The following is a 112,804-nucleotide window of genomic DNA, read 5'->3' as shown; positions in this document are numbered from 1 at the left end:
CCTGTTTTTCAACGAAGCCGGTCTCAATTTCCCGGAAGACGGCATCTACTGCCTGGAAAAAACCGCCACCGAACGAAAAGAGCTGTGCCTCAAACTGGTCCGGGCCACCATCCGCGGTTGGCAATACGCCTTTGCCCACACGGAAGAAGCCCTGGATATCGTCCTGCACCGCATGCGGGAAGCCAAGGTTTCGGTGAACAGGGTGCACCAACGCTGGATGCTCAAGAGGATGGAGGACATCATCATGTCCGACGAGAACGCCACCATGGGCGTCCTGCGTAAAGACGACTTCGAACGGGTCCAGCAGGTACTTCTGAATACCGAGTTCATGGACACCCCCGTGGACTATGCCGATTTCTACAGGGGGATGGAATAATGAAACGGTATCCCATCGCCTTCAAACTGACCTTCTTCATCCTGTCCTGCGCCTTCATCATCGTGGCCGCCATTGTCGTCTACAACTACACCTATTCGCGCGACATCATCCTGCGCCAGGCCGAGGACAACTCGCGCATGTTGGCCAACGAAACCGTAGTGCGCATCGATTCCGTGCTCTCCAGCGCTCAGAAGGTTGCGGAGAATATCGCCTTTTCCCTGGAAGACGCCTCCCTGTCCAAAGAGGAAATCATCGAACTGAACCGGCGAGTGCTGGCCAACAATCCCGACATCTACGGCATGGCCATCGCCTTCGAACCCTATTTTCTTCAACCGAACAAACTCTATTTCGCCCCCTACTACTTCCGCACCGGCGGGCGTCTCGGCTACACCATGCTCGGTGACCCCGGCTATCGGTACTTCTACATGGACTGGTACCAGCTCCCCAAGGAACTGGGACGGCCTGTGTGGACCGAGCCATACTTCGACGAGGGGGGCGGCGGCGTGCTCATGGCGACCTACTCGGTCCCATTCTATCGGACCGTGGAAAACAAAACCGTGTTCGCCGGGGTCGTGACGGCAGACATCTCCCTGAACTGGCTGCAGGAGATGGTGCGCAGCATCCGCCTCTACGAAACCGGGTACGCCTTCATGCTCTCTCGCCACGGCACGTTCATCACCCACCCCGACCGGAGACTGGTCATGAACCAGACCATGTTCTCCCTGGCTGAGGAGCTTGGCTCCGAAAGACTCAGAAAACTGGGCCAATCCATGCTCAAAGGGGAATCCAATTTTGTCTCAGTGGACGACATCGACGGCAGGGACAGCTTTCTCTTCAGCGCGGGGCTCAAGCATGGCGGCTGGTCACTGGGCATCATCTTCCCCAAGGAGGAGATGCTGGCCGATGTGTACCGGCTTTCAAAAGTCATGACCATCATCGGGGTCATGGGCTTTGTCATCCTGGTCCTGGTCACCATAGGCATAGCCCGGCGCATCACACACCCCCTGCGCGAACTGTCCGGTGCAGCCCGGGAAATCGCGTCCGGCAACCTGGATCTCATGCTGCCGGACATCAAAGCCAATGACGAGGTGGGCGACCTGGCCGAATCATTCCGGCACATGAAAACGTCCCTCAAGGACTTCATCAGGGATCTCACCGCCACCACCTCGGCCAAGGAACGCATCGAGTCGGAACTGCGCATCGCCAGCGAGATTCAGATGGGCATCCTGCCCAAACTGTTCCCGGCTTTCCCGGACCGCAAGGAATTCGAAGTCTTTGCCTCCATCGAACCGGCCAAGGAAGTGGGCGGCGACCTCTATGACTTCTTTTTCGTGGACGACACCCACTTCTGTTTTCTGGTGGGCGACGTATCCGGCAAGGGCGTACCCGCGGCCTTTTTCATGGCCGTGACCAAGACCCTGCTCAAGGTCGTGTCCGAAAAAGGGCTTGATCCTGGCGAGATACTGACCAAGGTAAATGGCGACCTGTCCGAAGACAACGAGTCCTGCATGTTCGTCACCCTGTTCCTGGCCATCATCGACATCGAGACCGGCGAGACCCGCTATGCCAATGCGGGCCACAACCCGCCCATCTACATGCCCTGCGGCGGCACCCCTGAATGGATTCCCCCGTTCGGAGAACCCGTGGCCGGCATCATGGACTCCATGGAATATTCCACAAAGACCATGACCATGAATCCCGGTGACATCATCTTCATTTACACGGACGGCGTCACCGAAGCCATGGACCCGGACAAGACCCTCTATTCCGAGGATCGGCTCATGAAATTGCTGACCGGGATGGAAGAGCCCTTTGCCCCCAAGCTGGTCAAGGAGATAGGCAAATCCATCAAGACCTTTACCCGGGGAGCAGAACCGTCGGACGACATTACCATGCTCGCCATGCAGTTCATGGGGTCATGCAAGAAATGACATAACCGGGTATGCGGCCTTGTGAGGCATAATCAGGTGCGATTCGTCATTGCTTTTCACAATGACCACAGTTGGCTGTTTTCTTTGATATTATTCGCTCACGTCGCCAACGACTATGAAGTTTTTTTGGCTGTCTTTCAATTTTCATTGACGCTAAATTAAAAAAGGGAGTAACTTCGATTTACATGGCAGAATATCCAACATGTGGGGGGTAAACATGTTCGAGAAGAATCTGACCAAGAAAATGCAGGACGTTGTCCTGGAGGGACGCATCCCGGCCAAGGAAGTTTCCCGAGTGATCAAGAAGCCGTATTCGACACTGCTTCGTGAGCTCAATCCGTTCGATTCGCACGCCAAACTCGGCGCCGAAACCATGTTCGAGATCGTCAAGGTGACGCACAACGTCGCCATCCTCGAATTCATGGCCCGCGAACTCGGATACACGCTCATGCCACTGGACGGCGTGAAGTCGATCAGACGCAGAGAAACGGCCAAACCAATGACGGAGCGGGAAGCGACCATGTAGTCACAAAATCCCATCTCCTGCCAAACAGCCCGGCGCATGGCATGCCATGCGCCGGGCGTTGACGCTTGTCCGTCGACTCAATGCAATCTCACGTTTCATTTTGACTTTGCAATTCGATTGGTTTCTACTATTCAAAGCACCTAAACGCTCCAAGGAGGAAGGGTATGTCCCACGATACATTCAAAAAAGCGCTCGCAGTCGGTCGGCCGCCGAACGTTATGCAAAACTTTCCCAATTCCCAGGCACTGATCGTCAGCGGCAAGGTCATCGACCGGGCCATGACCGCCAAGGGACAGGCCATGACCATCGCAGCCAACGGTCGCAACATTTTCATCATCGAAGGGGCGCTCAAGGCTGCCCAGCGTGCCAATGCCGCCATCATCATCGAGATCGCCCGATCGGAAGCCACGTACTGCCCGACCACATTGTGGAACATCGCCCGCCGGGTAGACTACCTGTGCAACAAGCTGGGGATTACCATCCCGGTTGCCGTACACGCCGACCACTACTTCATGAAGAAATGGGATGACGTGGCCGTGGCCAAGGCGGAAATCCCCTCCCTGTTCGACGCAGGCATCACTTCCATCGCCCTCGACGCCTCGCACATGACCGACGACCTCAACCTGCTGGCCAATATCGAGGTCTCCCCCAGCATACCTGCCTGGGCCGGATATGAGACCGAAATCGGCGAGATCAAGGGTGCGTTCGGCCTGTCCAGTCCTGTGGAGGCGAAGTACCTGTGCCAAGGCCTCAACGCCCACGGCCTGTGCCCTGACTGGATCGCCCTGAACAACGGCACCACCCACGGCATCGAGGCCTCCGGCGAAGGCATCCAGGTGGATTTGACCGCAGAAATCCACAAGACCCTGAAGCCTTACGGAACCTCGGGCGCACAGCACGGCACCTCGGGCAACGACTCCCAGCGCCTGCGCGAGATCGCGGCCCGGACCGCCACCACCAAGGCCAACGTGGCCACTGCCCTGCAAATGATCAGCTGGGGAGTCAAGGTCAACGACTTCGGCAACGCCATCATGGACGGCGACCGATTTGCCAAGGTTCCCGGCAAGGGCGTTGAAGACGCACTCTGGGACGAGATGGTCGCCTACGCCGACGACAAGGGTTTCTCCGGAGGCGACTACAAAAAGCTCAACCTCATTTTCGAGCGCCGTTGGCAGGGCCAGAGCCAAGCCGTCCGCGAACGCATGTCCAAGGGCGTCGAAGACTTTGTCTACGACCTTCTGGTCAACGTGTTCAACGCCAAGGACACCGCGCCCATCGCCTGCGACATCATCCTCGAAGCCGGTTCCTACGACCTCGGCCTCAAGGCCGAACGGTTCGAAGACCCTGCCGACTGGACCGAAGCCAAGATCAAGGCCAAGGCCGCGGCCATCGACACCGACAAGGGCCCCAAGGGCGACTTCGACGACTAGACTGCCTCAATCCTAAAAAGACGCCCGTTCCGACATGAGTCGGAACGGGCGTTTCTCATTGTATTCTCAAGACCGCGGGGTGGCGTGAAAAGGACTGGCCGACAAATGAATGCCGTTACACGTTGAACAGAAAGTGCGTCACGTCACCGTCGTGCATGACATACTCCTTGCCCTCGACCCGAAGCACTCCCTCGGAACGGCATTTCGCTTCGGAGCCGTACTTGACATAGTTGTCGTAGCTGATCACTTCGGCCCGGATGAAACCCCGCTCGAAATCGGTGTGGATGACGCCTGCCGCCTGGGGAGCCTTGTCCCCCACGTTGATGGTCCAGGCACGGACTTCCTTGACCCCTGCGGTAAAGTAGCTGATCAACCCGAGTGAGTTGAAGCCGGTACGGATGATCTGGTGCAGACCGGACTCCTTGATGCCGTAGGATTCCATGAACTCCTGGTATTCCTCTTCATCAAGGCCCACCAGTTCTTCTTCCATGCGTGCGGAAATCTTGACGAACTCAGCTCCACGCTCCTCGGCCAGGGCGCGCACCGCCGTGACGTGGCCGTTGTCCCCGGCCACACCCTCTTCGTCCACATTGGCGCAATAAATGACGTTCTTGGCCGTGATCAGGCGCAGTTCGGCCAGGAGCTCGGGCAGTGCCTTGCCCCCGCCCGTAAAGCTGCTTGCGGGTTGCGCCTGATCCATGTGTGCCAGCAACTGCTTGGCCGCCTCGATCTTCGGGGCCAGGGTCTTATCGCCCTTGAGCTGCTTTTCCATGCGCTCAAGACGATTTTCCAGAACCTGGACATCGGCCAGTATCAACTCGGTCTCAATGACCTCGATATCCCGGAGCGGGTCCACGGAGTTGGCCACGTGAATGACGTCGTCGTCGTCAAAACAGCGGACCACATGCAGAATGGCCTGGGTTTCGCGAATGTTGGCCAAAAACTTGTTGCCCAGCCCTTCGCCCTTGCTGGCCCCGGCCACCAGGCCGGCAATGTCCACGAAATCCACTGTGGAGCTCTGCACACGCTGGGGTTTTACCAGCCCGGCCAGGACGTCCAGACGGCTATCCGGCACAGGCACCACGGCCTTGTTCGGTTCAATGGTGCAAAAGGCATAGTTGGCGCTTTCGGCATTCTGTGCCTTGGTGAGCGCATTGAACAGGGTGGACTTGCCGACATTGGGCAGCCCGACGATACCGATACTGAGTGACATGGAAGCTCCTGAAAAGATATTGCCGGGGGGAGACCCTTCCGGCGAGGGGCACTCATTACCTTGCTTCCCGAAATCACGCAAGTCGTATTGCCCACGCAAAAAAGCCCGCCGAAGCGGACTTTCTGTTTTCAATCCGAATGCGGTTCTTATGCCTCCGGGCGTCTGGCCTCCACGGTCATGCCGGGCTTGAGGTCATACACCTTGCCGAATATCTCCACGGGAACGATCTTGTCCCCCCGATGAAAGGCGGTCATGTTCACCCGATCCTGTTCTATGACCAGGTCGAACCAGATGGACCGCCAAACAAAGGAAAGACGCATCTCGCCCCAGTGGAAAGGCAGGTCCGGGTCAACCTTCATGGGCGAAGCGGACATGTTCAGACCGGCGAAATCCTGCTTGAGCACTTCAAGAGTTCCGGCCATGACGCCGGTGTGAATGCCCTCGATGGTGGTGCCGCCCTGGGTGTCCCTGATGTCGGATTCCATGGCCTCCATGAACCATTCCCAGGACACTTCGCTGGGATAGATATACTTGGAGATGACCGCGTGGACGACCTTGGACAGGGTCGAGCCGTGGCTGGTCCGTTGTTCATAGAAGTCGTAGTTGTCCTTAAGCAACTTGATGGGATCATCGACCTTGTTGCCGAGTTGATTCAGGATGCGGGCCACTTCATCGGGTTCGAGCAGGTACCAGGTCATCAGGGTATCGGCCTGCTTGGCCACCTTGTACTTGTCCGGATTGTCGCCCTCTGCCTTGAGGATGCGATCCATGCGGTGAATGGAATAGAACCGCTTGCGATACGCGTCCCAATCAAGCTCGTCCAGATCCATGTACCCGTCGAACTGGCTGACGATGCCGTCCTCGGTCAGGATGACGTTGAGCTTGGTGGTCATGTCCCGCCACTTGACGATTTCCTCTTCGGTCAGCTTGATCCGGTCCACCACCCCACTGCGCGTGGCTGGCGGCAGTTCGTCGAGAATGGCCAGGGACTTTTCGAGCAGCCAGACCACCATGATGTTGGTGTAGGCGTTGTCACGCACGCCGGGCACGTCCGAACCGGGCAAGGCTTCATGGAACTCATCCGGCCCCATGACCCCGTCGATATGATATTTGCCGGTGGCCTCGTCATAGGTGGCGATGCCGCCCCAGAACCGGGCGATGTCGAGCATCATCTCCGCGCCGAAGTCTCGCAGGAAGGCCTTGTCCCCTGTCCAGGCAACGTACCGCCAGGCATTGACGAACACTGCGATGGAGACATGGCGCTGTCGGCGCGACAGATCCGGTCCCCAGTCCTTGGACTCGGGATTGTAGTGAACCTCCTGGGTCTCCTCGGTGCCGTCGTCGGCTGTCTGCCAGGGGTACATGGCCCCGATATACCCGTTCTCCCTGGCATACTCGCGGGCCGCGTCCAGGCGGTTGTAGCGGTACATCAAGAGGGCCTTGGATATCTCCGGAAAGTTGGAGTCGAAGAAAGGCTGAATATAAACCTCGTCCCAGAAAATGTGCCCGCGATAGGCCTCGCCCGACAGGCCGCGGGCGGGCATTCCCGCGTCGCGGTCCACATTGTGCGGGCTGGCCGTCACCAGCAGGTGATAGAGGTGCAAACGCAGTACCCGCTGCACGAACCGGTCACCGGTGACGCGGATGTCAGACTTCTGCCACAACGCCTTCCAGGCCTTGGCATGGGGGCTGTAGACGCCGTTGAACGTCTTCACGCCCTTGAGCCCGTCCAGGCACATCTCGCGCAGATCGCCCGGTTCGCGATCCAGGGAGGTGCGCACGTACACGAATTTTTCCAGGCAGTAAGAGTGATTTTCAATGGCGTTGATGCACATTTCCTCGGAGACCATGGCTCGTTCCTGGACTACCTCCTTGCGCACCTCCACCGGCTTGCCGTCTTCCAGAAGCCGTGTTTTGGCGGTCATGACAATCTGGTAGCGGGAATGGGTGGTCTCCATATGCAAATAGATGCCGTTTCCGGCCTTGCCGCCTCCGACCCGGTTCAGATGGTTGGTGTTCAGGCTGGAGTATCGGGCCACGCCTTCATTGCTCACATTGCCGTTCAATGAAGAACGGAACGTGATCTTGGCCGTGTAGTTGAGGGGGGTGTAATCGAACTGAAGGGCCATCAGGTGGGCATCGGCCATGGAAGCCACGCGCCTGGACGAGATGCGGGTGATGCGCCCCACCTGGTCCTTGACCACCATGTGCCGTTCCATGACGCCCTCGCGCATGTGCAGCCGGTGGGAATAGCTCAGGATCTCCATGGACAGGGGGCTGACGAATTCACCGTTGCCGATCTTGAAGACCACGGGCAGCCAGTTCGGGCAGTTGACCAGGTCGTTGTTCCATATTTCCCGCCCCTGGACATCGCTCGGCGTCTTGTTGAAGATGCCCGAAATGTAGGTGCCGGGATAGAAATAGTAGGATGAGCACTCGCACTCATAGGCGCCGCGTGTTCCGAGGTAGCCGTTGCCCACGGTGGTCAGTGTCTCGCGCAGCTTTTCATCGCCGGGTTCGAAACCGTGGTAGCTCAGGTACCACTCGTCCGTGGCCATGCCGGTCTCGAACCACTCGAACAGATCGTCCACGGTAAGCTCGCCCAGATCGGACACCACCATGTCGGCGCCGAAGCGCTTGAGCATCTCGCCGCCGATGTTGCGGGCCACGCCCAGCGTCAAACCGAAGTTGCCCGCGCAACCGGCCTGGACGCCGGAGATGGCGTCTTCAACGACCACGCACTCACCCGGAACCAGCCCCATCCGTTCGGCCGCAGTGACAAAGATATCCGGTTCGGGCTTGCCCTTGAGGTCCAGCTCCGCCGAGACCATGCCGTCCACCTGGGCATCGAACAGGTCTTCCAGGCCGGCCAGTTTGAGAACCAATGCTCCGTTGCGGCTGGAGGTGGCCAGGGCCACCCGAACACCCTGTCTCTTGAGTTCGGTGACGAAATCCACCGAAGTCTTGAAGACCTCGGGACCTTCCTCGTTCAAAATCTCCCTGAACAACTCGTTCTTCTTGTTACCGATGCCGCATACGGAATCGAAACTCGGAGGATCTTCGGCTGCACCTGGGGCCAAGCGTATGTTCCTGGACTTGAGAAAGCTCAGCACCCCCTCGAAACGGGGCTTCCCGTCCACGTAATTTTGATAATCCGCTGTCAGGTCGAACGGCTCAAAAGAGGTATGGGTTTCCTCTGCGTGGTGTTTCAGGAATTCGTTGAATGCGGCTTCCCACGCCTGGGCATGAACCCGAGCCGTGCGTGTGATGACGCCGTCAAGATCGAAGACTACGCCTTTGAGAGTTGTTGCTGCCACGGAAAACTCCTTGGATTTATCTGATTCCTCGCTGTCCGGGTTAAAGGGTACCCAGAATAGTCACCAATATATCGGGTTCGGGCACGATCAGCGCTGCGTCCGTCAGCCCGAGGACTCTTTTTTTCAGATCTTCATTCTTCGTCACGTAGACGGCCCTGGTATCCGGGGCCAACTCCAGTGCAGCTTCGAGCATGGGAACATCGGAGCCGGTATCGCCGCAGACCAGATGGGGTCCGTGGGACATCCCCAGATTCAATTCGCCATTCAGGAACTTCACACCGTCACCCTTGTCGAAATCCTTGAGCCCGTCACCCGAAGTTTCCACCGTAAGGATGATCTCCACGTCAAGACCGGTGTCCTCGATACGGAAATTCCGCTCATCGGGATCAAGGGCGGCCACCAGGGATTCGAGCATCTTGGCGAACGCCTCGGATTCGGCCTGGGGAATGGACTTGCCGATATCCTGCCGGGCCACGGTGGATTGGCCGAACTTGAACTGGAGACCGGAACCGATGAGAGTGAATTTCTCGTACTCCGGGCGTCCGGTCAGTTTTACAAGTTGTTCGTTGAGGGCATTGATGGCCGCCTGCTTTTCCTCGGAAATGGGCAGCCGCCTGATCCGGCCTTCCAGGTCAAGGCATTCACGCCCTTTGGAAGCCGCGTAATACATCTCGCCTTCGGGATTGACCGATATGTCAATCAATCCGTCCAACGGTGCCGAAGTCAAAATGACCGGCTGTCTGGCCTTGTTCCGGGCAAAACGGGTCAAAAACAGTGAATTGTAAATGGATTGTATGGAGGTCAGATAGCGGGCGCAGTAATTGTTGATGGTCCCGTCACGGTCCGTGATGAAGCAGTTGAAATCAACCCCCTGCAACAGATCGCGCCCCGCCTGCACCTGACCCTCAAAGTCGGGATACAGGTCGGACAAAAGGTCGAGGAACGTATCCTCCCCCTCTTCCAGATAAAACAAATCCTTGCGGGTTTCGTTGATTTCATAATCCATGTCCAGCCCGATGGACCGATCCCGGTCCAGGGAGAGCACTTTCCTGCCATCCGCCTCCGGCACGTCCTCCAGCGAGGAAAGCACATTGGTCAACGACACCACGTCATCGTCCGAGACAGTGCCCCCGTTCAGCAAGGCTGCAACGGCCTTGCACCGCACCACGCGGGATGCGGCCATGAGGGAATAAAAATCCTTGAGCGTCTTCAGTTCCACAGGTTGGATTACTGACATGCATCCTCCATTAATACTCCACTCTGACTGTGTAGTTGACGACCTTTTCCTGTTTGCCGGTCGTCGACTGAATCCCCTTGAGATCGAACTCTATGCTTCCGGCATCCTTCATGACATATTCCGTATCGGCACTCAGCACCTTCCACTGTCCCGAAAAACCTTCCACGAGTTTCAAGTCCTGTGACACACCCTTGCCGTTCTTGACGGTGATCTGCCACCCCACCTCATAGACGTTCTTGCCTGTCCGGGTGAACTGTGTCTGAACGCGCTCCACGGTCATATCGAAGGAATTTCCGAGCACGAGGCGGACTTCGCCTCCGTCGGCCACGTGGGAGATACGGGATTCGCCCGCCAGCAGATGGCTCCCGTCCGAGGTGGGCATGAACACCCTTATCAGACCGGCCGGCATGGGACGGCCCAGATGATTTTCCTTGGTGTTCTTGAAAACAAGCGCCGATTCCACGCTCTGCTGCATCTCACCGGAGAACTGGCTTCGTCCGGTCTGGTACCGGCTGGTCAATTCGGTTTTGACAGAAATACCGGCCGCCGAAAACAGGTTGACCTGCTTGGAGCCGTTGGGCGGCAGGGAGATATATCTATCGAATTTGTAGACATGGTATTGGGAAAAGGATTCCTCGGCGGCGTTCATGGACGGCGCCGCCCCCATGGCGCTTTCGTCCATGGCCATCATCGGCTGGCTCCGATACAATTTCGGCGATTCGGCCCGTTGCACATCGCCCGCCACCAGACGCACATCGGCACCGCTGAAACCGTGACCCGACCCGTTGGTGATCGTGGCCCAGGCGTCCATGACGGCATTTCCACCCTGCTGGCCCACGGTCATGGTATAGTCGGTGCGCCAGTCGATGCCATCCATGAGGTAGCTCAGCAAAACATTTTTCCTGCCTTTGACCGAACTGTCGGTGGTCAGGGTCAAGGTCGGCTCGGCATCAAAACCCTTGGGCATTTCGGGCAGCAGCACCGCTTCATAGTCGCCCACGTAAATTTCCTTGCCCATGGCAAAGATAGGCCGATCCTCATTGGAGAGGAGCTTGGCCTGGCGAAGGATGCGCGCATTGGCATCCGCCGGGTCCGGCAGGATCACGGTCAGATCCTTGCCCACATAGGCATCCAACAGGTTCTTGGCGGTGATGGAATGAAAGGCGTACTGAATATCCTGAACCGTCATGTCCGGGGCCGATGCCCGTATGGAAGTGGAGTCGAGAGTTGCGGGAATGTCGTTGAAAATGACCGCAGCCGGTCCTTCCGGCAACGTCACCACGCGGGTTTCTGCCACCTGGGCACGGCCGGAATTATAAACGGCGATAAATGCACCGCTCCCCCATGCCTGACCGGAAAAAAGAACAAGAATGCCGAGAACGGTAGGCAGGAAATGGACTGAAAAAAAATATGGCCGAGTCATCAGACCTCCGGTTTTGTTGATATTCGGGTTTAAACACAGCTAACAGTTCTTACCTTGTATGATACACAGCCAAGTGCTTCTTTGCAAAATAATAACAAACATTCTTACGGTTCACAGTTATTCCAAAAAGCACACGGGAAAGGCGGCATTCGCCGGCCTTATGCCAAGCCTCGTTTACCGCCGGATAAACGCCTTTTTATTGGAGTTGCAGCATTTCTCATCTCGCCAATGCCGGGGTTTTCTGATACCGGAAGGAGCACTATGAAGATTCTCATCGTTGACGATTCCGGCCCCATTGTGGACCAACTCACCCTGATCCTGAACAGCGCGGGGTATACGGATATTATTGCCGTAAGAACGCTGGACCATTCAATCCGGACCCTGGATGACGCCATCGCCAACGAAACCCCCGTAGATCTAATCCTCATTGATCTCGACAATCATGACACCGACGGAATAGCCGCTACCCTGACCATCAAATCCCATCGGGAATTCGAAGACATCCCGATCATTGCCATCACAGGCGAAAACAGCACCGACATCCTTGACCGCGCTTTTGCCGCAGGTGCTTCCGATTACATCGTCAAACCCGTAGGCAAGACCGAACTCCGGGCCAGGGTCCGCTCGGCCCTGCAACTTCGCCGGGAAATGATCAAGCGGTTGCAGCGTGAACATGAATTGGAACGGCTCGCGCGCAAACTGGAACGGATGTCCAACCTTGACGGACTGACCGGCCTGGCCAACCGGCGCTGTTTCGACGACACCCTGATCCGTGAATGGGTACGAAACGGACGCGAGGATCTTTCGCTGGGATTGCTGATGATCGACATCGACCACTTCAAACATTACAATGACGCTCTCGGACATGTGGACGGAGATGCCTGCCTGCGTGCCGTTGCCGATGCCATCAATACCGCAACGAACCGCCCCGGCGACCTGGTTGCCCGTTACGGCGGCGAGGAGTTCGCCATCATCCTGCCCGGCACCAACTACGAAGGGGCCAAGGTTGTGGCCGAAAAAATCCACACCAATTTGTCCGAATCCTGCATCAACCACCCCAACTCCCGGGTGAGCTGCACGGTCACCGTATCCATAGGCGTTGCCTCCGGCATCCCTACCTGCGAGACCACGCCGGAACATCTCCTCAACGCCGCAGACCGCGCCCTCTACCTGGCCAAGCAATCCGGCCGGAATCGCACGGAATCCATCTGCCTTCCCGACCCAGAAGAACTCCGACAGTAGCCTATCGATAAGAGACAAGGGCCATGCGCTCCGGGGAGTTGCGCACGACCCTCATCAACAGGGATACTATGCACACGCCCGCAAGGTTCAGGCGTGTACGAGGAAATTTCGGTTATCTCAGGAAATGAATGGAAAGGTAGCTGCCGCAACAGGGGCAGACCTTGACCGGGGAAACCACGCCCGACTCTTCATTGATGATCGCTTCCCAGGGAATGAAACCGTCAAGGGTGTACTGAACCATCAGCCTGTGACCGCACTTGCAAAAACGTTCCTGCATGACTCTCTCCTTGATATGTCGCACCGGGTAGGTGTCGTTCCTTTAGACTCAACGTGACTATTTAATAAACAAGTATCGCTTCTTTTGTCAACTATTTTTTTACAAAATGTATTTCTTTTTCAAACAACTCGTCGCACGACAAATAAAACCCTTTTATTACAGCATAATAAAAAACGGCCCCCGCAATACAAAACACTGCGAGGGCCGTTCATCCGATATGATGTTAGTCTAACGATACTCTCTTGATGCCCACAGCACCTGGCCGATCACGCGCACGTTATCCAACTCGTCGCCGGACAGGTGGATGGGGGAGTAGTCCACGTTATCACTCCGCAGCACCAATGTTCCGGGCAGCCGCTCCACCCGTTTGACCATGACGGTGTCCTCCACGCCCACGGCGTAGATACCGCCGGAAAGCACGGCAGAGCGAGACTGGTCTATAAGCACCAGGTCCCCTTCCTTGATCTCCGGTTCCATGGAGTTTCCAATGACTTCCATGAGCACCATGTTGGCCGGATTCCCTCGCCGGTTCAGCCAATCCGAACGGAAGGAGTAATACCCCTCGACCAGCCCTTCGGTCTCGAAGGACCCGCCACCGGCGCAGAGCCGGGCGCGCACCTTGGGTATCTCCTCATAACAACTGCCGTCATCCGCAGCCGCAGCCACGGCAGCCTCGGGCCGGGGGAAACCCTTGCCCTGTTCCAACCACAGCGGGTTCAAGCCGAACCGCGCCGACAAATCCAGAATCCAGCGGGCAGGCACAGCATCCTTGCGTTTGGCCAAGGATACCGCAGCCCGCCCCACATCCAGCTCACGCGCCAGTTGCGACTGGTTCTTGATCTCCGTCTCCGAACAAAGCCTCTTGAAGAAAGCCTCGAATCCGTTACTCATTGTTGCGCCCTAGTTAATAGATTGTTGCTCTATGGAAATAATGTTTACTTGAAATTGACTTTTGTGTCAACCACAGAGTTTCCCCGCACAGAACTGCTTCCCCCCTGCCTCAACGAAGGTGGCACAGTCCAACGAACAGGCCGCAGCGCATTGTGCGGGGACAAAATGTTTGGAAAAAGGTGGGAATGGAGCCGGAGGAAGAAGAATCACTTCCCCCGGCTGTCGAGACAAATCTAGATCAAATCCTTGTAATCCATGGCTGCGGCCACCACTGACTTCAGGGTGAAATTCAGCTCCAACCGTTCCAGATTGACATCGTCGAGCACCACCTCCACGGCCTGACCCAGGGCAAAGGCGCGCCCGGTGCGTTCGCCCACGAGCATCTCGCGCTGGGGCCAATAGGTGTAATAATCGTCGTCCATGGTCGAGAGCCGGACCATGCCTTCGGCCATGACATCCTTCAATTCCACGTAGAAACCGTAGTCCGTGATATGGGAGACCACGCCGTTGAAGGATTCCCCCACCTTGTCCCGCATGAACAGGATGGTCACGCGCTTGAGGATCTCGCGCTCGGCATCCATGGCGACCCGTTCGCGGCCGGAGATATGGTTGGCGACATTTTGCAGCTTTTTCTGACCCGTGACGGGCTGAGGCGCTGCCCCTTCCACGCCCATGAAAAGCGCCGCCTTGACCAGTCGGTGCACAACCAGATCGGCATAGCGCCGGATGGGCGAGGTGAAATGGGCATACTCCTCGCTGGCCAGACCGAAATGCCCCTCGTTGTCCGGCGAATACTTGGCCTGCTTCATGGAACGCAGGAGCATCCGGTTGACGATGTATTCCTTGTCCGTGCCGCGCATGGAGGCCACCAGCATCTGGAGCTTCTTGGGCGTGATTTCCTTGGGCATGACCACGGATTTGTCTGTGCGTGAGAGCAACCGGAAAAGATTCTTGAGCTTTTCCTCATCAGCCGGGGGGTGGATGCGGAACAGGCACGGCAACCCACGCTCGATGAGAAAGTGGGCCACGGCCTCGTTGGCCGCGATCATGAACTCCTCAATGAGCTGGTGGGCGAAATTGCGCTGCTTGGGCCGAATATCCGAGGTCTCGCCGTGAACATCGAAGAAAATCTCAGGCTCGGGCAGGTCGAAATCCAGTGACCCGCGTCGGGAACGCAGGGCATTGATCTTGCGTGCCAGCTCTTCGGACAATTCCAGCATGGGGAGCAGCTCCGGGGCAATCTTCTTGCGGGCCGTCTCGTCCTTGTCGATAATCGCGTCCCTGACCAGCGAATAGGTCAATCGGGCATGACTGCGGATGACAGCCGGAAACAGCTCGGCCGACCGGGTGGCACCGGACCCGTCAGTGTCCATGCACACGACCATGGTCAGCCGCTGCACGTCCGGATTGAGCGAGCACAGACCATTGGACAGCCGCTCCGGGAACATCGGCTCCACGGACCGGGGGAAATAATAGGAATTACCGCGCTCCAGGGCTTCCCGGTCAAGGGGCGACCCCTCTGCCACGTAATGGGCCACATCGGCAATGGCCACCCACAGGCGGTACCCCTTGCCCTTGCGTTCCACCAGGATGGCATCATCGAAATCGCGTGCCGTGGCCCCGTCAATGGTCACGAACTGTTTGTCGACAAGGTTTCTGCGCCCCTTGAAATCACTTTCCAAAGGCTCTGTGGGCAATCCCTCGGCCTGATTCAGGGACCCTGACGGAAACCGGATGCGGATATTGTGGTTGGACTTGACCAACGCCTCCTGCACCGCGATATCAGCCTCTTCCCCAAGCCGTTCCACGATCTCCCCTTCCCACATGGTCGCGTCGACCTTGTTGCCGGGCACGCACAGGGCGATATCGCCGGGCTTCAAGTCCACGACGCCGTCCTTGAGGGAGGAAATGATGCCGAACGCGAGCCTCGGGTCGGACGGCCTGCACAGCCAATGCCCCCCGGTCATCTGCTTGAACACCTTGACCGGCAGGGTCTTGCGGCCCCGCTCCAGGACACGGACGACGCGTCCTTCGGCGCTGCGTCCGGCCTTGGGTTCGCCCACGACCGCGACCACCACCTTGTCGCCGTGCCATGCTTCTCCAAGGTCGCGCTGATTGACGAAGACGTCCTTGCGCCGGGAGTCTTCCGGCACCACGAACCCGAATCCCTGGCGCTGGATTTCCAGCCTTCCGGTAAGGCAATGCATGGACTCGGCCAGGCCGTATCCCCGCCGGATGCGGATGAGCTTACCCTGCTGGACCAGCGCATGAAGCATGCCCTTGACCTCATGCTTATCCTTTTTCTTGAGCCTGAGCTGGCGGATGACCTCGGCCCTGGCCATGGGCCGCTTGATCTCCTTGAACAGCTTGAGAAGAACACTCGGGGACAGGGGCGGTGAGCTCGGTCTGGGTTGGCTGCGTTGCTTTTTAGTCATTTTCGGTATCCCCGTTTGCAGATGTTTTTTTCTCGGGCCAGCTCCGCCCCCGGAACTCGGCCTCATAGGCGGCCCGATCCTCACGGCGCAGATTAAAGGCGTCATAACGACGGTCCCACCACGTGGAAAAAGGCGTGTCCACGCCGATGGTGGACGGGCCGAATTCCAGGCGCAGATCGAACTGCCAGAACTCGTTGGTGCTCATGGCTCCGAACTTGACCGCGTCCTTGGGCGTGCACAGGATGGCCCGGCAACCCAACTTCCTGGCTGTCTCGGATATCTCCAAAACGTCGTGCTTCGTATAGAAATGATGATCCCTGAAAACCATGTGCTTGAGAGGAGCATAACCGAAGTATGCCATGGCCGTGGCCTTGACCTGAGCAGGGTCGCCCACGCCCGTGACAAGCAGGTATTGGCCGCCGCCGAAATCACGGGCGGTTTCACCTCCAAGCACCTTGCGCAGGCCCGTGGGCATGATCTGAAAGCTGAACACGGGCTTGTTGAACCGCTCCAGGCGGTGTTCGATATACGGTTTGAGGGCCGCAAACCCCTTGGGACCGATCTTGAGCAGGAACGCATCGGCCCGCTCCAGTGCGGCCACGGGTTCACGCCAGGTGCCGGCCGGGATGATGCTGTTCCATCCACCCCTGACGTCCTCGGGCTTGAGCAGAACGAGATTCAGGTGCCGCTGCACGGCCATATGCTGGAATCCGTCATCGAGGATGATCAGTTCGGGCTTGAAATTCTTCATGACCATCTTGCCTGCGCGGGTCCGGTCGGGGTCCACCACCACCACCGCCTTCTCATGGGCACAGGCAAGCATGAGCGGTTCATCCCCTGCCTCTTCGGCCAGTGCGCCGGGCTTGACCACATAGGGGAGGGAAACTGGTTTTGCCCGATATCCCCGGGTGAGCAGGGCCACTGGAATGCCTTGGTTTTCGGCCCAGCCGAGCAGCCAGTCCGCCAACGGGGTCTTGCCGGAACCGCCCCACCCGATGTTGCCCACGGACACGGTCAGGACGGGCGCTTCCCAGCGGGGCAGAAGGCCGCGGCGGTAGAGATCCGCACGCACCTGCATGAGACCGCCGTAAAGCCAGGAAACAGGCTTGAGCAAGGGTGCCAAGGTATGCTGCAGCGCGGTTACTGATTCGGACATGGTCCTCCATGGGGAACGTTCATCACCCATATTCATACGTGGCTCTCACTCCGGTGGCAAGCAGGTCGACATCACATTTTCGGGAACCCACCGCCATCCAAAGAGAAAGGCCGCACCCGCCAAGCGGATGCGGCCTTCAAGTACAGTGTCGTCGAAACTACCTGCGGTTGCCCATGAGTCTGAGCAACATGAGGAACAGGTTGATGAAATCCAGGTACAGGGTCAAGGCACCAAGAATGGTCCCGCGCCGGATGGCGGCGGTGTCGCTCATGGGCACGTTCTCTCCCATGGTCTTGAGCTTCTGGGTGTCGTAGGCGGTAAGCCCCAGGAAGATGATCACGCCGATGCAGGAGATGGCAAAGGCCATGGCAGAACTCTGCAGGAACATGTTCACGACCATGGCGATGATGATACCGATCAGCCCCATGAAGAGCAGACTGCCCCAACTGGTCAGATCCTTCTTGGTCAGCAGGCCATACAGGGACATGGCCCCGAACATTCCGGCGGTGATGACGAAGGTGGCGGCCACGGATTCGGCGGTATAGGCCAGCAGGATCGGGGTCAGGGTCAGGCCGTTGAGGCCGGAATAGAGCAGAAACAGTGCGGTGGCAGTGCTTGGGGACATGCTGCTGATGCGCGCGCCAAGGTAGAACACAATGCCCAGTTCGGCAAAGAGCAGGATGAAGACCATCGTGGACATGCCCACCGCGCCTGTGGCCGGGTTCACGGTGAAGAGCATCTGCATCAGAGCCTGGGACTGGGTGACGGCAAAGGCCACCAGAGCGGTCAGGCCAAGGCCAGCGCTCATCCAACCGTAGACACCGCGCATGAAGACGTTGACGACTTCCGCTTTGGTGGCGCCTGCCTGTTGCATGCTGGGATACTGAGACATTGGTATTCCTCCGAATTGATTATCTGCTTTGGCCGGGGATATCCCGACGTTGTCCTTATCTAATCAGCTTTTGGTTCGCTGGCAAGGGGGTGCACCCGTTTGCACAACGATGCGTCCGGCCTCAACCGTTCACCCGAACGCCATACAGTCGTTCGGCTTCCTCCACCGTGACCGAGGTCATGCCGATGGGGGCCAGGGTGGCGCCGGCCAGTTTGAGATGCTGCCAGCCCCAGGGGATGCCGAGAATGGTGATGAAACAGCCGAGCGCAGCCAGAATATGCCCCAGACAAAGCCACCAGCCCGCAAAGACGAACCAGATGATGTTGCCGATCACCCCCCAGTCCGAGGTGCCGACATCCTGTTGGCCGGTCACGAGGTCCCGGCGGACCAGGGTCCGCCCGAACGGGATCAGGGCAAACTTGGCGATGACGAACGCGCTGCGCGCCCACGGCAGGCCGATAATGGTGATAGCCAGCAGACACCCGGCCAAAAACCAGCCGAATGCCATGAACAGGCCACCGATGATCCACCAGATCAGATTCCCCAGGATCGAAAGCATATTCTACTCCTTGCTGTTGAATTCCTGACATGGTGTTCGCCTATCAGGGCGATTTCGTCAATGCCGAAGCGCGCCTTGCGGCGTTTCCCCGCCCACCAGCAGCAGACTGCCTACCAGGGCGGTGAACGGAGCCACGGCAACCAGACCGAAACTGCCCACCAGGGTCTTGAGAACTTCAGCAGCCACGTAGATGAAATTGAAGGTGGAATCAAGCGGGATGCCCTGGGCCATGAATGCCATGAGCAGTGTCACGTACCCGCCGGAATAGGCCAAAAGCAACGTCGTGGTCATGGTGCCGACAACGGCCCGGCCCACACGAATGCCGGACCAGACGGCCTCAGTCCGTGAGATGCCCGGCTTCTTATCCACCACCTCGCTCATGGCCGAAGCCACGTCCATGGCCAGGTCCATGACCGCCCCGCTCGACGCCAGGAACACGCCCGCCATGAAGATGCGGGTCAGGTCGAGGTGGCCGTACCCGGCATACAGCAGGGTCTCGGCAAAGGGCATGACCGCCCCGTGCACATGAAACTTGCCGGTGAAAAAGACCGCCAGGGCGCAACTCGAGACCACGCCGAGAAACGCGCCGACAAACGCGGTCAGGCCGGTGCGGTTCACGCCCGCCACCAGAAAGATGATCACCGCGCTCAGGAGCGCCACCACGGACAGGGCCAGCCAGACCGGGTCCACGCCCTTGAGCAGGAGCGGGACCAGCACCTTCCACAGGACCATGCCCGTGAACACGAAGGAGAGCAGCGCCTTGAGTCCGGTCATGCCCCCGAACAGGAGGAGCAATCCGGCGAACAGGCCGAGCAGGAGCAGTTCCAGCCCGAGGCGATAGTGGGCCTGCGGGTTGGCATAGATGACACGGCCGTCCTCGCCGAGGGTCAGGACAACGTAGGCCGTATCCCCGGGTTTGAAGAGCTTGTCCCGGTCCAACTGTCCCATGAGCTGATTGTGGGCGTCGAACTCCTCGCCCTTGAAGGGGCCGTCCAGAATCTTGAGGGTCACGCTCTGCTCGCCCGAGAGAATGAGCCCGAGCCGCATGATATTGTCGTCGTCCACGTGCAACACTTCAGCGGTGCAGCGGACGGCCTCCTCATCCTTGTGGCTCTCGAATCCGGTGGGCAAAAAATAGAGGGCCGTGGCCAGAACGGTAAAAACGATGACGAGCAGCCTGTCGCGGGTCTTCCTGTCGGGTGAATACATGGGCACCTTGAGTAATGCGGGCGAACCGGATGGACCGGCCCGCCCGCAAATGGAGTTTCTGTGGGTTAATTGGCGGCGATCCGGACCTTGCCGGATTCAACGTACTGCGGCTGGGCCTGAAGGCCCATGGAGGACATGATCTTGGTGGCGATGTCCACGTTGTCATAGTAGCCGTTGAACTGCTCGGAACCCACGCCGATGGCGGAGGTGGACACAGGCACGCCGGTATGCTTGTAGGAAGTCCAGGCAAGCCCGGCCTTCTGGTTGAGCAGATGCGTCAGGGTCACGGACAACGGGTCATAGTCACCGTAGAGCAGATACTCGGCACCCTCGGCCTTGGCCTCGGCTTTCATGGAACGGGCAAAGGCGGTCTTGAGTTCGTCGATCTGATAGTCTGCCAGGACCAGGATATCCTTTTTGGGATCACCGGCGAACTTCAGGCCGAAGTTCTTGGTGATGACAGGCTTCATGGCCTCGAAGTCGCCGCCGCTCTTCCTGAAGTCGGCCATGACCTCATCGGTGAACTTCTGGAAAGAGATCTTCTGGTTGCCAAGAACCTCATAGTTGCTGCCGTACTGGGTACCGGCGAAGCCCAGGGTCAGGCCGCCGCATTCGTGGTCGCCGGTGACGACGATCAGGGTGTCATTGGGATGCTTCTTGTAAAAATCCAGCGCCTTTTGCGCGGCCTGATCAAAGGCGATGGTGTTCAGGATCGAGGCCGCGGCATCATTGGCGTGACAGGCCCAGTCGATCTTGCCACCTTCGACCATCAGGAAAAAGCCCTTGTCGTTGTCGAGCATCTCGATGGCCTTTCCGGTGAATTCAGGCAGGGTAATGTCCTTGTCCGTCATGTCCATGGAATAGGGAAGGGCCTGGGCGTCCTGAAGCCATGCATTCCAGGCGAGCACCTTGCCGTCGCCGGGCTTCAGCGCCATGAATTCCTTCTTGTCGGAAACGATCCTGTAGCCGTTGGCCTTGGCCTTTTCCAGGGCATCGCCGAGGGGAGCCTTGGACTTCTTGCCGGTCGGATCGACCATGCCGCCGCCTGCGAAGAAGTCAAAACCGGACTCGGCCAGGGCACAGTCGATTTCGTGATACATCTTGCGGGTCTTGACGTGGGCGTAAAAGGCGGCCGGAGTGGCGTGGTCAATGGACACGGAAGAGACGATGCCGACCTTCTTGCCCTGCTCCTTGGCCATTTCGGCCAGGTTTTTGACCGGCTTGAAGTCCGGGTCCATGCCGATGTAGTTGATATTGGTCTTGACGCCGGTGGCCAGGGCCGTGGCGGACGCCGCCGAGCCGGTGATGAACCGGTCATTGGCAAAGGTGGTGGTCACACCCTGCGCGGGCATGGAATCGATGGCCAGTTTCTTGCCGGTGTAGGCGGCTGTAGCGGCGCGCTGGGGCAGCCCCATGCCGTCGCCGATGAACAGGAAGACATACTTGGCGCTCTCCGCATAGGCATTGCCGACCATGAACATCATGGCGACAGCCAGCGCAAATGCGCATTTCACAAAAACTTTTTCCACTTTCAACATTCTCGACCTCCTAAAGTCGTATGGTTTGTTTTCTCCACAGATACCTACGCCCAAGAAGTTACATTAGCGTGTTGTCGTGTGAATAAAGCGTCAAGGAATTGTGACAAATAGGTCGCATGTTCACAAGGGGTTGGCATAATCCATCTCCAAATCAAAGCCTCACACAACAAGCCGAATTCCGACCATGCGCTCACACTTGAGGATGCCCGCACTTTGATTGCTACACCTTCAGGAAGTATATTACGCATTTTTTGTTGTCTTTTATCAATACCCAATTTAAAAAAAGGCACGCAATGTGCCACTCTATGCCGATTGTTCAAACGACCGGGAAAAATGAGAACATCGCCGCATGGCTTCTACCCCAATGCAAGGCAGCGGGCCTCACAGGACTGGGAATGTCCGGCCATGAAAAAACCCAATAAGGTAACCGCCATATGAACGTTGTAGATCAAAAAGACACGAAAAAGGATTTCTGGGACCGAAAGGCCAGAACCTTTCCGCGTTTCGAGGAAGGGGAACACACCTACGAGGCAGGCATCCTGAACAGGATCAGGAAGCATGGCGTGGACTTTCGCGGCAGCACCGTACTGGACGTGGGCTGCGGCAGCGGCATGTACACCATCCGTCTTGCCAGGGAAGCACGCCGGGTCACCGCCCTGGACATCTCACAGCAAATGCTGGACTTCCTGCGGCAGGACGCCGTCACCCAGGGGCTGGACAACATCGACTACGTGCGGTCGGAGTGGATGGATTTTCAGAGCGATGCAACCTACGACATCGTATTCTGCTCCATGACGCCTGCCATCCAGAGCGACGAATCCCGGTTCCAACTTCTGCGCCATGCAGGACGTTGGACTGTTTTCATGGGGTTTGCCGGAGTCATGAACTCCCAAATAATGACCGGCCTGTACGAGCACTACGACGTCACGCCCAAGGTGTTCACCAACGGCACGGACATGCGTTTGTGGCTGGAGGACCACTCCATTCCCTACACCCGATATCCGGTGGAAGGAACATGGGTCACACCCAAGAGCCTGGAGGCCAGGATGGATTCGTGCGCCACCTTCCTCAGCCAATACGGCGTGACCCCGGACCAGGATCATCTCAAGGAGTATCTGGCCCGGTTCGAAGAAGAACCCGGCCAGTATGTGGATCGGACGGACTACAAGATCGATTTGCTGATCTGGAACGCTCAGGCCGATTCCTGATCGCCAGGCCAAAACCTGGCCCAGACGGGCAGTCCGCCGCTTGACAGCCTGTTCGGCAATCCGTTAAAGCCCGAGACATGCATTTACAAGCACAACACACAACACGGCGCTGGTGGCGTACTTCCTCAAATATGCCAACAGCATAGCGAACTGATTAACGCAAGCTGTCGGCATTCTTGGTCGGCGGCATGGGCTTTTAGGGCCGTCGGCTTATCCGACGGCCCTTTTTTCATGCATTTTCAAGCCCTATGAAAGGAGCCACAACAATGGACAGAATTCTGACCGGGGAACGAACAACGGGCAACCTGCACATCGGCCACTACTTCGGTTCGCTGGAATCCCGGATCGCGTTACAGGACGAGTACGAGACCTTCATCATCCTGGCGGACATGCAGGTCCTTTACGATCACCTGGACGACGAGAAGGGCAAGGCCATCCGCACCAACGTATATCAGGCCCTGCTCGACAACCTGGCCGTTGGGCTGAACCCCGAAAAAGTCACCTTCTTCGTGCAGAGCGAAATCCCCGAACTGGCCGAGTTGACCATGTTCTTCACCTTCCTGGTCACTGTCGGCCGGGCCAAGCGGAACCCCACGGTCAAGGCGGAGATGGAGCAGGCCGGAACCAGCTATGAGCACATGAACCTCGGTTTTCTCTCCTTTCCGGTGTCCCAGGCGGCCGACATCCTTCTGCCCAAGGCGAACCTGGTGCCCGTGGGCGAGGACCAGATTCCGCACATCGAACAAACCCGGGAAGTCGCCCGCCGGTTCAACACCCTCTTCGGCGAGGTCTTTCCCATCCCGGATTACCTGGTCTCCCGGTTTCCCCGGCTTCCGGGACTCGACGGCAAAAACAAGATGTCGAAGTCGCTGAACAACGTCATCAACCTCACGGACGACGAACCAACAGTGAATCTCAAGATCAAAAAGGCGTATTCCGGCGAAGGGCACGTCCTTTTCACGTATGGCAAGCTGTTCGGCGTGGAGCCCGATGAGCGCATGGGGATCTTCAAGCCCGCCCTGGCGGAAGGCGTCAATGCCTTTCTGGAACCGATCCGCAATCGCCGCAAGGAACTGGAAAAAGAGCCCGGCTTCCTGCGCGAAATCCTGAACAAGGGCCGGGACAGGGTCCGGGAGATCGGTGCCGAAACCTTGGACGAGGTAAAAACCCGGATGGGAATGGTCTACTAGCGAACCGTCGAACAACCGCGTTTCCGCGAAAAGCCCCCGCATGTTTTTCACATGCGGGGGACTTTTCGCGGCGCACCCATTCCCCGGACGGCCTCCAAGCTCCAAACGGACTGTCGGCCTCCACGGGGAAAATTTCGTCAGCCCATGAAATCGTGCGCCCACCGGGCCAGATTGATCAGGATGAGCAGTGCGCCTTCAAAACGGGTAAGCCGCCAGCCCGTGCGCAGCAGGATGAGCACCAGCCCGACCATGCCGACCAGAAGGATCAATCCGCTTGAAGCCTCGGGAGAGACAGGCAACGGCTTAAGCAGACAGGTCAGGCCGAGCACCCCCGCGAAGTTGAAGAAATCCGAGCCGATGAGGTTGCCAAGGAGCATCTCGTTCTTGCCCTTGACCGAAGCTGCCAGACAAGTGACCAGCTCGGGCAGGCTGGTGCCGGCGGCCACGATGGTCACGCCGATGACCCAGGAGGAAACGCCCAGTTCCGTGGCAATGGAAGTGGCTGCCGTGACCATCAGGTGACCGCCCAAGGCGATGGCCACGAACCCGCCGATCAGAAGCACCCCGTCCAGCCATGAAGCGACCTTGCCCCTGGTTTCCTCCAACTCCTCCTCGCCCACGGCCTCGCGCTTCATGCCGAGATAAACCAGATAGCCTATGAGCAGGGCCACGAGACATCCGCCGAACACACGGCCCAATTCGCCGGTAAAGGATACGGCCAGGATACCTGCAGTGGTCAGGAAGAGCAGCACTCCGTCGCGGTAGACGATGGTTCTATTGGAAACCAGCGGCTTGATTATGGCCATGAGACCGAGAATGAAACCCAGATTGAAGATATTGGAACCGACCACGTTGGAAAGGGAGATATCGTTCTGCCCCCGGAAGGCCGCATTGATGGTCACCAGGAATTCCGGCGCAGAGGTGCCGAGCGCCACGATGGTCAGACCGATGACCAGCTCTGACACGTTGAACTTCCGGGCAATGAGGGCTGCCGAAGTGACGATCCAATTGGCGCCGAACCAGAGCAGCAGAGCAGAGGCGCAGAAGGTGATGGCGTCTATGAACATTGGTATACCTTATGTGATGGGCGGGACAGGTGCAACCTATGCCCCGGTTTCGGTCCGTTCTTTCTTCCAAACCTTGACGATTTCGGGCTTGGGCTCGGCCCAGGAAAGATTGGTCTCGCGAAAAGGGGCCACCTCCACGGTCTCTGTGGAACCATGCCTGCGGACAGCCACCCGGACTTTCGCACCCGTGGATTCAAAATGTCTGCGCGCCTTGCCCGAGTAGGAACTGATCAGGGCGGCCGCATCCAGTACAGCCTCGGGCGGCCAGTCGCCTTCCACGGGACGGCCCACGGCCAGGGGGCCTGGATAATCCACCAGCTTGAACACGTAGTCGGTCGGCTCCACGCAGGCCGCGATCAGGTCGTTGTCCTCGGCAGTCCGGCCAAAGGTCAGCCAATGGCTGTCGGCCCAGTACTGCCGTCCTGCGCGGGCCAGGGAAAAATCACCGGGAGACGGGCGGTCACGATGGGTCAGCAGCTTGACGAACCGCGCCGCGCCAGTGGCCTCGGTCAGACAGCAACCGCCCGCCGGAGTGGGGATTTCAGTGAATCCGTAGTGGGCGGCCAGCTCATACTGCGGTTTGCGACCGCGTCCGGCCAGGGCATGGAGCTTGTCCCGGTCCACCAGACCGGACTCCTCCATGGGCGTGGGATTGAGATTTTTCGCGCTCAGGGGGCGCAACAGCACGTCGCGCACCTGCGCCCGCTTGGTGATGAGGTTGAGGGCATCGGGCCGCTGGCTCATGGGACGCTGGCCCACCACTTCGCCGGAGACAAGGAACTTCGCGCCGCATTCCGCAAGCATGGACTGGGCATGTTCAAGCATGATGATCTTGCAGTCGATGCACGGGTTGAGCCACTTGCCGAAGCCCTGGGACGGGCCGTCCAGCATCATGTTCACATACTTTTCCCGGATGTCCACCTCCACCACTTCCACCCCGTAGTGATCCCGCCAGAACGGAATCAGTTCCGGCTTGCCGAAAAAGGGCGTGACAAAGTGCAGGCCCAGAACTGTCAATCCCTGGTCCATGATGGTCCGCATGGCCAGGATGGAATCCAGGCCGCCGGATAAAAGCGCGAGTGCGTCGTAGTGTTTTCTTTCCGCCATGGGAGGGACCAATATGTGAGATCAGGTCCGAGGGCAAGCCTTATGACTGGGGCGGACTACCGGACACCCGACTCTTTCAGGATCGCATTGAAGCGGTCAATGAATGCATCCGGGGACAGCCCGTGGTTTTCGAAATACTTGCGGGATATGGGCGTACCAAAGGCCCGGTCCTTACCTATTTTCTTGGGGCAGGGATAAATATCGTCAAATCGGGGCGCATGCTTCGCCTTGAGATAATAGCCCACCTTCAAGTCGCTGATGAACATGTCGATGCGCCCCTCGGCCGCCATCTGGAAATGGTTCAATATGGGACTTTTGCCCACTGCGAATTCGAGAACAAAAATCCCGGTTGCCACGGCCTCGTCCCAATTCGCCCCATAGGAATACCCCAGGCCGACCCCGATCCGAAGTCCGGCAAGATCGTCGTAGTCCTGCCAGCAGTTTTCCATGTTGCTGCCTTTTTTCCAAAGCACGGTGGAAATGCGATAGACCGGATCGGAAAACTGCATGTACCTGGACCGCTCCTCGCTGATGGCGCAGGGAAGCATAATCGATAAGTCTCCATGCCGCATGCTCGCCAGGCAGCGCTTGAACGGCAGGGCAACGAATCTGGGCGCATACCCCATGGAGACGAGCACCTTTTCGACGGCCTCAACGGCCTGGCCCTGCCACTTGCCCGAATCGCCGACGTACGCATAGGGTGGATGGCTCCACGCCGCCACCTCAAGAACCTGTCCCTGAGCCCTGGCCGGCACAACGAAAAGCCAGACAGCGATAACGGCCAATACCACCGCTTTTGCGGCCCGCCCCCTCACGAGCGGCAGCATTCGTCCTTGCTTCATAAAATTCATACTTTATTCTATATGTGAATGCAGACATCCGGTCAATTCATCTTCCCCAATCCTGACTTTCCGGCACCATTTCCCCGGCAGTGTTGCCGGATATCCTCCGCAAGGACTTCCACTCCGCACCACTCCCCCAAAATGGAATCCGAACCGCCATCCAGAAGCGTGAGTGCATCCATTGTATGCTTCCCGCCTTGAGCGGGGCCATCAAGCGGGATCGGAACCGATGGCATACAGTATGGGAAGTCCGAGCTCGGGCTGTCTCGACCTCAGCCATTGAACAAAGTCCGAAGAGTGTGGTATTATGGTACATACCGTTTTGAAAGCCGACAATCAGGAGAGACCATGACCCCATTGCAGTGGAGTGACGAACTCAGCGTAGGTGTTCCCTTGATCGACCAGCAGCACAAGGAGCTCATTCGCATCGCCGTTATGACCCTGGATGCCATGAAGCGCAACGACGGCAGGGAGTACATAGACACGGTCATAAACAAACTCCGCGAGTACACGGTGTTTCACTTTCGGTACGAAGAAGAACTCATGGAGGATATGTCCTTTCCAGAGCGGGCAGAACATGAGCAGGAACACATACGGCTCAAGAATGAAGTGAAACAGTTCCAACGCGAACTCTACCTGCGAAACGACCTTTCGCCACAAACCATCCGGGAGTTCGTCAAGGACTGGCTTATCACGCACATCCTCACCTTCGACCGCAATCTGGCCAAGTTCATCCACGAACGGGAAGCCGAAGATGAAGCCACGAAAACCAACAAATCCCAAAACGATAACGGTGACGTCCCGCCGCAGGAATAACCGGCTGCAAGGCCCCGACGGCATGGGATGATTCCATGCCGTCGGTACCCGTCTTCCACGCCGCCATGCCGACCAGATACGAGCAAGCCACTGCACATTCAAACCATTTTCCCCTTATAGATGAGTGTTGCCCACGACAGACGTATCTGGTATCCAAACGTGTTGCTCATTTGTTGCCGCCCGTAAATCCCGGAGGATGACCATATGGCCCGTAAAGCCGTTGATGCCGATGCCTTGCGCAAAGAAGCGCTCGGCACCGCCCTGACCACCATTGAACGCAAGTTCGGCAAAGGCTCGATCATGCGCCTGGACGGCGATGCGTCCCACACCATACCCGCCATCCCCACCGGTTCCATCGGCCTGGACATTGCCTTGGGAATCGGCGGCGTGCCGCGCGGTCGCGTCATTGAAATTTTCGGCCCGGAATCGTCGGGCAAGACCACCCTGGCCCTGCACATCATTGCCCAGGCCCAGAAGGCGGGCGGGGCAGCGGCCTTTGTGGACGCGGAACACGCCCTGGACCCCGGCTACGCCAAACGGCTCGGCGTCCAGACCGATGACCTGCTCATCTCCCAGCCGGACTACGGCGAACAGGCCCTTGAAATCTCGGACCTCCTGGTGCGCTCCGGCGCAATCGACGTCGTGGTCATCGACTCCGTTGCCGCCCTCATTCCCCAGGCCGAACTGGAAGGCCAGATGGGCGAGACCCAGGTGGGCGGCCAGGCCCGTCTCATGTCCCATGCCCTGCGCAAACTGACCGGCACCATCCACAAGTCCAACTGCGTGGTCATCTTCATCAACCAGATCCGCATGAAGATCGGCATGACCGGCTACGGCAACCCCGAGACCACTTCCGGCGGCAACGCGCTCAAGTTCTACGCCTCCTGCCGCCTGGACATCCGCCGCATCCAGACCCTGAAGGACAAGGAAGAGGCCTACGGCATCCGCGCCCGCATCAAGGTGGTCAAGAACAAGGTGGCCCCGCCCTTCAGACAGGCCGAAGTGGACGTTCTCTACGGCGTGGGCATCTCCCGCATAGGCGAGATCATCGACATGGGCGTGGAAAACGGCATCATCGAGAAATCCGGTTCCTGGTTCGCCTTCGGATCGGAAAAACTCGGCCAGGGCAAGGAAAACGTCCGCGCACTGTTGCAGGACAATCCGGATCTGGCGGCCTCCATTGAAGAGAAGCTGATGGCCCATCTCGGCTACGGGGACCTGCTTGTCGAAGAAGCCGGAGACGCTGGCGAATAGAGTATTTTTAAGCCCGACGAAAACGCCCCGTGCCATGCGTCCGGGGCGTTTTTATTCGGAGATCACTTCCTTTGGAGAACATTGCACGATGAAAGCCAACGAAATCCGTCAACGGTTCCTTGAATATTTCCGGAGAAATTCCCACACCATTGTGGAGTCCTCGCCGCTGACCCCCAAGGACGACCCCACCCTGCTCTTCACCAACGCAGGTATGGTCCAGTTCAAGAAGCTTTTCCTGGGCCAGGAAAAGCGCGATTACGTCCGGGCCACCACCAGCCAGAAATGCCTGCGCGTGGGCGGCAAGCACAACGACCTGGAAAACGTGGGCCGCACCGCCCGCCATCACACCTTTTTCGAGATGCTCGGAAACTTCTCCTTCGGCGACTATTTCAAGGAAGACGCCATCAGATTCTGCTGGGAATTCCTGACCGAGGAACTCAAGCTCGACAAGGAACGGCTGTATATCACCATATATAATGATGACGACGAGGCCGGAGAGCTGTGGCAGAAGGTGGCCGGAGTCCCTGTCGAACGCATCTACCGCCTGGGCGAAAAGGACAATTTCTGGTCCATGGGCGACACCGGCCCCTGCGGCCCCTGCTCCGAGGTCCACTTCGACCAGGGCGAACACGTCGGCTGCGGTCCCGACTGCGGCATCGGCAAATGCGACTGCGACCGCTACCTGGAAATCTGGAACCTCGTGTTCATGCAGTATGACCAGGCCGAGGACGGCACACGCACCGATCTGCCCAGGCCGAGCATCGACACAGGCATGGGCCTTGAACGCATCGCCGCCGTGGTCCAGGGCGTGGCCTCCAACTACGAGACCGATCTGTTTCAAAGCATCATCCAGTTCACCGCCGATCTTGCGGGTGTGAAATACCGCCAGCCCGGTCCCGAAGGCCTTGAGAGCGACACCGCGCTCCAGGTCATTGCCGACCACTCCCGCGCCATCGCCTTCCTCATCCCGGACCAGGTGCTCCCCTCCAACGAGGGCCGGGGCTACATCCTGCGCCGCCTGATCCGTCGCGCATACCGCTTCGGCAAGCTCATGGGGCTTGAAGGCTCCTTCCTCTGGAAGACGGCCTCCAAGGTCGTGGACGACATGGGCGGCCACTACGCCGAGTTGAAAGAGACCCGCGATTTCATGATCGAGGTGGTCAGGGGCGAGGAAGAGGGCTTTGCCAAGACCCTGGACAAGGGCCTTGAAATGCTCGAAACCGAACTGGCCGAACTGAAAAAGGCCAAGATCGCCGTTGTTCCCGGCGAGACGACCTTCAAGCTCTACGACACCTACGGTTTCCCCATCGACATCGTGCGCGATGTGGCCGAACAGCACGGCATGGGTGTGGACGAAGTCGAATTCGACAGGTTCATGCAGGAACAGAAAAAGCGGTCCAAGGCGGCCTGGAAAGGGTCCGGTGAAAAGGACGTGGCCTCCATCTTCCAGACCCTGCTCGAACAGGACGTCACCTCCGAGTTTTCCGGCTACGAGACCATGGCCGACCAATCCGAGATAGCCTACGTGCTCACTCCCGAAGGCCGGGTCGTGGACGCCCTTTCCGAAGGCGATTCAGGCTGGCTGGTAGCCACGGTCACGCCGTTCTACGGCGAATCCGGCGGCCAGGTGGGCGACACCGGCGCCATTGTCGCGCAGAACGGTACGGCGGACGTCCTGGACTCGGTCAAACCGTCCCAGAAACTCACCGCCCACAAGGTGGTGGTCACGGGCGGCGAACTGAAGGCGGGCGACTCCGCGTTCCTGAACGTGGACCGGACCCAGCGTCTGGCCACCCAGCGCAACCACACGGTCACCCACCTGCTCCACGCCGCGTTGCAGCAGGTGCTGGGCGACCACGCCAAGCAGGCGGGCTCCCTGGTCGGCCCGGATCGGCTGCGCTTCGACTTCACCCACATCAAGGGCCTGTCCGCCGATGAGATCAATGCGGTCGAGGCCATCGTGAACCGGAACATTTTCGACGCCATCCCGGTGGAACGCAACGTCATGTCCATCGAACAGGCCCAGGCCAAGGGCGCCACGGCCCTGTTCGGCGAAAAATACGGCGACACCGTGTCCGTCATAGAAGTCCCGGGCGTGTCCATGGAATTCTGCGGCGGCACGCATCTGGACAATACCGGCATTGCCGGGTCGTTCGTCATCACCAGTGAAGCGGGCGTGGCCGCTGGCATCCGTCGCATCGAGGCCGCCACCGGGCATAACGCCGTGGCCTACCTCAACGAGCGTCGCACGGCCGCAGCCGAGGCCGGAGCCCTGCTCAAGGCCCAGCCCGCGGACCTGCCCAAAAAGGTCAAAGACCTTCAGCAGCAGGTCAAGGACATGGCCAAGGAGATGAAATCCCTCCAGGCCAAACTGGCATCGGGCGCAGGCCGCGACATGATGAGCGAGGTCGAAGAGATTAACGGCGTCAAGGTGCTGGCCCTGGAGCTGGAAGCCCCGAACATGGACGTCATGCTGGAGCAGATGGACGCCCTGCGTTCCAAGATCGACTCCGGCATCATCTGCCTGATCGCATCCCATGAAGACGGCAAGGTCTCCGTGGCCCTGGCCGTGACCAAAGACCTCCATGGCCGGTTCAAGGCGGGCGAACTGATCAAGCCCGTGGCCGGAGAAGTGGGCGGTGGCGGCGGCGGCCGACCGGACATGGCCCGCGCAGGCGGCACGGATGCATCCGGCATCCCCGGCGCCCTGGTCAAGCTGAAGGAACTGATCGCAGGCTAAGCCCACAATTCCCAGAATATCAAAAGCCCCCTGCACCCTTTGGCGCGGGGGGCTTTAATATTGCCGAAGGAAGAGGCGCTCTCGTCACGCCACGTTCATGTCTTCGTGCGGAGGCTGATAGTTCCGGAGCAGGACCATTACCACGGCGCAGCCCACGCCGATCAGCCCGGCTCCGACAGTGAACACCGAGGCTATTCCCCATGCGTCAAAAATGATCCCGGACAGGATGGGCGAAACGATCATGCCCAAACTGTATGCCGCGTCTGTCACGCTCATGAGCGAGGCCATGCCCATGTCCTTCCCGAGATACCCGGTGATGACCAGGCTGCCCGGCAAGATGAGTCCAGTGGAAAATCCCATGAGGATATTCAGGCCCAGGATCGGATAAAAGGCGGCACTGAAGGGCATGCTGAAGACCGCCATGGTAACGCCCAACATGCCCAGTATGACCACGATCTTGGGATTTGTCCGATCCGCCAGCCTGCCCACGGGCCGCTGCATCATGGCGATGAGAAACACGTTGGCCGACAGGATGACGCCGAACTGCGACCCGGACATGCCGACCTGCAAGGCGTAGATGGGCAGGAAAGAATACACCGCCCCCTGCCCCGAAGCGCAGAAAAAACGCATCAAAACAATGGCGAATGCCGTCTTGTTCTTCAATATCTGGACAAAGGAAGCCGTACCCTGCTTGCGGATAACGCCACCGCTCTCCTCATCCGAAGGAACAAACAGCGCAACGAAAATGGCTGTGGCCACTGAGAGCACGCCCAGGCTGTAGAAGGCCGCGTTCATGCCCAGATGCTCATGGATCAAGCCCCCCAGGGACGGTCCCACGCCAAGCCCGATCATGGCCGCCATATTCAAGGTACCCATATAGGAGCCAAGCTGGCCCTTGGGTGCAATGTCCGCAGCCAGGGCCATGGCAATGGGCACGACCAGCAACGAAGCGAAACCGTGCGCCAGGCGGACAAGGATCAGCCCCTGCACGTTGTCGGCCAACACATAGGCGCAGGATACGACGGCATAGAGGGCAAGCCCGAAAAGGATGAAATGTTTTCGCCCCATTCTGTCGGAAAACCGCCCGACAAAGGGAGAGCACACCGTACGGGAGATGTTGAAGCTGGCGATGATCAGACCGACAAGAAATCCCCCGACACCCATTTCAGCGGCGTAGACCGGCATTATCGGCCAGATAATGCCGAGGCCGACCATGGCCACCCCTACGGAAACAGAGAGAAAAAACAGCACGGTGGCCGAGTTGGTATTCATTACGCTTTTATCTCAAATCCGATGAATATTCTGTCTGTTTTCAGGGCAAGAGGACAACGACATGTACATACAATTCAACCTGTACGAGGCTCCGCACTACCACGCTCCTCACCGCATGCAAAGCACTTGTTTGCGGCTTCCCCGACGCAGGGAGTACGCACAAAATGCTTGTGGACCTTGTCCGTTTCATGTAAGTACCTTTTCCCGGTCTGAACCACCGACTTTGAAGGACACCCCCCGTTACACCCTGTCCTTCCTTGCCAGGCGGTCTGATCGCGGACCTCAACATATGTAGATGAAATGGGTTGACAGCCGGGCGAGATGCCCGTAAATGTCCCCTTCTCAGATTTTGCAAGGAGCATTTTTATGAATACATATAGCCCGAAGCCGGAAGACGCCAGCCGCGAATGGTTTGTCGTCGACGCCACGGACAAGATCCTGGGCCGTCTGGCCACCGAGATCACCACTCGTCTGCGCGGCAAGCACAAGCCTGAATTCGCCCCCCATATGGACATGGGCGACTTCATCATTGTCATCAATGCCGACAAGATCAAGGTGACCGGCCAGAAGCTCGACAAGAAGATGTACTACAAGCACACCAACCATCCCGGCGGTTTGAAGGAAAAGACCCTTCGCCAGATGTTGGAGATCAAGCCTGAGAACGTCATTACCGCCGCCGTCAAAGGCATGCTGCCCAAAAACCGCCTGGCCGCCCAGCAGCTCAAGAAGCTGAAGGTCTACGCCGGTTCCGAGCATCCGCACGCCGCCCAGGCACCCAAAACTCTGGAATTCTAATCGGGGATTATCATGAGCGATTTCACTTACAGCACTGGTAAAAGAAAGAACGCCATCTCCCGTACCCGCCTCTACGCAGGTACCGGGCAGATCACCGTTAACGGTCGTCCCTTCGAGGACTACTTCCCCCGCAAGACCCTGCAGATGGTCGTGCAGCAGCCCCTGAAGCTGGTCAAGATGCTCGATCGTTTCGACATCAAGGCCACCTGCTCCGGCGGCGGCGTATCCGGCCAGGCCGAAGCACTGCGCCACGGCATTTCCCGCGCCCTGTGCGTGATCGATCCGGACCTTCGCGCCATCCTGAAGCCCGCCGGTCTCATGACCCGCGATGCTCGTAAAAAGGAACGCAAAAAGTACGGTCTCCGCGGCGCCCGCGCATCCTTCCAGTTCTCCAAGCGTTAAGCCGAGAATCGGAACACAGACGACACAGGTCGGTACTCGAAAGAGTGCCGACCTTTCCGCGTTTGGATGTGCTTACACGTCGAAAAATGGCTGCCGAAAAGGTCTTTGGCCGAGTCGGCGCGGTTATTCATGAATCAATTCTTGCCCAATGGGCGGTTTTACCATTAGGATGCCCCCACTATGCCATCAAAGAAGAAACCGCAGCCGCGTATGCTGTTCGCCAGCCCTGACGGCGAAATATTCGACCATCCCGAGTACTTGCTCATGATCCGCAGGGGTGAGGAATTCAGCCTGCCCAGGCCGGACGAAATCATGCCCCTGCCCGCCGAATCCGAGTTTTTCATGCTACCCGGCCGTCACGCCATGGGCTACAGCCAGGAAAGCGGCCAGGTGGAGGTCATGGAGGAACTGGCCGTGGCGGCCTTTGCCTGTCCTGGAAATACGGTCACCGGCATCGCCGCCTACGAATCCGACGAGGACGCACCGATCCTGCCCCTGCTCTCCTACGCCGCCATCGGCTATGAGAACGGCAAGTTCTGGGTCTGCGCCAAAAAGGTGGACGAGGACAAGCGGCAGGTATTCGACCACATCCCGCCCGACCGCATCGAGGCAGGTGCGCACCAGCTCATTTCCGAAATGCCGGGCAACCGGCTGATCAGCCATTTGGCAGGGTGCGCCCTGACCAACGGTTGCCCGGCGGCCAAGAATCTCGCCCTGGGCCGATTCGAGTGCCCCCTGCCCACCTCCCAGGCATGCAACGCCGAATGCGTGGGCTGCATCTCGCACCAACCCGAGGACTCGGGCTTCCCGTCCCCGCAATGCCGCATAGCGTTCAGGCCAACGGCCAAGGAGATCGTGGAGGTCATGCGCCGCCACGAGTCGCGGGAACGCCGTCCCATCTTCTCCTTTGGTCAGGGGTGCGAAGGCGAGCCGCTGCTTGAGGCAGAGCTGATCTGCGACGCCATCAAGGAATACCGCTCCACGGGCGGCACGGGCACGGTCAACGTCAACACCAACGGGTCCAGACACCAGGCCATCCCAGCGCTCAAGATCGCCGGAGTCAATTCCATCCGGGTCAGCCTGAACTCGGCCCGCAAAGGCCCCTATGAGGCGTACTACCGCCCCAAAAACTATTCCTTTGACGATGTCCGAGAAACCATCGCCAAGGCGCATGACGTGGGCATGCACGTCTCCCTGAACCTACTCTATTTCCCCGGCATCACGGACACGGAAGAGGAGTTCGACGCCCTGGTGGAACTGGGCGAATCCTGCCGCTACGATTTCGTCCAGCTCAGGAACCTCAACCTCGACCCCGAGCTGTACCTGAAACTGATGGCCCCCTTCGGCCATTCCCCGAGCATGGGCTTCATGAACTTCAAGAAAAGACTCAAGAAGGCCCTACCCTGGATCGAGTACGGCTACTTCAACCCGTATCTGGGGTAGCCAAACCCAAACAAAGTTCAAACCCTCGCGTACTACCTGTATGCGAGGGTTTGAACTTTTTGAAGCAACGCCGCAGATCGCGGTTTTCAACTGCCTGCTAGGGAAAGATCACTTCCACCTGCTCGGTGGTGCCGTTGCGCTTGACGATCTCGCCTATGCGGTAGGCGTCCACATCGTCCCGGGCGTCCAGCAGTTCCAGGGCGGCGTCCGCGTTGGCCGGGTCCACGATGAGGATGTACCCGATGCCGCAGTTGAATATCTGGAGCATCTCCGGCCAGGACAGGTCGCCCTGGCTCTTGACCCAATCGAAAACGGGCAGCATGGCCCAGGAACCGAACTGGATGCTGGCGGCCACCTCTTCGGGCAGGACGCGGGGCACGTTGTCGTAGAAACCGCCGCCCGTGACATGGACCATGCCCTTGACCTCCATGGCTTCCAGGACTTCCAGAACCGGCTTGACGTAAATCTTGGTCGGTTCGATCAGGACCTCGGCCACGGTCTTGTCCGTGCCTGGGAAAATATCGTCGTTTTTCAGGCCGGACTCGGCCAGAATCTTGCGGATGAGCGACCAGCCGTTGGAGTGTGCGCCCGAGGAGCCAAGCCCGATGAGCACATCGCCGGGGGTGACGGTCTTGCCCGTGACCACCTTGGGGGAATCAACCATGCCCACGGCAAATCCTGACAAGTCGTATTCGCCGTCGGGATAGAAGCCCGGCATCTCGGCGGTCTCGCCGCCCAGAAGCGCGCACATGGACTGGCGGCACCCTTCGCACACACCGGAAACGACCGTCTCGGCCACACCGGAATCAAGCTTGCCAGTGGCGAAGTAGTCGAGAAAAAACAAGGGCTTTGCGCCCTGAACAAGAACATCATTGACGGACATGGCCACCAGATCGATGCCCACGGTGTCGTGACGGTCGAACATGAAGGCCAGCTTGAGCTTGGTTCCTACCCCGTCGGTCCCGGCCACGAGCATGGGCGCTTCCATGCCGCCGATCTCGGGCTTGAAAAGGCCCCCGAAACCGCCGATGTCCGTTGCCACGCCGGGCGTGAACGTGGATTTGACCATGTCCTTGATGCGGCTGACAAACCGGTTGCCTGCCTCGATGTCCACACCGGCAGCCGTGTAAGCCTGGGATCGTTTGGCGCTGTCGCTCATATAAATCTCCTCAGAGTTCGCTTTGGTCGCTTATAGATGGTTGCCGACCCAAGTTCAAGCAACAATATGGGCGGCCCGCCATTTGCATTGCCAAGGGCATATTTGGTGCGTATATATTGTAAACACAGATTTACCATTTTGCCATGGAGGAAACCATGCGCCATTTCAATGCCTTAGCCGCCTTAGCCCTGGCCGTTGCTCTTTTGACGCCTTTCCCTGGCCAGGCACAAAACAAATTCAAGAATGAAGATACGGCCAAGAACCGGCAGGAGAACACTTTCGGCACCATGCCCGCCGAGGACGAGGCGCCGGCCACCCAATTCGGCACCAATGAAGCCGGGGACTCAACCATTATCTCCCGACAGCCAAAGAAGGAAGAAGTGGACTGGTACGACAAGGTAATCATCGCCGTTGACCCGGAAGTAACATGGTCCAAGGATGAATGACCTTTCAGTCTACCCCGAAAAATAACCCCACCCTTGTAACCAACTCCTTCAACTGAGCAAATTCCCTGCGGTTATTAGTCAGCGAACGCCGCGCGCATTCCAGCGACAAAAGCATGGGGCCGCCTGATTGGGATTTTTTTCCACACCTACCGCCTGACCGGGTTCCAACACATTTCTTTTTTTTGATATGATTGCGAATCGCAGCAAACAACTGCGAATGGTTTATTCAGAATCGCTTGGACCATAACACCGCATGTCCTTGGCAGGCCAAACAAACTGCACCGTTCCACTGGATGCCCACCCTGAATGCTGGGGCCACCAATATAATCACCTGCCCCCCCCAACAACATTCTTCGGCCTCAGATTCACCGGAACTATCCCTTGACTGGCACATTCTCCTGTCGTGGTTTATCGAATCCGACGCAATCCATACCACGGCTATTTTGATGAAGACGACAACCGGGTCAGAGGCATCATGTACTTATGAACCAGCCACAGAACGCTCGAAAACACATTGCGTTTTTTATCAAGACAGCTTGCTGGTGTTGCCATGCTGACACCCCAAAGGAAAGAAAACGGAGGTAGACCCATCACGTTTGCATCGAAATACGACTCCCTGTTGACTTTGATAATGAAAATCTATATCAACCCATAAAAACAATGCAATCAGCATGTAACATGTCAAAAGGAGAACCACATTATGATCCCTGTTCGCTTATTTCTCGCATCTCTGCTCTGCCTGACACTCGGTGTATCCAATGCCTTTGCCCATGACCTCTGGTTGAACACCACAGCTGTTGATTCAAAAACAGTACGAGTAGAAATCGGCTACGGGCATGACTTTCCAAACCCCGAACCCATCTCTGAAAAGCGGCTGGGACTTTTCACCACCCCAAAACTCATTACCCCGCAAGGTGAAGTGGCTTTGAAGCAATCCGGTGAAAACTATTCATACACCGCTGATTTTGCGCTACAGTCGGGCAGTTATCTTGCGGTGGGAAACTACAAGCCCACGTTTTGGACCAATGGTCACGGCGGCTGGGAAATGAACAACAGGACGCAAAGGCCGGATGCCAAGTATTGCGAGCTTGTCTCGATGCACACCAAAAACATATGGAGTGTTGGCGGCGACACAAGCACCGAACTTATTTCAAAGCCCGTCAACGCAAAGATGGAATTCATCCCGCTGGTGCATCCGTCCACGGTAAAGCCTGGCCAGAAATTTCCTGTCAAGATCCTCGTCAACGGAAAGCCCGCATCGACCGTGGAAGTCAAGGCAACCTTTGCCGGTTTTTCTGACGAAGATTGTTACGCATTCACCGGACGCACCAACCTTGAGGGGGTAATCAACATAATCCCGCTGAAAGCCGGACACTGGTTTGCCATCACGAAACACACGGAAAATCACAATGATCTCAAAGTCTGCGACGAAACCATCTACGTCAGCACGCTGACCTTCCAAATCAACGAATAATCCCCTAGCGAGAGCGCCCCTCTCAGGCTGTATGGCCTTCATGGCCATGCAGCCTTTTTCACGCCCTTGCAGCCATCAGGCTACCACTGCCGTTTCCAGTGCACATCGGTTCAAAGGGCATCCTTTCCTGATTCAAATACGCCCTGCTTCACCGGACAACACCGCCCTAAAGCGAGATGCACATCCTCGGCAGGGGGAAAAATATTCTCTTGCCATGCTTTACCCGCTTGTTGGTCCGGTTGTGGCTCCAATAGGGTATTCGCAATTAATTCTTGAACTGCCTTGATGACAAATTGCGCCCCCTTCTGACATACTGATATCAGGAGGACCTGTCCCATGATTGAAGCAAGACTCTGGAAACCGCTCAAGAACGGCATGGTCCAATGCCGCTTGTGCAACCATTTCTGCACCATCAAGCCGGGTGTGCGCGGCACCTGCGGTGTGCGTGAGAACCGGGAAGGCACCTTGTACTCCCTCAATTACGGCCAGATCGCCGCCCTGAACCTCGACCCGGTGGAAAAAAAACCGCTCTACCACTTCCAGCCCGGCACCAAGACGTTTTCCTTTGCCACCATGGGCTGCAACCTGAGCTGCACCTTCTGCCAGAACTGGACACTTTCACAGCCGCCGCGCACCAACGGGCATATCCAGGGCCAGAAAGCCACGCCAGAGGAGCTGGTGACCGAAGCCCTCAGACTCAAGGCCGCTTCCATATCCTACACCTACTCGGAACCGACCATATTTTTCGAGCTGATGCAGGACACGGCCCGGCTGGCACATGACAAGGGCCTGAAGAACATCATGGTTTCCAACGGCTACATGAGCCGGGAATGCCTTGAAGAACTCGCCCCCCTCATCGACGCCATCAACGTGGACCTGAAATGCTTTACCGAAGACTTCTACCAAGACGTCTCCGGGGCACGGCTCAAGCCGGTACTGGACAACCTCAAACAGATAAAACATGACCTCAAGTGGTGGCTGGAGGTGACCACCCTGCTCATCCCCGGCAAGAACGACTCGCCAGAGGAACTGAGCCAACTCACGGATTTCCTGGTCAACGAGATCGGCGCGGACACGCCATGGCATATCTCCCGCTTCCACCCTGACTACAACATGAACGACGCGCCTCCCACCTCCGGGGACTCCCTGGAAACGGCCTATGCCGTGGGAAAAGCCAAGGGGCTGAAATACGTCTACATCGGGAACATGCCCGGCATGGACCGACAGACCACGGTATGCCCCGACTGTGGCCGGGAACTCATCACCCGATCCGGGTTCGCCCTGCGCAGTTCCGGAATCACCAACGGAAAGTGCGACACATGCGGCGCCACCATTCACGGCGTGGACATGTGCTGATCCACTTGCCAAGAGGATTGTTTTTGAGTAGGTATGCGAACCCTTGCGGCACGGTTGCGGCAAGAAAACTGACGGGGCGTGGCGCAGTCTGGTAGCGCGCCTGCTTTGGGAGCAGGATGCCGGGAGTTCAAATCTCTTCGCCCCGACCAGAAGAACATAAGCAGACCAAGCGAGCCGCTTGATCTGCTTTTTTCTTTGTACCCCTATCCCTTGCAATGGATCGAGACTACCGGGGAATCAGGTCTTGTGGTTTCTTTTCTTTAATATGCACCGCATACAAAGCATCCTGTTCCTGAATATGGGTGGACCACCACTCAACCACGAACTCACTGACTTCCTTTAAAAAAGTCTTGAGCAATTTGCCGCCTTCCGCATTCTGATCCAGATTCTCCAGCAGCGCTTTGAAACCCTTTTCGTAGACTATCATCTTCTCAAGATAATTATTGTGACATCCTGTGTGCTTAAGATACTTAGGAAATCCATGCCTCAGCATGATTTCTTCTTCTGTCCGAAAATGAAGAAAAGCATATGCCCTCAACATCCCCAGCGCCTTGATGGTGCTGACTATGGATTCCTTTTTGCGTGTGGCGGTTTCAGCGAGTTGAGCCACTTCCCCGCAAAGGGCAAAAAAATGCTTATGCTGATCGTCTATTTCATCAAGTTGCAGCAGGTATTCAGTCTTCCACAAATTTATCAAAACGCTTCCTCCTTTTGACCCATACCGCACAATAGACTGTTTCCCTGTACTTAGTCCATACCGGTGAAGCAATCATGATCACCCGAGGAACCTGGGACTCAGCCCGAAACCATTCAAACTTGGAATCCCTTGCCCTTGGATGCGGTTCTGCAATACCTTGCCGGATATGAAATATATCCTCATCGGCGTTGCATTGTCCGTGATCGGCCTGCTCGGCCTGTCCCGGCTCTCAAACAGGCTCCCGAACGGGCTGGGGGTCAGCAGCGGACAATTGGCGCAATGCCCCAGCAGCAAGAACTGCGTTTCCTCCCAGTCTTCGGACCGGGAGAAGCGAGTCGCCCCCATCAAGGCTTCCGGCCCGTCCGATATTGTCATGGCCGACCTCATTCACGCCATAGAATCCATGAAGGGAGGCCGGATAACGGCCCTGGACGGCCGCTACCTGCGAGCCGAGTTCACCAGTCGCGTATGGAGGTTTGTCGACGACCTCGAATGCTACCATGACGTGGAACACGGCATCATACATGTCCGGTCCGCATCGCGGGTCGGCTATTCGGATTTCGGGACCAACCGCAAACGCGTGGAGGAACTGCGGGCAAACATGACCGCCGAATGATCTTCGGCTGTACCCCATTCAGATTGGTCGCAGATTACCTTGCCCTCCTTTTGCGTCTACCCTTTCCCGATGATGCAAACTGGTATATATACCCAATATGGACCAGATTATATGGGTAGACAAAGATTCTGTCGGGATTCCATCCATCGACACCCAGCACAAGCAGCTTGTGGCCATAACCAACACGCTGTTTATGGCCATCATGCATGACACGAGCGAGGATGTCCTGAAAGATACTTTGGATGCGTTAGCCTACTATGCCAACTACCACTTCGCCTATGAAGAAAAGCTCCTCGCGGAACACGGATACCCAGAGGATAAACTCGCGTCCCACATCGCCGAACACCGGGAATTGACACGCCAGGTGCACACTTTTATTCAGGAAGCCAAGAACGATCCGGGGACACTGGACATCAAGGTTTTCGGTTTCCTCAGGGACTGGATGAGCTGTCACTTGAGTGAGACGGACAGCCAGTACAGCGCCTTTCTCCTGAAAAAGGGTGTTCGGTAGATTCCCGATGTTTGCCCCTTGAACTGCGGCAATCAAACCCATGAAAAAGTCGTTTTCGAACGGCTTTTTCATGGAGTTGCAAACGGACTCCAGAAGTGCGTGCTCGGGAATTGAAAGACGACAAGGCGTACCGCCTCTCCAACCCTCCTTCCCCTCAATTCAAGATTCCGGCTCTCTGTGCGCCCTTTGCTCTTTTAGCGGCAAGGAAGCGGTGTCCGCGCCTGGACAATGAAACAATTCAACATATGTTCAAAAAAGACTTGCAAAATAGGAATAGGAACTACTATAGACAAAGCTGATGAGTCAAACACCATATTGACCATGAAATCAATGGAGATCCCATGCCTGAAATGCAAGACACCACATGTGTACGCCCTGTCGCCAAGGTGGAAAGCGTCAGCGAGGCCACCGAAGCAACCCCACCGGCAAACGGCAAGCCGCAAGGAGGCACCATGATACGAGTCGGTCAAAAAGCCCCGGACTTTACAGCTGCCGCCTATCTCGACGGCGGATTCGGCACCGTGACCCTTTCCGAATACCTCGGCAAATGGGTCGTGTTGTGTTTCTATCCCGGTGATTTCACTTTTGTTTGAGCAACCGAGATTTCTGCGGTCGCAGAAAAGAATGAAGAATTCGAAAAGCTCGACGTTCAGGTCCTGTCCATGTCAACGGATTCCATGTTCGTGCACAAGATGTGGGACGAACACGAAATTTCGAAAATGGTCACCAATGGAAAGATTCCCTTCCCCATGCTGTCCGATGGCGGCGGCACTGTCGGCTCCCTCTACGGCGTTTACGATGCAGCCGCAGGTGTCGATGTGCGGGGCCGCTTTCTGATCGACCCGGCTGGCATTGTCCAGGGATTCGAGGTGCTGGCCCCGCCCGTGGGTCGCAGCGTCTCCGAGACCCTGCGCCAGATTCAGGCCTTTCAGCTCGTTCACGCATCCAAGGGCACCAAGGCCACGCCTTCGGGCTGGGCCCCCGGCAAGATCGTGCTCAATCCGGGACCGGCCCTGGTGGGCAGGGTCTGGAAGGAATGGAAGGTCGAAATGGCTTTTGACTAAATACTATGCTGACGCCATCAAGGCTCTCTGGTAAATACCAGAGAGCCTTTTACCGTTCATACACAAACCTTGCGAGGAATCATGTACTGTCTCTACGCTTTCAATGGTGAAATGATGTGTTTCGTCCATGTCCTGCTCAATGCCCTGGACATGAAGGACAAGGGGACCAAGGCGATCATCGTTTTTGAAGGCGCTTCGGTCAAGCTCATCCCGGAACTGGAAAACAGGGACACCCCCTTCAGCAATCTCTACTTCAAAGCCAAGGACGCCGGGTTGATAGACGGAGCGTGCAAGGCCTGCTCCGCCAAAATGGGCGTACTCGACGCAGTCAGGGAAGCGGGCATCCCGCTGCTGGACGACATGTCCGGCCACCCGTCCATGTCCAGCTACATGGTCCGGGGATACACCGTCCTGACCTTCTAGCCCACCTGGCTCCAAGGCCCGCTCGCAGGCTCCGCCTTGAATCGATCATCGTTCGGCATCATCACAATGTCGACGATGATCGTTCCGACTTTTGCCAAATTCCACGAAGTAGACAAGCCGCTCATTTTCACTTACACAAATCCACGTTAAAGAAAATAATCGTTGACGGACTTGAGAAAAGGGACATCCGCCTGGAGAGTCCCGTTCTCTTTTTTCCGCTTCAGGGCCCGACGGCAAAAGCCGTTGACGAGCCCGTTTCAACCCCGCCAAGACATGCGGGAATGACGTTTTAAACCACACAGGTGAATCATTATGGCTCAACGAGAACAATGGGGCTCCCGCGCAGGCTTTGTACTGGCGGCTGTCGGCTCCGCCATCGGACTGGGGAACATCTGGCGTTTCCCTTACATGGCCTATGAAAACGGCGGCGGCGCCTTTCTCATCCCCTACATCTTCGCCCTGCTCACCGCAGGCATTCCTTTCATGATCCTGGAATTCGGCCTGGGCCACAAGTTCCGCGGCTCTGCCCCCAAGGTCTTCCGCGCCCTGGGCGCAAAATGGGAATGGATCGGCTGGATGCAGGTTCTGGTGGCCCTGATCATTTCCATATACTACGTCGCGGTCATCGGCTGGACCATCAACTACACCGGATTTGCCCTCGACCAGTCGTGGGGAGCCGATCCCAAGGCGTTCTTCTTCGGTGACTACCTCGGCCTGACCAAATCGCCGCTCGAACTGGGCGGCATCCGCTGGCCCATCCTGGCCGCCTGCACCCTGGCCTGGGCCATCACCTGGCTGGCCATCACCTCGGGCGTGCGCAAGGGCATTGAGCGGGCCTGCAAGATTCTCATCCCGCTGCTGTTCCTGCTCGTGCTGGTGCTCATCGTCCGGGTGGTCAACCTGCCCGGCGCCATGGACGGCCTGAACTACCTGTTCAGCCCCGACTTCAGCAAGCTCGCCGACTTCTCTGTCTGGGCAGACGCCTACGGTCAGATATTCTTCTCCCTGTCCATCGGGTTCTCCATCATGCTGGCCTATTCCAGCTACCTTCCCAAGGACTCGGACATCAACAACAACGCTGCCATCACCGTGTTCATCAACTGCGGCTTTTCCATGCTGGCCGGCGTGATGATCTTCTCCGTGCTGGGCAACATGGCCCACGCCACAGGACAGGCGGTCTCCGACGTGGCCGGAGCAGGCGTGGGACTGGCCTTCATAACCATTCCGGCGGCCATCAACACCATGCCCGCCCCGGTGTTCGTGGGTACGCTCTTCTTCCTCTGCCTGACCATGGCGGGCGTCAGTTCCCACATCTCCATCGTGGAAGCGGTCTGCGCCTCGTTCATCGACAAGTTCGGCATGAGCCGCAAGCGGACCGCCACCCTGATCTGCGGCTTCGGCTTTGCCATGACCGTGATCTTCACCACCGGCGGAGGACTGCTCATCCTGGACATCGTCGACCACTTCATCAACAACATGTGCATCCTCGGACTGGCCCTGGCAGAAATATTCCTCATGAGCTACATCGTGGGCCTGGACAACCTGAACGCCCATGTCAACGCCATCTCCGACTTCAAGGTAGGCACCGCCTGGAAGCTCTGCCTCAAGCTGGTGACCGTGGCCGTGCTCGGCTACACCTTCATCATGAACGTGGTCACCGACCTGGGAACTCCCTACGGCGGCTATTCCACGCAGGATCTCGTCGCTCTGGGCTGGTCTCTCCTGCCCGTGGCCTTTGTCATATCCATAGCCCTGAACAAACGGCAGCCCGCATACGGCTTTGTCCGAAAAGACTAGGAGCAACACCATGTCCACATCCGCAATCATCATGATGTGTGTCGGCCTCGGCGTGACCTGGGGCGGCGCAGTCTTCTGCATCCGCCTGGCCATGAAGAAACAGGGCCGGTAATCCGTACCTCCACGAACCCAAAAGGGGCGGCATCGATCGATGCCGCCCCTTTGCTGTTGCAGGTGAGCCGTTGCCGCCATCCCTGGGTATCATCCAGGACGGCACCGACACTCCGAAGAGAATTCAATCAGGTATTACAGAGCCGCCTACAAGCCCTTTCGCTCAAGGAATCGAAAGAGCAACACCGCTCCCGCAACCAGCACGAACACCGGAATCCAGTGGTTGACGCCCAGCAGCGACGCCCAGGTCAGCTTGCCGTAACTGCCCCAGGACAATACGGACGATTTCAGGGCGGGATAGGCCTCGGCGTACAGGGCTGCACCGCACCAGCCTCCGAGGATGCCCCACAACCCATCGTAGCGCCCCTCGCCAAAAGCCCCCCAGGCAGTGCCGGGGCAATACCCGAGCATGGCCCAGCCGACCCCGAAGAGCAATCCCCCCAGCGCCTGAGCGCCGATGGAGGTGGCCTTGATCGAGAAGGAGGTCATGCCGAGATCAACAAAAAGATGCAGCAGGATTGCAGCGACGACAATGGCCGAGAACATGAACTTGACGATGGTCATGTCCCGGAGCAGGAGTGCGCCGATCTGTTTGTCGAAACGGAGCACGCGGGCGCGTTGCAGCAACACGCCGAAAAGAACGCCGGTAAAGAGTCCGAACATGAGAGTCATACTACTTCCCTCCATACAGCATACGGGCCATGACCATGCCTCCGACAAAGAAGGAGACCATGGCCAGAGTGCCGCTCACCGTCAGTTGAGCCATGCCCGAAAGCCCGTGGCCGCTGGGGCAGCCACCCGCCATGCGCGCTCCGAACAAGGCGATGGCCCCGCCGCTGAAGGCATAGACAAAACGCTTGCCGGGACCCGCGCCATAGTGTGCCTTCCAGACGTCGGGAACTGACGTCCAGGCATAGGAGCCATTGAAATTGGAACTCAGATAGGAGCCGAAAAAGATGCCCAGAACGAACATCCACTGCCAGTCTATCCCGCTGTCCTCGCTGAAATATTTCATAAAGTACTCGGTTGCTCCCACATGCCCGGAGCTGATGCCCATTTCGACCAATCCCACTGAGCGGACATAGGAAGTGGACGCACCGAAGTACATATCGACCACCAGCACCGACAACGCCAGAAGCACACCGGTCAGCGCCCCGGCCAGATACGGATTCATGCCTTTGTCATGTTGTTCCATTTGAACCTCCTTTTTTTCGGATTCCGAGACGGATCATACATCTATTGGGGAAAAAGAAAAGGAGGAGACTGAGGCGAGAACGGATCAGACGTAGCAGTACATGACCACGAAGTGGCAGGCGCTGCCGCCAATGACGAAGAGGTGGAAAATCTCGTGGAAGCCCAGGCGATGGGGAAAGGGATCGGGCCACTTCAGGGCGTAGACCACCGCCCCGACAGTATAGGCCAAACCGCCTGCGACAAGCCAGGACAGGGCGGCTCCGGGAAGGGCCAGGTAGAGTGGATAAATGCCGATCATCACCAGCCAGCCCATGGCCAGGTAGATGCCCGTGGAGAGCCAGCGGGGGGCCGTCATCCAAAAGACCTTCATGACGATGCCCGACAGGGCCAGTCCCCAGACAACGCCGAAGAGCGACCAGCCCCAAGGCCCGCGCAGCGAGATCAGGCAGATGGGCGTATAGGTGGCCGCAATATAGAAGAAAATCATGGAGTGATCCACCCGGCGCAGAATGCGTATCCACTCCTCGGAGACCGGCAGCCAGTGGTAAAGGGTACTCGCCGTGAACAGCAGGATCATGCCCCCGCCAAAGATGGAGAAGGCCACGATATGCCACGGCATGGCCGGGCCGACCGAACGAAGGATGAGCATCACGGTGCCGAACACGGCCAGGACTGCGGCGATGCAATGGGTCAGTCCGCTGACGGGATCACGAAGGGACATGGTCACGATGGCTCCCTGTTAGAGTGTGCCATGCCCACTGTCGCACACTTGCCTGATGCAAACAAGCGTTTGACTGCGGCCACGCCTACCCGGACTTCGGGGCCGCGAACGGCGTCCGGTCGCATTGCACGGCGTCGGAAATCAGGTCGGCAAGAGTAACGACATTAAGCCGGGCGTACATGGCCTCGGCAGCATCCTGCCACAGCCCCCGGGTCAGACAGACGTCCATCCGGTCGCATCCCTTGCCCTCGGATCGGCATTCCACCAGGGAATCGTCGCCCTCCAGCGCGCGGACCACCGAACCGATGGTAATGTCATTTGCCGGAAGGGCCAGGCTATGCCCGCCACGCGGACCGCGCTTGGACTTGATGAAGCCGCCGTCCTTGAGCTTGCGGATGAGCTTTTCCAGATACTTTGCGGAAACCCCCTGGCGGGAGGCGATGTCCTGAATGCGGACCGGTCCGTCCTGACAATGCAGCGCAATGTCGAGCATCATCCGTGTTCCGTAGCGACTCCGTGTGGTCAGTTTCATATCGATACTCCCCTAAATTAAGACCTGCCCAAAAAGTCACTTCCGCGTCAGGCGATTCTCCCGAAGGAAAGCAGCGACTGCATGATGCTCAACACGACAAAGGCTTTGGCGAGGTAGGTCCAGACCACAGCCCCCTGATACCGGCTGGCACTCCTCCAGATGGCGACAAGAATGAAAACCTTATACAGCAGCGAGAACCCCAAAATGGCCAGAAAGATTATGCCCGCGTTGTCGCCAAGCATGATCGTGGTAAGCATCATGATCGATGCCATCATCATGAGGAAAAAAACGGCAAAGCCGAACACCCAGAATGTCCGGGCAAGCCCCACTTCTCCCCTCCAAATCCGTCCGATCAAACTCATTTCAGCCCCTCTTATATTCCGACTCGTTTCGGAGGGGAATTAACACAAAACAATGGCCGCGACAATGGTGTCGCGGCCAGTTCAGCCCAAATATGTCCTGAAGCGAAAGCTAGGCTTGCTTCTGACGGCTCTTCATGTAGGCGGCAATGCCGAACAGACCGAAAATATAGCCGATGCCGCCCAGTATTTCGGTCACTGAAGGCCCGGACTGATTCAGTTCGGCCAGCATGGTTTTGACCGGCTCCAACTGGCGGCGGACAATGGCCTCCACCTCTGCCGCGGGCACTCCGCCGGTCGCGGGCGCGCCAACCGCGGCCGGAACGGACTCGGTTACAGCGGTATCCGTTGAGACTGCCTCGGCCACAGGGACCGGAGCCTCGCCGTATTCCGCATACTTCACGGTCCAATCGGCCTGATGCCCGGTGCCGGCCTTGAGCAGCAACCGCAGGTCCATGCGCTTCTCGCGGGCCTCATCCGGAATCGCAAAGGTGAACTTGCCGTCAGTGTCGGTGTTGCCGGACAACAGCAGGGCTCCCGAGGCCGCGTCATAGACCTCAACCACACCGTCATAAACACGCTTGCTGCGGCTGTAACCACTGTCCGTAACCACGGAATCGCCGTCAACATAGGCAAAGATATTCACCTTGTGAGCCTCGGATGCGGCGGCCAGGCAGAGGGTGACGGCCAGGGCCAGACATGTGGCAAGAATAAGACGGTTCATGCGGCAAGGACCTCCGGTTTGACTTTGGCAAGAAATGAATAGGCAAACGCCGTGATAAGGCCTTCCACGACCATGATGGGCAGATGGGCATAAAACAACACCTTGGCGGCTTCGCGAAAGGCTTCCCCGGACAGGGCCAGCGACGTTGCGGTCAGGGCCGCGCTCAACAGCATGGCCAGAAATCCACAACTGAATGCGGCCACGAACCGACCGCCGTTATGCCTGGAGAGCATAGGCCGGAACACATAGAAACAGACCACGGCGGGCGCAGCCATATTGAAACAGTTCAACCCGAGCACGGTCAGGCCACCGTACTGGAAGAGCACGGCCTGCAACGTCAATCCCACGAGAATGCACGGGAAGGCCGCCCAGCCCAGGACCACGCCGAGCAGGCCGTTCAGGATGAGATGGCCGTTGGCCGGGCCGATGGGTACATGGATGAGCGAGGCAATGAAAAACGCAGCCGACAGGATGGCCACGGACATGATCTGGTCATAATCGATCTTCTTCAATCCCATGGCCGTACCGGCGACCGTCAACGAGGCTCCGCCCAAAAGCACCGGCCATGAAAGAACCCCTTCGGAAATGTGCATGTGTACCGCTTTCGTTTGAACGGGGGGCAAGTGATAGCATGAATTTCAAGAAGACTGCGCCACCGTGTTAATAAATTCAAATTTGTATACAACCTGAGAGCACATATTTCAAGAAGTGTTTGCACCCGCGAGGCATGTCCTGCATATTGCCTTCGACCAGCATTTTCGGCACTGTTGAGCATCACGGAAAACCATTGGAGAGACCATGTCCGTCATTATCAGAAAGAGCTTGCTTGAACTTATTTTTTCCGGCGCATTCATGAAGCGTTGGAACGACAAGCTCCGCCCCATGGAGCTGGTCGAGGTGGACAAGCAGGGGCACAAGATGATCGTGGCCTGGCTGCTCTTCCTGCTCAACTCCCGCGACATGGACGTGGCCCGGAAGCGCTCCCTGGGCGAATCCATCATTGAGGGCGGGCTGTTCGACTACCTCTACCGGCTGGTCATCACGGACATCAAGCCCCCGGTCTTCTACCGCATCAAGGAAAACCCAGAGGATTACAAGACCCTGTCAAAATGGGTGCTCAAGCAGCTCACCCCCCGCATCATGCCGCTGGGCGAGGACTTCACCAGACGCATGGGCGAATACCTCATGCACCCCGAGGACAAGGGATTGGCCCGGCGCATCCTGTCCGCCGCCCACCTTTACGCCAGCTACTCCGAATTCAAGCTGCTCAAGTCCATCAACCAGATGGACCACGAGCTTATCGAGATCGAAGACAGTTTCAAGGACAGGCTCAATGGAATGCGCGAGCTGAACGGCGTGGCCGACCTGCTCGACGAAGACGGCTCTGTGCTCGGCCGGTTCGCCCGCATGTGCGGTCGCCTGCGCTTTCAGAAAAGATGGTCCCAGACCCCGCGCGTACCCGAGACCTCGGTGCTCGGACACATGTTCATAGTGGCCTCATACTCCTGGTTCTTTTCCATGGAAGTGGGAGCGTGCCGCGCCCGCAGCCAGAACAACTTCTTCTCCGGCCTGTTCCACGACCTGCCGGAACTGCTCACCAGGGACATCATCTCCCCGGTCAAGGGCGCATCCCAGGAGATCAGCGACCTGATCCACGAGTACGAAATAGTGGAACTGAACCGGGTGGTGCTCACACCGCTCAAGGAAGGCGGATTCAGTGAAATAGCGGACCGCCTGGAATACCTGCTCGGCCTGGAGGTGGGCAGCGAATTCAAGGCCACCGTGGTCCTGGACGGAAAAATCCACGAGGCCACGGACGCCCAGCTCGCCGGGATATACAATCAGGACACCCTTGACCCCAAGGACGGCCCCCTGCTCAAGGTCTCGGACTCCATCGCCGCCTATATCGAGGCTCACACCGCCCTCAAGAACGGCATTTCCTCGGGCCAGCTCCACCACGCCCTGTACCGCATCCAGCAGACTTACAACGAAAAGCCGGTCATTGCCGGGGTGCAGGTCAGCGCGCTGCTGGCCGACTTCGATTAGGCCCGAGTCTCCGCTTTCTGCAACATCCGGGTTATCACCCGTTCTTTCACCCGCATTGACGGCGTACCCTGAATTGTGTCAGTCAGGTAGAATAGTACTTTTTTAATTGGCGGAAAGACAGTGAACGCAATGCGCCTGAACCCCATTTGCACCATCCTGCTCATCCTGCTGCTCGGATTTGCAGCTCCGGGATACTGCCTGGATGAAATACGGATCCAGCCGGGTTCATCCGAAGAGGATTTAAGGCATACATACCCCATTGCGCTTTTGATGAAAGCGCTCGAAGCCACTGCGGAGTCTGATGGACCATTCAGGATAACCCCCGGCCAGGTGAGGATGTCGCGGGACCGTGCCCTGGAAGAGATCGCCTCGGGGAAGCACATTAATCTGTACATCGCAGCCACCCGGAATACTTGGGAGGAACGCACCATCCCGATCCGCATCCCGATCATGAAGAGGTTGCTGAGCTACCGCCTGCTCCTGATCAACTGCCGGGACATGGACAGGTTCGCCAAGATCGACTCTCTCCAAGCCCTGAAACAGCTCAAAGGCGGGACCGGCTTGCAATGGACCATAACCGAGGTGCACAGGCGCCACGGTTTCACCCTGGTCACCGGCAACGACTACGAAGGGCTATTCTCCATGCTCGATTCAGGACGCTTCGATTACTTCTCACGCGGAATCAACGAGATATTCACCGAATACGAGACCCGGAAGGAACGCTTCCCCGACATGTGCATCGAGCCGACCCTGGCCCTCTACAGCCCCTCTCCAAGCTATTTCTTCGTATCCCCCGCCTACCCGAAACTGGCTGACCGCATACGGCGGGGCATGGAAATCATCAGTGCCAACGGCGAACTGGATGCCCTCTTTCAGAAGCATTTCGGCGCGGACATCGCCAGGGCAAAACTCAAGGAGCGGACTGTCTTCCGGATAGACAACCCGCTCCTTTCCAAGGAAACGCCTCTGGACCGCCCAGAACTGTGGTTCACTCCCTGACCGACCCGCCCTCCCCCTCACCGCATTCACCAGGCCTGAACCGAAACACCGATCATTGCCGGTGTCCAGGTCAACGCGCTGCCGGCGGGTTCCGATCACCCAAACTCCGAAAGCCCCGCTGGCTGGTAACGATGTACGGTGTTTCCTTGGCCACCAATCTCTGAGCAAAAGGACCATGCCAATTAAAGTGAACCGGAAGGCTTAAAAAAGGATGGAAGCGAGCCTGATATTTGCTTTCGAGGTCTTCACCGCAGCACATGGTCGTGACTCCTCGGAACCAGAAGGTGCAGCCGAGAGTATTGATGTTACCATTCAGATGCGGATAGCCGAAATCGGATCAAGACAGGAATTACCAATGCAGTTCAATAAAATTCTTAATAAAATTAACCTTGCAAACGCTTCATGCAATGGTCTATGTTTTAAATGGAGTAGTATGCCTCAAAAGACATGATTAATCACTTGTCATGCGCGCCCTCGAAGTCCCTTGGACCCATTTCCATCTCCGGCCTATCCCGCATTCTCAAAGCCTCCAATTCAACTTTCTGCTCGGTCACAAGGATTTTCAGTTCGGCGTTTTCCTTAAGAAGTGATCTGTTCTCTTCGTACAGCTCATTTATCTTGTTTTGCATTCCTTGAACGTCGCCAAAGCAGACAACTCCGGTCCTTTTTTTTTCAAGGCTCCCCGAAAAACCGGAATCTTGCAAGACGCCCTGCTTCTCGTTGAGCAGCCACTCAACGGAACGGCCTGTTTTTTCGGCAATTTGTTTTATCCAGGCCAGAGGGATATTGCCCCTTTTTTTGGCGTTATAAATCGCTTGATGCGAGATACCCAACTCCCGGGCCAAAGCGGCCTCACTTCTTACCCCGACAGCTTGGATCATGCGCCCAAGCCTCAGCGCCAAAGCGGTTTCTTCTTCATAACAATCTGCAACCAAACTTGCAACCTCCGAGTTTACATAGAACGTCAACCCTCTTGAGGCGATGCAAGAAATGGTTTATTATACGCAATTAAAAAATTTAATTTAAGTTGATTTCAATCAACCAGAAGTATAACAACACCATCAAGTGGTTGACAAAGGAACTGTTACATAAACCCTATCACCCGCTTAGTGAGGGGGTCAACGTTGGCCCCCTCACAAAACCCGACACGAAGAGGAGGCGGGATGCAAAAACGTTCGCTCGTAGCCGCAAGCACGTTGGCAGCGATCAGCGCCCGATGAAAGGTCAACCTGCCATTATAGCCACTCATAGACATAGCAAAAATTCCTATAGTCAAAGAGGCGACAATTGTAGTGCACCCGGCCAGCGTTATTCTCCTCCTCGCCCTGATACTCGGCTTGCCCTCTCACGGATATTGCCTGGACGAAATCAAGATTCTGCCGGGTTCCTCCGATAAGGATCGCCGGCAGGCGTACCCCAATGCAGTGCTGATCAGAATCCTTGAGGTCACTCGGGACTCTGACGGCCCGTATCGAATCACCCTCAGCCATTTGAGGATGACCCAGAAACGCGCCCTGAGCGAACTGGTCTCAGGCGAGCACGTCAACGTCATCGTCGTGGCCACCTGTCGAGAGCTGGAGGATAAAGCCCTACCGATCCGCATCCCGGTTTTACGGGGATTGCTGAGCTACCGCCTGCTTCTGATCAACGGCCGGAATCTGGACAAATTCAAGTGTGTCGACTCGCTCGAAGCCCTGAAACGGCTCAAGGGGGGAAGCGGCATGCAGTGGACCATAACCAAGATATTCCGGCACAACGGATTCGCCCTGGTCACCGGCAACAACTACGAAGGGCTTTTCTGCATGCTCGACTTCGGCCGCTTCGACTACTTCTCTCGCGGAGTCAACGAAATATTCGAGGAACTGCAACTCAGGAAAAAATGCATCCCCGACCTGTGCATCGAACCGAACCTGGCCCTCTACTGCCCCATGCCATGTTATTTCTTCGTTTCTCCGGCCTACCCGAAATTGGCGGACCGCATAAGGCGGGGCATGGAAATCATCAGTGCCAACGGCGAACTGGATGCCCTCTTTCAGAAGCATTTCGGCACACACATCGCCAGGGCAAGACTCAAGGAGCGGACTGTCTTCAAGATAGACAACCCGCTCCTTTCCGATGAGACGCCCCTGGACCGGCCGGAGTTATGGTTCACCCCCTGACCGAAGGCCCGGCCCGGCTAGTTCAGCCGGGACACTGCCAAACTGTCTTGACCCATGGCCATCAAGAGCATCCCGATGTTGCCGCATTCGCCTGTAAAGCTAGAAACTGATTCCGATCCGGGTAACGACCTGGAAATCCTCCCCGATTCCGTAGCGGCTGTTCCGCTCCGGCGTAGCCGAATATCCGTTGAGGTCACGGTAAACGACCAGGGGCACGCCCACGGACAGATGGCTGCTTTCCGTCATCTTCCAATGCACGCCCGGGGTAATGAAAATGGTATGGCCGCCGTTGGAGTCGTCGGCAGAGCCGTCAAACCATTGGCGTTGCTGATCCACCCCGTTGAGTTCCAGTTCCAGATCAAAGTACTTGTTCAGGGCATATCCGTATCCGAAGTCATACTTGAACTGGTTGCCCACGCGGGAATCATGCGCTCCCTGGCCGGTAACCGTGTACATCATGTGTGCATCGAAACGCGACCGACCGATAATCTTTGTAGCGCCTATCTCGAATTTCGGGTCCCATGAACCGGAACCGAGCTGGCCGCTGGGACCGATGTACTTGTGCGTATTGGAGTACGGCAACCCGTTCTCATGATCGGCGTCACCGGTAGGCAGTTTGAGTCCCGCGCCAAGGGCGAGATTCATCCAATCCCCGCCGCGTTGGGTCATGAGCGCGTAACGGCCCATGACAACGACATCGCCGAGGCCGGAAACCGTATCCGTGTCCCACGGCTTTGCCAGGTTGCCCGGCTTGCGTTTGACCTGCTTGTCCCAGAACGGCACCATGACGCGCGCCTCGAAGTTCTCGAACAACCCGGCTTTGAGCGTGAGCTGAACCGACTGGTTCACGCGGTCGTACTTGCCGCCGTAACTGCCGTTCTTTTTGGTGCTGCCGTTGTACAGCGAATCCTTGTGAACATAGCGATACTTGACATTGGCAGCGTACTTGCCCTTGGGAAGCACCATCCCGTTGGACATATTGACCGGAGCGATACACTTGACCGGCTTGCCAGCGGGTTTGGCCGCCACCTTCTGCTCAGATTCCGGGTCCGCCTCTGCGTTTGATCCGGCATGAACCTGATGCGGCCCCCCGACCAGCATCAGCCATGCGCAGACGGATAAAAATACCGTAAGTCGTTTCAAAACAGCCTCTCTTGATTTGATTCCTCGCCACAGATTTTCCCGGCGCAACAGGTCGTTACGGTTTTGAAAATACATTTTCAAAGCCCAAACCCAAAAACACCAACACGCCGGAATGATTAGCCTTTCCCCACAGACAAACGCATCCTGCAACACGCAACGCCTGGGAGATTTTTAATTCAACCACCTGATAAACCATGATTTTTCCCCTGCCAATCCCGTCACGGCTTTGCTTGTATTCGTGACGAAATCCGGCCGGATCAGGGAGTCAAGGTGCAGGTCAGGCCGTTTGTGGCTTCGGAGGAGGGATTAGATAAGAAAAGCCCCTCAGCTTGAGGGGCTTTGATGCAATCTGGCGGAGAGGATGCTCGTTATCAAAACATCACTTCCCATCATAGCAATAGGTTATAGTCTACTCTTGGTTTGATGAATGCTGTGCCTTACCGCAACAGTTTCATGGCATCTTGCCTACTCTTCGCATGTTGAGTATGAGGCTCTAAATAACCATGAACTAACAATACCAAAGGTGGGACAAATGATTACTTTTCTCAAGTCCATGCTATTCTTCCCAATGATGTTCCTGCGCGGCATTCTCCAATGGATTCTTCGGCTGTTTGCAGGGCTTTCTCTGCTCGGTGGGATCGGGATGCTTATCGCTGTCTATGGTTTTGATGCCAAACTTCAATGGTACATCCCATGGATCATTTTGGGCTGGTCGTTCGTTTTCTTCTTGGTAAGCTGGTTCTATGACATCATACTGCTAAAACTGAACCCTCATCCTGATACCGTCCTCTTCTTGGACTAACCAACCGGAGAAAGAAGGTATGGACTTCGATCTAACGCAAGTATCGCTGACCAGCATCATCACTGTGGTTGGATCAACGGGGGTTCTGTCTGCTCTTTGTACACATCTTTTTGGTATGTTTCGTGATTGGCTAGAAGACAGGACAAAACGTGCAAGAAGAGCCTCTTACGCTGCTTTGCGGTTAGCAGTCCAGCTCGAAACGTATGCCATAGAATGTGCTAGGCGAATCGAAGAAGTGAAAACGAGCCTTGCCTCAAACGGATACTATGGAAAACTCCATGGGCGGTTACCAAAAATCCCACCATATCCCGATGAGATTGACTGGAAATCATTAGAGCCTTCCCTTGTGGATGAAGTGTTGTCATTCCCCAACCAACTCCTTGTAAGCAACGACATTACGACCTTTGTTGCAGAAGACCATTTCCCAGACGATACAGAACTGGCAACTGCTGAATGCCTACTGCACTGTGGCTACCGTGGAGTTCAGGCATGGAAGATAGCTACAGAGTTGCGTAAACGGTATGGCCTGAAGTCTCGCAATGTTCTTTCTGATAGCTGGAACATGCTCCAATGCCTTGAGGTTGAGGAGGCCAAATACCATGACCAGCAGCGAATATGGAGAGAGTGGAAAGACAAGAATTTCGCTGCCCCAGACAAGTAAGCGTAAAAACATGAAAGCAAAGAGTGAAAGGGTACGCACGTATTCCGTCTGGGATAACTTCCCCCATTAGGTTCTTCCCACACCTCCCACGAAAATGGATCCCCCTTTCATTCCATCCAAGATCACATCCGGCCTCAAAATCATACCTCCCAAGCCGATCCTTTCTACCAAGCTACTACCTACCCGGCGGAATCTCAATAGAGTGTACCCACATATTTACACCCCCAAAGCTGCCAACCTCCATTCCAATAAACATAAAAAAGGCCTTGATGGACTACCGTCCATCAAGGCCTTTTTCAGACAAATTCCGCTTTGAATCTATTTCAGTTCCAGCAACGCCACGGTCTCGATGTGGTGGGTGTGCGGGAACATGTCCACGGCGCGGGCGCGTTTGAGTTCGTATTTCTCGGACAGGCGTTTCACGTCGCGGGCCAGGGTGGCCGGGTCGCAGGATACGGCGATGATCTTGGGCGGGGCCAGCTTGAGCAGGGCCAGGGCCGTGTTCTCGTGCATGCCGGACCGGGGCGGGTCGATGACCAGCACGTCGGCCTTGGGCAGGGATTTGAGATTGTCCACGGCGTCCAGGGTCCCGGCCACGAAGTCGCAGTTGGACACATCGTTGAGCTTGGCGCTGCTCCATGCCTTGGCCACGGCTTCCTCGCTGATCTCGTAGCCGATGACGCGCTTGACCCGGTCGGCCAGAAAAAGACCGATGGCGCCGATGCCGCAGTAGAGGTCGAGCAGGGTTTCGGAACCGGTGAAACCGCCGAAATCGGCCACGGTGCCGAAGAGCTCGCCTGCCCCGGCCGAGTTGGTCTGGAAAAAGGCGTTGGGGGAAATATGATAGCGGGCCTCACGGCCGTCATGGGTGACCATTTCTTCCACGGTCTTGGTGCCGAGCCTGAATTCCACGAATTCGCCTGCGGCAACGATGCTCCGCTTGGCACGGGAGGAATGGATAAAGGAGGTCAGCTCCGGGAACCGGTCCACCAGGGCCGCGCCCAGTCCCTCAACCTGCTTGAACTTGCGCTTGTCCGCCGTGGTGATCACATGCACCATGAGCTCGCCCAGGGCCGTGTGCCGGATGATCAGATGCCGCCAGAACCCGTTGTCGGTCTTGGCGTCGTAGGCGGCCACGCCCGATTCGCGGCAATACTCGCGGACCATGCGCATGATCTCCATGTCCCGACCGGCGCACAAATGGCATTCCTCGATGTCCAGCACCGGGGCCAGCCCCTTTTGTCCGGCAGGTTGAACGCTGCGCAGTCCCAGATGCAGGGAACCGTCCCGCCGCTCAAAGGCGAACTCCATCTTGTTGCGGTAGTTCCACTGGGCAGGAGAACCCGCGGGCGGATCCAGGGTCAGGGAGTCCACGCCGCCGATGCGCTTGAGCGCGCTTTCGACCTGGGCCGCCTTCTGCGAAAGCTGCTCGGCGTACTCGAGATCCTGCAACACACAGCCGCCGCACTGGCCGAAGTGAGGACAACGAGGGTCAACCCGGTGCAAGGACGGCGTGACCACGGTTTCCACAACAGCCTCGGCAAAGCGCTTCTTGGCGCGCACCACGCGTGCGGTCACAGTGTCGCCGGGCAGTCCGCCCTCCACGAAAAGGGCCATGCCGTCGACATGAGCCACTCCCCTCCCGCCAAAGGCCAGGGATTCGATGGGACATTCGATGACGTCGTCTTTATTCAGGGACATGGTGCCTCCGGTTTGTTGCAGGAGCGGTGGTTTGACACGGATTTACCCGCCTGTCTATTGTAATCATCATGATCGACAAGGCAACCGCTCTGGAAACCGTGCTTCGCAGACTCGATAAACTGCCGATGGGACACGCCATGGACATGCGCACCTACAAGCGCAACCGGTCCGTACTCATCAGGCGTACCGGGCCGGACGCCTTCGAGGTGACCGAAAGCGGTTTTCACGAGGAACGGTTCCTGATCCCCCTGTCCAGGATGAAGAAGCTGCTCAAGGGGCTGCTCAAAAAGGAATTTCCCCGATCCACCAAGATCAGGCTCTACGACCTGGGCGAGACCGGCCCGGACGAGCATGTGGAGCGGAAGAAGATATGATCGACATCGGCTCGGCCATCCCGGCAACCCTTGCACGGCTGAAGAAGCTGCCCGTAGGCAATTCCCTGGAACTGCTGACCTACAAACGGGACCGGGGGCTGCGCATCGGCAGAACCGGCGACAACGCCTTCCGGGTCCGGGAGTTCGGCTTCAGGACCGAGGTCTTCGAAGTTGACCTCGAATCCATGAAAAAACTGCTCAAAACCCTGCTGAAACGCGAGTTCCCGCGCTCGAACAAGGTCCGGGTGCAGGAGTCCGGCAGCTAGTCGACAACCCTGGGCGGGCGGTAATCCACCAGTTCCATGGTAAAATACCCAACCGTTACCTTGGACTTGACCTTGACCGGTATCCTCCGCTCGTCCGCAGAGAACCAGACATAGAGTTCCGCATCCTTCGACTTCTGGAACACGCCCGACAGGTGCTTGATATCCAACTTGACCTTGTAGGTCTTGAACTTGCCCCGGGGCGTCTTCACGGTCTCCACGCCCTCGACAAAGGCTTCGCTCTTCACGGACTTCTTCCCGTCGGAAACATTGGCCACAAAATGCATCCCTTCGTACAGAGGGATTTTGCGAAAGCTGAACAGGATGGACATGGGGTCAAACACATCCGCGGGCTGATCGATGGTGTGCTGGAGTTTCCCCCGAGCGTAGCGATAGGACTGATTGGCCGTCTTGTCGAAAATCAGGTCCACCTTCTTGTGGTACGACCCTTCGTTCTGGTCTTTTTTGTAGCGCAGGGAATAAGTCACACCCATGTCGGTCCAGGCTTCGATGGTGTCACGGACCTTGTAGATGGAATCGATCCAGGACGCGGACCTGGCCCTGGCCAGGAAATATCTGGCGGGCACGCCGTCCATCTCCACGTTCTCCATGACCTCAAGTTCCGCGTCTGCCGCATGGATAAAAGCCCAATAGATCTCATATTTCATGCGTTCGCCCGGACCAAACGGCAGGGCATCCACTGCCCAAGCCGGTGACACATGCAAGAGGAAACCGAAAAAAATGAATGTCATGGTGATGTTTCGCATGGCATCCATATCGCCACCATCGAAGATCAAGTCAAGGAGCGGGCAGCAGAGCTGTTGGTATGGACAAAAAAAGGCGCAGGCGGTAGGAGATGGGAAAGCAGAGGCCCATTTAATTGCAAGTTACCGGAGGAATACGCTCTTATGATGCTTAGAAAACGCGCCTGGGACATGATGCGCGACGAATATCCGACCGTACAGGAAGATGCCAGCCTGGCCGAAACCATCCGCGTCATGCGCGAGGCCATGATCGAGGCCCCGGACTCTCAGGTGGTGGTGGTCAAGACCAAGGGCGGACGGCTCAGAGGCACCATCAACCTGTGGAAGCTCTTCAAGGCGGTCAAGCAATCGGTCCTCAAGGACGACAACCTCAAGGCCGACGGCAAGGTCGATTGGGACCAGCAGTTCGCCAACGCCTGCCTGATCTGCACTCAACTCAGGCTGGACGAATACATCATCACCGATCCCCCCATCCTCAAGCCCAACGACCCCATCCTGGTGGTGCTGGACGTGTTCCTCAAGTCCCGCCGCGACTGGGCCTTGGTGATGGAAGGCGAAAAGGTCATGGGCGTGGTCTACGTGACCGACGTGTACCGCGAAATGACCCGCGACATGGTCCAGATTTTCAAATAAATCGCACCGATTAAGCCAAAATACTGGCACTCGTGCTTATAGCCTCTCGAAAATTCATGATGAAATGGGAACAAGCCTTCCACTCAGTTTGAGTGGATCACTTATCCATAACTTTCTGAATCCGGTGAAACAAACACCTAAAAAAAGGCCTGGAATTCATCCGGGCCTTTTCTTGTGTACATTATTGAAGCGGCGATAATTCAGGCACTCCTTTTGGGAGCAGCCTTACTTCATCTTGAGATCCAGCATGATCAACATCTGCAACGCCTTGGTGATTTCACGGTCATACTTGGCGTCCTGTGCCAGGGCGGATGCGGCCTGAACAAAGCCCATGGCCTCGGCATAGGGCCGCTTGCTGATCATGGCACAGAAGGAATCGGCCACGGCAGTCAATCTGCCGGGGAACTCCTGCTTGACCGACTTGAGCGGATAGCCCGAGCCGTTGATCCTCTCGTGGTGCTCGGATACGCACTGCTCGATTTCGGCGTAACGCAGGTTGAGTTTGCTCAACATCTCGAAACCCACCTTGGTGTGAGCGTTGATCTTGTTGCGCTCTTCGCCAGTGAGGGGCTTGTCCTTGGTGCGGAGGAAAAGCGGCACCTTGGCCATGCCCAGATCATGCAGGAACAACCCCGCGAGAACGCGGTCAAAACTCTTGCGCTTGACCGCCTCTGCAAATCCCTTTTCCTTGAGCTTGCCCCACAGGGCCACACCGAGAAACCCGGTATTCACGGAATGATTTTCCAAAGTGTGTTCGGTGTGCAGCCGCCGGACCAGAGCGCGGGCACGCCGGATATCGGCGTAGAGGTATTCGGACAAGACCATCAGATCAACCCACAGCTTTTCGAAAACCTGGATCACAGGCTGCTCGAAAAACTCCGCCAACCTGCGGGTCAGGGCCTGGGTGAAGATGTCCGCGATCTCCTTTTCCTTGAGATTCTTGTCCACCAGCACCAGATCAAGCTGATAACTGATATGCTTGACATAGACCGGGTGGTCTTCGCGGGAAACAAAGACCAATCCTTCCTTGGTTATCTCTGCCAGCTCGGCCACCTGCTCGTTGGTCAACCTGCCGCCCACCTTGAAGAAGGGCATGACCCGGGCCACGTCCTCCTTGAACATGAAGATGTTCAAGGGAGGACGGTATTTATTGAAACTGCCCAGGATGTCGCCGCTGATCTGGTAGTACTCTTCATTCAGGCCGTCGGGGATGTCGTGTTTCTGGTCGGGGCGCATTAACTCACTTCTTTGCTTGACTTTTCATACAACTTGACCACGTTGGTCTGGGTCGAGGACTTGCCCCTCTCGGGCTGCCCCGCCGTGACGATGACGATATCCCCTTCTTCAAATGCCGGGGACTGCCGGACGAACACCTCGGCTCGTTCCTGATGGTCATGAATGACGTCCAGCGGTATGGCAGGAATAACCCCCCAAGACAGATTTGTGAAGTGCCTGACCGTGTGGTCGGAAGAAAGTGCGTATATTGACTGTTTGGGCCTGCACGAAGAAAGCAGCCTGGATGTGGCACCCGAAGTCGAATGGCAGACAATGGCCTTGGCATTGGTCTTGCCCGCCAGCATGGCCGCCGCATAGGCCAGGAAAGTGGAGGGATGGTCCTTTTCTCCGCCCCGATCCAGCTCGGCCCGATGGGATTCGAACATGTACGCCTCGATCTCGTAGGCAATCTTGCGCATGAACTTGACGGTCTCGCTGGGATACCGCCCGATGGCCGTTTCCTCGGAAAGCATGACGCAATCAGCGCCGTCCAGAATGGCATTGGCCACGTCCGTGGTCTCGGCCCTGGTGGCCATGGGCGAATTGACCATGGAAAGCAGCATCTGCGTGGCCACGATGACCGGCTTGCCCGCCAGGTTGCAGGCATTGATGATCCTTTTCTGGGCCACAGGCAACTCGGCCAGATCGAGTTCAAGGCCAAGATCGCCCCGCGCCACCATGATCCCGTCCGCTTCCTGAATGATCTCACCCAGGCAGGCCAGGGCAGCGGTACGCTCCAACTTGGCAATGATGGGAATGCATCGTCCATACTGAAGCATTTCATCACGCAGATTTCGGATGTCGTCGGGTTTCTGCACGAAACTCATGGCGACCACGTCCACGCCCAGGTCCATGCCAATGGCCAGATCGGCCTTGTCCTTGTCCGTAAGCGGGGCCAGCGGCGTGGTGGTGCCCGGGAAGGTTATCCCCTTTCGCGGCGGACACATGCCGGAATTGGTGGCTTCCATACGAATGAGGTTTTCCTCTTCGATCTTGATCACGTTGAAACGGATCATGCCGTCGGACAGGGCCACGGGATCGCCCACCTTCACGCTCGCGAACATCTCGGGGATATCCAGACAGATGAACGGCTCGTCCACTTTCGCAGCCTTGTCGGGCGTTCCCAGCAAAACCTCACTTCCCTTGGTCACTTCGAAGGCTCCCAGCCCCACGTCGCAGGTACGAATTTTCGGCCCGGACAGGTCCTGAAGGATGGTCAGGGTCAATCCGGTTTCTTCTTCCAGTCGGCGGATGATGTCCACCATCTTGGAAAAGAACTCACGACCTCCGTGGGAAAAATTGAGCCGAAAAATCTTGGCCCCGTTCTCCACCAATGCTTTGACCGCTTCGTAGGTTTCAGTGCCGGGTCCCAGGGTGGCGATGATCTTTATGTGCCTGTCCATGACAGCCTCCTTGTCCCGGTTCGACTGCGAGAAGACGCCGCCTAAGCCGGAATAAATGTCTTACATTTTGTATTTACAGTATTTTCACAAAGAACGTTCGTTTCAGATTGAAGCAAGTCTAGGCTCCTGACCAAAAAAAATCAATGAGACTCGACGATCTTTGCCGATCATTTCGTTTTGGGAGGTTGACTTTCCCTTGAAATTCGAGCAGAGGTGGGAAGAAGTGGAATTTAGTGTACAGAATGTGTAAAGATGTGGATTGAAATTGTTCCGGAGGATTTGATGAAGTTTCGTGGTCACGCACACAGAAGTCTGGACGACAAGGGTCGGCTGATATTGCCGCCTGAGTTCAAGGACTTGATTCGCGCCGAGCTTCCGGACGCGACCATCGTGCTGACCATCTACGACAAACATGTCATCGGCATCACTCCCGAACAATGGACCCGGCTTGAAAGCGAACTGGAAAAGGTCAAAACGCCCAGCCGCGATCTCCAGAACACCATCCGCCTGTTCAACTCCGGTTATACCGAGACCCATGTCGGCTCGCAGGGACGCATAGCCATTCCCGCGCACCTGCGTAAATCCGGCAAGCTGGACAAGGACGTGGTGGTTCTGGGTGCAGGCAAGCGATTTGAGATCTGGTCCGCGGAAAGCTTCGAAATGCTGCTCGATGAGGACTATGACGTGTCCTCGGAGCTGGCTGAACACAACGTCTCGCTGCCCTTCTGATGACACCGGAAGCAGTAGACCCTGCATCAAGGCACACGACGGTTCTTTTACATGAAGTGGTTGAGTGGTTACGACCACGCCCCGGCGGCCGTTACATGGACGGCACCCTGGGCATGGGAGGCCACAGCCTGGCGCTTTTGCAAGCGGCAGGCGGCAAGGCCGAGCTCGTAGGGCTTGACCGGGACCAGGAGGCATTGACGCTGGCAAGACGGCGTCTGGTGGACTTCACAGATCAAGTGCATCTGTTCCACCTGCCCTTTTCCCGGTTTGAGGAAGCCCTGGACGAGATCGGATGGGATCAGGTGGACGGCGCGGTTCTGGATCTCGGCGTCTCCTCCATGCAGTTGGACGAAGCCGACCGGGGATTCAGCTTCATCCACGACGGTCCGCTGGACATGCGCATGGACCCCGACTCCGGCCCTTCGGCGGAAGACCTGGTCAATACGCTGAAACACGGTGATCTGGCGCGGATCATCCGAGTCTACGGGGAAGACCCCCTGGCCGGAAAAATCGCGTCGGCAATATTGAAGGCACGGGAAAACAAAGCGATCACGAGGACGCTTCAGCTGGCCGAGATAGTGCGGCTGGCATATCCGCCCAAGATGCGGCACACAGCCCGCAATCATCCGGCGACCCGCACCTTCCAAGGACTGCGAATAGCGGTCAACAGGGAAACTGAGGAACTTGAACATTACCTTGAAACCATAGTCGGACGCCTGAAACCGGGCGCAAGGTTGGCCATTATTTCGTTTCACTCCCTGGAGGACAGGGCCGTGAAGCACGCATTTCGGGATGCCGCCAAAGGGTGCAAATGCCCCCCGCATCAACTCCACTGCACCTGCGGCGGCGTGCCCGAAATGAAAGTGCTCACCAAGAAACCGATGGTCGCCTCGGAAGCTGAGCGGGACGGTAATCCCCGCGCCAGGAGTGCCAAACTCCGAATCGCGGAAAAACTCGGTCCCGACGGAGAAGACGCATGAGCAAGACCGACAAGACGCTCCTCTGGATGGTGCTCTGCCTGCTGGGCATGGCTCTCACTCTGGGTTTGGGAGCGGTTTGGTTGAACATCGAGCGCATGGATCTGGCATACGATCTGCGCAAGATGGAGATGAGCCTGGGCCAGAAAGAGGATCTGGCCGTGAAACTGACGGTTGAGAGGAACAACCTGGTTTCACCCTATCGGCTCAAAAAGCTCGCGGGCCAACTCGGCCTGGGAGTGGCTGCGCCGGGCCAGATACGACGCATAGCCTCACAATAGCGACGCGCTGAGCCATACACGCGCCGCCACAGTGGGAAACAGGGAATACTGATGGCAAAGGACAGCAAGGGGCGCACGGATCACAGTGGGATCAAGATAGGGTTTGTAATGACCCTGTTTTCGGTTGCACTTTGTGCTCTGTGGGTTCGCGCCGGATGGATACAACTCCATGAAGGCGACATCTTGGCCGAAATGGCCTCCAGGCAAAGCCTCGCCGCCGAATACGAATACGGTGAACGGGGCCGCATCTTCGACCGCAACGGTCAGATGCTGGCTACGTCCGTGGAGGCCAAATCCATTTTTATCCGTCCCTACGAGATCGAAAATATCGACGTGGCTGCCGATGTCCTTTCCCGCGACCTCAAGCTTTCCCGTTCCTCGGTTTACAGGAAGCTCAAGTCCTCAAAGAAGTTCATCTGGATCAAGCGGCAGGTCACTGACCGCGAGGCCGCTGCCGTGGTCAAGGCCGACGTCAAGGGCATCCGCCTGACGAGTGAATTTTCCCGCATCTACCCCAACGGTCATTTGGCAGGCCAACTCCTCGGCTTCGTGGACATCGACGGTCGGGGCCGCGAGGGCATCGAATACGCCCTCAATGACAGGCTCACCCCCGGCAAGGCCGAATTCGTGGTCCAACGCGATGCCATGGGACGGCACATGTACCTGGACGCCCACGGCCGCGAAGTGGATATCAACGGCCTGGACGTGCGCCTGACCATCGACACCCACATCCAGCACGCCGCGGAACAGGCCCTGGCCAATTCCATCGCCAAATACGATGCCAAGGCAGGCATCGTCATGGTCGTGGACGTCAAATCCGGCGACATCCTGGCCATGGCCAACCAGCCCTTCTTCAATCCGAACACGGTGCGCGCCTCCACTCCGGCACAGCGCAGGCTCCGGTCCCTGACTGACATCTACGAACCAGGGTCCAGCATGAAGCCCTTCCTGTTCGCTGCCGCCCTGGAAGAAAACGTCATCACCCCGGACACCCTGATCGATTGCGAAAACGGCCGCTGGACCGTGGCCCGCAAAGTCATCCGGGACACCCACCCCGCAAGATGGCTGCCTGCCCACAAGGTGCTCCGCTACTCCTCCAACATCGGCTCGGCCAAGATCGGCATGGACCTCGGCGCCGGCGTCTATTACGACTATCTTTCCAAACTCGGATTCGGCGAAAAGACCAACATCGGCCTTCCCGGCGAATCCGTCGGCATCCTCATGCCTCCGAGCAAATGGACCTCCGTGGACCTGGCTGCCATCAGCTTCGGCCAGGCCATAGGCGTCACGGCCCTGCAAATGGCCCGCGCCTTCCTCTGCATCGCCAACCAGGGAGCCACCAAGGAACTCAACCTGATCAAGTTCCCGGCAACGGACCGCAAGAACGCCACCATCCAGATCTTCCGCCCCGAGACCACTGCCGCGGTACTCTCCATGATGAAGGACGTGGTCCATGAGGACGGCACCGGTCGCAGTGCGCTCATCGAGGGAATCACCATGGCGGGCAAGACCGGCACGGCCCAGAAGGCCTCCAAGAACGGCGGGTACGGCAACCAGTACCTTTCCTCTTTCGTGGCTCTGGTCCCGGCCGAGGAACCGGAGTTGCTGGTCATCACCATGATCGACGAACCGCAAAAGGCCAATTACGGCTCCATGGTCGCGGCCCCGGTCTGCCGGGAAGTGACCGTGCGCACCCTGGCCTACCACGGCCAGTTGTCCGAAACCTTGCACGCCAACGTCGAGGAAAGCGTGTCGGTGGACGGATTGGAGAACGAACCGCTCAATCAGACAATGGACGCACCAATGCCTCAGACCGTCACGGACAAAGTCCCGGACATTGAGGGAATGCCTGTGCGGCGGGCTTTGGAACTATTGGCAAAAATGGGAATAGTCCCTGTGCTCAAGGGCCAGGGGATGACGGTCAAACGCCAGCAGCCCTCTGCAGGGCTGCCATGGCCGGGAAACCGAACAAAGGAGGGAGCGGATGATGTTTTTGTTCTCTGGCTCTCATAGCGGAAAGGAAAAGGATCAGGGCGTCATGGAATTTCAAACCCTGTTGGACAAAGCGGCAAAAGGCATGGTGGTGCGCACTGATTCACGCAAGATTCAGAGCGACGAATGTTTCGTGGCAATGCCCGGAACAGCCGTTCGCGGCCTAGACTACATCCCCAACGCCCTGGACAACGGCGCGCGCTACATAGTGGCCCCCGAGTCCGCCCGCGACCTGGTAGCTCCTGTGGTGGAGCACAAGGCCGTGGCCGTTTACGTGGAAAATCCGGCCGTGGCCCTGGGCGAACTGGCCCGCGCCTACTTCCACGTCATGGACCGTGATCTCAAGCTGGTGGGCATCACCGGCACCAACGGCAAGACGACCACCTCCTACATCCTGGAACACCTGCTGGTCTCCAGCGGACTGAAGGTCGGCGTCCTTGGCACGGTCAACTACCGCTGGCCCGGTTTTGCCATGGATGCTCCCCTGACCACCCCGGACTGCTGGATGATCCACGAGCTCCTCTTCAACATGAAAAAGGCGGACGTTGACGTGGCCATCATGGAGGTCTCCTCCCACGCCCTGGACCAATACAGGGTGGCCGGACTGGACTTCGACGCGGCCGTGTTCACCAATCTCACCCAGGACCACCTGGACTACCACGGCTCCATGGAAGAATACTTCCGCGCCAAATCCCTGTTGTTCAAGGACTACCTCCGCCCCGGCAAGCCCGGCGTCCTCAACTACAACGACCCGTACGGCCGCCGCCTCCTGACCGAGTGCGAGGACGGCATCGGATACGGCATCGGCGACACCTCCCTTGTGGAGCATGAAGTGGGCAACAGGCAACTGGTCAGCGGACGGATCATGTCCATGACCGGCCAGGGCATGGAGCTTGAAACCTCCTACAAAGGCAAAAGCTGGGTGATACACTCCCCGCTGGTGGGTTCGTTCAACGCCATGAACCTGCTGGCCGCACAGGCCGTGGGCCTGCAACTGGGCCTCAACTGCAAGGACATGCGCAAACTGTCCACTTTCCCCGGCGTACCCGGTCGCCTCGAACGGGTCATGAACGACCGGCAACTCGACATCTTCGTTGACTTTGCCCACACCCCGGACGCCCTGGAAAACGTGCAGCACACCCTCAAGGGACTCAATTTCAAGCGACTGATCACGGTGTTCGGCTGCGGCGGCGACCGCGACAAGGCCAAACGACCGCTCATGGCCGAATCCGCCGCCCGGTATGCGGACGTGGCGGTGCTCACCTCGGACAACCCCCGCACCGAAGAGCCCGAAGCGATCATGGACGACGCCCGGCCCGGTCTGGCGCGGGCCAAACACGTACTGGAACACCCGAACCGGCAGGCCGCCATCACCATGGCCGTGGCCGAAATGGAACCCGGCGACGCGCTGCTCATCGCAGGCAAGGGCCATGAGGACTACCAGGTCATCGGCACGACCAAACGGCATTTCTCCGACGTCGAAGCGGCACTCAAGGCCATTGAGGAAGTGTATTCGTGAACCTGACCCTGGCTGACACAGCACGCTGCCTAGGCGGCATGGCCGAAGAAGGCTGGCAGGACATCACCTTGAAAGAGGTGAAGACCGACTCCCGTACCGTGGAGCCGGGCGATCTGTTCTTCTGCATTGCAGGCGAGCAGTACGACGGCCACGAATTCGTGGGCCAGGCTGTCAAAAACGGCGCGGCAGCCGTCATTGCCTCACGCATGATCCCCGATGCCCACGCCCCGGTAATCATGGTTCGCGACACCGTGGGCGCCCTGGGACGCCTGGCCGCCTGCTGGCGCGACATGTGCGGCGCCAAGCTGGTGGCTGTCACCGGCACTGCGGGCAAGACCACGGTCAAGGAGATGCTCCATGCCGTGGCCTCGCAAAGATTCGACACGGCCAAGAACTACCGCAATTTCAACAATCAGATAGGCCTGCCCCTGTCCATGCTCAAGGCCACGGCGGCCCAGGAGCTCTGGATCATGGAACTGGGCATCTCCAGGCACGGCGACATGGAAGAGCTCGCCCCGGTGGCCAGCCCGGACCTGGCGGTCATCACCAACGTCGGCCCCGGCCACCTCGAAGGGCTGGGCAACGAAGCCGGTGTGGCCCAGGCCAAAACAACCCTGCTCAAATACCTCCGCCAGAGCGGTACGGCCATCGTCTCCAGTGATTACCCGCTGCTCTGGAACGCGGCCCGCGAGATCGTGGATGCGCCCGTGGCCTTTTCCGGCAAGCCCGATTCCGAGGCCGCCTATGCCGCCTCGTTCCTCGGAGCATCCGACGGCGGGTGGGGACGCTTCCGGCTCCGTACCCCCGAAGGCGACGGCGAACTGACCGCCCCGTTCTGCGGCGACCACTACGCCGAGAACCTTGCCTGCGTGGCCGCCGTTGCCCATCAGCTAGGCCTGACGCGGGAAGAGGTCATCTCGGGCGTACAGACCATGGCTGCCGACGCACAGCGTTTCTGCTGCAAGGTCGGCGGCGAAGTCATGGTTATCGACGACACATACAACGCCAACCCCCTGTCCATGGCCCGGTCCATCCGCACGGCGGCGAACCTGGCCGACGGACGCCCCCTGATCCTGGTCCTCGGCGACATGCGCGAGCTTGGAAACGAAGCAACCCTGCACCACGAAGCCCTCGGTCGGGTCATCCGTGAAACCGCGCCTGCCGCGATCTTCTACAAGGGCGAATTTCTCGACGCCGTGGCCCGTGGCTATGGCGGACCGATTCACCAGACCGGGAACCTTGAAGAATTTCTTGATGCATGGCGCGGCCTGGGCATTGACCGGGCCGTGGTCCTGGTCAAGGGCTCGCGCTCGCTGAAAATGGAGACCCTGGCAAACGGCCTGTGCCGGGAACTGAACGCGGAAGCACAAGGAGGCACCAATTGATTTACAATCTGCTCGTACCGTTCAGCACGGACGTTGGCATCCTCAATGTCTTCCGGTACATCACCTTCCGCTCGGTGTGGGCGCTCCTGACCGCGCTCATCCTGTCCATCGTGTTCGGACCGGCCATGATCCGCTGGCTGACCCGCATCAAATGCGGCCAATACATCCGCGAGGACGGTCCCCAGCATCAGGCCAAGCAGGGCACGCCCACCATGGGCGGCATCATGATCCTCTTCTCCGTGGGCATCTCGACCCTGCTCTGGGCAGACCTGACCAACATTTACGTCTGGCTGACCCTGCTCGTGTTCACCGGATTCAGTGCCATCGGCTTTGCCGACGATTACATCAAGGTCGTCAAACGCCAGAACGAGGGACTGTCCGCCAAGGCCAAATTCTCCCTGCAATGCTTTGTCGCAACGGCGGCCATAGCCCTGCTCATCAACGAACCGGCCTATTCCACCCAGTTGTCCGTGCCGTTCTTCAAGAATTTCAACCCGGACCTCGGCTGGTTCTATCTGCCCTTTGCCATGGTGGTCATGGTAGGAGCCAGCAACGCGGTCAACCTGACCGACGGGCTGGACGGCCTGGCCATCGGTCCCATGGTGGTGGCCATGGCCACCTTCGCCATCTTCGTCTACGTGTCGGGCCACGCCACCATGGCCGAATATCTCCAGGTGCAAAACATCCAGGGCATCGGCGAGGTGTCGGTTTTCTGCGGGGCCATGGTCGGCGCAGGCCTCGGATTCCTCTGGTTCAACGCACACCCGGCCCAGGTCTTCATGGGCGATGTCGGCTCACTGGGACTTGGCGGCGCCCTCGGGTTCGTGGCCGTGCTGGCAAAACAGGAACTGCTGCTGGCCATAGTGGGCGGCGTGTTCGTGTTCGAAACCCTCTCGGTCATCCTCCAGGTAGGCTATTTCAAGCTGACCGGGGGCAAACGCATCTTCAAGATGGCCCCGCTGCATCACCACTTCGAACTCAAAGGCATCCCGGAATCCAAGATCATCGTCCGTTTCTGGATTCTCTCCATACTCATGGCCCTGATGGCCCTGTCCACGCTGAAACTGAGGTAAGACCGTGAATCGCATCGTCCGCAACTTCATCAATGAATCCATCCTCTCGGGCAAACAGTCCGTGGTGGTGGGTACCGGCAAGTCCGGCCTGGCCGCGGCCAGGCTGCTCGACGTGCTCGGCGCACGAGTGCGCATTGTGGACCGCAACGAACAGGTCACCGAAGCAGTGCTTGGGGCGCTCAAGGGCAAGGCCGAACTGATCACCGGTCCTCACAAGAAGGAACATTTCACGGATGCGGACATCATTGTCCTGTCTCCGGGCGTTGCCGTAAAGAAGCTCGCTCCGGTGCTGGAAGGCATCCCGTCCCGGAACATCGTGGCCGAACTGGAGTTTGCCTCCTGGTTCATCGAGGCCCCGGTGCTGGCCGTGACCGGCTCCAACGGCAAGACCACGACCACCACGCTCATCTCCCAGATCTTCGAGCAGGCGGGTCGGCGCGTCTTCACGGGCGGCAATATCGGCGTCCCCCTGTGCGAATACCTGCTGGACATGGAACCTGCCGAGATCATTGTGCTCGAAGTCTCCAGTTTCCAACTCCAGAACTCCCGTCTGTTCAAACCGCACGTTGGCCTTTTCCTGAATTTTTCCGCCAACCATCTAGATTACCATGAAAACATGGACGAATATCTGGACGCCAAGCTGGCCATGTTCCATCGCATGACCGGCGAGGATACCGCACTCCTGCACGAGTCCATGCGCCCATTGCTGGAAGGACGCTCCTTCACCAATGCCCATGTGCAGTGGTTCGGCCCCACCGACCGTTTCGAGGCCCCGCACCTTCCCGGCGAGCACAACCGCTCCAATGTGGAGGCCGCATGGCAGGCCGTGAAGCGGTTCGGCATAACCGAGGCGCAGGCCGCCGAGACCATCCGCAATTTTAAACCCCTGGCCCACCGCATCGAACCTGTGGCCGAGAAAAAGGGCGTGCTCTACGTGAACGATTCCAAGGCCACCACCCTGGACGCCGCTCTGGCCGCGGTCCGTTCCTTTGACCGTCCCGTACGCATCCTCATGGGCGGCGTCTGGAAGGGCGGCGACGTGGCGCAGTTCGCAAGGGACATCAAGGGTTCCGTCGTCAGCGTGGGGCTGTTCGGCGGCGCACGCGAGGAGCTGGAACCGGGCCTGAAAGACCTTTTCCCCGTGACCTGGGACGAGACCCTGGAAGCGGCCTTGAAACGGCAGACCGCAGAAGCCGTTTCCGGTGACGTGATCCTGCTCTCCCCGGCCACGGCCAGTTTCGACCAGTACAACGGCATGGCCGAACGCGGCGGCGACTTCAAGCGCGTGGTGGAGGGACTTGATGACTAGTCTCAAATCCTCCCAATCCGCCAACGCAGCAGGCCGCATCGATCCCTGGCTGCTGACCGCCACCCTGCTGCTCGCCGGTTTCGGCCTGATCATGGTCCTGTCCTCCTCGGGCATCATGGCCGAGCGGATCTATGCCGACAAATACTACTTCTTCAAACGGCAGCTCGCATTCACCGGCGTGGGGCTTGTGGCCATGTTCCTGTGCATGCAGGTGCCCAGACGGCTGCTCTATTCCCTGACCTACGTCTGGGTGGGACTGGCCGTGGTGCTCCTTGCCTTGTGTTCTTCCCCTTTGGGGGCCACGGTCAACGGCGCCCACCGCTGGATCAAGGTCGGGCCGGTCAATGTCCAGCCGCTGGAGTACGCCAAGGTGGCGTTGGTCTTCTACCTGGCCTATTTCTTCGCCCACAAGCAGGCAATGGTCCGAACCTTCTCGGTGGGCTTCCTTCCCCCGTTCTTTGTGACCGGTCTTTTGTGCGGCCTGCTCCTGCTGCAACCCGATTTCGGCGGGGCCGTGGTCCTGTCCGGCCTGCTCTTCCTGATGTGCCTTGTGGGCGGCACCCGGTTCAGCTACCTGTTCCTGTCACTCATCTTCGCGAGCGGCGCAGGCTGGCTGCTCATCTCGTCGTCGCCCTACCGCTTCAAGCGGTGGACCGCCTTCCTGGACCCGTTCGCCTCCGCCCAAAACGAAGGCTACCAACTGGTCCAGTCCCTGTACGCCTTCGGGTCCGGCAAGATCTTCGGGTCCGGCATCGGCGCAGGCCAGCGCAAACTCTTTTTCCTGCCCGAGGCGCACAACGACTTCATCATGGCCGTGGTGGGAGAGGAGCTGGGCTTCGTAGGCATGTCCCTGTTCTTCCTGGGCATCAGCTTCTTCCTGTTCCGGTCCTTCAACATCGCCCTCAAGCTGGAAGACCTCCAGGACCGCTTCACGGCGTTTGGCGTGACCTGCATCCTGGCGCTGGGCATCATTCTGAACCTGGCCGTGGTCCTGGGCACGGTACCGCCCAAGGGCGTGGCCATGCCGTTCATCAGCTACGGCGGGTCGAGCCTGACCGTGTCCTTCATCTGTGCGGGCATCCTGCTCAACCTCTCCCGGAGGGTGAAAACATGAGCCTGAACCGCGTCATCCTGACCACCGGCGGCACCTGCGGCCACATCTTCCCGGCCCTGTCCGTGGCCTCGGCCCTCACCCTGCGCAACAAGGGCATCCGGATACTGTTCATGGGCGGCCCCGGACCGGAAGGAAATCTTGCCCGCAGGCACGGTCTCGATTTTTTGGAACTCCCGGCCAGCGGCATCATGGGACGCGGCGTCACCGGCATCCTGTCCGGGCTGGGCTGGCTCGGTGCCGGTATCCCCAAAGCCCTGTTCCAGGCCTGGCGTTTCCGCCCGGATGCGGTCATCGGATTCGGCGGATACGCGAGCTTCTGCCCGGTGCTGGCCGCAAAAATGCTTAGCATCCCCACGGCGGTTCATGAGCAGAACTCGATACCGGGCGTGGCAAACAAGGTACTCGGCAAACTGGTCAAACGCGTCTTTCTGAGTTTCCCGGACACGCTCAAAGTGTTCCCAGCAAACAAGACCTACCTGACCGGCAATCCGGTGCGGACCGAAATATTCAAATCGGGCATCAGGCGGCGGAGCCGGATTCAGGGCAAACGGGTGCTGATCTTCGGCGGCGGCCAGGGTGCCAAGCCCATCAACGATGCCGTCATTGAAGCCCTGCCCAGGTTCATGGAGGCCGGAGTGACACTGGTCCACCAGGCGGGCAGGATTGATTTTTCCCGCGTGCGTGCGGCCTACCAGGCCGCAGGCGCGGACCCGGCGCAGGTCCGGGAATTCATCGAGGACATGGGGACCGAATATGCGGCCTGCGACCTGACGGTCTGCCGGGCCGGTGCAAGCACGGTCTTCGAAATCGCGGCGGCAGGGGTTCCGGCCATCTTCGTGCCCTTCCCCCAGGCCACCCACGATCATCAGACAATGAATGCCAAAGCCATGTCGGACGCCGGCGCGGCCCGGCTCCTGCCCCAGTCGACGTTGACCGGGGAAAAGCTGGCCGGGACCGTCCTTGAACTGCTCGCCGACCGCGAACAGTTGACCGAAATGGAAGCGGCGGCACGCGGTCTGGCCAAGGAACACGCGGCCGCGGATATAGTGGCAGGGCTGGAAGCCCTGACCGCGTAGGAGTATAGTTATGGCAGCACAGGGACCGTATCTCACAGTTGGCGGCGAGGCCTGCCCGGCCATGCGGGCACGGGTGAACAACATCCATATGGTCGGCATCGGCGGCTCGGGCATGAACGGCATTGCCGAGGTGCTCATCAACATGGGCTTCAACGTCACCGGGTCGGACCTGTCCGCATCGGCAGCAGTCCGACGGCTGGAAAAGCTCGGAGCCAACGTCTTCATCGGCCACGGCGCGGACAACGTCGGCAATGCGGACGTGCTCATCAAGTCCACGGCCATCCCGGACAAGAACCCGGAGCTGGTGGAAGCGCGCGAACGCGGCATCCCCATCATTCCCCGCGCCGAGATGCTGGCCGAACTCATGCGGTTGCGCACGGGCATCGCCGTGGCCGGAACCCACGGCAAGACGACCACCACCTCCCTGCTGGCCACGGTCTTCACCGAAGCGGGCCTGGACCCCACCGTCATCATCGGCGGCAAGCTCAACACCTACGGGGCCAATGCGCGGCTGGGCGAAGGCGACTATCTCATTGCCGAGGCCGACGAGTCCGACGGCTCCTTCCTGCGTCTGGCCCCCATCATCACCGTGGTCACCAACGTGGACCTGGACCACATGGATTTCTACGACAACCAGGACGCCATAGACCTTTCCTTCATCCGGTTCATGAACTCCACGCCCTTCTACGGCATGAACGTGGTCTGCGGCGACGACGACGGCGTACAGCGACTCCTCCCGTTGATCAAGCGGCCCTACCTGACCTATGGACTGGGCAAGCACAACAAACTTCGCGGCGAGATCGTCAGCTCCCACCTGCGCTCCCTGTTCAAGGTCCATTACGAGGGCGAGGAATGGGGCGAAGTGACCGTGGCCCAGCCCGGCACGCACAACGTGCTCAACGCCCTGGCCTGCATCGGCGTGGCCCTGGAGGCGGGACTGGAAAAGAAGGACATCATCGGCGGGCTGGCCAACTTCGGCGGCGTGGGTCGGCGATTCGAACGCAAGGGCGAACGGCACGGCGTTATCGTGGTCGACGACTACGGTCACCATCCTGCGGAAATCGTCGCCAACCTCAAGACTGCCAAGGAATGTTTCCCGGACCGGCGGCTGGTGGTGGCTTTCCAGCCCCATCGTTTCTCCCGGACCCAGGCCCTGTTCGGCGATTTCTGCAAAGCCTTCACCGAAGCGGACCTGCTCCTGCTCACGGAGATATATCCCGCGTCGGAATCACCGATACCGGGTGTTTCAGGCCTTTCCCTGGCACAGGGGATCAAACAGGTCTCGGATACAAAGGTGCAGTTCTTCCCGGATTTCGAAGCCATGGAAAAACGGCTCAAGGATATTTTGAAACCGGGCGACCTGTTCATGACACAGGGGGCCGGTTCCATCTGGCACGTGGGCGAACACTGGCTCGACCAACCGGAGGAGCCGGAAACCGACAACAGCGAAAACGGAGAATAGGAGAAGTCATGCCCCTTGAACTGATCGTCAACCCCTCGCTCGCGGAGCGTACCACCCTGCGCCTGGGCGGCACTGCCGCCGTGGAGGTGGTCGTGCGCGACAGACGGGACCTCGACGATCTTTCCGAGTTCCTCCTCAAGGAGTCCCTGCGCCCCTTTGTCATCGGCGAAGGAAGCAATCTGCTCGCGAACGACGGCCACCTCGACCTGGCCTTGATCCGTGTGGAACCTCAGTCGGGTCCCGAGCGCGTGGAAAAGAGGGATGGTAAACTCATCACCCGCTGCGGCGCAGGCCAGCGTCTTCCCGGCCTGCTCGGATGGGCTCAGATGGCCGGATTGAGCGGCCTGGAAGGGCTGACCGGCATCCCCGGCTCCGTGGGCGGAGCCGTGGCCATGAACGCCGGTTCCTACGGCACCGAATTCGGCGACCTGATTTCCCGCATCCGCGTATGGACACCCGGACAGGGACTGGTCTGGCTGGAACGGTCCGAGTGCTCTTTTGGCTACCGCCACTTCTCCATCCCCCAGTCCACGGGAAAATGCCTGGTCTGGCAGGTGGAATTGGCTCTGGGTGAATCCGACCCCAAGCTCGTCCGCTCCGCCATGCAGGACGTCTACGAGAAAAAGAAGGCCACCCAGCCGGTGACGGCCAGAAGTGCGGGCTGCGTATTCAAAAACCCCGAGAACACCAGTGCGGGAATGCTGCTCGACAAAGCCGGGATGAAAGGCGTGCGCCTTGGCGGTATGGCTTTCTCCAGTATCCATGCAAACTTCCTGGTCAACTGGAACAACGGCATCAGCGCCGACGCTCTGGAATTGATCGAGATGGGGCAGACACGGGTCAAAGAACAATTCGGCATAAACCTCGAAATGGAGGTCATCATATTATGAGCACCCTGACCATGGGTAAACAAAGTCGTCTGAATCTCGGCGGCAAGCGCACCGCACGCGGTAACTCGCACAAACGCAAGGCCCCTGCCAGGACCCTGCAAAGCCGGAGTGTCTCCGTCGGCAAGCTGGTCAATGTCGGCCAGTTCTTCATGCGACTCGTCATGACCATGCTGGTCCTGTCACTGATCTCCGTGCTCGGCGTGGGGCTGCTCTTCGGCTACCGCTACATCACGACACATCCGTATTTCGAGCTCAAGGAGATCAACGTCACCGGAACCGACCGGCTGACCAACGGTGACATCCTGAACTGCGCTGACGTGGCGCTCGGACTGAACTGCCTGAGCATGAACGTGGGCGAGGTGGAGAACCGCCTCTCCGCCAATCCCTGGATCGAATCCGTGATCGTGCGCAGGGAAATCCCCGACCGACTGCACATCGACGTGAAGGAGAAAGTCCCGGCCTTCTGGATTCGCCAGGGGGACGGCCTGTACTTCGCCGATGCCCACGGCAAGGTGATCGCGCCCATGCACCCCGGCGAAATGGCTTCACTGCCTGTCCTGAGTGTGGCCGAGAGCCTGGACGACGGCCCCGAGGTCCTGAACGGCATCCTCCGAAAGATGGCCGACCACCAGACGCCCTTCACCCAGGCCCAGACCGCCTGGATCAAGCTGACCAGCGCCCACGAGCTGGAAATCTACCTGGACAGCCACGCAGGCGGCCAGGGTTTGACCGTCAAGCTCTCCATGGACCGATGGGAAGTCCAGCTCGAGCGGCTCAAGGTGGTCTGGAGAGACCTTCTGCGCAGAAACGAATTCAAGGATGCCGCCATCATCGCGGCCAGCGGCGACAAGATATGGATACAAAAGCGTCCGGCTCCGGCAAAGAGCTGATCGCCAAAAGATATTACTACAGGGAACAACAGAGGAGTAATCATGGCTAAAAACGATCTCATAGTGGGCCTCGACGTAGGAACCACCAAAATATGCACCGTGGTGGGCGAGGCCTCCGAGACCGGAGTCGACATCATCGGTATTGGTACGGCCCCCAGCACCGGGCTTCGGCGCGGGGTGGTCGTCAACATCGAAAAAACCGTCCAGTGCATCAAGAAATCACTGGAGGACGCCGAGTTAATGGCGGGCTGTGACATCCGCACCGTGTACGCGGGCATCGCGGGCAGTCACATCCAGGGCTTCAACTCCCATGGCGTGATCGCGGTCAAGGGCGGCGAAGTCACCCAGCGCGATGTGGACCGGGTCATCGAAGCAGCCAAGGCCATCGCCATCCCCATGGATCGCGAAGTGCTGCATACACTGCCACAGGAATTCATAGTGGACGACCAACGCGGCATAGCCGACCCCCTGGGCATGGCCGGAGTGCGCCTGGAGGTGAAGGTCCATATCGTTACCGGCGCGGTAACCTCGGCCCAGAACATCATCCGCTCCTGCAACCGTTCCGGCCTCGACGTGTCCAACATCGTCCTGGAATCGCTGGCCTCCAGCAAGGCCGTGCTCTCGGCCGAGGAACGCGAGATCGGCGTGGCCCTGGTGGACATCGGCGGCGGCACCACGGATATCGCGGTCTTTTCCAAGGACTCCATCAAGCACACCAGCGTGTTGGCGCTCGGCGGTCACAACCTGACCAACGACATCGCCTACGGGCTGCGCACCCCCATGATGTCCGCGGAAAAGATCAAGATGGACTATGGCTGCGCCATGGCTGATCTGGTCACGAACGAGGAAATCATCGAAGTGCCCAGCGTGGGCGGCCGCGAATCCCGCAAGATGAGCAAACGCGTGCTGGCCGAAATCTGCGAACCGCGTTGCGAGGAAATCCTCGCCCTGGTGGACCAGGAGCTGATCAAATCCGGCTTCAAGAACCTGATCGCCGCTGGCGTGGTCCTGACCGGCGGCACAGTGCTGATCGACGGCATGCAGGAACTGGCCGAACAGATATTCGACCTGCCCGTGCGCATCGGTATTCCGTCCGAAGGCATCGGCGGCCTGGCCGCTGAAGTGAAAAGCCCTCAATACGCAACCGCAGTAGGCCTGCTGCTCCACGGAGCAGATGAGGAAGGCCTGCACAACAGGGTCCGGCCCTTCAAGATCCGAGACGACTCAGGCTTTGACCGCATCGTTTCGCGCATGAAGAAATGGTTTACGGACATCGCCTAAAATTGGGAATGATTTTATGAAGATACAGGGAAACTTCAAACAGGGAATATTCTGAGGAGGAAGACACATGGAATATTTTGAAATCGAACACGAAAGCAACGCCAAGATCAAGGTCGTGGGTTGCGGCGGTGGCGGCGGAAACGCAGTCAACAACATGATCCTATCCGCACTCAAGGGCGTGAAGTTCATCGTTGCCAACACGGATTGCCAGGACATCCACAAATCTCTGGCGGAACACAAAATCCAGATCGGCGAAAAACTGACCAAGGGCCTGGGCGCCGGCGCCAACCCGGAAATCGGCCGCTCGGCCGCCCTTGAATCCGTGGACCAGATCCGCGAGGCCCTGGACGGCGCAGACATGGTCTTCATCACCGCAGGCATGGGCGGCGGAACCGGCACCGGCTCCGCACCCGTGGTGGCCCAGGTGGCCAAGGAACTCGGTGCGCTTACCGTGGGTGTGGTCACCAAGCCCTTCTACTTCGAGGGCAAACGCCGCCTGGAACAGGCCGACGAGGGCACACGGGCCCTGGCCGATGTCGTTGATTCGATCATCACCATCCCCAACGACCGCCTGCTGCAACTGGCCGCCAAGAAAGCGTCCTTCTCCGACATGCTCAAAAAGGCCGACGAAGTACTCTACTACGCGGTCAAGGGCATTGCCGACCTGATCACCGTACACGGCCTGATCAACCTGGACTTTGCCGACGTCAAGGCGGCCATGTCCAACTCCGGCATGGCGCTGATGGGAACCGGCATCGCCTCCGGCGAATCCCGCGCCAAGGAAGCGGCCATGAAAGCCATCACCAGCCCGCTGCTCGAAGACGTCTCCATCGAAGGCGCCAAGGGCGTGCTCATCAACATCACCTGCGGCCCGGACATGCTCATTGACGAGGTCTCCGAAGCCGCCGATATCATCTACAAGGAAGCCCACGAAGACGCCGAGATCTTCTTCGGCACGGTCTTCGATCCTGACGCGGGCGACGAGATGCGCATCACGGTCATCGCCACCGGCATCGAAACCGCCATGGAAGAACCGGAACCGGTCATAAGCAAGGCGGAACAGCAGAAACTCCTGCTGCTCGGCAAGCCTCGCGGCATGGCACAGACCGTGGCCCAGCCCAGACGTTCCGGGCACCAGAAAGTCATCAATACCGACCGCAACATTCCAGCCTACCTGCGTAAGGCAGGGGGGGAACTGGACACCACGGAACTGCCGTCACGGCAGATGAGCCAGCGCGCCGTGGCCGGTCCCGGCGAGGAGGAATTCATCTTCGAGGAAGACAACCTGGATGTCCCGGCCTTCATTCGCAAGAATGTCGACTAGGATGATTATGTCGCGTGTTTGAGGGGGTGCCGTCATAGGATCACGTACCCTGTATCATGGCGTGTCGGAGCCTGTAGCTCCCGACCTCGGAGGACGGCTGCCTGTTGCGCTGACCGTTCCCGGAGGCGACAAGGCCGCCATATCCGCTCTCGGATGGCAAGCCGTATTTCGGACGCTGACCGAGGAACCCGGCCTGGCCGTAGAACGTGTCTTCCCGGACAAGCTGGGACTGACCGACGGAGCCGAACCAAGAACACGCGAATCAAACAGCCCACTATCCTCATTCCCTGTAATAGCCTGGAGCATTACGTTCGAGGAGGACTTCCTCAGCCTTCCTCGAACGCTCCGGGCGGCGGGCGTTCCGCCTCTTGCGGCGGAACGCCCTTCTCTCCCGCTGGTCATTGCGGGAGGCCCGATCGCGTTTCTCAACCCGGCCCCCATAGCCCCATTTGTGGACTGCTTCTGGGTGGGCGAGGCCGAAGACCGCTTCATCAATTTCTTCGACAGCCTGAAACGACTGGTCTTTGACGGCCGGGACAAGGAAGTCATTCTTGATACGGTGAAGGATATGCCGGGCGTATATGTGCCGGGCAGATCCAAAACCCCGGTCAAACGCATTTCCACGGGCGAAACAGGTCCCCTGCTCGACCCGGCATTCTCCTGCTTCATTTCCGGGCACGCCGCCTTCCGCGACACCATGTTGCTTGAAGTGAACCGGGGATGTCCCTACGGCTGCCGCTTCTGCGCCGCAGGATACATATACCGCCCTCCCCGCCTGGCCGAAATAGACGAGCTCAAACGAATCGTGGAACTGACCGACCCGCACAAAGTCGGACTGGTGGGCACGGCCCTGACGGATTGGCCCGACCTGCTCGCGTTCCTGAAGTGGCTGAACGGGAAAAAGAAAAAATTTTCGCTCTCCTCCATGCGCGCCGACGGCATCACCGAGGAATTGCTGATGTACCTGCGCGAATGCGGCATCCGCACCATAACCCTGGCCCTGGAAGGGGCTTCGGAGCGGCTCCGGCGCATGATGAGCAAGAAGCTCGACCCCAAGGACTTCCTGAACGCAGTCCGGCTCTGCGCACGCTACGGCGTAAACCACCTCAAGCTCTATATGATAATCGGCTGGCCCGGTGAAACCGACGAAGATTACGAGGAGTTCGCCCTTTTTCTCGAAGAGATCGTGCGCATCCGAAGCGAGGAACCGGGCGGCAGGAAAAAGCAGTTCATGCGCATCACCATCGGGATCAGCTCCCTGGTGCCCAAGCCCTTCACCCCGTTTCAATGGTCCCCCATGATGGGCGAAAAGGCGCTGGAAGCCCGCATGAAGCAACTCGTCAAGATGGCCAAGCCTTTCAAGGGCGTCACCTTGCAGCACGACAACCCGTTCCAGGCCCGCCTCCAGGGTCTGCTCGCAAGGGGCGGCGAGGATCTGGCCGAATTCATCCTCCTGGCCGCAGACCAGGGGGGCTGGAAAAAAGCGCTCAAACTCTGGAATGGCAACCCTGCCGACATCCTGGACCGGGAACGCGGCCATGACGAAGCCTTTCCATGGGAAGTCGTGGACATCGGTGTAAAGCGCGAATTTCTCTGGAAGGAATGGGAAAAGGCCAAGGAAGCCAAAGTTTCACCCGGCTGCCCATCCATTGACTGCAAAACATGCCGGATGTGCGGCATGGAAACCATGCTGGATAAATAGTAGGGCAACGGGAGACAATCATGCGCCAGCGGATAGCGATATGGAGTTGCGTTCTTGTCATCCTCCTTGCATCCGTATCTTTTGCAGCCGGACCGATCGTCATCTTCGGCAATGATTGCAAACCGCCCAAGGCCTGGATTGATGGACATACGCCCAAAGGCATCCTCGTCGACATTCTGCGCGAAATCGAAAAACGAACCGACCTTGTCTTCGACATCCAGCTCATGCCCTGGAAGCGATCCTACATGCAGGCCCTTGAATGCAAGGGGGGTATCATCGGACTCTCGATGAACACGGAACGGCTGGATATCTTCGATTATTCCAGCGTACTCTGCTACGACGAATTGCGACTAGTGGTTCTCAAGGGCAGGGAATTCCAGTACAATACCATGGAAGACGTCAAGGGAAAAACCCTGGGCTACACCCGAGGCGCCTCCTACGGCGACGAATTCGACCTGGCCAAAAAGACCATATTCATCGCCAGCGAAGACGTCGATCCGGTATGCCGCCTCCGCATGGTGCTGGCAGGGCGCATCGACGCCGCCCTCATAGGACCGGGTGAGGCTTCCGTCAGATATATCATTGAAAATAACGACATCCTCAAACGCCAAAAGGATAAGCTCGTCATCCTGCCCACCCCATTCACAAGCGATCCCAACTACATAGGCTTCCACAAGGACATGTGTGCAGGCGATGACCTGAAAAAGATCAATCATGCCCTCAGGAGCATGTGGGCGGACGGCGCCATTCAGGCTATCATAGACAGCTACTGACGGCGTCTCCCAATTCCCGTGCCTCAGCCTCGAAAAGGAGAAAACCCCGATCCAGACGGACCGGGGTTTTCTGTATGAGTCGTATGGTCAGGGCCTACCAGGCGAAGAGCGGAAATTCGCGGGCAAATTCCTCTACTTCGTCGGCGATCTCCTGAAGGACCTTGTCGTCGTTCATGTTGTCGAGAGCCGCTACAATGGCCTCGGAAACCACGATCATGTCTTCCTCGATCATGCCACGGGTGGTCAGGGCAGGGGTGCCCAGGCGCACGCCGGAGGTCTGGAACGGGGATTTGGTCTCGAACGGGATGGTGTTCTTGTTGACGGTGATGCCAGCCTTGTCCAAGGCGATCTGGGCATCCTTGCCTGTGTAGTCCTTGCCGGACAGGTCGAGCAACATCATGTGGTTGTCCGTTCCCCCGGAAACCAGGGAGTAGCCCGACTCGGTCAGGGAGGTTGCGAGCTGCTTGGCGTTGCGGACCACCTGCTGCTGATACTCGATGAAGCCGGGGGACAGGGCCTCGCCAAAGGCCACTGCCTTGGCGGCAATGACGTGCATCAGCGGACCGCCCTGAATGCCGGGGAAGATGTTGGAGTTGAGTTCCTGCTCCAGATCTTCACTGCTCAGGATCATGCCGCCGCGGGGACCGCGCAGGGTCTTGTGGGTCGTGGTGGTGGTGTAGTGGGCGTGTTCGATGCAGGACGGATGTTCGCCGGCAGCGATCAATCCGGCGATGTGGGCCATGTCCACCATCAACTTGGCGCCCACCTCGTCGGCAATGGCCCGGAACCGGGCAAAGTCGATGATGCGCGGATAGGCGGAGGCACCGGCGATGATCATGGCAGGCTTGTGCTCTTTGGCCAAGGCCTCGACCTGATCGTAATCAATGGTCTGGGTCTCCTTGGAGACGCCGTAATGCACCATGTTGAAGAGCTTGCCCGAAAAGTTGACCGGAGATCCGTGGGTCAGATGGCCGCCGTGGGACAGGTCCATGCCGAGGACGGTGTCGCCGGGCTGGCAGGCCGCGAAATACACGGCCATGTTGGCCTGGGAGCCGGAATGCGGCTGAACGTTGGCGTAGGTGGCCCCGAACAGTTCCTTGGCGCGTTCGCGAGCCAGGTCTTCGACCTCGTCCACGAATTCGCAACCGCCATACCAACGTTTGCCGGGATAGCCCTCAGCGTACTTATGGGTCATGACCGAGCCCTGCGCCTGGCGCACGGCAACGGAAACGAAATTTTCGCTGGCAATGAGTTCCAGCTTGGAGACCTGACGGTCGACCTCATCGGCAATGGCGGCGGCAACCGCCGGATCCTGGATAAACAGTTCTTCCATGGTTTGATCCTCTGGTTGAATGTGGATACGAATGGCTTCCCATCCCGAACATGCGTTCGACCGGTCATGGCGATCCGTCCTGAAGGCCAACTTTTTCATCGGTCCAGGGCAGACGCTGCAGTCGCCACAGGCGGGATGGAGATCCGTCCTTATATCAAAAAAGGGAGGCCGTTCAGCCTCCCTTGTCGGCTATCCAGTGAACCTTTTGAACAGAACGCAGGCGTTGGTGCCGCCGAAGCCGAACGAGTTCGACAGGGCGTATTCGACCTGCTTCTCACGCGGACCGTCGGCGCACACGTCGAGATCACATTCAGGGTCCGGGGTATCCCGGTTGATGGTGCCGGGAATGACACCTTCGGCAAGGGTCTTGACGGCAAAGACCGCTTCCACCCCGCCGGCTGCGCCGAGCAGGTGCCCGATCTGGGACTTGTTGGCGCAGATATTGATATTATAGGCATGGTCGCCAAAGACCTTCTTGATGGCCCGCGTCTCGCACAGGTCATTGAGATAGGTGGAGGTGCCGTGAGCATTGATGTGGTCGATCACGGTCGGATCGATCTTGGCCTCACGGATGGCGGCGGCCATGGCATACGCCATGCCGGAACCGTCCTCGGGCGGCGCAGTCATGTGGTAGGCGTCACCGGATGCGCCATACCCGACCACCTCGGCCAGGATGTTGGCGCCGCGCGCCTTGGCGTGCTCCAGGGATTCCAGAAGCAACAGGCCGCAACCCTCACCCATGATGAAACCGGTCCGGTCCTTGTCGAACGGACGGGAGGCAAGCTCGGGCTCGTCGTTTCGCACGGACAATGCCTTCATGGCATTGAAACCGGCCACGGCCAGCGGAGTGATGGTGGATTCGGCCCCACCGCAAATCATGGCATTGACGCGGCCCATGGCGATGTCCGTATAGGCCGTTCCCACGCCATGGGTGCCGGAAGCGCATGCCGTGGTGGTGCAAATGTTTGGGCCCATGGCCCCGGTGGCGATGGACACCTGACCGGCGGCCATGTTGGCGATGAGCACGGGAATGAAGAAAGGCGAAATCTTGCTCGGGCCCCGCTTCAGGAGTTTTTCATGGCAGTCCTCAATGGTCTCAAGGCCGCCCAGCCCCACACCGATGATGGTGCCGACCCGATCCCGTTCGGATTCGGGAATGGTCCAACCGGCTGTTTCAAAGAGCATCTTGGAAGCGACCACCGCATACTGGGTGAACATTTCCATGCGGCGCGCTTCTTTCTTGCCGATGTATACGTCGGGGTCAAAGCCCTTGACCTCGCCCGCAATTTTAGTGGCAAAGTCCGTGGTGTCGAACTTGGTAATCTTGCCGATGCCGGACTTACCGGCCAGGAGGTTCTGCCAGCTGGACTCGGCGTCATTGCCCAAAGGCGTGACGGCGGCAACACTGGTAACAACTACCCTGTTCATAATACCTGCCCGTAGTGTCTACGTTGATGTAATGAAAGGAGCGCCTTACACCGCTATGGGTGCGTAAGACGCTCACAATATATACTTTTCTTAGAAAAGCGAACTAGACTGCCTTCTCGATGTGCGAGATGGCATCACTGACCTTGAGGATCTTCTGAGCCTGTTCATCATCGATTTCCAGGTCGAATTCCTCTTCCATGGCCATGATCAGTTCGGTCAGGTCCAGGGAATCTGCACCCAGATCTTCAACAAAGGCTGCGCTTTCAACGACTTCGTCTTCGGACACACCCAACTGCTCAACAATGATCGCTTTCACTTTTGCTGCTACGTCGGACATACTTTTCCTCCACTACCAGTGAGTTTTTTTGCTTAATTACATGTACATGCCGCCATTGACTCCCAGCACCTGGCCGGTGATGTACCCGGCTCCGGGTCCAGCCAGGAAAGAGACGGCGGCTGCGATATCCTCGGACTGCCCGAGGGATTTTAACGGAATTTGTGCCAACATGGCCTCGACTACCTTTTCCGGCAGTGCGGCAGTCATGTCGGTCTCGATAAAACCGGGTGCCACGGCATTGACCGTGATCCCGCGCCCGGCCAGTTCACGGGCTGCGGACTTGGTCAGGCCTATAAGCCCTGCCTTGGCCGCGCAATAATTGGTCTGACCGGCATTGCCCATCTGGCCCACAATGGACGTGATGTTGATGACCCGGCCCTGACGCTGCTTGCCCATGATCTTGGACGCTTCCTTGAGAAAAGCAAAACAGCCGGTAAGGTTGATATGGATGACCTTGTCCCAATCCTCGTCCTTCATGCGCATCATCAGCCCGTCGCGGGTGATGCCGGCATTGTTGACGAGCACATCGAGGGACACCTTTCCTTTGATCTCGTCATTGAAGAAGGCAGCAACAGCGTCACGGTCACCCGAGTCGAGCTTGAAAGCCCTTGCCTTACCACCGGCTGCTTCAATATCCGCAACCACTTCTTCCGCAGATTCCGGACGACTCACATAGGTCAGATACACCTCGAAGCCATCGGCGGCCAGTCTTTGGGCAACAGTACGTCCGATGCCTCGGGAACCACCCGTTACCAACGCGACTTTGGAAAGATCGCTCATCTAATAACCTCGTGCTAGTGTCTTTGGTCTGGACCCAATATACCAAATGGTCCCGAACTGCAAATTGATGCTCAAATTGTCACCTGAATGTGTATCCCCATTTAACAGCAAAAAGCAAACAAACGGCTGTTTGAAAACCTAGAACTGCACGAGAGCGGCTCCCCAGGTGAAACCGCCGCCAAAAGTGGGAATAAGTACCAGATCGCCCGGCTTGATAAAGCCGGTCTGCACGGCTTCGGCCAGGGCCACGGGCACAGCGGCCGCAGAGGTATTGCCGTATTTGTGGACGTTGACGAACACCCGCTCTTCGGGGATGTTGAACCTGCGTCCCACGGCGTCGATGATGCGATAATTGGCCTGATGCGGAAGGAGCACGTCCACGTCGGACTTCTGCAGCCCGTTGCGCTCAAGAACGGCCTCGCACATATCGGTCATGTTCCGCACGGCGTGCTTGAAGACCTCGCGGCCCTGAAATTCGACGAAAAATTCGGGTCCGACCGCTTCTCCCAGTTTGTAGGAATAGGCCGAGCCGCCGCCATTGACGGTGAGCAGATCCCCCAGGGACCCGTCGGCGGCCAACATGACGTCCAGTACGCGCGGAGTATCGGCGGCTTCGCCCGCAGTCATGACCACGGCGCCGGAGGCATCGCCGAACAGGACGCAGGTGGCCCTGTCCTCCCAGTTGGTCCGGCGGGAGACGATCTCACTGGCAACCACCAAGACCTTGCTGTCAGGCTCCAGGCAGAGGTAGCCGCGGCCGGTCTGCAAAGCATAGAGGAAGCCGGAACAGGCTGCCTGTACGTCGAGACACATCTGCCCCTTGATGCCGAACTTCTCCTGCAACCGGCAGGCAGAGGACGGAATCATGGAATCCGGCGTAAAGGTGGCGCAAATGATGTGGGTCAACTCGGCAGGGTCCATGCCCGCCTCGGCCAAGGCCTGCTTGGAGGACTCAAGTGCCATATCCGACGTGGCCTGATCCTCGGCGGCAATATGCCGCTCCTTGATGCCGGTGCGGGTCGTTATCCACTCGTCGGTGGTATCGACGATTTTTTCGAGATCAGCGTTGGTCAGCACCTTTTCAGGAGCATACATGCCAAAGCCGCGAAGGGTGAAGTTCATCATGGAAAGAGTGTGTATGCCAATGGGCAGATGCGGTCAAGTTGGGAAAAGTTTTTCACGAACCGCTTTTTCGGACGTGCTTACGCCGCGTCCCGATCGGGCTTTCCGGCCAAACCCTTGTGGGCGGCCAGACCTTCGGCCAGATGTTCGTGAGCATTGTTGCGAACACTGGTCGCGGCCATGCGAATGCAATTGACGATGGCCAGTTCATTGGACTTGCCATGGGCCACGATGACGATGTCATGCAAGCCCAGCAGGGGCGCTCCGCCGTATTCGGCGTAGTCCACGATCTTCTTGAATCGCTTGAAGGCGCCAAGTGAAAGCAGCGTGCCCAGCTTGGAAAGCCAACTGGACTTCAGCTCGTCCCTGAGGATGTGGCTCAAGGAACGCGCCAAACCCTCGGAAAGTTTCAGGGCCACGTTACCCACGAACCCGTCACAGACCACGACATCCACCTCTCCGGTGAAGATATCGCGCCCCTCGACGTTGCCGATGAACCGCATCTGAGACTTCTTGAACAGGTCAAAGGCCTCACGTACCGCAGCGTTGCCTTTGCCCTCTTCCTCGCCGATGGACAAGATGCCCACGGAAGGATCCTTTATGCCAAGGACATACCGGGCGAACACGTCGGCCATGAGACCAAACTGCAAGAGATGCTGGGGCTTGGAGTCCACGTTGGCACCCACGTCGATGAGCACCATCGGGTTCTTCTCCGTGGGCAGAATGCCGGCCAGGGCCGGACGCTGCACACCGGGAATACGACCCAGGATGAACATACCGCAAGCCACGGTAGCTCCGGAGTTGCCTGCCGAAACCACGCCATGGGCATCGCCCTGTTTGACCAGGCGGCAAGCCACCTGGATGGACGAATCCTTCTTGCGCCGAAGTGCGTCTGCGGGCTTGTCGTCCATCTCGACGACCTGGGAGGCATGGACAATGGAAATGTCCAGCCCCTGGGTGTCGAGACCGTCAAGCACGCCATTGATAGCGGACTCATCGCCGACAAGCGTGACAGCAATGCCTTCACGCGCGGCCAGAACCGCAGCAGGCACGACTATGCGGGGGCCGAAATCGCCCCCCATGGCATCCACGGCAATGCGTGGAACCAGGACGGATTCAGCGCTAGGCATCGTCGCCGCTGACTACCTGACGACCCTTGTAGGATCCACAGACGGCGCAGACGCGATGGGGAAGATTCGGCTCACCGCACTCGCAGTAAACAACGTTTGGAGCGACGATACCGTCGTGGGAGCGGCGCATGCCCTTACGGGACCGGGAAGTTCTTTTTTTAGGGACAGCCATGATGTATACCTCTTAATATGATTTATTCTCGTCGACCTGCCCTGGGTCATGAAGACGTCCGGGCAAGGGGCGTTACTTTATCTTCAAGTTGCGGAAAACCGCAAGCCTTTCGTCGCCCTCTTCCTGCTTGCATTCGCATTTGCCGGAATTGAGATCCACTCCGCATCCCGGGCAAATACCCTTGCAGTCTTCGGAGCACAAAGGCTTGAAGGGCAGAGCCAGGGCGAATTCCTCCCAGAGGATCGCGCCCATGTCCAGTTGCAACTGGCCGTTTTCCAAACGAACGCGAGGTTCGCCGTCATACTCGCCATCAGGAAGCATCTCAAAGGCATCGAACTCGACATCGATATCCAGCTCGAACGTTCCGGTGCAGCGGTCGCAAGCCATGTTCACGGAGCCGTTGAGCTTGCCGCGAACGAGAGCGCCGTTGTCCGACTGGGGCATGACGGTGTACTCGGCCACCAGGTCCCTGCCCGGACGAATGCCCAGCTTGAACTCACGCCACCCTTCACGCCAGAAGGCCTGATCGTCAAAAGTAAAGCTTCTGCCCTCGGCGGCAATATCGCTGATCGGTAACCAAAGTTCAAACATAGTATTCTCCGCCTTGAGTGCCGACCATATGGCCGGGCAACCGGTGCTTCCTATATGGTAACAAATTATCCTGTCAAGAAAAAAAACCCTTGCCATTTGCTGGAAGGCTCGGTAAGGATTCTCTCCCGCTGCCTGGAGAAGCTACCAACCTTCAGCGGCAAGTTACGATTATAAACAAACTATTTCATCAGCATACATTAGGAGGTCGCAATGTCCCAGGTTTGCGATATTTGCGGAAAGGGTCCCCAGAGCGGCAACAATGTCAGCCACTCCCACATCAAGACCAAGCGTCGTTTCATGCCTAACCTGCAGAAGGTCCGCCACCAGCTTGAGTCCGGCCAGGTCGTCACTATCAAGGCTTGCACGCGCTGCATCCGCAGCGGCGCCATAATCAAGCCCGTGGTTTCCAAGAAGCCCGAAGCCTAAGCTGATACATTTTGCTTTTTTAGCATTGCTGCCGCCGATTGTTTCGGCGGCAGCTTTTTTGCGCCCTGTGTACCCTGCGCGGACACAGCATAGCGACAAATCAACCCCGCCGCCAGGAGGAAATCAACCCTCAGCGTCGTGAACCTCCTGCTGACAACCCGAACCTTCCACCATCCCCGTCAGCCTCCCCTCTTTGCTCGATAAAAATGTGATGCCGGCTGCAACCTCATGTGCAGAAGAGTGCCCGGCCAGAGTGCACATATTTGCATGGTTGCACATCCCCCTCTTTCCCTTAAGTTTACAACAGCCTGTATCTATTGATTATTTAAATTGGCACGCTCTATGCTACGAGTATGCAAACACGAGAGGAGAGAGCATGAATTTTCTTACCGCATTCAGTAATTGGTGTCCCGGAGCAGGGTTCTGGCAGGCTGGCGGCCATCCGGGCTGGTCGAGTTGGATGCCCTTTCATTTCGGCGGCATCTTTCAGCTCCTCATCATCGGATTGATCATATACTTCACGGTTCGCCTGCTCCGCAAACCCGCCACAGATACAGGGACAGGCACGCCTGAGGAAATCCTCAAACGCCGCTTTGCCGCCGGTGAAATCGATGAGCAGACCTATCGGGCCATGAAAGACGAGATCCACAAACGGTAGTGGACATATACACCTCCCCTTGAAAAAGCCCCCGTCGGAATGTCCGGCGGGAGCTTTGACAAAGACGGGAGCTGCGGGAAAACACAGCGTCCTCATCATTTCTAATCGGTCATCAGTTCCGGCTTGACGTATTCGGTGATGTCGCTGCCGAAATGCACATATATGTCCGACTCGCCCTGCACCGGAATCCAGTATCCGTCGAGAAACCGGCCCGACCGATTGTCCATGGCGGTCTTCCTGACCGCTGATCCGGTCTTGAGCGCCTTGTTGGCCTGGCATCCCGGACACACCTTGTCCCTCGGGTAGAGGGAATGGCACTGGATCCCGGCAGCAATGCCCAAGCCATCGGCACAGGCATTCACGGCCAACACCTCGCGGCTGGCGTGAATGAGCATCACGGGCGCAGGGTAAAGACCCCACATCTTTCCAAAGGCTTCCAAAACGGATTCACTAACTTGTTGCATGGCTATACCTCCATGGGCGGTTACAGGGTTTCGCCGGAGATACCGGCTCTCATATTAAATGAACATTCAATTAACATTGTTTGCAAAAAAAAACCGCAACTAGAGTCTGATGGCATCCCAGGCAAGCTGGAAAGCGGTCTCAATGGTGGCTTCTTCAATAGCTACGGAATGGCAGCTACCCGGATTGGCCAGGGTAAGGATCGGATAGTAGAAGAACAAGATGTGCATATGAAAATGGACATCCTTGAGAATCTTCTCGTCCACGCCCCGGCGGACCAAGCTGATGAGCGGTGCGAAAAAGGCCTGCAGGTCTTCAAGCCTGAGGTGCTTGACGTAGGGGGACTTTGCAAACTGCTCGGTGTAGAGGAAATCCCCCCGGTTCCGGGACACGTACTCAAAGGTCCTGCGCCAGATGTCGTACAGGGCCGCCCGCACCGGCAGACCTGTGTCCACCCCCCTGAAGACGCCGTCCGACATGCGGGACATGAGTGCCATATAGGTCGAGATGATCAGGTCGTCCTTGTTCTCGAAATAGGTGTACAGGGTAGCTGGCGAGACCTGGGCGGCTCCGGCGATCTTGGACACGGACGCTGCCACGAAACCCGTCTTGTTGACCACCGACACCGTGGCACGCAAAAGTGCTTCCCGCTTGCTGTCGTCTTTGATGCGCATAAGCTCTATGATAAATGATCATTCAGTTAAAGCAACTCTTTTTTTACGTGCAAGGCCGCCGGAAGAGTGGCATCCCTACCAGCCGAAACCCAAACAAAAAGGGCGACTCCTGCGAAGCCGCCCTTTCAGAAAATGATGTGCCGATGACTACAGCGCCACGGCCCGACGTATCCGCGCAAGGGTCTGTTCCTTGCCGAGCACCATCATGGTCTCGAACAGGCCGGGAGACTGGGTCTTGCCCATGATGGCCACGCGAATGGGCTGGGCAACGGCCTTGAACTTGATGTCCTTGTCCTCAAGGAACTGACGGTGCACCTCTTCCAGCGTCTCTTCACTGAACGTTTCAAGCGCCTCGATGCGGGCCGCGATCTCTTCGAGGAGCGGCCTGGTCTCCTCGGTCAGGAATTTCTTCACCGCAGCCTCGTCATAGGCCAGGAAAGAAGCGTCCGTGATGAACGGACGGGACTGTTCCAGCATGTCGAGGATGGACTTGGCGCGGGGCTGCAGGAGCGGTGCGATCCTGGCGAAATCGGCCCTGGAAACATTGGCCGCTTCTTCCTCGCCCACTTCCCGGGCCAGGAAATCGCAAAGCATCCCTGCCAGCCGGTCAGGGTCGCCCTTCTGCATGTACTGACCGTTGACCCACTCGAACTTGGTCAGGTCGAAGACCGACGGGGAATTGCCCAGGTTGTCCGTGGAAAAAAGTTTCACCATCTCGTCCATGGTGAACAATTCCTGGTCGCCGTGGGACCAGCCCAGCCGGGCCAGATAATTGGTCACGGCCTCCGGCAGGTAGCCCATCTTCTCGTATTCCATGACCGACAGCGCGCCGTGGCGTTTGGAAAGCTTCTTCTTGTCCGGGCCGAGGATCATGGGCACATGGCCGAACTCGGGCACGTCCCACCCCATGGCGCGGTAGATGAGGATCTGGCGCGGGGTGTTGTTGACGTGGTCGTCGCCGCGCAGGACATGGTTGACGCCCATGTCGTGGTCGTCCACCACCACGGCCAGGTTGTAGGTGGGCGAACCGTCCGTGCGCCGGAGGATCATGTCGTCCATCTCCGTGTTCTCCACGCTGATGAAGCCCTTGACCATATCCTTGTATCCGGTGGCGCCCTCCTGAGGGGCCTTGAGCCTGACCACGCCCGAGGTCAGCCCCTTGTCGCGGCAGGTGCCGTCGTACTTGGGCTTGCGGCCTTCCTTCATGGCCTTCTCGCGCATGGCGTCCACGTCTTCCTTGGAACACCGGCAGTAATAGGCATGGCCGGACTCGATGAGCTGGTCAATGACCTCATTATGCCGGTCGGCGCGGGCGGACTGGTACACGATCTCGCCGTCATGCTCCAGACCGAGCCAGCGCATGGAATCGATGATGGCCTGTGTGGCCTCCGGGGTGGAACGTTCCAGGTCCGTATCCTCGATGCGCAGACGGAATTCGCCGCCAGCAGCCCGGGCCAGCAGCCAGGAAAACAGTGCGGTGCGCGCACCGCCGATATGCAGGTACCCGGTCGGGCTGGGAGCAAAACGGGAAACTATCTTGGTCATGATGGAATGCCTCCGGCGTCCAGGGAACCTTTTGAAAAAGGTTCCCTGGACCCTTCAAAACTTTTTGGCGCGCTTCGCGGGATCGTGCGAGCGCGAAAATTGTTGTTACAGCTATAAATCCCCACTCCCACCATCTTCACTTCTTAAAATGCGCAAGCGCACCCAAAAAGTTTCGGAGGTTGAGAGGGGATGGGGGGGCCGGAGGCCGTCCTCGACTAAACGGCTTCTACGCCCTTCACTTCGGGGATTTCCTTGAGAACAATCCGTTCAATGCCGTTTCGCAGGGTCATCTGGGACATGGGACACCCCTTGCAGGCACCGGTCAGCCTGACACGGACCACGCCGGAATCGGTGATTTCCACGAGTTCCACGTCACCGCCGTCAGCCTGAAGCATGGGCCGGACCTTGTCCAAAACAGTTTCCACTTTATCGCGCATGTGAGCAGCCTCCGTTTCTTGTATTCGGACGGAAGAAGTAAAGCCTGGGGGCGATGATGTCAAACAATACGCTCGTCAGACACGCCCGGACCGATCAAAAACATGCGGCAGTGTGTCGAGGTGATTATTCGATGAGAATACCGAAGGCCTCTTCCAGCTCTTCGTCCAGGTCCTCGACCATCTCACCCATGCGCTCCGGGGTAAATCCCATGGATTCCCATACACCCCTGTCGGGAGGTTGCACAAAATACTCGCCACTGGAACCGACCCCCAACCCGGTGGCAAGGGTTTCGGCGCAATGCACCAATAACGGCTCGGGCTCCTTCTGATTGGCCTTGGGCTGGTGGTGTTCCAGGACCGAGGCCACCAGCACAAAGGGGAAATTCCATTTCCTGAGCAGCATGCCGCCCAGGGTCGCATGGTCAAATCCAAGCAGGGCCTTTTCCTCCACAAAGAGAATCTCATCCTTGACACGGGCATGGACATGCACGGCCATGGCCCGCTCAGGCTCGGCCTGAAGCAGGATGAGCTGGCCGATATCGTGCAGCAATCCGGCCACGAAGGCGCGCTCGGGATCGCCCTTGCCAGTAACTCGGCACAACCGGCGAGCGATCAGGCCGCAACAAATTGAATGCTTCCAAAACTGCTCCATGTCGATGACATCGGCAGGCACGTCCTTGAACAGGCTCATGACCGACGTTCCCACGGCCAGGGTGGAGAGCTGGTTGACCCCGACCACGGTGACAGCCCGGGAAATGGTGTCGATCTGCATGGGCAGGCTGTAAAAGGCGGAGTTGACCATGCGCAGGAGAAAAGCGGTCAGACCGGGGTCCTGACTGATGATCTCGGCCAGATCGTCGGCCGATGTAGCCTTGCCTCCGATGGCCTGCTGCAATTCGAGGAAGACCTGGGGCAGTGCCGGGAGTTGGTGGTCCTGACGCAGGATATCCAACGGGTCCAACGGCTCCACCTTGGGAAGCGGGCTGTCGGAGGCTTCGGGCACATACCGTTCAGGATTCAGAGTCATGTCCAGAGCCACACGCTTGGCACCGAGCCGGGCAAGACACTTCAAAGATTCATCGGGACTCTTTATAAACTTGAACCGCTTGGACAGCAGCTTTTTTGCTGCCTCAAGGGTCTCAGGCGTGATATCAACACCTTTCTCCGGGGTGACATTTTCGACTGCCATGTATCAATCCTTGAGTTTTATGAAGCAAGCCAGTGTTTGACCATATAAAAAAAGAGACTGAACAAAAAGCTGTTTTTAATAAACAGGTGTTTAAAAGCAGCCTGCTACATCAGTTGGAAATTGTATTGCATACGAAGACGGACCTGAAAGCCGTCACGGCCGCCCAAATCCTCGTCCGCGTCCTGGTAGGACCAGCGATTGAGCAGGGAGAGTCCCTCCAGGTCGCCGCTGAACGCATAGTCCAGGTTCAGGTTGTATTCGTCACGGTCAAAGGAGGCGCTGCGACCGGAATCGGGCGTGTCGCCGAAGACGGCCTTGACATTGGCCGTGAACCCCGCCACCCCGAGGCGCGCGAAATCATAGCCCGCGCCGACCAGCAGAGCCTTTTCCCCTGCCCGGTTGAAGGCGTAGCTCATCATGTTGTTGAAAAAGGGATAGGTGCCCCAGGAATTGCGGATGCCAGCCGAATTGTCCACCACGGTTCCGCCCAGATCAAAGGTGAAACCGCTGAATTTGAGGGTTCCCGTGAGTCCCGCTTCAGCGGAATTGTATTCGCCGTTGCGCTCATCGCCCACGCTGCGCTGGTCCACTCCCTGGAACATGACCGAGTATTCCATCCCCTCGGCGCTGCCGAACGTGTATTTGAGCTGGGTGAAAAAGGTGTTGTCCAGATCCGGAGCGTAATAGTTCCAGAACCGGGTGGGCAGTTTCTCCAGGACCTGCCAGTCCGCACCGGCCATGACCACGCCGCCCTTGGTGCCGTTCATCCCGGCCAGTTCGGTCATGGACTTGAACAGTTCGGTATCCCGGGCCTTTTCCTTGTCCACCCAGTAGAGACTGAGTTCAAGGTTGTCAAAGTCGTTTGATTTCACTCCATAAGCCTCGAAGGTCTGCGGGAGCATGCGGCTGTCGTTGCCGTTGATGAACGGCGTCTCGATACGCTGCCGCCAGTAGCGCCCCTCGGTCTCGTCATAGCGAAGCTTGATATAGGCCTCGCCCAGGGCAAAAATGCTGTTGTTCCTGCCGGTGAGCAGGCCGGTTCCGCCTTCATCCCGCTGGTTGAAGGTATCCACGAACGGCACAGAGGCGTACCCGGCAATCCCGGCTCCGACATAATCGGCCAGCCACGGGGTCTCGTACTTGAGATAACCGCCCAGGGCCAGGGACTCCTTGACGTCGTCAAAGCCGTCTCCCGTGTTCTTGTTCCGCTGGGTGAAGTAGTACAGTCGGGTCTGGCCGGTCAGGGTGCCGTATTCCGACTGACCAGCCTCCTCTTCCGCCGCCAGGCACGGCAACGCACAAAGCAAAACCACAAGACCGGCGACAACAACACTGAAGCACATGGGCATATTCTTCATCATAACGAATCCTCAAAGTATGTTTCATTGATAATCAGCGCTCATCCCGGGACAGGGTGAAAGCACCGCTGCCGCCGCAGACATGGACGCCATCGTTCCAGCGCAGGGAAGAATCGGCCCCGAAGAATCCGGCAACGTGCGTGCCGGAAAGACGCCGTCGCGTCCTCCGCGATGAAACGCATGAACACCAACTCATACGACATGGAGGAACCCTACCTTAGCGAAGTGAAATAAGTAAATGCCTAACGGTACATTCTAAAAGAGAAAATGCGGATTGTTTTCCCGTTCGTGAACGACCGTGGTCATGGGACCATGACCGGAATAGATGCGGGTTGCGGCCGGGAGGGGAAAGATGCGGGATCGGATGGAGCCGAGCAGGTCGGCAGAGTTGCCGCGCGGCAGGTCGGTACGGCCCACGGCGATCATGAACAGCAGATCGCCCACGAAGACGCACCCGGCGGCCGGGAAAAAGTAGGAGAGACTGCCGGGCGTATGGCCGGGCGTGTCCAGGACGAGCATGGTCTGACCGAGGACGGTTCGCCTGCCGGGGGCTATCGGGGTATACGGAAAATCGATGTAACCGTTGAATTCCCGGACCCCGCCCGCCTCAAAGGAAAGCTCTTTGAGAAACTCATCCCCGTCGCTGGCAAAAACCGGGACCGGGTATCTCTCACGAAGCTCCTTGACCCCGCCGATATGATCCATGTGAAAATGAGTCAGATACACCCCCTGAAGGTCGAGCTTCAGCGCATCGATACGATCAAGGAGCCTGTCCGGCTCGATGCCCACATCCACCACCACGGCCTGCCCGTCCATACTGAGCAAGTAACAGTTGGTTTCCTGGGGACCGAGGATGAAGGTCTCAATGGTCAGTTTTCCCATGGCTTGCCTTGAAGGAGGGGTGTGGCATATGACATCAGTACCGATAACGATTTCACAAGGATAAGAATGCTGTACTTTTTGGGCAACTGTCAAATGGATTTCCTGAGCCGGGCCATGGCGGCCCTGGGATTTGATGTCGCCTATCGCGTCCTCGCCTCGCCGCTGACCTATGCAAGCCACCCCGGACAGGTGCCGCCGGGGCTGAACCGCCTGGTCCGCGACATGAAGCTGCAAGACTTCTTCCATGACCGGCTGCCCGAAAACCAGTATCAAATGATCACGCCCGAGGACGCGTCCCCGTCGCTCATCGTCATGAACCTGTTCCACGAGAACACCCCGCTCTTCGTCCACAACCGCGACCGGTATATCTTCTTCATGGACCCGGCGGCCTGGCAGGACAAGCCGGAACTGGAGGCGTGGCTCAATGCCGAATGCGGCATGATCCAACCCAACCCGACAACCTATCTGAAGCGGTACGGCCAATTCCTGGAACTGGTCAGGGACCGGTTCCCCGACGTGCCCATAGTCGTGGTTTCGCGCCTCTCCCACTTCCCCGCATTCGGTCCCAACCCATACTCTTATCTTGAGGACTGGAACAAACTGAGCCGGGAGGCTCCGGCCCATTACCGGGTCTGGCAGAGAGGGTTGGACAAGGTCCACGTGCTGGATATGGACCGCGTTTTCGGAGGCATCTGGGCCGAAACCGAACAGCGCATCGAAACGCACTGCCCGTTTCTCAAGATCACGCTGGAAGAGACGAACGAGGTCATTACCGGGTTGCATGCCAGCCGGGACATGGAACACATCGGTTCCATGTGGCCGAAATTGGCCGGGAAGATAGCGAAGTTCATGGAAACAGGCGAAATCGCCTATGCCGCCGACGAAACCGTACCCGAAGAATGGAACCGGCCATGGCAGCCGAGCCGGATGGATGAGGACGCCATGCTGCAAAAGCTCGCCTCGACCGGCAATTATCCCTGGGCCGAGGCCGTGGGCGCGTTCTTCATGGATCTGCAAACGGATTACACCCCGCTGCTGGCCGGGACCGGGCATCTCATGCCGGTCTGCCACAACACCCTGCACATGATCAAGAACTACGGGCGCATCACCAGGAACCCAATGCTGGCGAAATGGTGCGACGCGCACAGGAAGACCGCCGAGCAGTTCACGGACAACGGTCCCCTCTACCGGACGGACTACCTCCGGCGCATCGACGAGATCAAGGCCTCGGCCCTGGGCTGAGCTCGGCCATCTTCGGGTCAAAGGACCCCGTACGCCTGTATCCGTCTGCCGACTCGAACAATCGCCCCTGTCAGGGGCTGAAGTGTCTTTTGTGATTGCCTGTCCACAAAATAACAAAAAACCTATACACAACTCAACAGGCGATGTATGGTCACCCCAAAAACCAACCCGAAAGGAGGTCAACATGGCAGTCACTGGTTTTAAACTTGTCAGCGAGGGGGGGCAACTCCGGGTTGCCCACGGTCACGGGCATTACCACACGGCGAACAGCGTATTGCTCAGGGACATCGGGGATCTGATCGACACGGTTGCAAAGGGAAAGACCGATGCCGAAGTCTATGAGATCAAGAAACAGGTGGAACAATTCTATTGGACGGTGAAAGACGCCGTCGGCATCGAAGACATCAAACAGATGTCTTCGATCCTGGACACCAAAATCAAAAAAATCTGACTCCTGCCCCCCTCCATGCGGAGGGGGGAAGTATCCCCATGAAGCATATCAAAAAACTCAAAAAGGGATTTCTTGTTCTTGAACCGGACAGCCTGTCCTGGGTCATTGCCGATTCGCACAGCGAAGCAGTCCGATTCCGATTTTCCGAGGCTCAAATACGAGAGCGAAAGGACGCCATACAGCGAGACAGGGCCAACAGGCGTCTTGATCTGGTTGAATTGCACATATCTCACAAGTGCAATCTCGATTGCCGATATTGCTATGTCCCCAACAGCCTCAAGCGGCAACCCACGCAGCTTGCCTATGCCGATGTGAAATTCATACTGGGAAAAATCGACGGCTACTCGAAAATCACGGGGAAGCGCCCGGCCATCAATCTCCATGGCGGCGAGCCGACACTCCATTACGAGATGATCAAAAAAATCATCACCGAGTATGGGGCGGATTTCAAATTCGTCATGCAAACCAACGGCTCGATCCTGAATGAGCGCCAGTTGGATTTTTTCATTTCCAGACAGATTGATGTGGGATTTTCGATCGATACGCTCTCGGGCAAATGTCCCGTCAGACAGGGACTGGACAACTCCAGGGTAATTCAATCCATTGGGCACATGTGCGCCAACGGCTGTTCACCAAACATTCTCGTCACCCTGTCAAAATTCAATGTCAAGACGGTCCCAACGTTGATCAAAAAGCTCCACGCCATAGGCGTATCCAGCCTGACGCTCAACCCGATCACTCCCTACACGGACGATGCCGCCGAACACATGGCCCCCATGGAGGACGTTATTTCGACGTATCTGTCATGCGTCGGGTATGCGCTGGACACGACAAGAAACGATCCGCACCATCCCCTATTCATAAACCACATGGAATCGTTATCGCTTTCAATACTGACCAATCGATCTTCCAGTTATTGCGAAATGAGCCCCTGCGGCGCGGGCAGCCTGCTGGTCGTCATAGGTCCCAACGGGCAGGTTTGGCCTTGCTCAGGAGGAATATCCAACCAGAACATCACCTTGGGCAACATTTTTGAGGAAGATCTCCTGGAGATGCTGCACAGTGAAAACAACCGGATCTTTCCCCGGCGCAATGTCAAGGATATCCCCGGGTGCAGCGACTGTGCCTACAGACAGATCTGCGGTGCCAACTGCCCGCTGCCCGCCATAAACAAGGGCCAGAGTCAGGGAGTCAAATCAGATCTCTGCCAGCTTCGAAGCACGCTGATCGATTTCATCTTCGATTATATCAGCACCCCGGGCACGGACATCCTGGACTTCATGTCCTACCAAACCAGAAAGAGTCTTCTGGGAGCCCATTTCGACGCCACCGAACCGGATAATCCCTTGATAGAAACCGGAACCTGAAGAATCGAACTCATCTTCGGGTCAATCCGTATTTCTTGAGCTTGTACTGGAGCGTGCGACGGCTGATTCCAAGGGCGTCCGCCGTGCGTTCGCGATGGTTGCCGTTCTCTTCCAGGGCCTGAATGATGGCCTGCTTCTCAGCCTCTTCCAGATTGGCCGGACTGGACTGTGGCGGGACGATGTGCACCATGTCCATCATGATACCGTCCTCACGTGCACCGGATATCTGGGGCGGCAAAAGGTCCGTACCGAGCGCATCGGAACGGGACAGGATCAAGGCCCGCTCCAGCACGTTTTCCAATTCACGGACATTGCCGGGCCAGTCGTACCCGGACAGGGCGTCGAGAAAGGCAGGGGTCACCGTGCGGATGATCTTGCTGTTCTTGTTGCCCAGGCGGCGCAACAGGAAACTGACCAACAGGGGCAGGTCTTCCTTGCGTTCGTTCAGTGGCGGGATACGGATCTCCAGTACCGCCAGCCGATAATACAGGTCTTCGCGGAACCTTCCGGCCTCCACTTCCCTTTTCAGATTGCGGTTGGTGGCCGCGATGATGCGGGTGTCCACCTGGATGGTCTTGACCGATCCCAGGGGTTCGATGGTTTTTTCCTGAAGGACTCGCAACAGCTTGGCCTGAAGCGCGCCGGGCATTTCCCCGATTTCGTCCAGGAAAAGCGTGCCGCCGTCCGCCAACTGGAACCGGCCGGGTTTGTCCTTGACCGCGCCGGTGAACGCTCCCTTTTCGTAGCCGAAAAGTTCGGACTCCAGCAGATCGTCGGGCAGGGCCGCGCAGTTGACCTTGATGAGCGGCCTGTCCGCCCGGTTGCTCGCCCGGTGCAGCCCTTCGGCCACCAGCTCCTTGCCGGTTCCGCTCGGCCCGAGGATGAGCACCGTGGCCTCGGACGGCCCGGCCTGACCTATGAGATCGCGGACCCGCTCGATGCCCGGACTGGTGCCGATGAAATCCGGCTCACTGCCGACTTCGGCCCTGAGGCGGGCGTTTTCGTCCAACAGCTTGTGATATTCGTAGGCCTTGCCGAGCACGGCGGTCAGTTCGTCGTTGTCCGCAGGCTTGGTCAGGTAGTCGAAGGCCCCCCGCTTCATGGCGTCCACGGCACTGCCCACGGAGCCGAACGCGGTCAGCAGGACCACGGGCATACTCGGTCTGCGGATCTGCAATTCCTTGAGCAGCTGCATCCCGTCCATGCCGGGCATCTTCATGTCCACCATGGCCACGTCCGGGTAGGTTCCCGACTCGGCCTCCTCGGCCAGCACCGTCAATGCCCGCTCTCCGGAATCAGCCTCAAGGACGGTCCACCTGTCCTCTTCCAGCACCGCCCGAACCATCATCCTGTGGCCGGGTTCGTCATCGACGATGAGGGCAATACGATCTTCAATCATGATGCGTTCCTTCTTTGTCGCCTTCATTGACATCAGGGAAAAACAGTTTCATTTCCGTCCCGTATCCTTGCTCGGACTCGATGATCACCCGCCCCCTATGGGCGCGCATGATGTTCTGAACAATGGCCAGGCCCAACCCCGTGCCGGTTTTCTTGCCCGTGACGAACGGCTTGAACACCTCGTCGCGAATATCCGGGTTCATCCCCGGACCGTCGTCGGCCACGGTGATCCAGATTCCGCCGCCGTCCCGCACAGAAGTCAGGTGGATATGTCCGGGCTTGTCGCAGTCGGTGCACCCGTGAATGGCATCGAGACTGTTGGAGATCAGGTTGAGCAGCACCTGCCTGAGGGCGTCCGGGTCGGCAAAGACCGGGTCCGGCCCGAAGTCGAACTCAGGTTCGATCTGCTTGTCCGCAAAATCAAAGCGCATGAGCTGCTTGAGCGAGTCCCCCACCAGGGCGAGATCGATATACGAAGGATCGAGCTGGCGAGGCCGGGCCAGATAGAGCAGGTCCGTGACCACTCGATTGAGTCGGTCCGCTTCCTGGACCATGGCCGTGGCGTACTGATCCAGCGGGGCCTGCCCCTTGAGCTTGGTGGCGAACAGTTGAGCAAAGCCGCGCAAAGCGCTCAACGGATTGCGCACCTCATGGGCCACGCCCGCGGCCAGGGAGCCTATGGCGGCCAGCCGCTTGGCCTCGTTCAAATCCTCTTCAAGGGAACGTATCTCGGTACGGTCCCGGATAAGAACCAACAACTGCCCCAATTCCGGGGCTGCGTCTTCATCGTGTTCCTGAAATGGCAGGGACAGAATCTCAAGCTGACGGCCCTGATAGTCGAACTGCTCCCACTCATAGGGCACGGACAAACCGTTCTCACCCGCATGACGGCCAAAGGCGATATCATGCCAGTTGGCCCCGATGATCTCGGGCGCAGGCCCGTCCCCCTCGGGGGCAAGGAATTTCTTGGCCGAATGATTGGCGGCCATGACCTCCCCATTTTCGGCCAGGGTGACCAGTCCGTCGGGCATATTGTCCAGAAGCTTGCTCTGGAACCGCTCAAGGCGGACCAGCTTCCGACTGGCACCTCTGCGCCGCAGATAGGCGAATGCCAGCGACCAGAGCACCACAGCGGCCAGAAACACGTATCCTGTCTGGTAGGTGGCGGCCTGCCGATACTGCCTGAACTGGCGCATGTGTTTTTCCGCGTTGAGACCCACCACAAGAAAGACAAGCGATGCGTCGTCTTTTTCATGCATCATGCCCGCCCCCATGCCCCGGCCCAATCCACGGCCCTGGCCCTGATTGCGACCTTGGCTATGACCGTTAAGCCCTCCCGGAGGGACCAGTCCGGTCAGGGCCGCTATGTCAGACCGCACCTGAAGTCCCGAAATGAGCACGTTCGTCTTGTTCACCTCGGCCATGACGTGCCAGGCCCGGCCCGGTTCGATATCGTTGGTCACCAGGTCGGGCAGTTTGAATATGGGATGGATGCCCTCCTTGACCGAGGAGACCAGGGGCTGCCCGTCCAGGCCGAACAGGGTGACGAACTCGATGTCCTCGGATTTGGCAAGCTCGGTGAACAGCTCTTCGGTCATGGCCAGGAAAAGTGCGGACGACTGGCTGCCCATATGCACGGTGCGGGCAATGCGAAGGATGTTGTTATCCACGCCGCGCAGGATGGAATTGCCGGTCATGATCATATGATCCTCGACAATCCTGCGCTGCTGCGCAATGGACTGCCACGTCAGATAGAGACTCCCCAGTCCCAGCACGATGAGTGCCAGGACCAGGGCGACCAGCGGGCCTTTTTCCCGTCCGTCCGGATGAACGACATCCATGGCGTACCGCTACTGTTCCCTGATGAGCAGATAGAGGTCCTTGGGCGAGCCTCCGATCGTGTCGGAAAGGTCCTTGAGCGTGCTCTCGGGGGTGGCTTCCACGCCGGCGGCCTCGAGCTTGCTCAGGACTGCGCCCTGATCCAGTCCATAACTCGTGCACAAAGAGGAGATCGTCAGCTTGCCGGTACCTTCGGGAGGTTGCGGGGGCATCATTTCAAACGGATTAATGCCCTGCCCGGCACGGATGGCGTCGAACACATGTTGCGGGCTGACGCCTCTGGAGCGGGCAATGTCCTGCACCAGGGTCTGCTCATTGATGGACGTGTCGTATCCGGCCGCATAGAGGGAAGCCAGGGCCTTTTCCACGTCCAGTCCGAGGAATCCGCAAAATTTCTTGAGTGGGCTGGTTTCTGCATGGCCGTAGGGCGGATTCCCGTAGGTCTCGGTGGCCTCGTCCTTGATCTGTGCGCCCAGATCGAGCAACTGCTGCATGGGCGGCAACCCGGCCAGCGTGCCGGCAAACACCACGAACGTCAGAATGAAACTGATGATCATGGGCGCGGTCATGACCACAGTCTCGCGGGCCCGGTTCTTCATATAGGCCATGAGCGGCTTCCAGTTGAGCCAAATGTGCAGGAGCAAGGCAATGAGGAACAACGTTCCGACTGTGGTGTGGGTATCCCCCCACTGCGTCTTGGTCATGCCCAACAGATGCCAGTCCGCCCAGTAGGCCACCCTGCCCTCGGGAACAATGTAGAGAATCACGCTGGTGATCAGCGTGACGATGAAAGACAGGAGCGCGGTCAGGGATATAATTTTTCGGAACATAGTGAATCCTCCTCGGGTGACTGTACGACCTCAGCATCACTCAGTCGTATCTCCGGCGTACACGATTACGCTGTTGAAACTTGCGGGACAACCGGCGCACATGACCGACTGTCCCGCAATATCCTGTTTTCCGGTTAACGGAAAATCATTTCTCGTCTAGTTCATCATTCCGGGACCATATCCATGGCCGTATCCGCGGCCCTGGCCCATGCCTCTGCCGTAACCGGGGCCGTCGTCATCGCCGGAGAATCTTCCGTAGCCCTGACAATTACCGAAGCCTCTTCCGGCAGGGACACCCGCCTTGACCAATTCGGCGGACATGGCATTGCGCAGGTCCCACATCTGATTGCGCAGGGCCGAGATGTCGGATGTCAGCTTGCCGATCTTCTTCTCATCAGCGTTGCCGCCGTTGATCATGGCCTGCAGGACCGAATGCTTGGTCCACATCTGATCGCGCAATTCGTCGAACTGCGCATCGTACTTTTCAACAATCTGATCTGCGGCAGCCTGCTGCTCAGGGGTCAGCGGGACATACGCGCTGTTGGGACCGTAACCGGGACCGCCGCATCCCCGGCCATAACCGGGACCGGCCACGGCAAATGCGGCCATGCTCAGAACAAGAGCGATTGCCAGAGCAGAAGTTGTGATGTTTTTCTTGGACATTGTGTTGCCTCCAAATATTAAATTGTTCATGCAAACGGGAAGAGGAGTTTGCCTATCTTCTTTGACTTACATGAAGCAGGGAGTGTGCCAAACCCACAACCAACAGAAATATAAGATTTTTCACAAATACAACTTGTCGCCAAGACCTTTATATGTGCAGCATAATGCACACAGGCTGCACACACCGTATGCATATATTGCACATATGCAATTCGGTGTGCAAGCCCCGGCCCTTGACAACGACCGGACCGGACGCATTATTTTCGCAAGACCATACCATGAATTCCAGAGGATACGACATGCCCATATACGAGTACATCTGCCTCAACTGCGACAATGAGTTTGAGGAACTTGTCTTTTCACAGGATGAACCGGTGCCCTGCCCCTCCTGCCGATCTGAAAACACAGAAAAAATCATGAGCGCCTGCCGCGCCCGGGTGAAAGGCGGACCGAACCTGGATGCGCTCCAAGGGTCAAGTTGCGGATCAGGCAAAGGTTGAGGCGTATAACCCCTCGTCCCGGTCCGGGACGACTCCATTTCCTTCCCGCAAACAACTCCATGGACCGGGCGTACAGCCATTCGGCCCCGAGACTCCCCCGTTCACTTTCCTATCAAGAAATGCTAGTTGAACCGAACTGACGTTACCCCTGACCACATGAGGAACCTCCATGTCCAACCGACTCCCCTGGCCCGAATATTTCATGCGCATCGCCCATCTGGTGGCCCAGCGCTCCACCTGCACCCGCCGCGCCGTGGGAGCCATCGCCGTTGGTGACAAGCGCATCCTGGCAACCGGCTACAACGGGGTGCCGTCGGGCATCGCCCACTGCGAAGAGGTTGGTTGCCTCCGCGACCAGCTCGGCATTCCCTCGGGTGAACGCCATGAGCTGTGCAGAGGACTGCACGCCGAGCAAAATGTTATCATCCAGGCCGCCACTCACAGCCTGGACCTCAAGGGGTGCGACATATACTGCACCACGAAACCGTGCATCCTGTGCACCAAGATGCTCATCAACTGCGAGGTGAAGAACATCTATTTTGCCCAGAACTATCCAGACGAACTTTCCGAGCAGATGCTTGCGGAAGCAGGTGTGAACTATGTTTTCATGGAAGGCGATTTTACCTAGCCGGGGACCTTGCGCACCCATGGGCGCGTTCCCTTTTCCGAGTGGCGACCGGCACACAACCGGGCCTGGCCTTCGCGCCATGGGGTCCTGCCGCCTTCTCCCGTTCCTGTGCGCGAACAGAGCCGAATGCAGCGACCCGGCATCCGTGCAGGACATGAATATCCAACACGTCACCGGCCGGGCACCCGACAGCAGACAGCAGGCCACCCTGACGACGTTCAGGAACCACTTCCTGAGATCGGGCTCCATGTCCGTCATCCATGACGATCATTACGAAATCACCGGCAGCCATCCGTCAACGGAAGCCGAAAGCGGCGGGAACGGGCTGTACTTTCTGGACAAAAAGACAGACAGATGGGAAATGGGCTGGCATAAACACCCCATGAGATGCTGAGCACCCGTTCCCTTTCCTGGCAAGAAATGCTAGATGGACCAGATAAAACAGGCCGGGAAACAACCGTCCCAAGAGCTGTCCGGGCAGACGTGCGCAACAGTCGGAGAGATTAATGTCTTTACAGACGATTTCAAATAGCGAAGAGCTGTTCATGGCCCGAGCCGTGGACCTGGCCTATCAAGGCCGGGGAGCCACGGCCCCCAATCCCTGCGTGGGCGCCGTGCTGGTGCGCGATGATCAGATCGTGGCCGAGGGGTGGCACACCCGCTATGGGCAGCTGCACGCAGAGCGCAAGTGTCTGGCTGATGCCCGCAAGAAAGACGTGGACCCCAAAGGGCTGACCATGTTCGTCACCCTGGAGCCGTGCAATCACCACGGCAAAACCCCGCCCTGCACCGACGCCCTCATTGAGGCAGGCATCGCCAGGGTCGTCGTGGGCACCCGCGATCCCAACCCGGTGGCCGCCGGAGGCGTGGAAAAACTCCTTGAACATGGCATCAAGGTAAAGGTGGGCGTGCTTGAACAGCCATGCCTGGACCTCGTCGCCGACTTCCTGCTCTGGCAGCGTTCACACTCCCCGTTCAACATCCTCAAGATGGCCGCCACCCTGGACGGCAAAATCGCCTCCAGCCAGCGTAAGCCCGAACCGGTTTCCTGCCCGGAATCCTTTGCCCGGGTGCATGAAATGCGCGCACGGGTCGGTGCCGTGGTCATCGGCGGCAACACTTTTTACGCGGACGACCCGAGCCTGACCTGCCGCAAGAAAGGACTGGAAGCCGACTTTGTCCAGCCCTTCGGTGTGGTGGTAACTTCCAAACTGCCCGAGGATCCACCCCGGTTCGCCCTGTTGCGCGACCGGCCCGAACGGGCCATCTTCATGACCACCGCCACAGCCGCACGAAGCAAGGCCGCCGACCGGCTGCGCCAGCGCGGCACCTCTGTCTGGCCACTGCCTGGGCATTCCGGCGGGCTTTCGCTCTCCTACGGTTTCGAAAGGCTGCGATACGATTGCGACTGCCACTACACCCTGTGTGAAGGTGGCGGAAAGTTCGCACTGGCCCTCATAGAACAAAAGCTGGCAGACGAATTGGTTCACATCGTGACCCCGCGCATCCTGGGCGATGACACAGCCCCGGCAGCCTATTCCGGCCGCGAACATATCCCCATGTCCAAGGCCCTGAACTTCCGCATACTCAAGACGGAAGCCTGTGGCACGGACGTCATCCTGACACTTCGCTCGAAATGACCCCCCCCTTTTTCACTGGCAGGCCAAACTCCATTTTTTTGTTGACAATATGAACATGAGTTCATATTTATATTTTAACAAGAACAAGGAGGCCGACATGAATTTTGGGTACAAAAAGCAGGGAGACCACGTGTATTCGTGGCGCAAGCAATGGACCCTCGACAACCCGGTACGAGGCATGATGCACCCACCCAAGAAGCTCTTCGGCCACATGGTGGAACCTGGAATGACCGTAGTGGACACGGGGTGCGGCACCGGTTTTTTCACCATGGCACTGGCCAGAATGGTGGGAAACACAGGCACGGTCGTCGGCGTAGACATCCAGGCAGGTGCCCTGAACCGGCTCAATGAAAAGGCGGCCATGGCAGGCCTGAGCGGAATCATCAAAACCATGGAAAGCCGGGCCGACGACATGGGCGAATTGCCCATTGCGGACTTTGCCCTTGCAGCCTACATGGTTCACGAAGTGCCAGACATAGACACCTATTTCCTTCAGATGAGCCGGTGCGTCCGCCCCGGCGGCAGGCTGCTGCTGTTGGAACCGAAATTCCATGTATCCCCCGCGCATTTCGACACCGAGATGTCCGCCTCAGTCAGTGCAGGATTCGTCAGGGAATCCAGTCCAAATATTTTCCTCAGTCATGCTGCGGTGCTAAAGAAATCTTGATGGGAAACGGCAAGCGGAATATCCCCCCCCTCAAAGGAGCGCACGAATGACCAACGACACCACAGTCCGCATACCGCAACAGGCCCGGAGCATCGACAAGCGAAACCGCCTTGTCGATGCAGCCATGGACCTGTTCGGCCAAAAAGGATTCCAGGGGACCACTGCCAGGGAAATTGCCAATGCTGCAGGGGTGTCCGTGGGTACCTTCTATGCCTATTTCACCGACAAGAAAGCCATGCTTATAGAAATATTCACCCAGCACATGGCCAATGTCGACCATTCCGTTTTCACCGAACTGAAATCCCTGTCCGCAGGCAAAACCACCGGCCGGGAGCTCATGCGCTGTGTGGTCGAACTGGGGCACATATCGCACAAGCAGTCGCCGGAACTCCTCCGGGTACTGCTTGCCATGCGCTACACGGATGAAGATTTTGCCCAACTCTCCGAACGGCAGGACAACGAACTGGTGGCAAAGCTGACCCGATTTCTCGAAACTCTGCGCAGCCATCTCCGGGTCGATGACCTGGAGGCCGCAGCACGGATCGTGTCCAATGCCTTTGAGGAAACCATGCACTCAGTGGCTGTCACCGGCCAAGCCATCGGCCGGGAACGGCTCTATGACGCCCTGGTCGACATGACAGCCGTCTACCTGTTTCAAAACCCGGATGCCCCCTTGTAACCTCCACCCGCCCCGCGAAACGTGATCCCGGCCTATCAACCTTGAACTTGCTATTTCAAACACAGTTAGCTAGTTTTGAGTAATGCAGGTAATATGTTTTCTGCTGGTCCTTTTGTTCTGTTTTTTTACAGATCCTCCATGTTCTGCAGACCAATCCCAGAACCCCGTTGCGTTCGTCTACTTCACAGAGGAATATGCGCCATACAATTACACGGATAAGGGCATACTCACGGGCTTGTCCGTAAACACGCTCAAGCTCATGTGGCAAGAGATGGGAGTGCCGGAACAGCCTATCAAAGTCATGCCGTGGGCACGGGCATACAGCAAAGTCCAGACCGAACCCGAAGCGGTGCTCTTTTCCGTCTTGCGAACGACCGAAAGAGAGTCCGATTTCAAATGGGTAGGCCCCATCGCCAAAGGCAGAATTTCCCTTTTTTCCCTGAAGCAGAATGACATTCGCATCGCTGAATACAACGACCTGTCCAAATACAGAATCGGCACCATTCGGAACTTCCCGGCGACGTCACTGCTGGACAAACATGGCTTTGACACCGTCATCAACGCTCACATCGAAAGCGGCGTCAAGATGCTCGATTCAGGTAGAATCGATGTTCTGGCCATGGACGATTACGCTTTTTTCTCAACGGCCAAAAAGATGGGATACCCTGCCGACCGCTTCAAAAGAATCTGGATTCTGAGCAAGGGAGACCTCTATATCATCTTCAACCCAAAAACCCCGGACACGCTGATCGCCCGTTTTCAAAACGCCCTGGATTCTGTCAAACAAAAACCGGCCTATCGGAACATGGTCAACCATTACCTTGACTAACTGCCGATTACACGAAAACACGCTCCTGAGAGTTTTTCGAAATGGATTACCATAACGATTCCCCTTTCCCCGACACGGCAACCTGTATCCGCTCATGCTGGAAAACCGTTTTCCTGCTCTCCCTCCTGTTCGGTCTGATTCTGGGGCAGGTTTGTCTGGCGTCGTCCTCAGCTGCACAGGAACGCTCCCTGGCCGACATCATTTATCTGACCGAAGAGTATTATCCGTATAATTACACTGAAAACGGCACCGTCACGGGTCTTGCAGTGGATCTGCTCAAACAGACCTGGGACCAGATCGGCATTCCCCACCAGCCCATAACTTCTCTGCCCTGGGCCAGGGCATACCAGCGTCTGAGGCTTGAACCTTTCACCATGCTTTTCTGCATGGCCAGGACTGTGGAGCGCGAAAACGAGTTCCTCTGGGCAGGCCCCATCCGAGTCGTCAGGTTCGTCCTGATCGCCAAAAAGGAGCGCGGTATAGCCATGAACAATCTGTGCGATCTCGCCGGTCTCAAAGTCGGCACCCTGCGTGACGATATCACGGACACATTGATGCAGGGGTACCGGGACGTCGCCAGGGTCGAACCCGTGGCCGACATGCAGCAGAACATCGACAAACTCATGGACGACAGGCTGGACCTCGTGGCCTACGAAGAGCGGAGTTGGCACAAGATGGCAGAACGAAACGGGTTTTCGCAGGAGGACTTCGATACCGTCTTCATCCTGCGCGAAACTCCCGTGTACTATGCCTTTCATCGGGCCACGCCGCCCGGCATCGTCCGGACCTTCCAGTCAGCCCTGGACAGAGTCAAGGCCGGACCGGCCTATCAGGAACTCCTGAACACCTACCTGGACTGATCCCGGATTTACACCCGCCCCGCAGACTGTTACAACTGCGTCATTCAACGCCTAAAGCGAGGTTTTATCTATGTTCACCGGACTGGTCATAGGCATGGGCCGCATCGATGCCGCCGACAACAGAGGCGCGGAAACGCGCTATCGCATCTCCACACTCTTCGACCTGCCTGACATCGAACCCGGCGAGTCCATTGCCGTGAACGGCACCTGCCTGACCGTGGAAACCTACGGTGACAATTGGTTCACCTGCTACGCCAGTAAAGAAACACTGTCGGTCACCAGCCTGGGCGGCCTGCGCATAGGGAGCACCGTCAATCTGGAACGGGCCATGGCCATGGGCGACCGGTTCGGCGGGCACATCGTCTCGGGCCATGTGGACTGCCTGGCCGAAATCGCCGAAGTGCGCCCGGCGGGCCAATCGAAAATCTACCGCCTGACCTTTGATGCGGCCAACGGCAAATACGTCATTCCCAAAGGGTCGGTAACCCTGGACGGCATCAGCCTGACAGTCAACCAATGCGCCCCCACCTGGCTTGAGGTGAACATCATCCCCGAGACCCAGAAGATGACCACCATCTCCGACTGGACGCCCGGCACCAAGGTCAACATGGAAACCGACATCATCGGGAAATACGTGGAACGCATGGTCTCCCCCTGGGTGAACGACCAGCAGACCGAGGCCAAAACCGGCATCACCATGGACTACTTGCGCAAGCACGGCTTCTAGCCCTTCTGCACCGACTTCAAGGCCACGTCTTCGAGCGTGCCCTTTTTCAGTTCCCCCCGTTGACCTGGTTCACGCGCAAAGCTATGAAGCAAGAGATTGCCGGTTTAACCAGTCAGCAGGAGGATTTCACATGGGCACTCTCATTTATCTCGTCATATTGATCGCCGTTGTCATCGGCTTGTGGAAGATGTTCGAAAAAGCAGGCGAATATGGATGGGCATGTCTCATCCCCTTTTACAACCTCTGGGTCCTCAACCGCATCGGCGGCAAAGAGTGGTACTGGTTCGTCGGCTACTTCATCCCGGTGGTCAACCTCGTCCTGCTCCTGCTGCTTTCCTTTGCCATTGCAAAGAAATTCGGCCTGCCCATCATTTTCGGGGTCGGGATTTTCCTGCTGCCCTTTGTTTTCTATCCGATTCTCGGATTTGGTGATGCCCGTTACCAGAAGTAGCGGGCTTTCGCTTCGGGCAACCGGCCTTGAGGAATAAGGAAGGCCGCCCAGGGGGCGGCTTCTTGTTTTGGGATGTGCGCCTTTGGCGCGAGAGGCATTGTTTGGGGCTTGCCGCCCCAAAGGCATTCCATGTCCTTCTTCGCGGATGTGTGCGTGTTCCCCTTGCAGCAAGTCTGAAGAAGAGCCGTCGCTCATCGCTCCTCCATGTTTTTTTTCAGCCCTCCCGGCGGGGTTCTTTTTTGGCTGAGCCGCCCCAAAAAAGAACCAAAAAAATGCGGCTTTGGATTTTGGCCGCCCGGTGATCGGCGGCAAGAAGCTGATCGATTCGGGGTGGCTCCCTGCCTTGGCCTATAGGCGCTTCCCCTCCCTGACGTGACCCGTCAAGCCACATCCCCTGACCCCGGCAAAAGAGCCGCCGCCCCTTCATCGTCAGCTTCTAGGCCTTCCGATCAAGGGCTGGTGCATTCGTTTGCCGGGAGGTCTGGGCGTTGGCGGGAGGGCTTGCTGTCGTAGGGGGAGGCTTGTGCGGGAGGGGGG

Annotated in this window: 113 protein-coding genes, 1 tRNA gene and 1 pseudogene (1 of these 115 cut by a window edge); 63 read left to right on the top strand and 52 right to left on the bottom strand. The window is 58.0% G+C overall.

The genetic code is table 11. The features are described from left to right. From DWB63_RS10025 to DWB63_RS10010, 4 genes are all read left to right on the top strand, one after another. Positions 1-376, top strand: the 3' portion of a protein-coding gene (locus tag DWB63_RS10025; RefSeq protein WP_128328699.1) for an ABC transporter substrate-binding protein. The gene continues 596 nt to the left of window position 1, outside the view; 376 of the gene's 972 nt are visible here — the last part of the coding sequence; its start codon lies beyond the left edge, outside the window; its stop codon occupies positions 374-376. After that, the gene (locus DWB63_RS10020) at positions 376-2,307 is read left to right on the top strand and encodes a SpoIIE family protein phosphatase (RefSeq protein ID WP_128328698.1); all 1,932 of its coding nucleotides are present in this window, start codon (positions 376-378) and stop codon (positions 2,305-2,307) included. Before DWB63_RS10025 ends, DWB63_RS10020 begins: the two co-directional genes overlap by 1 nt. A gap of 217 nt (positions 2,308-2,524) precedes the next feature. After that, a complete protein-coding gene (locus DWB63_RS10015) occupies positions 2,525-2,833 on the top strand; it encodes a phage regulatory CII family protein (RefSeq protein ID WP_128328697.1) in 309 nt (102 codons plus the stop codon). A gap of 164 nt (positions 2,834-2,997) precedes the next feature. Further along, positions 2,998-4,263: a class II fructose-bisphosphate aldolase gene (locus DWB63_RS10010; protein ID WP_128328696.1), complete on the top strand. Its 1,266-nt coding sequence runs from the start codon at positions 2,998-3,000 to the stop codon at positions 4,261-4,263. A gap of 115 nt (positions 4,264-4,378) precedes the next feature. On the opposite strand, the gene ychF is transcribed toward DWB63_RS10010, so the two are convergent. The 4 genes from ychF to DWB63_RS09990 all read right to left on the bottom strand — a co-directional run bounded on the left by ychF (position 4,379) and on the right by DWB63_RS09990 (position 11,453). Beyond that, entirely contained in the window at positions 4,379-5,476 is a 1,098-nt protein-coding gene (gene ychF / locus DWB63_RS10005; RefSeq protein WP_128328695.1) for a redox-regulated ATPase YchF, read from the bottom strand. Positions 5,477-5,622: 146 nt separating this feature from the next. Beyond that, positions 5,623-8,793 carry a beta-phosphoglucomutase family hydrolase gene (locus DWB63_RS10000; protein WP_128328694.1) on the bottom strand — a complete coding sequence of 1,057 codons (3,171 nt, stop codon included), beginning with the start codon at positions 8,791-8,793 and terminating at the stop codon, positions 5,623-5,625. A gap of 40 nt (positions 8,794-8,833) precedes the next feature. Continuing rightward, positions 8,834-10,030 (bottom strand): trehalose 6-phosphate synthase, encoded by a 1,197-nt coding sequence (locus tag DWB63_RS09995; protein ID WP_128328693.1) that lies wholly within the window; start codon positions 10,028-10,030, stop codon positions 8,834-8,836. A gap of 10 nt (positions 10,031-10,040) precedes the next feature. After that, entirely contained in the window at positions 10,041-11,453 is a 1,413-nt protein-coding gene (locus DWB63_RS09990) for a DUF4140 domain-containing protein (RefSeq protein WP_128328692.1), read from the bottom strand. Between the two features lie 261 nt (positions 11,454-11,714). Between DWB63_RS09990 and DWB63_RS09985 the strand changes: the two genes are divergently transcribed. Then, on the top strand, positions 11,715-12,695 hold the full coding sequence (locus DWB63_RS09985; RefSeq protein WP_128328691.1) for a diguanylate cyclase: 981 nt from the start codon (positions 11,715-11,717) through the stop codon (positions 12,693-12,695). A gap of 112 nt (positions 12,696-12,807) precedes the next feature. Here DWB63_RS09985 and DWB63_RS17300 read toward each other — a convergent pair whose 3' ends face one another. From DWB63_RS17300 to DWB63_RS09950, 8 genes are all read right to left on the bottom strand, one after another. Continuing rightward, the gene (locus tag DWB63_RS17300; protein ID WP_164879842.1) at positions 12,808-12,972 is read right to left on the bottom strand and encodes a hypothetical protein; all 165 of its coding nucleotides are present in this window, start codon (positions 12,970-12,972) and stop codon (positions 12,808-12,810) included. 228 nt (positions 12,973-13,200) lie between these two features. Further along, the gene (locus DWB63_RS09980; RefSeq protein WP_128328690.1) at positions 13,201-13,863 is read right to left on the bottom strand and encodes a helix-turn-helix transcriptional regulator; all 663 of its coding nucleotides are present in this window, start codon (positions 13,861-13,863) and stop codon (positions 13,201-13,203) included. 233 nt (positions 13,864-14,096) lie between these two features. Further along, positions 14,097-16,298 carry a ribonuclease R gene (gene rnr / locus DWB63_RS09975; protein ID WP_128328689.1) on the bottom strand — a complete coding sequence of 734 codons (2,202 nt, stop codon included), beginning with the start codon at positions 16,296-16,298 and terminating at the stop codon, positions 14,097-14,099. Beyond that, positions 16,291-17,454 (bottom strand): tetraacyldisaccharide 4'-kinase, encoded by a 1,164-nt coding sequence (gene lpxK / locus DWB63_RS09970; protein WP_128328688.1) that lies wholly within the window; start codon positions 17,452-17,454, stop codon positions 16,291-16,293. The genes rnr and lpxK overlap by 8 nt, the downstream gene beginning before the upstream one ends. A 157-nt stretch (positions 17,455-17,611) precedes the next feature. Further along, positions 17,612-18,346, bottom strand: a complete 735-nt coding sequence (locus tag DWB63_RS09965) for a Bax inhibitor-1/YccA family protein (RefSeq protein WP_128328687.1) — start codon at positions 18,344-18,346, stop codon at positions 17,612-17,614. A gap of 121 nt (positions 18,347-18,467) precedes the next feature. Next, complete coding sequence (locus DWB63_RS09960; RefSeq protein ID WP_128328686.1) at positions 18,468-18,905, bottom strand: YccF domain-containing protein; 438 nt, start codon at positions 18,903-18,905, stop codon at positions 18,468-18,470. 57 nt (positions 18,906-18,962) lie between these two features. After that, complete coding sequence (locus DWB63_RS09955; RefSeq protein WP_128328685.1) at positions 18,963-20,114, bottom strand: YibE/F family protein; 1,152 nt, start codon at positions 20,112-20,114, stop codon at positions 18,963-18,965. A 65-nt stretch (positions 20,115-20,179) separates the two neighbouring features. Continuing rightward, positions 20,180-21,652 (bottom strand): alkaline phosphatase, encoded by a 1,473-nt coding sequence (locus DWB63_RS09950; protein WP_128328684.1) that lies wholly within the window; start codon positions 21,650-21,652, stop codon positions 20,180-20,182. 434 nt (positions 21,653-22,086) lie between these two features. Between DWB63_RS09950 and DWB63_RS09945 the strand changes: the two genes are divergently transcribed. Next, positions 22,087-22,860, top strand: coding sequence for a class I SAM-dependent methyltransferase (locus tag DWB63_RS09945; protein ID WP_128328683.1), 774 nt, complete (start codon positions 22,087-22,089; stop codon positions 22,858-22,860). Between the two features lie 266 nt (positions 22,861-23,126). Then, the gene (trpS, locus tag DWB63_RS09940) at positions 23,127-24,050 is read left to right on the top strand and encodes a tryptophan--tRNA ligase (protein ID WP_128328682.1); all 924 of its coding nucleotides are present in this window, start codon (positions 23,127-23,129) and stop codon (positions 24,048-24,050) included. 137 nt (positions 24,051-24,187) lie between these two features. On the opposite strand, the gene DWB63_RS09935 is transcribed toward trpS, so the two are convergent. The 3 genes from DWB63_RS09935 to DWB63_RS09925 are packed head-to-tail and all read right to left on the bottom strand — an operon-like array spanning position 24,188 to position 27,075. After that, the gene (locus tag DWB63_RS09935; protein ID WP_128328681.1) at positions 24,188-25,117 is read right to left on the bottom strand and encodes a calcium/sodium antiporter; all 930 of its coding nucleotides are present in this window, start codon (positions 25,115-25,117) and stop codon (positions 24,188-24,190) included. 36 nt (positions 25,118-25,153) lie between these two features. Continuing rightward, positions 25,154-26,224 carry a tRNA(5-methylaminomethyl-2-thiouridylate) methyltransferase gene (locus DWB63_RS09930; RefSeq protein WP_128328680.1) on the bottom strand — a complete coding sequence of 357 codons (1,071 nt, stop codon included), beginning with the start codon at positions 26,222-26,224 and terminating at the stop codon, positions 25,154-25,156. A gap of 56 nt (positions 26,225-26,280) precedes the next feature. Beyond that, positions 26,281-27,075: a transporter substrate-binding domain-containing protein gene (locus DWB63_RS09925; protein ID WP_128328679.1), complete on the bottom strand. Its 795-nt coding sequence runs from the start codon at positions 27,073-27,075 to the stop codon at positions 26,281-26,283. Between the two features lie 339 nt (positions 27,076-27,414). Here DWB63_RS09925 and DWB63_RS09920 point away from each other — a divergent pair, with 339 nt between their 5' ends. The 3 genes from DWB63_RS09920 to alaS all read left to right on the top strand — a co-directional run bounded on the left by DWB63_RS09920 (position 27,415) and on the right by alaS (position 31,876). Further along, positions 27,415-27,882: a bacteriohemerythrin gene (locus tag DWB63_RS09920; RefSeq protein WP_128328678.1), complete on the top strand. Its 468-nt coding sequence runs from the start codon at positions 27,415-27,417 to the stop codon at positions 27,880-27,882. 204 nt (positions 27,883-28,086) lie between these two features. Continuing rightward, positions 28,087-29,136, top strand: coding sequence for a recombinase RecA (gene recA / locus DWB63_RS09915; RefSeq protein ID WP_128328677.1), 1,050 nt, complete (start codon positions 28,087-28,089; stop codon positions 29,134-29,136). A gap of 88 nt (positions 29,137-29,224) precedes the next feature. Beyond that, on the top strand, positions 29,225-31,876 hold the full coding sequence (alaS, locus tag DWB63_RS09910; RefSeq protein ID WP_128328676.1) for an alanine--tRNA ligase: 2,652 nt from the start codon (positions 29,225-29,227) through the stop codon (positions 31,874-31,876). 84 nt (positions 31,877-31,960) lie between these two features. On the opposite strand, the gene DWB63_RS09905 is transcribed toward alaS, so the two are convergent. Continuing rightward, positions 31,961-33,148, bottom strand: a complete 1,188-nt coding sequence (locus DWB63_RS09905) for an MFS transporter (protein ID WP_128328675.1) — start codon at positions 33,146-33,148, stop codon at positions 31,961-31,963. A gap of 366 nt (positions 33,149-33,514) precedes the next feature. Here DWB63_RS09905 and rplM point away from each other — a divergent pair, with 366 nt between their 5' ends. The 3 genes from rplM (at position 33,515) to DWB63_RS09890 (ending at position 35,788) form a co-directional block, all read left to right on the top strand. Then, complete coding sequence (rplM, locus tag DWB63_RS09900) at positions 33,515-33,943, top strand: 50S ribosomal protein L13 (RefSeq protein ID WP_128328674.1); 429 nt, start codon at positions 33,515-33,517, stop codon at positions 33,941-33,943. Between the two features lie 9 nt (positions 33,944-33,952). Then, a complete protein-coding gene (gene rpsI / locus DWB63_RS09895; protein WP_206613152.1) occupies positions 33,953-34,345 on the top strand; it encodes a 30S ribosomal protein S9 in 393 nt (130 codons plus the stop codon). Between the two features lie 180 nt (positions 34,346-34,525). Then, entirely contained in the window at positions 34,526-35,788 is a 1,263-nt protein-coding gene (locus tag DWB63_RS09890; RefSeq protein WP_128328672.1) for a radical SAM protein, read from the top strand. A gap of 97 nt (positions 35,789-35,885) precedes the next feature. Here DWB63_RS09890 and purM read toward each other — a convergent pair whose 3' ends face one another. Beyond that, positions 35,886-36,947, bottom strand: coding sequence for a phosphoribosylformylglycinamidine cyclo-ligase (purM, locus tag DWB63_RS09885; protein WP_128328671.1), 1,062 nt, complete (start codon positions 36,945-36,947; stop codon positions 35,886-35,888). A gap of 155 nt (positions 36,948-37,102) precedes the next feature. Here purM and DWB63_RS09880 point away from each other — a divergent pair, with 155 nt between their 5' ends. The 4 genes from DWB63_RS09880 to DWB63_RS09865 all read left to right on the top strand — a co-directional run bounded on the left by DWB63_RS09880 (position 37,103) and on the right by DWB63_RS09865 (position 40,372). Then, complete coding sequence (locus DWB63_RS09880) at positions 37,103-37,393, top strand: hypothetical protein (RefSeq protein WP_128328670.1); 291 nt, start codon at positions 37,103-37,105, stop codon at positions 37,391-37,393. A 700-nt stretch (positions 37,394-38,093) separates the two neighbouring features. Continuing rightward, positions 38,094-38,867, top strand: a complete 774-nt coding sequence (locus DWB63_RS09875) for a DUF4198 domain-containing protein (RefSeq protein WP_128328669.1) — start codon at positions 38,094-38,096, stop codon at positions 38,865-38,867. 336 nt (positions 38,868-39,203) lie between these two features. After that, on the top strand, positions 39,204-40,223 hold the full coding sequence (gene amrS / locus DWB63_RS09870) for an AmmeMemoRadiSam system radical SAM enzyme (RefSeq protein WP_128328668.1): 1,020 nt from the start codon (positions 39,204-39,206) through the stop codon (positions 40,221-40,223). Between the two features lie 72 nt (positions 40,224-40,295). Beyond that, positions 40,296-40,372: transfer RNA gene (locus tag DWB63_RS09865), tRNA-Pro, on the top strand. Between the two features lie 77 nt (positions 40,373-40,449). On the opposite strand, the gene DWB63_RS09860 is transcribed toward DWB63_RS09865, so the two are convergent. Next, positions 40,450-40,911 (bottom strand): hemerythrin family protein, encoded by a 462-nt coding sequence (locus DWB63_RS09860; protein ID WP_164879840.1) that lies wholly within the window; start codon positions 40,909-40,911, stop codon positions 40,450-40,452. A 175-nt stretch (positions 40,912-41,086) separates the two neighbouring features. Between DWB63_RS09860 and DWB63_RS09855 the strand changes: the two genes are divergently transcribed. The 6 genes from DWB63_RS09855 to DWB63_RS09830 all read left to right on the top strand — a co-directional run bounded on the left by DWB63_RS09855 (position 41,087) and on the right by DWB63_RS09830 (position 45,443). Then, positions 41,087-41,536 (top strand): DUF1499 domain-containing protein, encoded by a 450-nt coding sequence (locus DWB63_RS09855; protein ID WP_128328666.1) that lies wholly within the window; start codon positions 41,087-41,089, stop codon positions 41,534-41,536. A 97-nt stretch (positions 41,537-41,633) separates the two neighbouring features. Beyond that, positions 41,634-42,047: a bacteriohemerythrin gene (locus DWB63_RS09850; RefSeq protein WP_128328665.1), complete on the top strand. Its 414-nt coding sequence runs from the start codon at positions 41,634-41,636 to the stop codon at positions 42,045-42,047. 341 nt (positions 42,048-42,388) lie between these two features. Continuing rightward, positions 42,389-43,111 carry a thioredoxin-dependent peroxiredoxin gene (prxU, locus tag DWB63_RS09845; protein WP_128328664.1) on the top strand — a complete coding sequence of 241 codons (723 nt, stop codon included), beginning with the start codon at positions 42,389-42,391 and terminating at the stop codon, positions 43,109-43,111. An 81-nt stretch (positions 43,112-43,192) separates the two neighbouring features. Then, positions 43,193-43,534, top strand: a complete 342-nt coding sequence (locus tag DWB63_RS09840; protein ID WP_128328663.1) for a cytoplasmic protein — start codon at positions 43,193-43,195, stop codon at positions 43,532-43,534. 312 nt (positions 43,535-43,846) lie between these two features. Further along, positions 43,847-45,331 (top strand): sodium-dependent transporter, encoded by a 1,485-nt coding sequence (locus DWB63_RS09835; RefSeq protein ID WP_128328662.1) that lies wholly within the window; start codon positions 43,847-43,849, stop codon positions 45,329-45,331. Between the two features lie 10 nt (positions 45,332-45,341). Then, positions 45,342-45,443, top strand: coding sequence for a MetS family NSS transporter small subunit (locus DWB63_RS09830; protein WP_128328661.1), 102 nt, complete (start codon positions 45,342-45,344; stop codon positions 45,441-45,443). A gap of 146 nt (positions 45,444-45,589) precedes the next feature. Here DWB63_RS09830 and DWB63_RS09825 read toward each other — a convergent pair whose 3' ends face one another. From DWB63_RS09825 to cbiM, 7 genes and pseudogenes are all read right to left on the bottom strand, one after another. After that, positions 45,590-46,114: a YeeE/YedE thiosulfate transporter family protein gene (locus DWB63_RS09825; protein WP_128328660.1), complete on the bottom strand. Its 525-nt coding sequence runs from the start codon at positions 46,112-46,114 to the stop codon at positions 45,590-45,592. A gap of 1 nt (position 46,115) precedes the next feature. Next, a pseudogene (locus DWB63_RS09820) lies at positions 46,116-46,643 on the bottom strand (YeeE/YedE thiosulfate transporter family protein); the annotation flags it as partial. A gap of 78 nt (positions 46,644-46,721) precedes the next feature. Then, positions 46,722-47,363 carry a hemolysin III family protein gene (locus tag DWB63_RS09815; protein WP_128328658.1) on the bottom strand — a complete coding sequence of 214 codons (642 nt, stop codon included), beginning with the start codon at positions 47,361-47,363 and terminating at the stop codon, positions 46,722-46,724. Between the two features lie 79 nt (positions 47,364-47,442). Then, the gene (locus DWB63_RS09810) at positions 47,443-47,889 is read right to left on the bottom strand and encodes an Rrf2 family transcriptional regulator (RefSeq protein ID WP_128328657.1); all 447 of its coding nucleotides are present in this window, start codon (positions 47,887-47,889) and stop codon (positions 47,443-47,445) included. A 47-nt stretch (positions 47,890-47,936) separates the two neighbouring features. Next, entirely contained in the window at positions 47,937-48,251 is a 315-nt protein-coding gene (locus DWB63_RS09805; protein ID WP_128328656.1) for a hypothetical protein, read from the bottom strand. Positions 48,252-48,360: 109 nt separating this feature from the next. Continuing rightward, positions 48,361-48,972 carry a hypothetical protein gene (locus DWB63_RS09800; RefSeq protein WP_128328655.1) on the bottom strand — a complete coding sequence of 204 codons (612 nt, stop codon included), beginning with the start codon at positions 48,970-48,972 and terminating at the stop codon, positions 48,361-48,363. Further along, entirely contained in the window at positions 48,969-49,565 is a 597-nt protein-coding gene (gene cbiM / locus DWB63_RS09795) for a cobalt transporter CbiM (protein WP_128328654.1), read from the bottom strand. The genes DWB63_RS09800 and cbiM overlap by 4 nt, the downstream gene beginning before the upstream one ends. 205 nt (positions 49,566-49,770) lie before the next feature. On the opposite strand from cbiM, the gene DWB63_RS09790 reads away from it, so the two are divergent. Both DWB63_RS09790 and DWB63_RS09785 read left to right on the top strand, forming a co-directional pair. Next, positions 49,771-51,018, top strand: coding sequence for an HD domain-containing protein (locus tag DWB63_RS09790; RefSeq protein ID WP_128328653.1), 1,248 nt, complete (start codon positions 49,771-49,773; stop codon positions 51,016-51,018). A 120-nt stretch (positions 51,019-51,138) separates the two neighbouring features. After that, the gene (locus tag DWB63_RS09785) at positions 51,139-52,017 is read left to right on the top strand and encodes an ABC transporter substrate-binding protein (protein ID WP_128328652.1); all 879 of its coding nucleotides are present in this window, start codon (positions 51,139-51,141) and stop codon (positions 52,015-52,017) included. A gap of 455 nt (positions 52,018-52,472) precedes the next feature. Here DWB63_RS09785 and DWB63_RS09780 read toward each other — a convergent pair whose 3' ends face one another. Then, positions 52,473-52,952 (bottom strand): helix-turn-helix domain-containing protein, encoded by a 480-nt coding sequence (locus DWB63_RS09780; RefSeq protein ID WP_128328651.1) that lies wholly within the window; start codon positions 52,950-52,952, stop codon positions 52,473-52,475. A gap of 357 nt (positions 52,953-53,309) precedes the next feature. Here DWB63_RS09780 and DWB63_RS09775 point away from each other — a divergent pair, with 357 nt between their 5' ends. After that, complete coding sequence (locus DWB63_RS09775; protein WP_128328650.1) at positions 53,310-54,176, top strand: hypothetical protein; 867 nt, start codon at positions 53,310-53,312, stop codon at positions 54,174-54,176. A gap of 99 nt (positions 54,177-54,275) precedes the next feature. Here DWB63_RS09775 and DWB63_RS09770 read toward each other — a convergent pair whose 3' ends face one another. Further along, complete coding sequence (locus DWB63_RS09770; protein WP_164879838.1) at positions 54,276-55,319, bottom strand: transporter; 1,044 nt, start codon at positions 55,317-55,319, stop codon at positions 54,276-54,278. A gap of 55 nt (positions 55,320-55,374) precedes the next feature. Further along, complete coding sequence (locus DWB63_RS17290) at positions 55,375-55,515, bottom strand: hypothetical protein (RefSeq protein WP_164879837.1); 141 nt, start codon at positions 55,513-55,515, stop codon at positions 55,375-55,377. A 336-nt stretch (positions 55,516-55,851) separates the two neighbouring features. On the opposite strand from DWB63_RS17290, the gene DWB63_RS09765 reads away from it, so the two are divergent. Both DWB63_RS09765 and DWB63_RS09760 read left to right on the top strand, forming a co-directional pair. Then, positions 55,852-56,121: a hypothetical protein gene (locus tag DWB63_RS09765; RefSeq protein ID WP_128328648.1), complete on the top strand. Its 270-nt coding sequence runs from the start codon at positions 55,852-55,854 to the stop codon at positions 56,119-56,121. Positions 56,122-56,140: 19 nt separating this feature from the next. Continuing rightward, positions 56,141-56,782 carry a hypothetical protein gene (locus DWB63_RS09760; RefSeq protein WP_128328647.1) on the top strand — a complete coding sequence of 214 codons (642 nt, stop codon included), beginning with the start codon at positions 56,141-56,143 and terminating at the stop codon, positions 56,780-56,782. A 318-nt stretch (positions 56,783-57,100) separates the two neighbouring features. On the opposite strand, the gene rlmD is transcribed toward DWB63_RS09760, so the two are convergent. Next, on the bottom strand, positions 57,101-58,483 hold the full coding sequence (gene rlmD / locus DWB63_RS09755; RefSeq protein WP_128328646.1) for a 23S rRNA (uracil(1939)-C(5))-methyltransferase RlmD: 1,383 nt from the start codon (positions 58,481-58,483) through the stop codon (positions 57,101-57,103). Positions 58,484-58,551: 68 nt separating this feature from the next. Here rlmD and DWB63_RS09750 point away from each other — a divergent pair, with 68 nt between their 5' ends. Together DWB63_RS09750 and DWB63_RS09745 are read left to right on the top strand one after the other, a co-directional pair. Next, on the top strand, positions 58,552-58,857 hold the full coding sequence (locus tag DWB63_RS09750; RefSeq protein WP_128328645.1) for a hypothetical protein: 306 nt from the start codon (positions 58,552-58,554) through the stop codon (positions 58,855-58,857). Next, a complete protein-coding gene (locus DWB63_RS09745) occupies positions 58,854-59,123 on the top strand; it encodes a hypothetical protein (RefSeq protein WP_128328644.1) in 270 nt (89 codons plus the stop codon). Before DWB63_RS09750 ends, DWB63_RS09745 begins: the two co-directional genes overlap by 4 nt. Here the strand turns inward: DWB63_RS09745 and DWB63_RS09740 are convergent. Further along, positions 59,120-59,887: a DUF3108 domain-containing protein gene (locus DWB63_RS09740; RefSeq protein ID WP_241648771.1), complete on the bottom strand. Its 768-nt coding sequence runs from the start codon at positions 59,885-59,887 to the stop codon at positions 59,120-59,122. The two genes, DWB63_RS09745 and DWB63_RS09740, sit on opposite strands and share 4 nt — an antisense overlap. A gap of 141 nt (positions 59,888-60,028) precedes the next feature. Between DWB63_RS09740 and DWB63_RS09735 the strand changes: the two genes are divergently transcribed. Further along, positions 60,029-60,517, top strand: coding sequence for a CBS domain-containing protein (locus DWB63_RS09735; protein ID WP_128328643.1), 489 nt, complete (start codon positions 60,029-60,031; stop codon positions 60,515-60,517). 225 nt (positions 60,518-60,742) lie between these two features. On the opposite strand, the gene DWB63_RS09730 is transcribed toward DWB63_RS09735, so the two are convergent. Both DWB63_RS09730 and pyk read right to left on the bottom strand, forming a co-directional pair. Continuing rightward, positions 60,743-61,753 (bottom strand): HD domain-containing phosphohydrolase, encoded by a 1,011-nt coding sequence (locus tag DWB63_RS09730; protein WP_128328642.1) that lies wholly within the window; start codon positions 61,751-61,753, stop codon positions 60,743-60,745. Continuing rightward, complete coding sequence (pyk, locus tag DWB63_RS09725) at positions 61,753-63,195, bottom strand: pyruvate kinase (RefSeq protein ID WP_128328641.1); 1,443 nt, start codon at positions 63,193-63,195, stop codon at positions 61,753-61,755. Before pyk ends, DWB63_RS09730 begins: the two co-directional genes overlap by 1 nt. A gap of 282 nt (positions 63,196-63,477) precedes the next feature. Between pyk and DWB63_RS09720 the strand changes: the two genes are divergently transcribed. The 17 genes from DWB63_RS09720 to DWB63_RS09640 all read left to right on the top strand — a co-directional run bounded on the left by DWB63_RS09720 (position 63,478) and on the right by DWB63_RS09640 (position 82,972). Beyond that, positions 63,478-63,924, top strand: coding sequence for a division/cell wall cluster transcriptional repressor MraZ (locus DWB63_RS09720; protein ID WP_128328640.1), 447 nt, complete (start codon positions 63,478-63,480; stop codon positions 63,922-63,924). Further along, the gene (gene rsmH, locus DWB63_RS09715; protein WP_128328639.1) at positions 63,924-64,904 is read left to right on the top strand and encodes a 16S rRNA (cytosine(1402)-N(4))-methyltransferase RsmH; all 981 of its coding nucleotides are present in this window, start codon (positions 63,924-63,926) and stop codon (positions 64,902-64,904) included. The genes DWB63_RS09720 and rsmH overlap by 1 nt, the downstream gene beginning before the upstream one ends. Further along, positions 64,901-65,182: a hypothetical protein gene (locus DWB63_RS09710; protein ID WP_128328638.1), complete on the top strand. Its 282-nt coding sequence runs from the start codon at positions 64,901-64,903 to the stop codon at positions 65,180-65,182. Before rsmH ends, DWB63_RS09710 begins: the two co-directional genes overlap by 4 nt. A gap of 51 nt (positions 65,183-65,233) precedes the next feature. Then, complete coding sequence (locus DWB63_RS09705) at positions 65,234-67,195, top strand: penicillin-binding transpeptidase domain-containing protein (RefSeq protein WP_128328637.1); 1,962 nt, start codon at positions 65,234-65,236, stop codon at positions 67,193-67,195. Then, positions 67,170-68,693: a UDP-N-acetylmuramoyl-L-alanyl-D-glutamate--2,6-diaminopimelate ligase gene (locus DWB63_RS09700; RefSeq protein ID WP_128328749.1), complete on the top strand. Its 1,524-nt coding sequence runs from the start codon at positions 67,170-67,172 to the stop codon at positions 68,691-68,693. Before DWB63_RS09705 ends, DWB63_RS09700 begins: the two co-directional genes overlap by 26 nt. After that, entirely contained in the window at positions 68,690-70,078 is a 1,389-nt protein-coding gene (murF, locus tag DWB63_RS09695; protein ID WP_128328636.1) for a UDP-N-acetylmuramoyl-tripeptide--D-alanyl-D-alanine ligase, read from the top strand. Before DWB63_RS09700 ends, murF begins: the two co-directional genes overlap by 4 nt. Further along, complete coding sequence (mraY, locus tag DWB63_RS09690) at positions 70,075-71,151, top strand: phospho-N-acetylmuramoyl-pentapeptide-transferase (protein ID WP_128328635.1); 1,077 nt, start codon at positions 70,075-70,077, stop codon at positions 71,149-71,151. The genes murF and mraY overlap by 4 nt, the downstream gene beginning before the upstream one ends. A 4-nt stretch (positions 71,152-71,155) precedes the next feature. Continuing rightward, positions 71,156-72,460, top strand: coding sequence for a UDP-N-acetylmuramoyl-L-alanine--D-glutamate ligase (murD, locus tag DWB63_RS09685; RefSeq protein ID WP_128328634.1), 1,305 nt, complete (start codon positions 71,156-71,158; stop codon positions 72,458-72,460). Continuing rightward, complete coding sequence (ftsW, locus tag DWB63_RS09680; RefSeq protein ID WP_128328633.1) at positions 72,453-73,574, top strand: putative lipid II flippase FtsW; 1,122 nt, start codon at positions 72,453-72,455, stop codon at positions 73,572-73,574. The genes murD and ftsW overlap by 8 nt, the downstream gene beginning before the upstream one ends. A gap of 2 nt (positions 73,575-73,576) precedes the next feature. Beyond that, entirely contained in the window at positions 73,577-74,650 is a 1,074-nt protein-coding gene (murG, locus tag DWB63_RS09675; RefSeq protein ID WP_164879844.1) for an undecaprenyldiphospho-muramoylpentapeptide beta-N-acetylglucosaminyltransferase, read from the top strand. A gap of 61 nt (positions 74,651-74,711) precedes the next feature. After that, positions 74,712-76,112, top strand: a complete 1,401-nt coding sequence (gene murC, locus DWB63_RS09670) for a UDP-N-acetylmuramate--L-alanine ligase (RefSeq protein WP_128328748.1) — start codon at positions 74,712-74,714, stop codon at positions 76,110-76,112. Between the two features lie 8 nt (positions 76,113-76,120). Then, positions 76,121-77,002, top strand: coding sequence for a UDP-N-acetylmuramate dehydrogenase (gene murB, locus DWB63_RS09665; RefSeq protein WP_128328631.1), 882 nt, complete (start codon positions 76,121-76,123; stop codon positions 77,000-77,002). Next, positions 76,999-77,892 carry an FtsQ-type POTRA domain-containing protein gene (locus DWB63_RS09660; RefSeq protein ID WP_128328630.1) on the top strand — a complete coding sequence of 298 codons (894 nt, stop codon included), beginning with the start codon at positions 76,999-77,001 and terminating at the stop codon, positions 77,890-77,892. The genes murB and DWB63_RS09660 overlap by 4 nt, the downstream gene beginning before the upstream one ends. 42 nt (positions 77,893-77,934) lie before the next feature. Further along, positions 77,935-79,173: a cell division protein FtsA gene (ftsA, locus tag DWB63_RS09655; RefSeq protein ID WP_128328629.1), complete on the top strand. Its 1,239-nt coding sequence runs from the start codon at positions 77,935-77,937 to the stop codon at positions 79,171-79,173. A gap of 67 nt (positions 79,174-79,240) precedes the next feature. Continuing rightward, positions 79,241-80,497, top strand: coding sequence for a cell division protein FtsZ (gene ftsZ / locus DWB63_RS09650; protein WP_128328628.1), 1,257 nt, complete (start codon positions 79,241-79,243; stop codon positions 80,495-80,497). Positions 80,498-80,558: 61 nt separating this feature from the next. Next, positions 80,559-82,199, top strand: coding sequence for a radical SAM protein (locus DWB63_RS09645; RefSeq protein WP_241648769.1), 1,641 nt, complete (start codon positions 80,559-80,561; stop codon positions 82,197-82,199). Between the two features lie 20 nt (positions 82,200-82,219). Continuing rightward, positions 82,220-82,972 carry a transporter substrate-binding domain-containing protein gene (locus DWB63_RS09640; RefSeq protein WP_128328626.1) on the top strand — a complete coding sequence of 251 codons (753 nt, stop codon included), beginning with the start codon at positions 82,220-82,222 and terminating at the stop codon, positions 82,970-82,972. A 94-nt stretch (positions 82,973-83,066) separates the two neighbouring features. On the opposite strand, the gene glyA is transcribed toward DWB63_RS09640, so the two are convergent. The 8 genes from glyA to DWB63_RS09600 all read right to left on the bottom strand — a co-directional run bounded on the left by glyA (position 83,067) and on the right by DWB63_RS09600 (position 89,865). After that, positions 83,067-84,305, bottom strand: a complete 1,239-nt coding sequence (gene glyA / locus DWB63_RS09635) for a serine hydroxymethyltransferase (RefSeq protein WP_128328625.1) — start codon at positions 84,303-84,305, stop codon at positions 83,067-83,069. A 189-nt stretch (positions 84,306-84,494) separates the two neighbouring features. Next, positions 84,495-85,733 carry a beta-ketoacyl-ACP synthase II gene (gene fabF / locus DWB63_RS09630; RefSeq protein ID WP_128328624.1) on the bottom strand — a complete coding sequence of 413 codons (1,239 nt, stop codon included), beginning with the start codon at positions 85,731-85,733 and terminating at the stop codon, positions 84,495-84,497. A gap of 103 nt (positions 85,734-85,836) precedes the next feature. Further along, positions 85,837-86,070 (bottom strand): acyl carrier protein, encoded by a 234-nt coding sequence (locus DWB63_RS09625; protein WP_128328623.1) that lies wholly within the window; start codon positions 86,068-86,070, stop codon positions 85,837-85,839. A gap of 36 nt (positions 86,071-86,106) precedes the next feature. Next, positions 86,107-86,850 carry a 3-oxoacyl-[acyl-carrier-protein] reductase gene (fabG, locus tag DWB63_RS09620; protein ID WP_128328622.1) on the bottom strand — a complete coding sequence of 248 codons (744 nt, stop codon included), beginning with the start codon at positions 86,848-86,850 and terminating at the stop codon, positions 86,107-86,109. A gap of 138 nt (positions 86,851-86,988) precedes the next feature. After that, a complete protein-coding gene (locus DWB63_RS09615; protein WP_128328621.1) occupies positions 86,989-87,975 on the bottom strand; it encodes a beta-ketoacyl-ACP synthase III in 987 nt (328 codons plus the stop codon). A gap of 77 nt (positions 87,976-88,052) precedes the next feature. Continuing rightward, entirely contained in the window at positions 88,053-89,102 is a 1,050-nt protein-coding gene (gene plsX / locus DWB63_RS09610; RefSeq protein ID WP_128328620.1) for a phosphate acyltransferase PlsX, read from the bottom strand. Further along, complete coding sequence (gene rpmF, locus DWB63_RS09605; RefSeq protein ID WP_128328619.1) at positions 89,095-89,274, bottom strand: 50S ribosomal protein L32; 180 nt, start codon at positions 89,272-89,274, stop codon at positions 89,095-89,097. The genes plsX and rpmF overlap by 8 nt, the downstream gene beginning before the upstream one ends. 72 nt (positions 89,275-89,346) lie before the next feature. Beyond that, entirely contained in the window at positions 89,347-89,865 is a 519-nt protein-coding gene (locus DWB63_RS09600) for a DUF177 domain-containing protein (RefSeq protein WP_128328618.1), read from the bottom strand. A gap of 210 nt (positions 89,866-90,075) precedes the next feature. Here DWB63_RS09600 and rpmB point away from each other — a divergent pair, with 210 nt between their 5' ends. Both rpmB and DWB63_RS09590 read left to right on the top strand, forming a co-directional pair. Continuing rightward, entirely contained in the window at positions 90,076-90,291 is a 216-nt protein-coding gene (gene rpmB / locus DWB63_RS09595; protein ID WP_128328617.1) for a 50S ribosomal protein L28, read from the top strand. A gap of 376 nt (positions 90,292-90,667) precedes the next feature. Then, the gene (locus DWB63_RS09590; protein ID WP_128328616.1) at positions 90,668-90,949 is read left to right on the top strand and encodes an SHOCT domain-containing protein; all 282 of its coding nucleotides are present in this window, start codon (positions 90,668-90,670) and stop codon (positions 90,947-90,949) included. Between the two features lie 101 nt (positions 90,950-91,050). Here the strand turns inward: DWB63_RS09590 and DWB63_RS09585 are convergent, their stop codons facing one another. The 8 genes from DWB63_RS09585 to DWB63_RS09555 all read right to left on the bottom strand — a co-directional run bounded on the left by DWB63_RS09585 (position 91,051) and on the right by DWB63_RS09555 (position 97,496). After that, complete coding sequence (locus tag DWB63_RS09585; RefSeq protein ID WP_128328615.1) at positions 91,051-91,413, bottom strand: hypothetical protein; 363 nt, start codon at positions 91,411-91,413, stop codon at positions 91,051-91,053. Positions 91,414-91,512: 99 nt separating this feature from the next. After that, positions 91,513-92,085 (bottom strand): TetR/AcrR family transcriptional regulator, encoded by a 573-nt coding sequence (locus tag DWB63_RS09580; protein WP_128328614.1) that lies wholly within the window; start codon positions 92,083-92,085, stop codon positions 91,513-91,515. Positions 92,086-92,232: 147 nt separating this feature from the next. After that, positions 92,233-93,630: a glutamate--tRNA ligase gene (gene gltX / locus DWB63_RS09575; RefSeq protein WP_128328613.1), complete on the bottom strand. Its 1,398-nt coding sequence runs from the start codon at positions 93,628-93,630 to the stop codon at positions 92,233-92,235. A 215-nt stretch (positions 93,631-93,845) separates the two neighbouring features. Further along, on the bottom strand, positions 93,846-94,067 hold the full coding sequence (locus tag DWB63_RS09570; RefSeq protein WP_128328612.1) for a NifU family protein: 222 nt from the start codon (positions 94,065-94,067) through the stop codon (positions 93,846-93,848). A gap of 124 nt (positions 94,068-94,191) precedes the next feature. Further along, positions 94,192-95,256 carry an HDOD domain-containing protein gene (locus DWB63_RS09565; RefSeq protein WP_128328611.1) on the bottom strand — a complete coding sequence of 355 codons (1,065 nt, stop codon included), beginning with the start codon at positions 95,254-95,256 and terminating at the stop codon, positions 94,192-94,194. Positions 95,257-95,360: 104 nt separating this feature from the next. After that, a complete protein-coding gene (locus DWB63_RS09560) occupies positions 95,361-96,617 on the bottom strand; it encodes an OprD family outer membrane porin (protein WP_128328610.1) in 1,257 nt (418 codons plus the stop codon). A gap of 31 nt (positions 96,618-96,648) precedes the next feature. Beyond that, complete coding sequence (locus DWB63_RS17285) at positions 96,649-96,810, bottom strand: hypothetical protein (RefSeq protein ID WP_164879836.1); 162 nt, start codon at positions 96,808-96,810, stop codon at positions 96,649-96,651. 59 nt (positions 96,811-96,869) lie between these two features. Beyond that, a complete protein-coding gene (locus DWB63_RS09555; RefSeq protein ID WP_128328609.1) occupies positions 96,870-97,496 on the bottom strand; it encodes an MBL fold metallo-hydrolase in 627 nt (208 codons plus the stop codon). A gap of 66 nt (positions 97,497-97,562) precedes the next feature. On the opposite strand from DWB63_RS09555, the gene DWB63_RS09550 reads away from it, so the two are divergent. The 3 genes from DWB63_RS09550 to DWB63_RS09540 all read left to right on the top strand — a co-directional run bounded on the left by DWB63_RS09550 (position 97,563) and on the right by DWB63_RS09540 (position 100,556). Then, positions 97,563-98,738 carry an SGNH/GDSL hydrolase family protein gene (locus DWB63_RS09550; RefSeq protein WP_128328608.1) on the top strand — a complete coding sequence of 392 codons (1,176 nt, stop codon included), beginning with the start codon at positions 97,563-97,565 and terminating at the stop codon, positions 98,736-98,738. 184 nt (positions 98,739-98,922) lie between these two features. Continuing rightward, complete coding sequence (locus tag DWB63_RS09545; protein ID WP_128328607.1) at positions 98,923-99,189, top strand: hypothetical protein; 267 nt, start codon at positions 98,923-98,925, stop codon at positions 99,187-99,189. A gap of 38 nt (positions 99,190-99,227) precedes the next feature. Next, complete coding sequence (locus DWB63_RS09540; protein ID WP_128328606.1) at positions 99,228-100,556, top strand: radical SAM protein; 1,329 nt, start codon at positions 99,228-99,230, stop codon at positions 100,554-100,556. Positions 100,557-100,566: 10 nt separating this feature from the next. On the opposite strand, the gene DWB63_RS09535 is transcribed toward DWB63_RS09540, so the two are convergent. From DWB63_RS09535 to DWB63_RS09520, 4 genes are all read right to left on the bottom strand, one after another. After that, complete coding sequence (locus DWB63_RS09535) at positions 100,567-101,955, bottom strand: sigma-54 dependent transcriptional regulator (RefSeq protein ID WP_128328605.1); 1,389 nt, start codon at positions 101,953-101,955, stop codon at positions 100,567-100,569. Then, positions 101,948-103,795, bottom strand: a complete 1,848-nt coding sequence (locus DWB63_RS09530; RefSeq protein WP_128328604.1) for an ATP-binding protein — start codon at positions 103,793-103,795, stop codon at positions 101,948-101,950. Before DWB63_RS09530 ends, DWB63_RS09535 begins: the two co-directional genes overlap by 8 nt. A 9-nt stretch (positions 103,796-103,804) precedes the next feature. After that, positions 103,805-104,623 carry a DUF4405 domain-containing protein gene (locus DWB63_RS09525; protein WP_128328603.1) on the bottom strand — a complete coding sequence of 273 codons (819 nt, stop codon included), beginning with the start codon at positions 104,621-104,623 and terminating at the stop codon, positions 103,805-103,807. A 156-nt stretch (positions 104,624-104,779) separates the two neighbouring features. Continuing rightward, positions 104,780-105,286: a periplasmic heavy metal sensor gene (locus DWB63_RS09520; protein ID WP_164879835.1), complete on the bottom strand. Its 507-nt coding sequence runs from the start codon at positions 105,284-105,286 to the stop codon at positions 104,780-104,782. A 152-nt stretch (positions 105,287-105,438) separates the two neighbouring features. Here DWB63_RS09520 and DWB63_RS17550 point away from each other — a divergent pair, with 152 nt between their 5' ends. The 10 genes from DWB63_RS17550 to DWB63_RS09470 all read left to right on the top strand — a co-directional run bounded on the left by DWB63_RS17550 (position 105,439) and on the right by DWB63_RS09470 (position 112,267). After that, complete coding sequence (locus DWB63_RS17550) at positions 105,439-105,786, top strand: zinc ribbon domain-containing protein (RefSeq protein WP_347231969.1); 348 nt, start codon at positions 105,439-105,441, stop codon at positions 105,784-105,786. 169 nt (positions 105,787-105,955) lie between these two features. Beyond that, on the top strand, positions 105,956-106,414 hold the full coding sequence (locus DWB63_RS09510; RefSeq protein WP_128328601.1) for a cytidine/deoxycytidylate deaminase family protein: 459 nt from the start codon (positions 105,956-105,958) through the stop codon (positions 106,412-106,414). Positions 106,415-106,568: 154 nt separating this feature from the next. After that, the gene (locus DWB63_RS09505; protein WP_128328600.1) at positions 106,569-106,808 is read left to right on the top strand and encodes a hypothetical protein; all 240 of its coding nucleotides are present in this window, start codon (positions 106,569-106,571) and stop codon (positions 106,806-106,808) included. Positions 106,809-106,920: 112 nt separating this feature from the next. Then, positions 106,921-108,054, top strand: a complete 1,134-nt coding sequence (gene ribD, locus DWB63_RS09500) for a bifunctional diaminohydroxyphosphoribosylaminopyrimidine deaminase/5-amino-6-(5-phosphoribosylamino)uracil reductase RibD (RefSeq protein WP_241648767.1) — start codon at positions 106,921-106,923, stop codon at positions 108,052-108,054. A 97-nt stretch (positions 108,055-108,151) separates the two neighbouring features. Continuing rightward, entirely contained in the window at positions 108,152-108,721 is a 570-nt protein-coding gene (locus DWB63_RS09495; protein WP_164879834.1) for a methyltransferase domain-containing protein, read from the top strand. A 46-nt stretch (positions 108,722-108,767) separates the two neighbouring features. Then, positions 108,768-109,400 carry a TetR/AcrR family transcriptional regulator gene (locus DWB63_RS09490; protein ID WP_128328598.1) on the top strand — a complete coding sequence of 211 codons (633 nt, stop codon included), beginning with the start codon at positions 108,768-108,770 and terminating at the stop codon, positions 109,398-109,400. 82 nt (positions 109,401-109,482) lie between these two features. Next, the gene (locus tag DWB63_RS09485; RefSeq protein WP_128328597.1) at positions 109,483-110,229 is read left to right on the top strand and encodes a transporter substrate-binding domain-containing protein; all 747 of its coding nucleotides are present in this window, start codon (positions 109,483-109,485) and stop codon (positions 110,227-110,229) included. Between the two features lie 41 nt (positions 110,230-110,270). After that, entirely contained in the window at positions 110,271-111,089 is an 819-nt protein-coding gene (locus DWB63_RS09480) for a transporter substrate-binding domain-containing protein (RefSeq protein WP_128328596.1), read from the top strand. Between the two features lie 70 nt (positions 111,090-111,159). Beyond that, entirely contained in the window at positions 111,160-111,816 is a 657-nt protein-coding gene (locus tag DWB63_RS09475) for a riboflavin synthase (protein ID WP_128328595.1), read from the top strand. Positions 111,817-111,946: 130 nt separating this feature from the next. Next, a complete protein-coding gene (locus DWB63_RS09470; protein WP_128328594.1) occupies positions 111,947-112,267 on the top strand; it encodes a DUF5684 domain-containing protein in 321 nt (106 codons plus the stop codon). Positions 112,268-112,804 lie beyond the last annotated feature (537 nt).

Origin of the sequence: Pseudodesulfovibrio sp. S3 (assembly GCF_004025585.1) — a bacterium.
Lineage (GTDB): Bacteria > Desulfobacterota > Desulfovibrionia > Desulfovibrionales > Desulfovibrionaceae > Pseudodesulfovibrio.
Note: the sequence above shows the minus strand (reverse complement) of the source record. Positions and strands in the feature narration are given on the sequence as shown.

Excerpts from the sequence above, each read along its gene's own strand:
- DWB63_RS09590 (WP_128328616.1), top strand. The coding sequence starts at position 90,668 with ATGAATTTTCTTACCGCATTCAGTAATTGGTGTCCCGGAGCAGGGTTC.
- DWB63_RS17300 (WP_164879842.1), bottom strand. The coding sequence starts at position 12,972 with ATGCAGGAACGTTTTTGCAAGTGCGGTCACAGGCTGATGGTTCAGTAC.
- ftsZ (WP_128328628.1), top strand. The coding sequence starts at position 79,241 with ATGGAATATTTTGAAATCGAACACGAAAGCAACGCCAAGATCAAGGTC.
- DWB63_RS17290 (WP_164879837.1), bottom strand. The coding sequence starts at position 55,515 with ATGGTTTATCAGGTGGTTGAATTAAAAATCTCCCAGGCGTTGCGTGTT.
- DWB63_RS09880 (WP_128328670.1), top strand. The coding sequence starts at position 37,103 with ATGCGCCATTTCAATGCCTTAGCCGCCTTAGCCCTGGCCGTTGCTCTT.
- ftsW (WP_128328633.1), top strand. The coding sequence starts at position 72,453 with ATGACTAGTCTCAAATCCTCCCAATCCGCCAACGCAGCAGGCCGCATC.
- DWB63_RS09705 (WP_128328637.1), top strand. The coding sequence starts at position 65,234 with ATGGCAAAGGACAGCAAGGGGCGCACGGATCACAGTGGGATCAAGATA.
- recA (WP_128328677.1), top strand. The coding sequence starts at position 28,087 with ATGGCCCGTAAAGCCGTTGATGCCGATGCCTTGCGCAAAGAAGCGCTC.
- rpmF (WP_128328619.1), bottom strand. The coding sequence starts at position 89,274 with ATGGCTGTCCCTAAAAAAAGAACTTCCCGGTCCCGTAAGGGCATGCGC.
- DWB63_RS09935 (WP_128328681.1), bottom strand. The coding sequence starts at position 25,117 with ATGTTCATAGACGCCATCACCTTCTGCGCCTCTGCTCTGCTGCTCTGG.
- DWB63_RS09955 (WP_128328685.1), bottom strand. The coding sequence starts at position 20,114 with ATGTATTCACCCGACAGGAAGACCCGCGACAGGCTGCTCGTCATCGTT.
- murC (WP_128328748.1), top strand. The coding sequence starts at position 74,712 with ATGCGGGCACGGGTGAACAACATCCATATGGTCGGCATCGGCGGCTCG.
- DWB63_RS09830 (WP_128328661.1), top strand. The coding sequence starts at position 45,342 with ATGTCCACATCCGCAATCATCATGATGTGTGTCGGCCTCGGCGTGACC.
- DWB63_RS17550 (WP_347231969.1), top strand. The coding sequence starts at position 105,439 with ATGTGCAGCATAATGCACACAGGCTGCACACACCGTATGCATATATTG.
- glyA (WP_128328625.1), bottom strand. The coding sequence starts at position 84,305 with ATGGAAGAACTGTTTATCCAGGATCCGGCGGTTGCCGCCGCCATTGCC.
- DWB63_RS09960 (WP_128328686.1), bottom strand. The coding sequence starts at position 18,905 with ATGCTTTCGATCCTGGGGAATCTGATCTGGTGGATCATCGGTGGCCTG.
- DWB63_RS09930 (WP_128328680.1), bottom strand. The coding sequence starts at position 26,224 with ATGGCGGAAAGAAAACACTACGACGCACTCGCGCTTTTATCCGGCGGC.
- DWB63_RS09560 (WP_128328610.1), bottom strand. The coding sequence starts at position 96,617 with ATGATGAAGAATATGCCCATGTGCTTCAGTGTTGTTGTCGCCGGTCTT.
- DWB63_RS09965 (WP_128328687.1), bottom strand. The coding sequence starts at position 18,346 with ATGTCTCAGTATCCCAGCATGCAACAGGCAGGCGCCACCAAAGCGGAA.
- DWB63_RS09520 (WP_164879835.1), bottom strand. The coding sequence starts at position 105,286 with ATGTCCAAGAAAAACATCACAACTTCTGCTCTGGCAATCGCTCTTGTT.
- DWB63_RS09540 (WP_128328606.1), top strand. The coding sequence starts at position 99,228 with ATGAAGCATATCAAAAAACTCAAAAAGGGATTTCTTGTTCTTGAACCG.
- DWB63_RS09875 (WP_128328669.1), top strand. The coding sequence starts at position 38,094 with ATGATCCCTGTTCGCTTATTTCTCGCATCTCTGCTCTGCCTGACACTC.
- DWB63_RS09700 (WP_128328749.1), top strand. The coding sequence starts at position 67,170 with ATGTTTTTGTTCTCTGGCTCTCATAGCGGAAAGGAAAAGGATCAGGGC.
- DWB63_RS09535 (WP_128328605.1), bottom strand. The coding sequence starts at position 101,955 with ATGATTGAAGATCGTATTGCCCTCATCGTCGATGACGAACCCGGCCAC.
- DWB63_RS10020 (WP_128328698.1), top strand. The coding sequence starts at position 376 with ATGAAACGGTATCCCATCGCCTTCAAACTGACCTTCTTCATCCTGTCC.
- alaS (WP_128328676.1), top strand. The coding sequence starts at position 29,225 with ATGAAAGCCAACGAAATCCGTCAACGGTTCCTTGAATATTTCCGGAGA.
- DWB63_RS09765 (WP_128328648.1), top strand. The coding sequence starts at position 55,852 with ATGATTACTTTTCTCAAGTCCATGCTATTCTTCCCAATGATGTTCCTG.
- DWB63_RS09710 (WP_128328638.1), top strand. The coding sequence starts at position 64,901 with ATGAGCAAGACCGACAAGACGCTCCTCTGGATGGTGCTCTGCCTGCTG.
- DWB63_RS09555 (WP_128328609.1), bottom strand. The coding sequence starts at position 97,496 with ATGGGAAAACTGACCATTGAGACCTTCATCCTCGGTCCCCAGGAAACC.
- lpxK (WP_128328688.1), bottom strand. The coding sequence starts at position 17,454 with ATGTCCGAATCAGTAACCGCGCTGCAGCATACCTTGGCACCCTTGCTC.
- rnr (WP_128328689.1), bottom strand. The coding sequence starts at position 16,298 with ATGACTAAAAAGCAACGCAGCCAACCCAGACCGAGCTCACCGCCCCTG.
- DWB63_RS09640 (WP_128328626.1), top strand. The coding sequence starts at position 82,220 with ATGCGCCAGCGGATAGCGATATGGAGTTGCGTTCTTGTCATCCTCCTT.
- DWB63_RS09750 (WP_128328645.1), top strand. The coding sequence starts at position 58,552 with ATGATCGACAAGGCAACCGCTCTGGAAACCGTGCTTCGCAGACTCGAT.
- rpmB (WP_128328617.1), top strand. The coding sequence starts at position 90,076 with ATGTCCCAGGTTTGCGATATTTGCGGAAAGGGTCCCCAGAGCGGCAAC.
- DWB63_RS10015 (WP_128328697.1), top strand. The coding sequence starts at position 2,525 with ATGTTCGAGAAGAATCTGACCAAGAAAATGCAGGACGTTGTCCTGGAG.
- DWB63_RS09495 (WP_164879834.1), top strand. The coding sequence starts at position 108,152 with ATGAATTTTGGGTACAAAAAGCAGGGAGACCACGTGTATTCGTGGCGC.
- ftsA (WP_128328629.1), top strand. The coding sequence starts at position 77,935 with ATGGCTAAAAACGATCTCATAGTGGGCCTCGACGTAGGAACCACCAAA.
- DWB63_RS09800 (WP_128328655.1), bottom strand. The coding sequence starts at position 48,972 with ATGAACCGTCTTATTCTTGCCACATGTCTGGCCCTGGCCGTCACCCTC.
- DWB63_RS09740 (WP_241648771.1), bottom strand. The coding sequence starts at position 59,887 with ATGCGAAACATCACCATGACATTCATTTTTTTCGGTTTCCTCTTGCAT.
- DWB63_RS09565 (WP_128328611.1), bottom strand. The coding sequence starts at position 95,256 with ATGGCAGTCGAAAATGTCACCCCGGAGAAAGGTGTTGATATCACGCCT.
- gltX (WP_128328613.1), bottom strand. The coding sequence starts at position 93,630 with ATGACCAAGATAGTTTCCCGTTTTGCTCCCAGCCCGACCGGGTACCTG.
- DWB63_RS09570 (WP_128328612.1), bottom strand. The coding sequence starts at position 94,067 with ATGCGCGATAAAGTGGAAACTGTTTTGGACAAGGTCCGGCCCATGCTT.
- DWB63_RS09660 (WP_128328630.1), top strand. The coding sequence starts at position 76,999 with ATGAGCACCCTGACCATGGGTAAACAAAGTCGTCTGAATCTCGGCGGC.
- DWB63_RS09475 (WP_128328595.1), top strand. The coding sequence starts at position 111,160 with ATGTTCACCGGACTGGTCATAGGCATGGGCCGCATCGATGCCGCCGAC.
- purM (WP_128328671.1), bottom strand. The coding sequence starts at position 36,947 with ATGAGCGACAGCGCCAAACGATCCCAGGCTTACACGGCTGCCGGTGTG.
- DWB63_RS09550 (WP_128328608.1), top strand. The coding sequence starts at position 97,563 with ATGCTGTACTTTTTGGGCAACTGTCAAATGGATTTCCTGAGCCGGGCC.
- DWB63_RS09510 (WP_128328601.1), top strand. The coding sequence starts at position 105,956 with ATGTCCAACCGACTCCCCTGGCCCGAATATTTCATGCGCATCGCCCAT.
- amrS (WP_128328668.1), top strand. The coding sequence starts at position 39,204 with ATGATTGAAGCAAGACTCTGGAAACCGCTCAAGAACGGCATGGTCCAA.
- DWB63_RS09850 (WP_128328665.1), top strand. The coding sequence starts at position 41,634 with ATGGACCAGATTATATGGGTAGACAAAGATTCTGTCGGGATTCCATCC.
- DWB63_RS09905 (WP_128328675.1), bottom strand. The coding sequence starts at position 33,148 with ATGAATACCAACTCGGCCACCGTGCTGTTTTTTCTCTCTGTTTCCGTA.
- DWB63_RS09545 (WP_128328607.1), top strand. The coding sequence starts at position 98,923 with ATGGCAGTCACTGGTTTTAAACTTGTCAGCGAGGGGGGGCAACTCCGG.
- DWB63_RS09945 (WP_128328683.1), top strand. The coding sequence starts at position 22,087 with ATGAACGTTGTAGATCAAAAAGACACGAAAAAGGATTTCTGGGACCGA.
- DWB63_RS09480 (WP_128328596.1), top strand. The coding sequence starts at position 110,271 with ATGGATTACCATAACGATTCCCCTTTCCCCGACACGGCAACCTGTATC.
- DWB63_RS09580 (WP_128328614.1), bottom strand. The coding sequence starts at position 92,085 with ATGCGCATCAAAGACGACAGCAAGCGGGAAGCACTTTTGCGTGCCACG.
- rlmD (WP_128328646.1), bottom strand. The coding sequence starts at position 58,483 with ATGTCCCTGAATAAAGACGACGTCATCGAATGTCCCATCGAATCCCTG.
- DWB63_RS09525 (WP_128328603.1), bottom strand. The coding sequence starts at position 104,623 with ATGTTCCGAAAAATTATATCCCTGACCGCGCTCCTGTCTTTCATCGTC.
- DWB63_RS09485 (WP_128328597.1), top strand. The coding sequence starts at position 109,483 with ATGCAGGTAATATGTTTTCTGCTGGTCCTTTTGTTCTGTTTTTTTACA.
- ychF (WP_128328695.1), bottom strand. The coding sequence starts at position 5,476 with ATGTCACTCAGTATCGGTATCGTCGGGCTGCCCAATGTCGGCAAGTCC.
- DWB63_RS09995 (WP_128328693.1), bottom strand. The coding sequence starts at position 10,030 with ATGTCAGTAATCCAACCTGTGGAACTGAAGACGCTCAAGGATTTTTAT.
- DWB63_RS09810 (WP_128328657.1), bottom strand. The coding sequence starts at position 47,889 with ATGAAACTGACCACACGGAGTCGCTACGGAACACGGATGATGCTCGAC.
- DWB63_RS09470 (WP_128328594.1), top strand. The coding sequence starts at position 111,947 with ATGGGCACTCTCATTTATCTCGTCATATTGATCGCCGTTGTCATCGGC.
- DWB63_RS09625 (WP_128328623.1), bottom strand. The coding sequence starts at position 86,070 with ATGTCCGACGTAGCAGCAAAAGTGAAAGCGATCATTGTTGAGCAGTTG.
- DWB63_RS09745 (WP_128328644.1), top strand. The coding sequence starts at position 58,854 with ATGATCGACATCGGCTCGGCCATCCCGGCAACCCTTGCACGGCTGAAG.
- DWB63_RS09925 (WP_128328679.1), bottom strand. The coding sequence starts at position 27,075 with ATGAATTTTATGAAGCAAGGACGAATGCTGCCGCTCGTGAGGGGGCGG.
- ribD (WP_241648767.1), top strand. The coding sequence starts at position 106,921 with ATGTCTTTACAGACGATTTCAAATAGCGAAGAGCTGTTCATGGCCCGA.
- DWB63_RS09840 (WP_128328663.1), top strand. The coding sequence starts at position 43,193 with ATGTACTGTCTCTACGCTTTCAATGGTGAAATGATGTGTTTCGTCCAT.
- murB (WP_128328631.1), top strand. The coding sequence starts at position 76,121 with ATGCCCCTTGAACTGATCGTCAACCCCTCGCTCGCGGAGCGTACCACC.
- DWB63_RS09585 (WP_128328615.1), bottom strand. The coding sequence starts at position 91,413 with ATGCAACAAGTTAGTGAATCCGTTTTGGAAGCCTTTGGAAAGATGTGG.
- pyk (WP_128328641.1), bottom strand. The coding sequence starts at position 63,195 with ATGGACAGGCACATAAAGATCATCGCCACCCTGGGACCCGGCACTGAA.
- DWB63_RS09600 (WP_128328618.1), bottom strand. The coding sequence starts at position 89,865 with ATGTTTGAACTTTGGTTACCGATCAGCGATATTGCCGCCGAGGGCAGA.
- DWB63_RS09730 (WP_128328642.1), bottom strand. The coding sequence starts at position 61,753 with ATGCGCCCCGACCAGAAACACGACATCCCCGACGGCCTGAATGAAGAG.
- DWB63_RS09805 (WP_128328656.1), bottom strand. The coding sequence starts at position 48,251 with ATGAGTTTGATCGGACGGATTTGGAGGGGAGAAGTGGGGCTTGCCCGG.
- rplM (WP_128328674.1), top strand. The coding sequence starts at position 33,515 with ATGAATACATATAGCCCGAAGCCGGAAGACGCCAGCCGCGAATGGTTT.
- DWB63_RS09490 (WP_128328598.1), top strand. The coding sequence starts at position 108,768 with ATGACCAACGACACCACAGTCCGCATACCGCAACAGGCCCGGAGCATC.
- DWB63_RS10010 (WP_128328696.1), top strand. The coding sequence starts at position 2,998 with ATGTCCCACGATACATTCAAAAAAGCGCTCGCAGTCGGTCGGCCGCCG.
- DWB63_RS09980 (WP_128328690.1), bottom strand. The coding sequence starts at position 13,863 with ATGAGTAACGGATTCGAGGCTTTCTTCAAGAGGCTTTGTTCGGAGACG.
- DWB63_RS09990 (WP_128328692.1), bottom strand. The coding sequence starts at position 11,453 with ATGACTCGGCCATATTTTTTTTCAGTCCATTTCCTGCCTACCGTTCTC.
- DWB63_RS09530 (WP_128328604.1), bottom strand. The coding sequence starts at position 103,795 with ATGGATGTCGTTCATCCGGACGGACGGGAAAAAGGCCCGCTGGTCGCC.
- trpS (WP_128328682.1), top strand. The coding sequence starts at position 23,127 with ATGGACAGAATTCTGACCGGGGAACGAACAACGGGCAACCTGCACATC.
- DWB63_RS09855 (WP_128328666.1), top strand. The coding sequence starts at position 41,087 with ATGAAATATATCCTCATCGGCGTTGCATTGTCCGTGATCGGCCTGCTC.
- DWB63_RS09615 (WP_128328621.1), bottom strand. The coding sequence starts at position 87,975 with ATGATGAACTTCACCCTTCGCGGCTTTGGCATGTATGCTCCTGAAAAG.
- DWB63_RS09735 (WP_128328643.1), top strand. The coding sequence starts at position 60,029 with ATGATGCTTAGAAAACGCGCCTGGGACATGATGCGCGACGAATATCCG.
- DWB63_RS09505 (WP_128328600.1), top strand. The coding sequence starts at position 106,569 with ATGAATATCCAACACGTCACCGGCCGGGCACCCGACAGCAGACAGCAG.
- DWB63_RS09790 (WP_128328653.1), top strand. The coding sequence starts at position 49,771 with ATGTCCGTCATTATCAGAAAGAGCTTGCTTGAACTTATTTTTTCCGGC.
- DWB63_RS09985 (WP_128328691.1), top strand. The coding sequence starts at position 11,715 with ATGAAGATTCTCATCGTTGACGATTCCGGCCCCATTGTGGACCAACTC.
- fabG (WP_128328622.1), bottom strand. The coding sequence starts at position 86,850 with ATGAGCGATCTTTCCAAAGTCGCGTTGGTAACGGGTGGTTCCCGAGGC.
- fabF (WP_128328624.1), bottom strand. The coding sequence starts at position 85,733 with ATGAACAGGGTAGTTGTTACCAGTGTTGCCGCCGTCACGCCTTTGGGC.
- DWB63_RS09760 (WP_128328647.1), top strand. The coding sequence starts at position 56,141 with ATGGACTTCGATCTAACGCAAGTATCGCTGACCAGCATCATCACTGTG.
- DWB63_RS09950 (WP_128328684.1), bottom strand. The coding sequence starts at position 21,652 with ATGTTGAAAGTGGAAAAAGTTTTTGTGAAATGCGCATTTGCGCTGGCT.
- plsX (WP_128328620.1), bottom strand. The coding sequence starts at position 89,102 with ATGCCTAGCGCTGAATCCGTCCTGGTTCCACGCATTGCCGTGGATGCC.
- DWB63_RS09890 (WP_128328672.1), top strand. The coding sequence starts at position 34,526 with ATGCCATCAAAGAAGAAACCGCAGCCGCGTATGCTGTTCGCCAGCCCT.
- DWB63_RS17285 (WP_164879836.1), bottom strand. The coding sequence starts at position 96,810 with ATGAGTTGGTGTTCATGCGTTTCATCGCGGAGGACGCGACGGCGTCTT.
- DWB63_RS09920 (WP_128328678.1), top strand. The coding sequence starts at position 27,415 with ATGACCCCATTGCAGTGGAGTGACGAACTCAGCGTAGGTGTTCCCTTG.
- rsmH (WP_128328639.1), top strand. The coding sequence starts at position 63,924 with ATGACACCGGAAGCAGTAGACCCTGCATCAAGGCACACGACGGTTCTT.
- cbiM (WP_128328654.1), bottom strand. The coding sequence starts at position 49,565 with ATGCACATTTCCGAAGGGGTTCTTTCATGGCCGGTGCTTTTGGGCGGA.
- DWB63_RS09835 (WP_128328662.1), top strand. The coding sequence starts at position 43,847 with ATGGCTCAACGAGAACAATGGGGCTCCCGCGCAGGCTTTGTACTGGCG.
- DWB63_RS09720 (WP_128328640.1), top strand. The coding sequence starts at position 63,478 with ATGAAGTTTCGTGGTCACGCACACAGAAGTCTGGACGACAAGGGTCGG.
- DWB63_RS09825 (WP_128328660.1), bottom strand. The coding sequence starts at position 46,114 with ATGACTCTCATGTTCGGACTCTTTACCGGCGTTCTTTTCGGCGTGTTG.